Annotated in this window: 96 protein-coding genes and 1 tRNA gene (1 of these 97 running past the window's edge); 46 read left to right on the plus strand and 51 right to left on the minus strand. The window is 64.6% G+C overall.

The window, feature by feature from the left end:
- Window positions 1-182: 182 nt before the first annotated feature.
- The 5 genes from M4J39_RS09510 to M4J39_RS09530 all read right to left on the minus strand — a co-directional run bounded on the left by M4J39_RS09510 (window position 183) and on the right by M4J39_RS09530 (window position 5873).
- Entirely contained in the window at window positions 183-1124 is a 942-nt protein-coding gene (locus M4J39_RS09510; RefSeq protein WP_251727607.1) for an ABC transporter permease, read from the minus strand.
- Window positions 1124-2656: a sugar ABC transporter ATP-binding protein gene (locus M4J39_RS09515; protein WP_251727608.1), complete on the minus strand. Its 1533-nt coding sequence runs from the start codon at window positions 2654-2656 to the stop codon at window positions 1124-1126. The genes M4J39_RS09510 and M4J39_RS09515 overlap by 1 nt, the downstream gene beginning before the upstream one ends.
- 1 nt (window position 2657) lies before the next feature.
- Window positions 2658-3680 (minus strand): ABC transporter permease, encoded by a 1023-nt coding sequence (locus tag M4J39_RS09520; protein WP_251727609.1) that lies wholly within the window; start codon window positions 3678-3680, stop codon window positions 2658-2660.
- Between the two features lie 203 nt (window positions 3681-3883).
- Window positions 3884-4918 (minus strand): sugar ABC transporter substrate-binding protein, encoded by a 1035-nt coding sequence (locus M4J39_RS09525; RefSeq protein ID WP_251727610.1) that lies wholly within the window; start codon window positions 4916-4918, stop codon window positions 3884-3886.
- A 37-nt stretch (window positions 4919-4955) separates the two neighbouring features.
- Window positions 4956-5873, minus strand: coding sequence for an SMP-30/gluconolactonase/LRE family protein (locus M4J39_RS09530; RefSeq protein WP_251727611.1), 918 nt, complete (start codon window positions 5871-5873; stop codon window positions 4956-4958).
- 178 nt (window positions 5874-6051) lie between these two features.
- On the opposite strand from M4J39_RS09530, the gene M4J39_RS09535 reads away from it, so the two are divergent.
- A complete protein-coding gene (locus M4J39_RS09535) occupies window positions 6052-7302 on the plus strand; it encodes a GAF domain-containing protein (protein ID WP_251727612.1) in 1251 nt (416 codons plus the stop codon).
- A complete protein-coding gene (locus M4J39_RS09540) occupies window positions 7299-8054 on the plus strand; it encodes a response regulator transcription factor (RefSeq protein ID WP_251727613.1) in 756 nt (251 codons plus the stop codon). The genes M4J39_RS09535 and M4J39_RS09540 overlap by 4 nt, the downstream gene beginning before the upstream one ends.
- 19 nt (window positions 8055-8073) lie before the next feature.
- Here M4J39_RS09540 and M4J39_RS09545 read toward each other — a convergent pair whose 3' ends face one another.
- From M4J39_RS09545 to M4J39_RS09565, 5 genes are all read right to left on the minus strand, one after another.
- Window positions 8074-9405 carry a sigma-54 dependent transcriptional regulator gene (locus M4J39_RS09545; RefSeq protein ID WP_251727614.1) on the minus strand — a complete coding sequence of 444 codons (1332 nt, stop codon included), beginning with the start codon at window positions 9403-9405 and terminating at the stop codon, window positions 8074-8076.
- Window positions 9398-11212: an ATP-binding protein gene (locus M4J39_RS09550; RefSeq protein WP_251727615.1), complete on the minus strand. Its 1815-nt coding sequence runs from the start codon at window positions 11210-11212 to the stop codon at window positions 9398-9400. Before M4J39_RS09550 ends, M4J39_RS09545 begins: the two co-directional genes overlap by 8 nt.
- Window positions 11213-11391: 179 nt before the next feature.
- Window positions 11392-12708 carry a dicarboxylate/amino acid:cation symporter gene (locus tag M4J39_RS09555; protein ID WP_251727616.1) on the minus strand — a complete coding sequence of 439 codons (1317 nt, stop codon included), beginning with the start codon at window positions 12706-12708 and terminating at the stop codon, window positions 11392-11394.
- 33 nt (window positions 12709-12741) lie between these two features.
- Window positions 12742-14175, minus strand: a complete 1434-nt coding sequence (aspA, locus tag M4J39_RS09560) for an aspartate ammonia-lyase (RefSeq protein ID WP_251727617.1) — start codon at window positions 14173-14175, stop codon at window positions 12742-12744.
- 103 nt (window positions 14176-14278) lie between these two features.
- Complete coding sequence (locus tag M4J39_RS09565; RefSeq protein WP_251727618.1) at window positions 14279-14512, minus strand: hypothetical protein; 234 nt, start codon at window positions 14510-14512, stop codon at window positions 14279-14281.
- A 124-nt stretch (window positions 14513-14636) separates the two neighbouring features.
- On the opposite strand from M4J39_RS09565, the gene M4J39_RS09570 reads away from it, so the two are divergent.
- Complete coding sequence (locus M4J39_RS09570) at window positions 14637-16253, plus strand: fumarate hydratase (protein WP_251727619.1); 1617 nt, start codon at window positions 14637-14639, stop codon at window positions 16251-16253.
- 36 nt (window positions 16254-16289) lie between these two features.
- Here the strand turns inward: M4J39_RS09570 and M4J39_RS09575 are convergent, their stop codons facing one another.
- The 12 genes from M4J39_RS09575 to M4J39_RS09630 form a co-directional block, all read right to left on the minus strand.
- Entirely contained in the window at window positions 16290-18278 is a 1989-nt protein-coding gene (locus M4J39_RS09575) for a methyl-accepting chemotaxis protein (protein WP_251727620.1), read from the minus strand.
- Window positions 18279-18736: 458 nt separating this feature from the next.
- Window positions 18737-18826 (minus strand) — tRNA-Ser (locus M4J39_RS09580).
- 234 nt (window positions 18827-19060) lie between these two features.
- Complete coding sequence (locus M4J39_RS09585; RefSeq protein ID WP_251727621.1) at window positions 19061-19549, minus strand: hypothetical protein; 489 nt, start codon at window positions 19547-19549, stop codon at window positions 19061-19063.
- 431 nt (window positions 19550-19980) lie between these two features.
- Entirely contained in the window at window positions 19981-20133 is a 153-nt protein-coding gene (locus tag M4J39_RS09590) for a hypothetical protein (protein ID WP_251727622.1), read from the minus strand.
- 190 nt (window positions 20134-20323) lie between these two features.
- Entirely contained in the window at window positions 20324-21103 is a 780-nt protein-coding gene (locus tag M4J39_RS09595; RefSeq protein ID WP_251727623.1) for a succinate dehydrogenase iron-sulfur subunit, read from the minus strand.
- A gap of 60 nt (window positions 21104-21163) precedes the next feature.
- On the minus strand, window positions 21164-23005 hold the full coding sequence (gene sdhA, locus M4J39_RS09600; protein WP_251727624.1) for a succinate dehydrogenase flavoprotein subunit: 1842 nt from the start codon (window positions 23003-23005) through the stop codon (window positions 21164-21166).
- A gap of 2 nt (window positions 23006-23007) precedes the next feature.
- Complete coding sequence (gene sdhD, locus M4J39_RS09605; RefSeq protein ID WP_251727625.1) at window positions 23008-23400, minus strand: succinate dehydrogenase, hydrophobic membrane anchor protein; 393 nt, start codon at window positions 23398-23400, stop codon at window positions 23008-23010.
- An 8-nt stretch (window positions 23401-23408) separates the two neighbouring features.
- Entirely contained in the window at window positions 23409-23807 is a 399-nt protein-coding gene (gene sdhC, locus M4J39_RS09610; RefSeq protein WP_251727626.1) for a succinate dehydrogenase, cytochrome b556 subunit, read from the minus strand.
- 333 nt (window positions 23808-24140) lie between these two features.
- A complete protein-coding gene (locus M4J39_RS09615; RefSeq protein ID WP_251727627.1) occupies window positions 24141-24932 on the minus strand; it encodes a S9 family peptidase in 792 nt (263 codons plus the stop codon).
- Window positions 24929-26197: a glucoamylase family protein gene (locus M4J39_RS09620; protein WP_251727628.1), complete on the minus strand. Its 1269-nt coding sequence runs from the start codon at window positions 26195-26197 to the stop codon at window positions 24929-24931. Before M4J39_RS09620 ends, M4J39_RS09615 begins: the two co-directional genes overlap by 4 nt.
- Window positions 26194-28479 (minus strand): beta-glucosidase BglX, encoded by a 2286-nt coding sequence (gene bglX / locus M4J39_RS09625; RefSeq protein ID WP_251727629.1) that lies wholly within the window; start codon window positions 28477-28479, stop codon window positions 26194-26196. Before bglX ends, M4J39_RS09620 begins: the two co-directional genes overlap by 4 nt.
- A gap of 33 nt (window positions 28480-28512) precedes the next feature.
- Window positions 28513-30435, minus strand: coding sequence for an ABC transporter ATP-binding protein/permease (locus M4J39_RS09630; RefSeq protein ID WP_251727630.1), 1923 nt, complete (start codon window positions 30433-30435; stop codon window positions 28513-28515).
- A 190-nt stretch (window positions 30436-30625) separates the two neighbouring features.
- Here M4J39_RS09630 and M4J39_RS09635 point away from each other — a divergent pair, with 190 nt between their 5' ends.
- The 11 genes from M4J39_RS09635 (at window position 30626) to M4J39_RS09685 (ending at window position 41097) form a co-directional block, all read left to right on the plus strand.
- The gene (locus tag M4J39_RS09635; protein WP_251727631.1) at window positions 30626-30832 is read left to right on the plus strand and encodes a DUF1737 domain-containing protein; all 207 of its coding nucleotides are present in this window, start codon (window positions 30626-30628) and stop codon (window positions 30830-30832) included.
- Window position 30833: 1 nt separating this feature from the next.
- Complete coding sequence (locus M4J39_RS09640; RefSeq protein ID WP_251727632.1) at window positions 30834-31292, plus strand: YbaK/EbsC family protein; 459 nt, start codon at window positions 30834-30836, stop codon at window positions 31290-31292.
- A gap of 240 nt (window positions 31293-31532) precedes the next feature.
- Complete coding sequence (locus M4J39_RS09645; protein ID WP_251727633.1) at window positions 31533-32993, plus strand: GumC family protein; 1461 nt, start codon at window positions 31533-31535, stop codon at window positions 32991-32993.
- 29 nt (window positions 32994-33022) lie between these two features.
- Entirely contained in the window at window positions 33023-34012 is a 990-nt protein-coding gene (locus M4J39_RS09650) for a UDP-glucuronic acid decarboxylase family protein (protein WP_251727634.1), read from the plus strand.
- Window positions 34013-35113, plus strand: coding sequence for an endo-1,4-beta-xylanase (locus tag M4J39_RS09655; RefSeq protein WP_251727635.1), 1101 nt, complete (start codon window positions 34013-34015; stop codon window positions 35111-35113). It abuts the gene before it with no gap.
- A complete protein-coding gene (locus M4J39_RS09660; protein ID WP_251727636.1) occupies window positions 35110-35772 on the plus strand; it encodes a sugar transferase in 663 nt (220 codons plus the stop codon). The genes M4J39_RS09655 and M4J39_RS09660 overlap by 4 nt, the downstream gene beginning before the upstream one ends.
- Window positions 35762-36472 (plus strand): polysaccharide deacetylase family protein, encoded by a 711-nt coding sequence (locus tag M4J39_RS09665; protein ID WP_251727637.1) that lies wholly within the window; start codon window positions 35762-35764, stop codon window positions 36470-36472. The genes M4J39_RS09660 and M4J39_RS09665 overlap by 11 nt, the downstream gene beginning before the upstream one ends.
- The gene (locus M4J39_RS09670; RefSeq protein WP_251727638.1) at window positions 36469-37713 is read left to right on the plus strand and encodes a lipopolysaccharide biosynthesis protein; all 1245 of its coding nucleotides are present in this window, start codon (window positions 36469-36471) and stop codon (window positions 37711-37713) included. Before M4J39_RS09665 ends, M4J39_RS09670 begins: the two co-directional genes overlap by 4 nt.
- Window positions 37710-38990: an O-antigen ligase family protein gene (locus tag M4J39_RS23055; RefSeq protein ID WP_251727639.1), complete on the plus strand. Its 1281-nt coding sequence runs from the start codon at window positions 37710-37712 to the stop codon at window positions 38988-38990. The genes M4J39_RS09670 and M4J39_RS23055 overlap by 4 nt, the downstream gene beginning before the upstream one ends.
- Window positions 38987-39874, plus strand: a complete 888-nt coding sequence (locus tag M4J39_RS09680) for a glycosyltransferase family A protein (RefSeq protein WP_251727640.1) — start codon at window positions 38987-38989, stop codon at window positions 39872-39874. Before M4J39_RS23055 ends, M4J39_RS09680 begins: the two co-directional genes overlap by 4 nt.
- Before the next feature lie 26 nt (window positions 39875-39900).
- Complete coding sequence (locus M4J39_RS09685) at window positions 39901-41097, plus strand: glycosyltransferase (protein ID WP_251727641.1); 1197 nt, start codon at window positions 39901-39903, stop codon at window positions 41095-41097.
- Here the strand turns inward: M4J39_RS09685 and M4J39_RS09690 are convergent.
- From M4J39_RS09690 to M4J39_RS09715, 6 genes are all read right to left on the minus strand, one after another.
- Window positions 41060-41809 (minus strand): WecB/TagA/CpsF family glycosyltransferase, encoded by a 750-nt coding sequence (locus tag M4J39_RS09690; RefSeq protein WP_251727642.1) that lies wholly within the window; start codon window positions 41807-41809, stop codon window positions 41060-41062. The genes M4J39_RS09685 and M4J39_RS09690 overlap by 38 nt on opposite strands.
- The gene (locus M4J39_RS09695; RefSeq protein WP_251727643.1) at window positions 41806-43443 is read right to left on the minus strand and encodes a GMC oxidoreductase; all 1638 of its coding nucleotides are present in this window, start codon (window positions 43441-43443) and stop codon (window positions 41806-41808) included. The genes M4J39_RS09690 and M4J39_RS09695 overlap by 4 nt, the downstream gene beginning before the upstream one ends.
- 50 nt (window positions 43444-43493) lie before the next feature.
- Complete coding sequence (locus tag M4J39_RS09700; protein WP_251727644.1) at window positions 43494-44453, minus strand: aldo/keto reductase; 960 nt, start codon at window positions 44451-44453, stop codon at window positions 43494-43496.
- 74 nt (window positions 44454-44527) lie between these two features.
- Window positions 44528-45655, minus strand: a complete 1128-nt coding sequence (locus tag M4J39_RS09705; RefSeq protein ID WP_251727645.1) for a GNAT family N-acetyltransferase — start codon at window positions 45653-45655, stop codon at window positions 44528-44530.
- 485 nt (window positions 45656-46140) lie between these two features.
- A complete protein-coding gene (locus tag M4J39_RS09710; protein ID WP_251727646.1) occupies window positions 46141-48252 on the minus strand; it encodes a TonB-dependent siderophore receptor in 2112 nt (703 codons plus the stop codon).
- 90 nt (window positions 48253-48342) lie between these two features.
- The gene (locus M4J39_RS09715; protein ID WP_251727647.1) at window positions 48343-49326 is read right to left on the minus strand and encodes an AraC family transcriptional regulator; all 984 of its coding nucleotides are present in this window, start codon (window positions 49324-49326) and stop codon (window positions 48343-48345) included.
- A gap of 461 nt (window positions 49327-49787) precedes the next feature.
- On the opposite strand from M4J39_RS09715, the gene M4J39_RS09720 reads away from it, so the two are divergent.
- From M4J39_RS09720 to M4J39_RS09780, 13 genes are all read left to right on the plus strand, one after another.
- Window positions 49788-50081 (plus strand): hypothetical protein, encoded by a 294-nt coding sequence (locus M4J39_RS09720; protein WP_251727648.1) that lies wholly within the window; start codon window positions 49788-49790, stop codon window positions 50079-50081.
- Window positions 50082-50088: 7 nt separating this feature from the next.
- Window positions 50089-50829, plus strand: coding sequence for a tonB-system energizer ExbB (exbB, locus tag M4J39_RS09725; protein ID WP_251727649.1), 741 nt, complete (start codon window positions 50089-50091; stop codon window positions 50827-50829).
- 50 nt (window positions 50830-50879) lie between these two features.
- Window positions 50880-51317: a TonB system transport protein ExbD gene (gene exbD, locus M4J39_RS09730; protein WP_251727650.1), complete on the plus strand. Its 438-nt coding sequence runs from the start codon at window positions 50880-50882 to the stop codon at window positions 51315-51317.
- A 141-nt stretch (window positions 51318-51458) separates the two neighbouring features.
- Window positions 51459-52325: a hypothetical protein gene (locus tag M4J39_RS09735; RefSeq protein WP_251727651.1), complete on the plus strand. Its 867-nt coding sequence runs from the start codon at window positions 51459-51461 to the stop codon at window positions 52323-52325.
- A gap of 155 nt (window positions 52326-52480) precedes the next feature.
- A complete protein-coding gene (locus M4J39_RS09740) occupies window positions 52481-52909 on the plus strand; it encodes a pseudoazurin (protein ID WP_251727652.1) in 429 nt (142 codons plus the stop codon).
- A gap of 1 nt (window position 52910) precedes the next feature.
- The gene (locus M4J39_RS09745; protein ID WP_251727653.1) at window positions 52911-54089 is read left to right on the plus strand and encodes an NnrS family protein; all 1179 of its coding nucleotides are present in this window, start codon (window positions 52911-52913) and stop codon (window positions 54087-54089) included.
- A gap of 100 nt (window positions 54090-54189) precedes the next feature.
- The gene (locus M4J39_RS09750) at window positions 54190-56427 is read left to right on the plus strand and encodes a NosR/NirI family protein (RefSeq protein ID WP_251727654.1); all 2238 of its coding nucleotides are present in this window, start codon (window positions 54190-54192) and stop codon (window positions 56425-56427) included.
- Window positions 56428-56450: 23 nt separating this feature from the next.
- Window positions 56451-58364 (plus strand): TAT-dependent nitrous-oxide reductase, encoded by a 1914-nt coding sequence (nosZ, locus tag M4J39_RS09755; protein WP_251727655.1) that lies wholly within the window; start codon window positions 56451-56453, stop codon window positions 58362-58364.
- Window positions 58365-58373: 9 nt separating this feature from the next.
- The gene (locus M4J39_RS09760; RefSeq protein ID WP_251727656.1) at window positions 58374-59693 is read left to right on the plus strand and encodes a nitrous oxide reductase family maturation protein NosD; all 1320 of its coding nucleotides are present in this window, start codon (window positions 58374-58376) and stop codon (window positions 59691-59693) included.
- Window position 59694: 1 nt separating this feature from the next.
- Window positions 59695-60609, plus strand: a complete 915-nt coding sequence (locus tag M4J39_RS09765; RefSeq protein WP_251727657.1) for an ABC transporter ATP-binding protein — start codon at window positions 59695-59697, stop codon at window positions 60607-60609.
- Window positions 60606-61442, plus strand: a complete 837-nt coding sequence (locus M4J39_RS09770; protein ID WP_251727658.1) for an ABC transporter permease — start codon at window positions 60606-60608, stop codon at window positions 61440-61442. Before M4J39_RS09765 ends, M4J39_RS09770 begins: the two co-directional genes overlap by 4 nt.
- Window positions 61439-61978: a nitrous oxide reductase accessory protein NosL gene (locus M4J39_RS09775; protein ID WP_251727659.1), complete on the plus strand. Its 540-nt coding sequence runs from the start codon at window positions 61439-61441 to the stop codon at window positions 61976-61978. Before M4J39_RS09770 ends, M4J39_RS09775 begins: the two co-directional genes overlap by 4 nt.
- 8 nt (window positions 61979-61986) lie before the next feature.
- Window positions 61987-62952 carry an FAD:protein FMN transferase gene (locus M4J39_RS09780; RefSeq protein WP_251727660.1) on the plus strand — a complete coding sequence of 322 codons (966 nt, stop codon included), beginning with the start codon at window positions 61987-61989 and terminating at the stop codon, window positions 62950-62952.
- 13 nt (window positions 62953-62965) lie between these two features.
- Here M4J39_RS09780 and M4J39_RS09785 read toward each other — a convergent pair whose 3' ends face one another.
- The gene (locus M4J39_RS09785) at window positions 62966-63676 is read right to left on the minus strand and encodes a class II aldolase/adducin family protein (protein WP_251727661.1); all 711 of its coding nucleotides are present in this window, start codon (window positions 63674-63676) and stop codon (window positions 62966-62968) included.
- Window positions 63677-63821: 145 nt separating this feature from the next.
- On the opposite strand from M4J39_RS09785, the gene M4J39_RS09790 reads away from it, so the two are divergent.
- Window positions 63822-64844, plus strand: a complete 1023-nt coding sequence (locus M4J39_RS09790) for a sugar-binding transcriptional regulator (RefSeq protein ID WP_251727662.1) — start codon at window positions 63822-63824, stop codon at window positions 64842-64844.
- 119 nt (window positions 64845-64963) lie between these two features.
- Here the strand turns inward: M4J39_RS09790 and mtnA are convergent, their stop codons facing one another.
- Together mtnA and mtnK are read right to left on the minus strand one after the other, a co-directional pair.
- The gene (gene mtnA / locus M4J39_RS09795) at window positions 64964-66064 is read right to left on the minus strand and encodes an S-methyl-5-thioribose-1-phosphate isomerase (RefSeq protein ID WP_251727663.1); all 1101 of its coding nucleotides are present in this window, start codon (window positions 66062-66064) and stop codon (window positions 64964-64966) included.
- Window positions 66065-66168: 104 nt separating this feature from the next.
- Complete coding sequence (mtnK, locus tag M4J39_RS09800; protein ID WP_251727664.1) at window positions 66169-67458, minus strand: S-methyl-5-thioribose kinase; 1290 nt, start codon at window positions 67456-67458, stop codon at window positions 66169-66171.
- 203 nt (window positions 67459-67661) lie between these two features.
- Here mtnK and M4J39_RS09805 point away from each other — a divergent pair, with 203 nt between their 5' ends.
- From M4J39_RS09805 to M4J39_RS09865, 13 genes are all read left to right on the plus strand, one after another.
- The gene (locus M4J39_RS09805; protein ID WP_251727665.1) at window positions 67662-69179 is read left to right on the plus strand and encodes a sugar ABC transporter ATP-binding protein; all 1518 of its coding nucleotides are present in this window, start codon (window positions 67662-67664) and stop codon (window positions 69177-69179) included.
- Window positions 69180-69207: 28 nt separating this feature from the next.
- Window positions 69208-70260: an ABC transporter permease gene (locus tag M4J39_RS09810; protein ID WP_371875439.1), complete on the plus strand. Its 1053-nt coding sequence runs from the start codon at window positions 69208-69210 to the stop codon at window positions 70258-70260.
- Window positions 70261-70360: 100 nt separating this feature from the next.
- Window positions 70361-71419: a substrate-binding domain-containing protein gene (locus M4J39_RS09815; protein WP_251727666.1), complete on the plus strand. Its 1059-nt coding sequence runs from the start codon at window positions 70361-70363 to the stop codon at window positions 71417-71419.
- A 274-nt stretch (window positions 71420-71693) separates the two neighbouring features.
- Window positions 71694-72821, plus strand: a complete 1128-nt coding sequence (locus M4J39_RS09820) for a substrate-binding domain-containing protein (RefSeq protein ID WP_251727667.1) — start codon at window positions 71694-71696, stop codon at window positions 72819-72821.
- A gap of 89 nt (window positions 72822-72910) precedes the next feature.
- Window positions 72911-74263 carry an ABC transporter substrate-binding protein gene (locus M4J39_RS09825; RefSeq protein WP_251727668.1) on the plus strand — a complete coding sequence of 451 codons (1353 nt, stop codon included), beginning with the start codon at window positions 72911-72913 and terminating at the stop codon, window positions 74261-74263.
- 87 nt (window positions 74264-74350) lie between these two features.
- Complete coding sequence (locus M4J39_RS09830; RefSeq protein WP_251727669.1) at window positions 74351-75592, plus strand: carbohydrate ABC transporter permease; 1242 nt, start codon at window positions 74351-74353, stop codon at window positions 75590-75592.
- Window positions 75589-76806, plus strand: coding sequence for a carbohydrate ABC transporter permease (locus tag M4J39_RS09835; protein WP_251727670.1), 1218 nt, complete (start codon window positions 75589-75591; stop codon window positions 76804-76806). The genes M4J39_RS09830 and M4J39_RS09835 overlap by 4 nt, the downstream gene beginning before the upstream one ends.
- On the plus strand, window positions 76803-78068 hold the full coding sequence (locus tag M4J39_RS09840) for a hypothetical protein (protein ID WP_251727671.1): 1266 nt from the start codon (window positions 76803-76805) through the stop codon (window positions 78066-78068). Before M4J39_RS09835 ends, M4J39_RS09840 begins: the two co-directional genes overlap by 4 nt.
- Window positions 78068-79120: an ABC transporter ATP-binding protein gene (locus tag M4J39_RS09845; RefSeq protein WP_251727973.1), complete on the plus strand. Its 1053-nt coding sequence runs from the start codon at window positions 78068-78070 to the stop codon at window positions 79118-79120. Before M4J39_RS09840 ends, M4J39_RS09845 begins: the two co-directional genes overlap by 1 nt.
- A gap of 184 nt (window positions 79121-79304) precedes the next feature.
- Window positions 79305-79577, plus strand: a complete 273-nt coding sequence (locus M4J39_RS09850) for a metal/formaldehyde-sensitive transcriptional repressor (RefSeq protein ID WP_251727672.1) — start codon at window positions 79305-79307, stop codon at window positions 79575-79577.
- 9 nt (window positions 79578-79586) lie between these two features.
- Window positions 79587-80489, plus strand: a complete 903-nt coding sequence (gene dmeF, locus M4J39_RS09855; protein WP_251727673.1) for a CDF family Co(II)/Ni(II) efflux transporter DmeF — start codon at window positions 79587-79589, stop codon at window positions 80487-80489.
- An 81-nt stretch (window positions 80490-80570) separates the two neighbouring features.
- Complete coding sequence (locus M4J39_RS09860; RefSeq protein WP_251727674.1) at window positions 80571-80960, plus strand: hypothetical protein; 390 nt, start codon at window positions 80571-80573, stop codon at window positions 80958-80960.
- Window positions 80953-81576 carry a DedA family protein gene (locus M4J39_RS09865; RefSeq protein WP_251727675.1) on the plus strand — a complete coding sequence of 208 codons (624 nt, stop codon included), beginning with the start codon at window positions 80953-80955 and terminating at the stop codon, window positions 81574-81576. Before M4J39_RS09860 ends, M4J39_RS09865 begins: the two co-directional genes overlap by 8 nt.
- Here the strand turns inward: M4J39_RS09865 and M4J39_RS09870 are convergent.
- From M4J39_RS09870 to M4J39_RS09940, 15 genes are all read right to left on the minus strand, one after another.
- Complete coding sequence (locus tag M4J39_RS09870; RefSeq protein WP_251727676.1) at window positions 81558-83267, minus strand: ABC transporter ATP-binding protein; 1710 nt, start codon at window positions 83265-83267, stop codon at window positions 81558-81560. The genes M4J39_RS09865 and M4J39_RS09870 overlap by 19 nt on opposite strands.
- Window positions 83268-83384: 117 nt before the next feature.
- Window positions 83385-84236 carry an aldo/keto reductase gene (locus M4J39_RS09875; RefSeq protein ID WP_251727677.1) on the minus strand — a complete coding sequence of 284 codons (852 nt, stop codon included), beginning with the start codon at window positions 84234-84236 and terminating at the stop codon, window positions 83385-83387.
- A 68-nt stretch (window positions 84237-84304) separates the two neighbouring features.
- A complete protein-coding gene (locus tag M4J39_RS09880; RefSeq protein WP_251727678.1) occupies window positions 84305-85234 on the minus strand; it encodes an aldo/keto reductase family oxidoreductase in 930 nt (309 codons plus the stop codon).
- A gap of 195 nt (window positions 85235-85429) precedes the next feature.
- Entirely contained in the window at window positions 85430-89353 is a 3924-nt protein-coding gene (locus M4J39_RS23060; protein WP_251727679.1) for a translocation/assembly module TamB domain-containing protein, read from the minus strand.
- A 10-nt stretch (window positions 89354-89363) separates the two neighbouring features.
- Window positions 89364-91292: an autotransporter assembly complex family protein gene (locus M4J39_RS09890; protein ID WP_251727680.1), complete on the minus strand. Its 1929-nt coding sequence runs from the start codon at window positions 91290-91292 to the stop codon at window positions 89364-89366.
- Window positions 91293-91491: 199 nt separating this feature from the next.
- Window positions 91492-92559, minus strand: coding sequence for an ABC transporter ATP-binding protein (locus M4J39_RS09895; protein ID WP_251727681.1), 1068 nt, complete (start codon window positions 92557-92559; stop codon window positions 91492-91494).
- 5 nt (window positions 92560-92564) lie between these two features.
- A complete protein-coding gene (locus M4J39_RS09900) occupies window positions 92565-94532 on the minus strand; it encodes a glycoside hydrolase family 127 protein (protein ID WP_251727682.1) in 1968 nt (655 codons plus the stop codon).
- A gap of 26 nt (window positions 94533-94558) precedes the next feature.
- Window positions 94559-95422 (minus strand): carbohydrate ABC transporter permease, encoded by an 864-nt coding sequence (locus M4J39_RS09905; protein WP_251727683.1) that lies wholly within the window; start codon window positions 95420-95422, stop codon window positions 94559-94561.
- Window positions 95419-96339: a carbohydrate ABC transporter permease gene (locus M4J39_RS09910; RefSeq protein ID WP_251727684.1), complete on the minus strand. Its 921-nt coding sequence runs from the start codon at window positions 96337-96339 to the stop codon at window positions 95419-95421. The genes M4J39_RS09905 and M4J39_RS09910 overlap by 4 nt, the downstream gene beginning before the upstream one ends.
- A gap of 127 nt (window positions 96340-96466) precedes the next feature.
- Window positions 96467-97708 carry a sugar ABC transporter substrate-binding protein gene (locus M4J39_RS09915; protein WP_251727685.1) on the minus strand — a complete coding sequence of 414 codons (1242 nt, stop codon included), beginning with the start codon at window positions 97706-97708 and terminating at the stop codon, window positions 96467-96469.
- A gap of 47 nt (window positions 97709-97755) precedes the next feature.
- Window positions 97756-98778, minus strand: a complete 1023-nt coding sequence (locus M4J39_RS09920) for a LacI family DNA-binding transcriptional regulator (RefSeq protein WP_251727974.1) — start codon at window positions 98776-98778, stop codon at window positions 97756-97758.
- Between the two features lie 328 nt (window positions 98779-99106).
- The gene (locus M4J39_RS09925) at window positions 99107-100570 is read right to left on the minus strand and encodes an FGGY family carbohydrate kinase (RefSeq protein WP_251727686.1); all 1464 of its coding nucleotides are present in this window, start codon (window positions 100568-100570) and stop codon (window positions 99107-99109) included.
- Window positions 100571-100572: 2 nt separating this feature from the next.
- A complete protein-coding gene (locus M4J39_RS09930) occupies window positions 100573-101529 on the minus strand; it encodes a transketolase family protein (protein ID WP_251727687.1) in 957 nt (318 codons plus the stop codon).
- On the minus strand, window positions 101529-102377 hold the full coding sequence (locus M4J39_RS09935; RefSeq protein ID WP_251727688.1) for a transketolase: 849 nt from the start codon (window positions 102375-102377) through the stop codon (window positions 101529-101531). Before M4J39_RS09935 ends, M4J39_RS09930 begins: the two co-directional genes overlap by 1 nt.
- Window positions 102378-102409: 32 nt before the next feature.
- Window positions 102410-103876, minus strand: coding sequence for an L-fucose/L-arabinose isomerase family protein (locus M4J39_RS09940; protein ID WP_251727689.1), 1467 nt, complete (start codon window positions 103874-103876; stop codon window positions 102410-102412).
- A gap of 343 nt (window positions 103877-104219) precedes the next feature.
- Here M4J39_RS09940 and M4J39_RS09945 point away from each other — a divergent pair, with 343 nt between their 5' ends.
- From M4J39_RS09945 to M4J39_RS09965, 5 genes are all read left to right on the plus strand, one after another.
- On the plus strand, window positions 104220-104963 hold the full coding sequence (locus tag M4J39_RS09945; RefSeq protein ID WP_251727690.1) for a DeoR/GlpR family DNA-binding transcription regulator: 744 nt from the start codon (window positions 104220-104222) through the stop codon (window positions 104961-104963).
- Between the two features lie 406 nt (window positions 104964-105369).
- A complete protein-coding gene (locus M4J39_RS09950) occupies window positions 105370-106095 on the plus strand; it encodes a DUF2291 domain-containing protein (RefSeq protein ID WP_251727691.1) in 726 nt (241 codons plus the stop codon).
- Window positions 106092-107657: a sugar ABC transporter ATP-binding protein gene (locus tag M4J39_RS09955; RefSeq protein WP_251727692.1), complete on the plus strand. Its 1566-nt coding sequence runs from the start codon at window positions 106092-106094 to the stop codon at window positions 107655-107657. The genes M4J39_RS09950 and M4J39_RS09955 overlap by 4 nt, the downstream gene beginning before the upstream one ends.
- A gap of 2 nt (window positions 107658-107659) precedes the next feature.
- A complete protein-coding gene (locus M4J39_RS09960) occupies window positions 107660-108712 on the plus strand; it encodes an ABC transporter permease (RefSeq protein ID WP_251727693.1) in 1053 nt (350 codons plus the stop codon).
- 126 nt (window positions 108713-108838) lie between these two features.
- Window positions 108839-109786: a D-ribose ABC transporter substrate-binding protein gene (locus tag M4J39_RS09965; protein ID WP_251727694.1), complete on the plus strand. Its 948-nt coding sequence runs from the start codon at window positions 108839-108841 to the stop codon at window positions 109784-109786.
- A gap of 135 nt (window positions 109787-109921) precedes the next feature.
- On the opposite strand, the gene M4J39_RS09970 is transcribed toward M4J39_RS09965, so the two are convergent.
- The 5 genes from M4J39_RS09970 to M4J39_RS09990 form a co-directional block, all read right to left on the minus strand.
- A complete protein-coding gene (locus M4J39_RS09970; RefSeq protein WP_251727695.1) occupies window positions 109922-110731 on the minus strand; it encodes an ABC transporter ATP-binding protein in 810 nt (269 codons plus the stop codon).
- On the minus strand, window positions 110728-111756 hold the full coding sequence (locus tag M4J39_RS09975) for an ABC transporter ATP-binding protein (protein ID WP_251727696.1): 1029 nt from the start codon (window positions 111754-111756) through the stop codon (window positions 110728-110730). The genes M4J39_RS09970 and M4J39_RS09975 overlap by 4 nt, the downstream gene beginning before the upstream one ends.
- A 4-nt stretch (window positions 111757-111760) precedes the next feature.
- Window positions 111761-112618, minus strand: a complete 858-nt coding sequence (locus M4J39_RS09980) for an ABC transporter permease (RefSeq protein WP_251727697.1) — start codon at window positions 112616-112618, stop codon at window positions 111761-111763.
- A 5-nt stretch (window positions 112619-112623) separates the two neighbouring features.
- A complete protein-coding gene (locus tag M4J39_RS09985; protein ID WP_254004873.1) occupies window positions 112624-113616 on the minus strand; it encodes an ABC transporter permease in 993 nt (330 codons plus the stop codon).
- 145 nt (window positions 113617-113761) lie between these two features.
- Window positions 113762-115343, minus strand: partial view of an ABC transporter substrate-binding protein gene (locus tag M4J39_RS09990; RefSeq protein ID WP_251727699.1) — the 3' portion only. The gene runs 311 nt beyond the window's last position; 1582 of the gene's 1893 nt are visible here — the last part of the coding sequence; its start codon lies beyond the right edge, outside the window — the gene reads right to left on this strand; the stop codon is at window positions 113762-113764.

The raw sequence follows: 115343 nt of genomic DNA on the forward strand, positions 1-115343 counted from the left end.
TGCTTCACCGCCACCACCACCTCGCCAGCCCCGGCAACCGGCTCGGCGATCTCGTGAAACGAACTCAACCCACTGCCGTCGATCTTCAATGCAAGCATGAAATCAGTCCTCTTGTCTTTTGTCGGGACCGGCCGGGGAAAGCGCGCTCGGCGCGGTCCATAGTACCCGAATGATCAGGCGGCTCAGCCGCGCTCGGCCAGAGCCAGGGCAAGCGCGATGATGGCACCCTTGGCGATGAGCTGGATGTCGATCGACACGTTGAGGATGTTCATGCCGTTGTTCATGATGCCGAGGAACATCACGCCGAGCACCGTCCGGGCGACCGAACCATTGCCGCCCATCAGGCTGGTGCCGCCGAGGACGACCGAGGCGATCACGTCGAGTTCGGTGCCGAACTCGCCATAGGTGGCCGACGCCGTGTGGACCTGCGACGACTGGATGATGCCGGCGAGCGCCGCTCCGAAGGCCGAAATGGCATAGAGCGACATCTTGGTGATGCGGGTGCGGTGGCCGCTCAGGAAGGCGGCGCGTTCGTTCTCGCCGATGGCGGCGACGCAGATGCCGATCGGCGTCATTTTCTGAAGGAAGACCACCAGCAGGGAAACCGCCACGAACAGGTAGATCGAGAAGGGGATGCCGGCGATCGAGCCCGTGCCGATGAAGGTGAAGCCCGGTTGGTCGCGGATGCCGTGCAGATCGGGGCCGCCGAGCAACAGCGCCGAGCCGCGAACGATGGATAGCATGGCGAGCGTGACGATGATCGGCGGCAGTCCCAGGAAGGCGATGACCGCACCGTTGAGAAGGCCGACGAGGACGCCGGCCGCCAGTCCGGCCGCCAGGACGAGCGGCAGGGGGTAGCCGGCCTCCATGGCAAAGAAGGAGACGACTCCCGACAACGCGAGTACCGGGCCGACCGACAGATCGATGCCGCCCGTCATGATGACGAAGGTCATGCAGGTCGCCATGATGCCGACCATGGCCACCTGGCGAAAGATGCCGACGAGGTTGTCGGGCGTCAGGAAGGCGGGCTCGATCACCGAGAAGACCACGACGAAGGCAGCGATGGCGATGGTCAGCGCGTGCGGGGCCAGACGGGTGGCGATATTGGGGGAGAGGGCGCTCATCATTCGGCTCCGATTTCGGCCACCACCTGGGCCATGCTCATGTCGGTGGTGTCGTGGATCGACCGCAATCGTCCCGAGACCATGATGCCGATGCGGTCGGCGACGGTCATCACTTCCTCAAGGTCGGAGGAAACAACCAGGACAGCGGCGCCCCGGTCACGTTCGGCGCGCAGGATGGAGTAGATCTCCGCCTTGGCGCCGACGTCGACGCCGACGGTCGGCTCGTCGAGAATGATCACCTTGGGGCCGAGGCGCAGCCATTTTCCGACCAGCACCTTCTGCTGGTTGCCGCCGGAAAGCTGGCGGACCAGCTTGCGCCCGTCTGCCGGCTTGACGCTGAGATCGTCGATCGAGCGGCGCGAAGCCGCCTCGATGCCACGACGATCGAGCAGGAACAGGCGGCGGAAGCGATCGAGCGTCGTCATGACGAGGTTTTCCGTCACCGTCATGCCGAGCATCAGGCCGTCGCGATGGCGATCCTCGGGCACGAACCCGACGCCGCAGGCCATGGCATCGCCCGGCGCGCGGAAGTCGACCGGCTTGCCGTCGATCTCGACGGTGCCGGCGTCCCGGGGCTCCGAGCCGAAGATGGCGTGCATGAGCTCGGTCCGCTTGGAGCCGATGAGACCGGTGATGCAGAGGATTTCGCCGCCGTAGAGATCGAAGCTCACGTCGCGGAACATGCCGCGGCGGCTCAGCCCCTTGACGGACAGGCGGATCTCGCCGTTGCCGCGCGGATGGCGGGCCTCGCCGGCCGCCGCCGAGCTTTCGCGTGCGAGACGATCGCCGACCATCAGCTCGATCACCTTGGCACGCGTCATGTCGGCGACATCGGCTTCGGCAATGACACGACCGTCGCGCATGATGGTCATGGTGTCGCAGACGGTGAAGATCTCGTCGAGCATGTGACTGATGTAGACGATGCCGACGCCGCGACTCTTGAGGAGGCGGATGGTGTCGTGCAGCCGACGCACGTCGGAAGCGGCGAGCCAGCCGGTCGGCTCGTCCATCAGGAGCACCTTGGCGTCGAGCGCCAGCGCCTTGACGATCTCCACTTCCTTCTGTTTCACCGTCGGTAGTTCGCCGACCGTGGCGTCGAGATCGAGATCGATGCAATAGCGCTTGAGCAGTTCTTCCGCCTCGCGCCGCTGCGCCTTGACGTCGACGAGACCGAAGCGACGGGTCGGCTGGCGGCCGAGGAAGATGTTGTCGAGCACGCTCAGTGCCGGCGCCATGTTCGAATGCTGGTAGATGCATCCGATGCCGTGGCGGATCATCTCCTCCGGCCGGCCGAGCGGCAGTTCGGCGCCGTCAAGCGTCACGCTTCCCGACGTGGGCATGATCGCGCCGGTCAGAACCTTGATCAGCGTCGATTTTCCGGCCCCGTTGGAGCCGATGAGGGCCCTGACTTCACCGGGCATCACGCGAAAATCGGCATGATCGAGGGCGACGAGGTTGCCGTAGACCTTGGTCAGGCCATGCGCATCGAGGAGCTGGGCGGCGCTGGCGTTCACGTTGGCTGCTGCGGGCATCTCAGGCCTCCTCGGCGAGGTTGGCGGCCAGGCGCTTCTGCCGGCGGACGGCGAGGAAGCGGTCGTGGCCGACGGCGATCAGCAGGATGACGCCGGTGAGAATCTGCTGGACGAACTGGGAAATGCCGAGCAGCGTCAGGCCGATCAGCACCATGCCGAGCAGGAAGGTGCCGATCACCGGGCCTGCGAGGCCGCCGATGCCGCCCGACAGGCTGACGCCGCCGATCACCGCCGCGGCGATGGCGCTCATTTCCATGCCCATGCCGAGCGACTCCGTCGTCGTCGACAGGCGGGCGATCATCAGCAGGGCGCCAAGCCCGGCACAGAAGCCGCAAATCGCATAGGCGATGATGATCGTGCGACCGACATTGATGCCGGCGAGGCGCGCCGCTTCGGCATTGCCGCCGACGGTGTAGATGTCGCGGCCGAAGCGGGTCCGGCCGAGCATGACGCCGAACACGACGAGCGTCGCGATCATGATGAAGAAGGAGAGGGGAACCCAGGGCAACTCGATCAGCGACGACAGGCCGGTCGCCGACCCGATGTCGAAATAGGTGTCGAGGCCCATGATCCAGGGATCGCTGAGCGGCGTCGTCGACAGTTCGGGCACCAGTTGGCGTCCGGAAATGGCATAGACGAGACCACGATAGGCGGCGAGCGTCGACAGCGTGGCGATGAAGGGCTGGAGGCGCAGTTTGACGATCAGGGCGCCGTTGACTGCGCCACAGAGTGTCGCTACCGCGAGGGTGATGGGGATTGCGACATAGCCGGGCACGTCGAACATCAGCGTCAGGTCAAAGGCGACCATGCCGGCCAGTGCGAGAGTGGCGCCCACGGACAGATCGATGCCGCGCAGCAGGATGGGGAAGGACTCGCCTATGGCGAGAATGGCGATGAACGAGAATCCCGCCATGAGATCCTCGAAGTTGCTCGCTGTCGCAAAGTTGGGCGCGAACACGCAAAAGAATGCCAGCACTGCCAGGAAGAACAGGACTACGGCGATGAATGCGGATTGGACACGCATTGCGGACCTATCGATCGGGGTTTGCTTCAGCTTTGCTGACGGGTGGCGCGCTCGGTCGTGAAGGCAACCGGCGGCCCGGCGAGGCTATCCGCCGCCATGGGCCTGCGCTCGACCGCGGAAAGGCCGCCGATCGCATAGAGCTCGGCCGGCGGATCCGGGAAGCCTAGGCCGCCCGGATCGCGCCTGAAAGTGCGGCTTGTCGCTTACCAGCGCTGCGACGGCTGGATCTGACCGACCGTATCCTTGGTGGCGATCACGAAGGGCATCAGGAGCTTGCCCTGCTGCTCGAACGCCTTGGCGGTGACGAGGCCGGAGGTCAGCACCGTGGCCGCGGCGGCGGCGAAGCGGCCCTGCTGGAACACGTCAGTATACTGCGTGCCGGTGAGTTCGCCCGCCTCGATAGACGCCAGAGCGTCCTTCTCGCCGTCGTTGCCGAAGATCACCATCTTGCCGAGGAGACCCTTTTCCTTGGCGACGTCGACCGCGCCGAGCGCCATCGAGTCGTTGACGCCGTAGACGCCGGCGAGGTTGGGGTTGGCGGCCAAGATGGTGGACAGCACGTCCTGGGCCTTCTTGCGCGACCAGTCGGCGACCTGATCGGCGACGACGCGGATCTCCGGATGGTACTTCTTGAGGCCGTCGACGAAGCCATTCGTGCGCTGGTCGCGGATGATGATGCCCGGAGGAGCGTTGAGGATGGCGACGTCACCCTTGCCGCCGAGCTTGTCGCCCATCACCTTGGCGATTTCCATGGCGCCGTAATAGTGGTTCATCTCCACATGGGCGGCGTGGGCTTCGGTGGCGTCGATGTTGAGCGTGATGACGATGATGCCCTTGCGCTTGGCCTTCTTGATCGACGGGGCGAGCGCCACGCTGTCGCTCGGCTGCAGGAAGATCACCTTGGTGTCGTTGTTGATCAGCGTGTCCATCAGGCTGACCTGGACCTCCACCTTGTTCTGGCCGTCGAGTTGCGTGTAGTCGACGTTCTGTTGGGTGCTCAGCACTTCTTCGATGCCCTTCGACCAGCCGGCCGAAACCGTGTGCGGCTGAATCTGCAGGAAGGCCATCTTCACCCGCTCGTCGGCGCGCGCGGCGCTGAAGCCGACGACGCCGGTGACCGGGTCGATGCCGGCCATCAGGCCGGTGGCGGCGCCCGTCAGGGCGGCCGAGCCCAGGGCCATGGACTTCAGGATGGTGCGGCGATCGGCCAGGAGCTTGCTTTCGTCTTTCTGGGTCATGTCTCTCTCCCTAGTCTCGTTCTTGCCTTGAAGGTCCTCACCGCGCGGGGCGTCCGGCGCCGCGCACCGCCGTATAAACGGCATAGACGGATGTCGATGCCGTGATGAACAGTCGGTTGTTCTTGGGGCCACCGAAGCACAGGTTGGCCACGGTCTCCGGCACATGGATGATGCCGAGAGGGCAACCGTCCGGGGCGAAGATCTCGACGCCACGCGCCGAGGAAACCCAGAGGTTGCCGTATTCGTCGAGGCGAAGGCCGTCGGGCACTCCTTCCTCGATCGTGATCAGTATCTTGCCCTCGCCGACCTGCCAGTCGTTTGCGAGCGGAAAAGCCATGACGTGGTGAAACCCTGCCGCGTCGTGGGACGCCGAACTGTCGGCGACATAGAGCGTCCGCTCGTCGAGCGACAGGGCAAGCCCGTTCGGCTTCAGCATCGAACGGATCTTCGCTTCGACCTTTCGTGTCTCGGGATCGGCGCGATAGACGAAGCACCCGTCCTGTTCGGACGGAGAACGCTTGCCCTCGTAGTCGGTCATGATGCCGTAGGTCGGGTCGGTGAACCAGACGCCGCCGTCGGACGCGACGATCACGTCGTTGGGCGAGTTGAGCCGCCGCCCCTCGAAGGCATCGGCGATGACCGTGCGCCGGCCGTCCAGCTCGAAGCGGACGACCGAACGCGTCAGGTGCTCACAGGCCACAAGGCGCCCTTCTGGGTCGATCGTGTGGCCGTTGCAGTTGTTGGCCGCGTGATCGAGCACGCGGACACCAAGGTCGGGAATCCACTGGTACATCCTGCCGCGCGGAATGTCCGACCAGATGAGGAAATCGCCCGTTGGAAAATAGGCGGGCCCCTCGGTCCACAGGTGCCCGGTACTCAGTGTCTCGAGAGGGCTGCTCGGCAGCACGAGCTGCCACAGACGCTCGTCGAGCGCGGTTATGCGTTGCTGGCTCATCGGCGCGTTGGCTCTTGTATTTGCGTTTTCCTCACTGTCATTGAAGCAGAGACAAAAGGAGCGAAACAGCGCAGGTCCCACGTCCATTTTGCGGGAACCCGCAAAACTTGACGCGCTTTCGCGCTGGTTTCGTGTGCGATCTGCGCCGACAATCGAGCCGTTCATGCAAGAGGCAGCCATGCTGAGTCGCACCCCGTTCGATCTGCAACGCATCATGGCGGTTCTGAAATCGATCACCGGACAACTCGACCTCAAATGCGTGGTCCAGTCGGTTTCGACGGCGGTGATCGACATCCTGCCGCACGATCATATCGACGTGGCCCTGATGAATGCCGACCGCACCATCGTTTCCACCTACGAGGCGGGGCTGCATACCGAGTGGGACATCGAGTCGCGCGGAACGCGATCCGTCGCCGTCAGTCCCATTCGCACCCTTTTCATGGGGGAGGTCGACAGCATCATCACCCCCGATGCCCAGGCCGATCCCCGCTTCCACTTCGAAGGCGCCTGGTCCAAGCCGATCTTCGACGCCGGCCTGCGCGGCCGTCTGCACGTGCCGGTGCTGGTGGAAGGCCGGATCATCGGCGCGCTGTCGTTTTCCACGCAGGTGCCCGACACGTATAGCGAGGCCGATCTCGACAACGCGCGGATCGTCGCCGACATCCTCGCCGCCTACATGTTCGCCCTCCAGCAGAGCGAGCTGGCCAGCCGGCGCGAAATCAAACGGGTGGAGGCCGAAGCCCGCGCCGAGGGGCTGCGCATCGGCGCGCGCCATCTGACCGAGGAGCTGGAAAACGCCCGGCAGGCCATCGGCATGGATCTGCATGACCAGACACTGGCCGATCTCTCGCGTATCTCCCGCAATCTGAAACGCCTGGAAAGCAAGGCGAACCTCCGGGGCAGCGAGCTTCAGCCGATCCAGGACGACATCTCGCACTGCCTCACCGAGCTCAGGGTCATCATCGACAACGCTCGGCCCTCGGTGCTGCAGTTCTTCGGCTTTTCCGAGGCCATCGAAGCGGTTCTGGACCGGTATGCCCGCGCCTCCGCCAAGCCGCTCGTCTGCCGGCTGCTGGACGAGGGCTGCGAGGCGATCGACGCCCTGCCGGCCAACACGCAGGTCGCGCTCTATCGCATCGTCCAGGAAGCCATCAACAATGCCGGCCGACACTCCGGTGCCTCGACGATCGAGGTTCAGGTCTTTTCCGACGAAGCCGGCATTCGTATCACCGTCGTCGACGACGGCTGCGGCCTGCCGCAGACGCCGGGCAAGCGAACCGGGGGGCTTGCCAACATGCGAACTCGCGCGTCGCTGATCGAGGCCGAACTGAGCGTGACCTCCGGCGCCGAAGGCGCCGGAACACAGTTGAGCATAACCATTCCGCTCGCCCGGCCACAGGACTCGGCGCGTAATCGGGAGGCAGAATGAGCACTTATCTGATCGCCGAGGACGACGTGCTGCATCGCGGTTTTCTGCGCGAGGTCATGGCGCTCGGCGAGATCGACTGCGAGCAGGTCATCGAGGCGGAGAACGGCGAGGATGCCATCCGCCTCGCTCATGAGCACGAACTCAAGGGCGTCATCCTCGATTTGCAGATGCCCAAGAAGACCGGCGTTCAGGCGGCGAAGGCGATCTGGGCCGAAAACCCGGCCATGCCGATCATCTTCTGGTCCAACTACGCCGACGAGGCCTACGTTCGTGGCGTCGCCCGCATCGTGCCGGCAGGCGCGACCTACGGCTACCTGTTGAAAACCGCGTCCAAGGACCGGCTGAGGCGGGCAATCCAGTGCGTGTTCGTCGAAGGGCAGAACATCATCGACCGCGAGGTGCGCGGTCTTCAGAAGCGGGGCCAGAAGGGGTCGGACGAACTGACCGAGGTCGAGTACGAGATCCTGCTCGATATTGCCATCGGCCTTACGGACCAGGCAATCGCCGCGCGCCGCAACATGTCGATGCGCTCCGTGCAGGGGCGGCTTCAGCAGCTCTACGCCAAGCTGGGGCTTGCATCCCTTCCCCTGATGTCGGATGGGCGCGCCGTCTTCAACAGCCGCTCGCGCGCCGTGGCGATGGCGCTCTCCAGCCGGATCATCAATTCCAAGACGATCGAGATCGCCGAGTCCGAATACCAGCAGGACCCGGAGCGCGGCCTTCGCCGCTCAGCCGGTCACCAGTCAGGGTGACGGGAAAGGCCCCTGGGGCTCATCGTCCCGAAAGCTTGTACTTCCGGATTCGGTCGTGCAGCGTGGTCTTGGCCATCTTGAGATCCTCGGCGGCGCGCGACAGCGACATGCCATTGCGGCGCAACGCCTCCGAGATCAATCGACGCTCGAAGACTTCCAGCGTTTCCGTCAGGGAGCGGCGGTTGTCGCCGTCGGGATCGTCGAGGGGAAAGCCCTCGATGTCGCCCAGAACCCACCGGTCGGCGGCGTTCTTGAGTTCGCGCACGTTGCCGGGCCACTCGCAGGCCATCAGGGCTTGCAGCTTCTCGCTGTCGAGCCGGGGCGTAGGCCGTCCGTAGCGCGCGGCGGCCTGGTGGGCAAAATGCTCGAACAACAGGCCGATGTCGTCGCGCCGTTCGCGTAGCGGCGGCAGGCGCAGCGTGGCGACGTTGAGGCGGTAGTAGAGGTCGGCGCGGAAGCGCCCCTGGTCCGAAAGCTCGCGCAGATCGCTCTTCGAGGCGGCGATGACCCGGCAATTGACCTCCAGGACCTGATTTGAGCCGAGCCGTTCGATCTTTCGTTCCTGGAGCACGCGCAGCAGCTTGATCTGCATGGGCATTGGCATGCTCTCGATCTCGTCGAGGAAGAGCGTGCCGCCGTTGGCATGCTCGATCTTGCCGATGCGCCTCTTGGCAGCGCCCGTGAAAGCGCCGACCTCGTGGCCGAAAATCTCGCTGTCGATGAGGTTCTCGGGCATTCCGCCGCAGTTGAGGGCGACGAAGTTGCCGGCGCGACGCGGACTGAGGTCATGCAGGCACTGGGCGACCAGTTCCTTGCCGGTGCCGGTTTCGCCGGTGATCAGCACGTCGGCCGATGCCTGACCGAGATCGATGACGCGCCACCGCACCATCTGGATCTGTGGTGATTTGCCGATGATGCGGGTTTCGAGATTCTGGCCGCTGTTGATCTGCGCGCGCAGGTCGCGAACCTCCTGGACGAGACGCCTCGTCTCCAGCGCGCGCCGCGCGATCTCGACGAGATGGGTCGAGGAGAACGGCTTCTCGATGAAGTCGTGGGCGCCGTCCTTCATGGCCTGAACGGCGAGCGAGATATCGCCATGCCCGGTCATCAGCACGACCGGCAGGTCGGCATCGAAGGCGCGAATGCGCGTCATCAGCGCCATTCCGTCCATGCCGGGCAGGCGAATGTCGGAAATGACCACCGCCGGAGGATTCTCGGCGATATAGCGCCAGGCATTCTCGGCACTGTCGACCGCGTCGGCGACGATGCCCTCCAGCACGAGAGCCTGCTGGCATCCGCGCCTGACGTTCGGGTCGTCCTCGACGATCAGCACCTTGAGTGTGTCAGGCATCGACGTTCTCCGAAGCGGTCGCGAGCGGCAGGTCGAGAACGAACAGCGCGCCGCCCTCGGTGAGGTTGGCGGCTGACAGCGAACCGCCGAAGTCTCTGGCAATCCCGGCCGAAATGGCAAGCCCCAGTCCCAGCCCGCCACCAGAGTCCTTGGTCGTGAAGAATGGCTCGAACAGACGCTCGCGCTCGTTTTCGCCAAATCCCGGCCCGTTGTCTCGCACTTCGATGAAGACGCGGTCGCCGTCCATGCGGGCCGACAGGCCGATACGCGGCGCCTCCACCCCCTCGGTCGCGTCCAGCGCGTTGGCAACGAGGTTGACCAGAATCTGTTCCAGTCGGTTGGAATCGGCGAGTACCGAGAGATCGGCGGGCTCGACATTGATCTCCGGCCGGATGGATCGCTGCGACAGGCGGCGGTTGAGGAAGAACAGCGTGTTTTCCAGAGAGCGGCGCACATTCACCGGGCGCGGTTTGCCGCTCGACTTGCGCGCGAACGACTTCAGCTGGCTGGTCAGCGTGCCCATGTGGGTCACCAGATCCGAGATCAGCGCGAGATTGCTCCCGGCCTCCTCCAGCATTCCTCGCTGCATGAACTTGACGGTGTTGTCGGAAAGAGTGTGCAGGGCGGCGAGCGGCTGGTTGAGCTCGTGCGCCAGCCCAGCCGACATCTGGCCGATGACCGCGAGCTTGCCGGCGTGGACCAGTTCTTCCTGCGCTTCCTTGAGCGTCCGCGTGCGTTCCTCGACCTTGCGCTCCAACTCGTCATGAGCCCGCTGAAGCGCTTCGCGGGCGCGAAGCCGTTCCCACTGGCGGAGCCGTCGCAGGTAAAGGGCGACCGAGGCGATGCACAGTATGACACCGCCGGCAGCGGCGAGGGCGGCATTCAACCAAGCCATGGTCCGCAGGTCGCCAAAGGGCGAGAGCACGGTAAGGCGCCAGTTCGTGCCCTTGAGCGGGGCCGATTGCGCCAGAAAGACACCGTATATCGGAAAAGTATGTGGCTCTTCGGCAGCCGGCCGAACCAGTTGGACGATTTCTGCCTTTTCGGAGCTGACGTTTCCCTGCGACTGCAGGCCGAGCGGAGGCAGAGGACGGGCGTTATAGTGAAGGGATTGCGCCAGCTCGCTTCGTCGCTCTTCGCTGAGCGGCGTGAGCGTCGTGAACTTCCAGGACGGGACCGAGGCGAGGATGACCACGCCATTCTCGTCGGTGACGAGCACCGGCGCTTCGACCGTCGACCAGGATGTCTCGAGCTGTTCCAGGCTCACCTTCACCACCGCCACCCCAAGAAGGCGCTCATCGGCCAGAATGGGCGAGGACAGGTAGTAGCCGGGCTGACTGCGCGTCGTGCCGATGCCGAAGAAGCGGCCCGTCTGCTTGGCCAGCGCATCGCGAAAATAGGGGCGGTAGGACAGGTCCTCGCCAAGGAAACTGTCAGGCTGGTTCCAGTTGCTGGTGGCGACCACATGGCCGCTGGAGCTTAGCAGATAGATGGACAGAGAGCCGGCGCGCTTGTTGAGTTCGGCCAGGTAGTTGTTGATGCGAGAGGCCTGTTCCTCGCCGCCGTTGACGAGGAGATCGACGACGTCGCGTTCGAGGCCGAGGGTCGCCGGGAAGAAGGCGTACTTGTCGATCTCGCGTTCCAGGCTGGTCTCGTAGAGATCCAGCCGCTGACGCCCGCGCTCGGCAAGCCGCGCGATGCTCGTGTCCTCGCTGACCTTGAAACCAACGAAGCTCATCGCCAGCGCCAGTATCAGGATGGCGGGCAACAGCAGGGCAAGCGATCGCTGCGCGTGGCGTTGGGTCATGGGGCGTAAAGCCTCCGGCCAGCTTCGTTTTGCGATCCTGATTGGCACCGGCCGGGCCGCTTGTCCATAGCGGCCGGTCGTGCAGGCGCCGGGCGGCGAAGTTGCGTGGAAGCGCTGGCTGTCGCCCGGCTGTCGTGTGGATGCGCCGCCTCGTCTGGCGAGGGCGGCGCATCGGATCGTCAGGCGGCCTCGGGAGCGACCGCCGGAGCGCCGTCCGCCTCGATTTCAGCGATGCTGTCCTGATCGTCGTAGGCGTTTTCCCATTTGGCGATCACGGCGGTGGCGATCGAGTTGCCGAGAACGTTGGTGGCGGTACGGCCCATGTCGAGGAACACGTCGATGCCCATGATCAGCAGCACGCCGGCCTCGGGCAGGTTGAACATCGGCATGACCGCCGCAACGACGACGAGGGCCGAGCGCGGCACGCCGGCAATGCCCTTCGACGACACCATCAGCACCAGCAACATGGTGATCTGGGTGCCGAGATCCATCGGGATGTTGTAGGCCTGCGCCACGAACAGGGCGGCGAAGGTCGTGTAGATCATCGAGCCGTCGAGGTTGAATGAGTAGCCGAGCGGCAGCACGAAGCCGATGACCCGCTCGGAAATGCCGAGCCGCTTCAGGGCTTCCATGACGCGCGGGTAGGCAGCCTCGCTCGACGCGGTCGAGAAGCCGAGGATCATCGGATCTCGCACTGCGCTGAGAAGCGGGAACACCTTGTTTTTCAGAACTAGGTAGGCGAGGCCGATCAGCACGGCCCAAAGGACCAGCAGCGCGGTATAGAAGCCGCCCATCACCTTGCCATAGACCATCAGCACGCCAAGGCCCTGCGTGGTGACGACGTTGGCGATGGCCGCGAACACGCCGAGCGGGGCGAACAGCATGACATAGCCCGTCACCTTGAGCATGACGGGAACGGCGCCTTCGATCGTGGTAGCCAGCGTGTCGGCGGCCTTGATGTGGCGAACGTTGCCGAGCGCCAGGCCGAAGAACACCGAGAACACGACGATCTGCAGGATCTCGTTGCCCGCCATCGCCTCGAAGATGTTGCGCGGGAAGACGTGCGTCAGGAAATCCCTGAGGTTCAGCGACGACGTCTTGAGGTCGACGGCCGCGTTGACGTCCGGCAGCGGAATGCTGAGGCGGCCGCCTGGCTGAAGAAGGTTGGCGAGAACCAGGCCGATGGTGAGCGACATGAGCGAGGCCATCAGGAACCAGCCGATGGCCCGGCCGCCGATGCGACCGACGGTCTTGGCGTCGCCCATGTTGATGAGGCCGGATACCAGCGTCGCGAAGATCAGCGGCGCGATGATCATCTTGATGAGCCGCAGGAATATGTCGGTCAGCATGGCAAAGTAGCTGGCGATCGACTTGGCTTCCTCGGGCGTGGCGGCCATCTTGTTGCAGACGTAGCCGGCGACGATGCCGAGCAGCATGGCGAGCAGGATGTAGGTCGACTGGCGCGACTTCTTGGGTGTCGTGTCTATGGCGTGCATGGTGTGTTCCTTGAGTTCCCAGTGTTTCGCTTCTTATTTGGCGAAGGCCTCGGCCCTAGCCTTGAACAGGCGGGGGTGGGTGAGGACATCGGGACGAAGGATGTCTGCGAGCTCCTCCTGGCTCATCAGCCCGCGCTCGAGCACCAGTTCGGCCACGCTGCGCCCCGTGCGGTGGGCCTCCACGGCTACATCGGTGGCGTTGGCGTAACCGATGAATGGGTTGAGAGCGGTGGCGATGCCGATCGAATCGCGAACGATCGCTTCAAGACGGCTGCGGTTGGCGGTGATGCCGTCGATGCACTTGTCGGCCAGGATGTAGCAGCCCTGCCGGAGATGGGTGATCGACTTGAAGAGGCTGTGGGCGATGATCGGCTCGAAGGCATTGAGCTGCAGCTGGCCTGCTTCTGCGGCGAGCGAAACCGTCATGTCGTTGCCGATCACCTCGAAGGCGATCTGGTTGACCACCTCCGGAATGACCGGGTTGACCTTGCCGGGCATGATCGACGAACCGGCCTGACGGGCGGGAAGGTTGATTTCTCCAAAGCCGGCGCGCGGGCCGGACGACAGCAGCCGCAAGTCGTTGCACACCTTGGACAGCTTGACAGCGACGCGCTTCAGCACGCCCGAGAGCTGCACGAAGGCACCGCAGTCCTGCGTCGCTTCGATCAGGTTGAGGGCGGTGATCACCGGAATGCCGGAGATCTCGGCAAGGTGGCGGCAGACCAGCGCGGCATAGCCGGGGTGGGCGTTGATGCCGGTGCCGATCGCCGTGGCGCCGAGATTGATTTCGCGGATCAGCTGCGCAGCTTCCTTGAGGCGATCCTCGTCCTCCTCGAGCATCACCGCATAGGTTGCGAACTCCTGGCCGAGCGTCATGGGCACGGCGTCCTGAAGCTGGGTGCGCCCCATCTTGAGCACGTCGCCGAACTCGTCGGCCTTGCGCTGGAACGCCGCCCGGAGATGAGCCATGGCATCGACCAGACGGTAGATGCCGGCGTAGGTCGCAACCTTGAGAGCCGTCGGATAGACGTCGTTGGTCGACTGGCTCATGTTGACGTGTTCGTTGGGGTGCAGGCGCTTGTAGTCGCCCCGCTTGGCGCCCATGAGCTCGAGCGCCCGGTTGGCGATCACCTCATTGGCATTCATGTTGGTGGAGGTGCCAGCGCCCCCCTGAATGACGTCGACGACGAACTGGTCGGCGAGCCGACCCTCCCTGATCTCCCGGCAGGCGTTGATGATCGCGTCGGCGATCGGCGCCGGTAGCAGTCCGAGTTCGGCATTGGTGCGCGCGGCGGCCTGCTTGATCATGGCCAAGGCCTTGATCAGGTCCGGATAATGCGAAATCGGCGTTCCGGTGACGGGGAAGTTCTCGACGGCCCGCAGGGTGTGAACCCCGTAGTAGGCACTGTCGGGAACCTCCAGATTGCCGAGCAGATCGTGCTCGATCCTCATTTTGTCGGTGGGCATGTCTCTCTCCCGTTCTCGCCCCCCTTTGCCCAGGAGGGCGAGTTGGTATCGGCAAGAGGTGTGCCACCCGGCTATCTCAAGCCCTACTTGCAAGTCTTTGTTATTAAAATTGTTTTTCTGATGCTCGCAAAGCTTCGTTCGGAAATCCGAACGATGTGGCGTCATTGTGGCGGAGCTCTTGGTCGTTAAACTCGCTCAGTTGCGAAGAGTTCTCACGGGCAATTAATTGTCCCTTTGTTCCAAAAGGGATTTTTCTTGGCGCCGAGCATTTGTTCGGAAATCCGAACGCAGCTTCGGATGCGTTCGGAAGCGCGAACGGCGGCAAAAACGTGGCCATTCTCAATCATCCTATTGGACGACGCCGCTCGTATTGGCCCTGCTGCGAGGTCGCGCTAGAGAGGCCGCCATGCATGTCCGGCGGCAGTGGTGTGCTCGTCGGCTCCTCAGCGGAGGATAATCCGATGCCCGACGACAAGAACGGTCTGTTTCCCCTTGCGGACGATGAGACCCCCTACCGGAAGCTGACCGGCGATCTGGTGAGCGAAGTGACGTTCCAGGGGGAGGCCGTCCTGAAGGTTGAGCCGGAGGCACTGCGGCTCCTCGCCGAGACCGCCTTTGGGGATATAAATCACCTGCTGCGGCCGGCCCATCTCGCCCAGCTCGCGAGCATCCTCGATGATCCCGAGGCCACCGACAACGATCGCTTCGTCGCCTATGATCTTCTGAAGAACGCCTGCATTTCGGCTGCTGGCGTATTGCCGATGTGTCAGGACACCGGCACCGCCATCGTCTCGGCCAAGAAGGGGCGCCGCGTCTGGACCTCCGGTGGCGACCACGCGGCGATCGGCCAAGGCGTTCGAGACGCCTACGCCGCCAGGAATCTGCGCTACTCCCAGCTCGCCCCGCTGACCCTGTTCGACGAGATCAACACCGGCGACAATCTTCCGGCCCAGATCGACATCTACGCGGAGGGCGATGACGCCTACAAGTTCCTGTTTGTCGCCAAGGGCGGTGGCTCGGCCAACAAGACCTTCCTGTTCCAGGGGACGCCGTCGTTGCTGACCCACGACCGCATGCTGGCCTTCATCAAGGAGAAGATCCTGACGCTGGGCACGGCCGCCTGTCCGCCCTACCACTTGGCCATCGTCATCGGCGGCACGTCGGCGGAGATGAACCTGAAGACGGTCAAGCTGGCCTCGACCAAGGCGCTGGATGGCTTGCCGACGGCCGGCTCGGCGGCCGGTCACGCCTTTCGCGATCTGGCTTTCGAGGCTGAGGTGTTCAAGGCGACGCAGGCCACCGGCGTGGGGGCGCAGTTCGGCGGCAAGTATTTCTGTCACGACGTCCGCGTCATTCGCCTGCCGCGCCATGGCGCCTCGCTGCCGATCGGCATCGGCGTGTCCTGCTCGGCCGACCGACAGGCCTTGGGAAAGATCACGAAGGACGGGGTCTTCCTCGAGGAGCTCGAGCAAAACCCAGCCCGTTTCCTCCCTGATGTCGATGCCGACGCGCTCGGCGACGCCGTTGTGGAGATCGACCTGAATCAGCCGATGTCAGAAATCCTGAGGACTTTGTCGGGCCATCCAATCCGCACCCGTCTCAGCCTCACCGGTCCGATGATCGTTGCCCGCGATCTCGCCCATGCGAAGTTGCGCCAGCGATTGGAGCGTGGCGAACCGCTGCCGGATTATTTCCGGAACCATCCGATCTACTACGCCGGCCCGGCCAAGACGCCTCCAAATTATGCCTCGGGCTCGTTCGGCCCGACGACCGCAGGACGAATGGATTCTTACGTCGATCAGTTCCAGAGTTTGGGCGGTTCGAAGGTCATGCTGGCCAAGGGGAATCGGTCCGCCGCCGTTCGCGACGCCTGCGCCCGTCACGGCGGCTTCTATCTCGGCTCGATTGGCGGGCCGGCCGCGCGGCTTGCGCGCGACTGCATCCGAAAGGTCGAGCTCGTCGAATTCCCCGAACTTGGCATGGAGGCGGTCTGGAGGATCGAGGTCGTCGATTTCCCTGCCTTCATCGTCATCGACGACAAGGGCAACGATTTCTTCTCCGAACTCGGGCTGGGTTGACGAAAGCGCATCGGCGAACGGTCGCCACCTGACACGTCAGGCGGCGGCCAGCTGTTCGGCGAAGGCGCCGACCTCTTGGTTGAGCTCCTCGGCGCGGCGGGCGAGGTCGTGGGCGAGGTTGGTCAGTCGGCCGGCCGACGTTCCCGTCAGGTCGACGGCGGCCGCCACTTCGCCGATGTTGTCGGTGACGGCTCCCGCGCCGGAAGCCGCCCGCTGGCAGTTGACGGCGATCTCACGGGTGGCGGCCCCCTGCTGTTCGACGGCAGCCGAGATGGTTTGGGTGATCTCGCCCAGCGACCGGACAGTGCTGACGATGCGGGAGATGGCATCGACGGAGGTCGATGTCTGCGTCTGGATCTCGACGATCTTCTGCGAGATGTCGGCGGTCGCCTTGGCGGTTTGCGAAGCGAGCTGCTTGACCTCGGACGCGACGACGGCAAACCCCTTGCCGGCTTCGCCGGCTCGCGCCGCCTCGATGGTGGCGTTGAGCGCCAGCAGATTGGTCTGTTCGGCGATCGCCGAGATCAGGCTGACGACATCGCCGATCTTCTCGGCGGCCAGCGACAAGGCGCTGATGCTCTGTTCGGAAAGAGTCGCATCGTCGGCCGCCGCGGCGGCAACGTCGGCCGACCTGCGCACCTGCCCGGCGATCTCGCCGATCGAGGCCGCCAGTTCTTCCGTGGCCGAGGCGACGGTGTTGACGTTGACCGACGCTTCCTCGGCGGCGGTGTTCACCACATCCGTCCGGTCGGCGGAATGGCGGGCATTTTCGGAAAGCCCTTCGGCGGCGGTGTTGACCTCGCCCGACGATGCGGTGAAGGCTCCGGCCAGCCCGGTCATCCGATCCGTGAAGGCCGAGACCAGCTCTATTCGACGGCTGGCGGCGCGGATCGCATCGGCGCTCTGGCTTTCCCGCTCGACCCGCATGCGCTCGGCTTCGGCTAGGCCGTCCCGGAAGACCGCGAAGCTCTTGGCCATGCTGCCGATCTCGTTGCCAAGACCGGCATAGGGGATCTCGACGTCGAAGCGCCCGGCCTCGATATCGCCCAGAACGCCGGTCAGGCGCGCCATCTGCCTTGAGATCGATCGCGTGACGACATAGGCGAGCACCCCGGCGATCGTCAGGATCACACCGATGATGGCGAGGTTGGCGTAGAGCGCCCAGTTGAGGCCGCTGATGCGGCTGCCGAGCAATGTGTCGATCTCATCCGCTGTCTGGTGCCAAAGCGCCAGCGTCTCGGTGCGCAGGGCGCCCTTGGCATCGGCAACTCCAACGTTGAGATCCTTGGGAAACTTTCCGGTGGCCAGAACCTGCACGGCCGGTCTGAGCTTGTCGGCGAACCCTGTTGCCGTCTTGGCGAGATTTTCCGCCTTGGTCATGAGATCCGCAGCCTTGGCATCGGTGATGCCGGCCATGCCGATCTGGAAATCGTAGGTGAGGGCGGCGGCGCTCTTGTCGATGTCGTGCAGCGCGCCGACGATCTCGATGCGCTGCTGCGGTGTGATGAAGCCCTTGGTGCGATCGGCGAGCGCGAAGAGATCGCCGAGATTGCTCGAGGCCATCAGCAGCGTCGGCATCTGCATGGTCGCCGCGTCGATCAGGTAATAGCTGGAGGCCTTCGGATCGAGCGTCAGTTCGGAGGTGTTGCGCACGACGTTGAGCAACTCCAGGCCGGTGACCTTGGCCTCGTTTCCGCGTCCCACCTCGGCGGCGGCGACGAAGTCTTTCGAGAGCTTGTCTGTGCCGTGCAGCCCGTCGTAGGCCGCCGTCCCCTCGGCATAGGCCTTGCGCAAATCGGCGACCGGCTGCGACATGGTGGCGCCGGGTGCCCGTTCCTCGACAAGCAACGCTTCCCACAAGGCGAAGCCCAGCCGGTAATGCTCCATGCCTCGGATCTCGGCGGCTGTCTGTCGGCTCTGCTCTCGCGACTGCTCGAAGAACAACGTGCCGAAGGTGAGAACCGGAATGATCATGACGCCGCAGATCAGGGCAATGCGGGAAATAATGCGCAGACGATCGAACATGAGACCTCCGGCCAAAACTTCCAGAATGCGGGCCTTTGCCCGCCACCGGCGCGAGAACGTTCCGACGATGCGACCGACATCGTCGAATATCCGCCATGGCAAGTAGTCAAGCTGGACTATAAATCCTGTCGTTTAGTTAAGCGATGAGTGAGACCGTTTCTGTTTTTTACGAATTCGTTCGATACATTTATCGTGACTGAAGCGCGCGTGTATTGTCGAAAATAGCATTCGTGACTTCTCGGATTTACTGCGATGATGCCAAGGAGCGCGAATGCGCTGATCGCAGTCGGACCAAATCAACTCCAGCGAAGACGGGTACCGGCTTTGCACACTGAGTTTCGAAAAGGGGAGGATAGAGCAAGGAGCGAACCGGCGCTCGGACACGGTGTGGGGCAGTGCTATCGCGCAACGGCACAACCGCCACGAGAACAACTTATGCCTATGAGTTGATTGTGCGATGGCGGAGAAGGAGGGATTCGAACCCTCGATAGGGTTGCCCCTATACACGCGTTCCAGGCGTGCGCCTTAAACCACTCGGCCACCTCTCCATACGGCCGGCGCCCCGGCTCGTGGCCGCGCACTATAACGATGTTCGTTGCGAGCGCAAGAGGGTATGCGGCTCAATGAAGAAGTCCGTTTCGGACGCCTGAAGAATCCAGTTAACAGCCTGATTTCATGTACATTCACGTGACCGGTCGACTGGCGGGAAGCCACAGTGAACGCGCGGTTCGGCCTGATCGGCCATCATCATGCGTCATCGGCGGCGAATCCATCGGCGCCCGTCACGCCCACTGCCGGGAGGCCGGCGACGGCTCGCCGTCAATGGCCTGCCGCACGCTATCGATGCGCCGCATCAGCTCGCCGGAGATCCGGGTTTGAAGGGCGTTGAGCACCGTCTCGGTCACGGCCCGCCGGTCGGCCTTGCGTTCGACCAGCGCCGGGTCGCGCAGCGGCCAGCGAAGTGTCGCGTATTCGGCGAGACGGGCGCAATCGGGTTCGGTCCAGGTGACGGTGGCCAGATCGACGACGATGTGCGGGCGAAGCCCGCCGGGCAGGGCGAAGATGGTCCACGTCTTTGGCTCCAGCCCGTCGGTCGGAATGGCCCGCTGACTGAGCGCCTGCTCGGCTTCTGGCAGGAGGGCGGTCGCCGGCCGGCTGCCGGCGCTGAAGGCGCGAATGCGCGTGTCGCCGCGCTGATTGAGCAGCGCTTCGGCCATCAGGCTGGTCGCACTGTTGGTTTCGCACAGAAACAGCACATCGACGGTCTGCATCCTGAACAAGCCCCTGCCGCTTGGAGGTGTCATCAACGCCATCGTTCCGTCTTTCTTCATCATGCTCCGGGGAAGCGCACGCCCTCAGGGCGCGATCAGTCCCACATTCCTCTGCGCCGCGCCGATGGATTCTCCATGACGTTTGCGAGACAGGCCGATGACGCGCCTCTCGCAAAACTCGAATGCATAAAGCGCGCCACCCACTCACCTTCCCCGGACAAACGACCTAGACCAAAGTCTAAGGCCTTCATCTTCAAGGCAGAATCGGCATGCCGCCAGTCGGACGTTGGCGAGGTATAGTCTCGAGGACGTGCCTTCAAGCCCCCCGAAGGGCGTAGCGCAAGCGGCGCTTGTCTTGGTCGGGCGTCATCGTCGGCGACCAGTCGGCGCCGGTCTGCTGGCTTTATGGGCAGTCAGCGGCAGCTATTCGGTCAGGATGTCGGGGCTTCCAGAGAAGCGGTCGTTTCCACAACCGTGCTCATCGACGCGGCGCTTTTCACGGTGGCGTACTCGGCAAGGGCGGCGAGGGCCTGGGCAAAGATGGTGGCGAAGACGAGGCTGACGAGGAGTTTCCGGGCGAACATTTCTTTGGCTTCCAGCAGCGCCGGCGAGCCCGGTGCAGGCTGGGATATAAGCCGTGGGAAGCAGCCCTTATTGAGGTGGAAAAAGGACGGAAGCAGGTCACAGGCGCGGTGTTGTCGCGGCGAGGCGCGCAAAAAAGGCGGCACCGAATCACGTTGGGCCGCCTTTTTTGTCCGAAGGGGGAAATGACCGTCAGATCTGCCGCTCGACCATCATCTTCTTGATCTCGGCAATCGCCTTGGCCGGGTTGAGACCTTTCGGACAGGTCTGGGCGCAGTTCATGATCGTGTGGCAGCGATAGAGGCGGAACGGATCCTCGAGATTGTCGAGCCGCTCGCCGGTCGCCTCGTCGCGGCTGTCGATCAGCCAGCGATAGGCCTGCAGCAGGATCGCCGGGCCGAGGTAGCGATCACCATTCCACCAGTAGCTCGGGCAGGACGTCGAACAGCAGGCGCAGAGAATGCACTCGTAGAGGCCGTCGAGCTTCTGGCGGTCGTCATGGCTCTGCAGCCACTCGGTCTCCGGCGTGGGCGAAGAGGTGTGCAGCCACGGCTCGATCGACTTGTGCTGAGCATAGAAGTGCGTGAGGTCCGGCACGAGGTCCTTCACCACGTTCATGTGCGGCAGCGGGTAGACCTTGATGGGGCCGGAGATCTCGTCCATGCCCTTGGTGCAGGCCAGCGTGTTCATGCCGTCGATGTTCATGGCGCAGGAGCCACAGATGCCCTCGCGGCAGGAGCGGCGCAGCGCCAGCGTCGGATCGACCTTGTTCTTGATCCACAGGAGCGCGTCGAGCACCATCGGCCCACAATCGTCGACATCGACGAAGAAGGTATCGAGCCGCGGATTGCGCCCGTCCTCGGGGTCCCAGCGGTAGATGCGGAACTCGCGGACGCGCGTCGCGCCCTCAGGCTTCGGCCAGACCTTGCCGGCCTTGATCTTCGAGTTCTTCGGCAGCGTGAGCTGAACCATGGACTTGTTTCCTCGAAACTTTCGTTGGCCGATCGACGTTGAAGTCGAGGCGGTTGGCGCTCAGTACACGCGCGCCTTCGGCTGGATGTACTCGATCTCGGAGGTCATCGTGTAGGCGTGCACCGGCCGGTAATCGAGGCCGACGCTACGGGCGCCCGGGTCGATCGAGGCCAACGTGTGCTTCATCCACTCGCTGTCGTCGCGGTTGGGGTAGTCCTCGCGGGCATGCGCGCCCCGGCTTTCCTTGCGGTTGGCGGCGCCTTCCATGGTGACCACGGCTTGCAGAATCAGGTTCTCGTATTCGAGCGCCTCGGTGAGATCGGTGTTCCAGATCAGCGAGCGGTCGGTGGTCTTGAGGTCGTCGCCTGCCGCCCAGCAATCGTGGATCAGCTTGACGCCTTCTTCCAAAACCTCCCCGGTGCGGAACACGGCGCAGTTGGACTGCATGGTCTTCTGCATCGACAGCCGGAGTTCGGCGGTCGGCGTCGAGCCGGAAGCATGGCGCACGCGGTCGAGCCGCTCCAGGGCATAGAGACCGGCGTCCTTGGGCAGGTCGGCGATGCGGCCGCCCTTGTCGATGGTCTCGGCGCAGCGGTGGCCGACGGCGCGGCCGAACACCACGAGGTCGATCAGCGAGTTGGAGCCGAGGCGGTTGGCGCCGTGCACCGACACGCAGGCGGCCTCGCCGACGGCCATCAGGCCCGGCACGATCCGGTCGGGATCGCCGTCGATCTTGGCCAGCACCTCGCCATGATAGTTCGTGGGGATGCCGCCCATGTTGTAGTGGACGGTCGGCAGCACGGGGATCGGCTCGCGCGTCACGTCGACGCCCGCGAAGATCTTGGCGCTTTCCGAGATGCCCGGCAGGCGCTCGGCCAGGATCGCCGGATCGAGATGATCGAGGTGGAGGTAGATGTGGTCCTTGAGCTTGCCGACGCCACGCCCCTCGCGGATCTCCATGGTCATGGAGCGGGAGACGACGTCGCGGCTGGCGAGATCCTTGGCCGACGGCGCGTAGCGCTCCATGAAGCGCTCACCCTCGGAGTTGGTTAGATAGCCGCCTTCGCCGCGCGAGCCCTCGGTGATCAGGCAGCCGGCCCCGTAGATGCCGGTGGGGTGGAACTGCACGAACTCCATGTCCTGCAACGCGAGGCCGGCGCGCAGCACCATGGCATTGCCATCGCCGGTGCAGGTATGGGCCGAGGTGCAGGAGAAATAGGCGCGGCCGTAGCCGCCGGTCGCCAGCACTGTCTTGTGGGCGCGGAAGCGGTGGATCGAGCCGGTCTCCATGTCGAGCGCGACCACGCCCCGGCAGGCCCCGTTCTCCATGATCAGGTCGATGGCGAAGTACTCGATGAAGAACTCGGCCGAATGCCGGAGCGCCTGACCGTACATGGTGTGCAGCATGGCGTGGCCGGTGCGGTCGGCGGCGGCGCAGGTGCGCTGGGCGATGCCTTCGCCGAAGTTGGTGGTCATGCCGCCGAACGGCCGCTGGTAGATCTTGCCTTCCTCGGTGCGGGAGAAGGGCACGCCCCAGTGCTCGAGCTCGTAGACGGCGGCCGGCGCGTTGCGCACCAGATACTCGATGGCGTCCTGATCGCCCAGCCAGTCCGACCCCTTGACGGTGTCGTACATGTGCCAGCGCCAGTCGTCCGGCCCCATGTTGCCGAGCGAGGCGGCGACGCCGCCCTGGGCGGCGACGGTATGCGAGCGGGTGGGAAACACCTTGGTGATGCAGGCGGTGGAAAGGCCCGCCTCCGAGGCGCCGACCACGGCCCTGAGGCCGGCGCCGCCGGCGCCCACCACCACCACGTCGAAGGTATGGTCGATGAACTGATAGGCGCGGCCGCCAACATTGAAGGCGGTCTGCTTGCCGCCGGCATTCTCTGAGGCAACGGCCATGATCAGGCTCCGAAGGTGATCTTGATGAGCGCCACGGCCGAGGCAATGCCGACCAGCGCCGAGAAGAAGGAATTGGCCATCAGCGTCAGGACTCGCAGCAGCGGCTGGTTGACGTAGTCTTCGATGATCACCTGCATGCCGATCTTCATGTGCCAGACGCTGACGCCGAGGAAGGCGAGCATCAGAACGGCGACGAAGGGATTGCCGAGCGTGGCCATCACCGCGGCATAGTCGTCGCCCTGAAGCTTGACGAGCAGCACGACGTAGACGAGCGACAACAGGAGCGCGGCGACGCCGGTCACCCGTTGCTGCCAGAAATGCGTCGTGCCCGACTTGCCCGAGCCGAAGCCGCGAGCGTGCTTCAGCGACGTCTGAAAGCGGAAGGACTTGCTCATGGCGAACCTCAGGCGAAGATGAAGGCAGCGATGGCGACGACACCCGTCAGCACTACGCCGGCCACGAGATTGAAGAGGGCCAGCCGATCGGCGGTCTTGGGATCGAAGCCATAGCCGAGATCCCAGATGAAATGACGGATGCCGCCTATGGCGTGGTGGATCAGCGACCAGACGAGACCCAGGAGGATCAGTCGGCCGATCCAACTCTGATAGACGCCGTCGACTTGGGCGAACCACTCCGGCCCGCTCGCGGCCGCCACCAGCCAGACGGCGACGAACACCGTGCCGACATAAAGGAAGCCGCCGGTAATGCGGTGGACGATCGACATCGCCATGGTCAGGATGAAGCGGAAGACCTGCAGGTGCGGCGAGAGCGGGCGGGAAGCCGCCAGGCGGGCGTCGGCCATCGGATGATGTTCCCTCATGAGGCGGGAGACGAACGCTCCCTTTGGCATGCTTGCTTGACGTTGACGTCAACGTCAAGCAACAGAAAAAGCCTGAGTCGTAAGTACCTTCTCGGAGGTGGGCCGTCAAAGCCAAATCGCCGGGGACCCGATGCAAAACGATACAGATCCAGGCCAATCGAACGTCATCACGTCTGGATTTTCCCGAAATTGCGGCAAAGTCCGAGAGTATGTGGCCTCGCCCCGTCCGTGAAACGGCGAAACGAACTACGTGTAAATACGACTAAATGCCTACATCCTCATGGATATGGCGGCGCTGTTCTGAGTTGGCGTGACTCAGGTGGCCGGAGCGGAGGCTGTTCCGCCGAGGTCGAGCCAGTCGATGGCGGCCAGAAGTTCGGACTGGTAGTCCCCGCCTTCGAGGCAGTGCGACGCCTCCGGCAACAGCCGGTAGAAGGGCGGCTTGGGTAGCCTCGTTACGAGCTCTTCGACGTTTTCGGGCGGCGCCACGATGTCCTTGCCGCCGGCAAACACTGCCACCGGCAGTTTCAGAAGGTCGATCGAGGTGAAAATGTCATGGCGGGGCCACTCGTCGAGTGCGCGTGGAACCTCGCGCTTGAGGTTGGCGATGCCGTTCGGGTGGTACTTCTCGCGCGCTTCGATCTGGCGGACCCCGGAGGTGAAGGGCGACACGAGCAGCAAATGGGAGGTATGCCGAGCGTGTTCATGCGCGGCGAGACGCGCGACTGCATAGGCGCCCATGGAATGACCGCAGAGGGCGAGGTGGTCGCCGCCGCTCCAGCCTATGGCGGCCGCGTTGCTCATCGTCCAGTCGATGGTACGCAGCACGTCGCGAACGTGGTTCTCAAGCAGAAAGTCGGCCTCGCTGCCGGCGCTGTCGTTCCAGGCCGAGGCGCAGCAGTTGGGGGAGACGACGACGTAGCCGCGCGCGCGGTAGGCATCGACCAGCTTCAGCATGTGCGGCGCCTGCGCGGCGCCGTTGCGACCGTGCGCCGTGACGGCGAGGCGACCAGAGGGGGCCTCGGTCCGCCAGAGCTCGATGCTCATGCGGGCATCGGCGGCATCCGGATCGTCGGAAGCTCCGATGGTGATGACGTCGGGCGTCATGCCACTGCCGCCTTGTCGAGATGCGGGCTGGAGAAGCCGAGACGGCTCAGGCCGGCCAACACCTCCGGCGCCGACATGAACAGCGTCCAGAGAAGCGCCGACCGGTGGTTCTCGATCATCGCGACAATGGGGCCCTGGTCGATGGCAAGGTGGCTCGAAGCCACCCAGTTCCGCCCCGGCGAGAAGGCATCGGCAAAGCCGCGCGGTCCGAACAGCCGTCCGTCCATGGTGGTGAGGAATCCGCGCATTGCAGCCATGGACTCCCTGGGAACGTAGGGAAACGAGGCGAGCGCCGCCGTCGGGGTGATGACGCCGGTGTCGTTGGTGGGCGAATGAGCGTTGTAGCCGTCGAACGTGTCGGACGCCGTCAATCCCCAGCACTCCGGACCGTAGCCCTCGAAGCCGCCGGGGTTGGTCAGGCAATGGGCGCGGTTGATCAGGGCATGCGCGGTGTTCTGGGCGAAATAGTCGGCGTAGGCGTCGGAGAGGCCGCGCGGGTCGAGACCCATGAAGGAGTAATGGGCGAAAAACAGCGGCCCGCCGTAATCGGGGCCGAGCGGCAAGGTCACGCCGCCGTAATCGCGGCCATTCTGAAAGTCGCGGCCCTTGGCCCAGGACTGGTGGTAGGTCGAGGCGGGAACGTGATGGATCGGCGCGGCGGCGGCTAGAACATGGGTGATCAGGCACTCGTTCCAACCGGTAATGGCGTGGTTCATGGCAAAGCCGTGGACGGGGCTCCAGTGCCAGAGCAGGGCACCGTCGGCCCTCAGGTGGTGGCTCCATTCCACCTCGCGCCACAGCCGGTCGACGCGCGCTGCGATATCCGGCCGTGCCGGGATCAGCCATTGCCGCGCCGTCAAGAGGCCGGCCATCAGGAACGAGGTTTCGACGAGGTCGCCGCCATCGTCCCTCTCGCCGAACGGAATGGCTTTGCCGGTTTCGCCATTCATGAAATGCGGGAAAACGCCGTGGAAGCGATCCGCCGCTTCGAGAAAGCCGACGATCCTTGCAATGCGCGCGACGACCTCGTCGCGGACGAGAAAACCGCGTTCGGCCCCGGCGATCAAAGCCATGATGCCGAAACCGGTGCCGCCTGTGGTGACCGTGTTGTCGGGCGAATAGCCGAAAGCGTCGTTGTCGCGCTCGCGCGCCATGCCGCTCACCGGATGGCCATAGTCCCAGAAGTAGCTCAGCGTCGCCTGCTGTACGAGGTCCAGCAGGGCGTTGTCGCTCATGGCCGCGACGGTGGCCGGCGGGAGGGTCATGAGCGCTTTCCTTCGATCTTTGGCTCGTTCCAGACGACGCGCACGGCCTGCGTATCGCGAGAGTTGGGGCCGACATGGATGTCGAACGCTCCACCTTCCAGGCGTCGGCGGGTATCAGTGACCGTTTCCGCCACGGAGAAGTCGAGATCGGCTGCGGTTACGGTGAAGCTGACGGCTTCGGCGACGCGGGGCGCGAGCGCCAGCTTGCGGAAGGCCTTGAGTTCCTTCACGGGCCGGCTGACGCTTGCCACAGGGTCGCCGATGTAGAGCTGCACCGTTTCGAGGGTCGGGCGGTCGCCGAGATTGGTGACGGTCACGGTCACATCGAGACGATCCTCGCCTGCGAGTTCAGTCCGGACGGCGCGCGGCGGGCCGTAGGCCACCGTTCCGTAGCCGAGGCCGAAGCCGAACGGGTAAAGGCCGTCATTCTGGGGCACGTCGTCCGGCAGGTCGACGTAGCCGGAAGTGAACTTCTGGAAGCGGCCCGGTGCCGGCCGACCGGTCGGCCGGTGAGAATAGGTGATGGGCACCTGCCCGAGGCTGTAGGGGAAGGTCGCCGGCAGGCGGCCGGACGGCTCGCTCTTGCCGAACAGCACGTCCGCGAGGCCGTGGCCGATCTCCGTCCCGCCAAACCAGGCGACGAGCAGCGCGTCGGCGAGCAACGCTTCTTCGGCCAGCACCAGCGGCCGCCCGGTCATGACGACGACGACGAGCGGCTTGCCGGTCGCCTTCAGAGCACGGAGCAGCTTCTTCTGCGGTTCGGGAATCGAAAGGTCGCTACGGGAGGAGGATTCGCCGGAGTATTCGCGGGCTTCGCCGACGACGGCGACGGTGACATCGGCGCTCGACGCGGTGGCGACGGCCTCGGCGATCATCGCCTCTGGTGACCGGACGTCGATGACGACGGACAGGTCCTTCCAATCATGGACGTTGAGTCGGCTGGCGAGCCAGAGTTCGTCGACGATGTTGGCCCCCTTGGCGGTGAGCACGCTCACGGCGTTGCCCACGGCCTCGCGCAGTCCGTCGGCAATGGGAACGACCGTGGAGGGCGAAGCGGCCACGGCCCAGGTGCCGTTCATGTTGACGCGGTCGAGCGCGAAGGGACCGACAAGGGCGATGGTGCCGATCTTGCCGCTCTCCGGCGCCGGCAAGGGCAGCAGGTTGCCATCGTTCTTGAGAACGACTGTGGCGGCGGCCACCGCCTCTCGGGCAAGTTGCCGGTTGGCGGCGGTCAGGATGGGTTGCGCCGAGCGTCCCCAGTCCAGCCGGTGATAGGGATCGTCGAACAGGCCGAGCTTAAGCTTGGCCTCAAGCACGCGGCGGCAGGCGGCCGTGATTTCGGCCTCTTTGATGAGGCCGGCGCCGACGCTGTCCTCAAGCGTTTCGAGATAGGTCTCCGACACCATGTCCATGTCGACGCCGGCGGTGAGACCGAGGCGGGCGGCATCGGCTCGGTCGGCGGCGACGCCATGGGCGATCAGTTCGAGGATTCCCGTGTAGTCGGCGACGACGAGACCACCGAAACCGAGCTTCTCGCGGAACAGCTCGGTAATCACGGCGCGGTTGGCGTGCATCGGCACGCCGTTCAGCGTGTTGAAGGACGCCATGATCGAACCGGCGCCCGCCCGCATGCCGGCAACGAAAGGTGGCAGCACCACGTCGTGCAGCGTGGCCGGGGAGAGATCGACGGCATCGTAGTCACGGCCGCCCATGCCGCCGCCATAGCCGCAGAAGTGCTTGAGGCAGGCCATCACCGCGTCGGGGTGGGAAAGATCGTTGTTCTGGTAGCCTTCGACCATCGCCTCGGCGAAACGGGATGCCAGGAAGGGGTCCTCGCCGGGGCTCTCGGCGATCCGCCCCCAACGGGGATCGCGACAGACGTCGATCATCGGCGAGTAGACCTGGTCGATGCCGATCGACGCCGCTTCCCGCGCGGCGACGCGGGCGGTGGCGCGAACGAGATCCATGTCCCAACTGGCGGCGAGCGCCAGGGGCAGGGGGAATATGGTCTTCTGGCCGTGAATGACATCCTCTGCGAACATCAGCGGGATCTTCAGGCGCGTTTCCTGCGCGAGATCCTGGAAGACGCGCACCGCCTCGGCCGATTTCACGCCGAAGATGCCGCCGATGCGGCCGGTCCTGATCTTCTCGGCGACGTCGGTATTCACGACCGTACCGGTCAGCGTCTCGCCGCCGGGGGTGACGAGATTGAGCTGGCCGATCTTCTCCTCAAGGGTCATCTGACCGAGCAGACCGTCGATGAAGTTCATGTCCTTTGTCATATCCGGACGTCCGAGTTGGTCCCCGTTTCGGGGTCATGAGCGATGGCGCATCACCGACAGCATCGAGCGAAGCCCGCCGCGCAGGTCGCGAACCGGTTCCGGAGCCGGTACGACCACCGGCTCAAGCCCGGCGCGTCCGTTCTCGATGTTGAGGATGGCGTGGTAGAAGGAGCGGCCCAGGCTGTCGGCGGGCGGCGTCTGCTCGTGCATCACCGACAGCACCGTCGCTTTCGGGCAGTATTGCCGGACAAGACGGTGGAACTCCGTTCGTGCCTCGGGGTCGAGGGCGGCTGTCGCCTCGTCAAGGAAAAGCACGTCCGGCGTGTGCAGCAGGATGCGGGCGAGGACCACCTTCTGCTTTTGTCCGCCGGACAGCACGTCATCCCAGCGCCGGCCGCGATAGTAGGGATTGCCCATCGACGGGATGAACTCGCCGAGACCCACCGCGCTCATGATCGCGGCCACCTCGAGATCGCGGTGCTCATGCTCGTCCTCGGGCATGGCGATCAGCTGCTTGAGGCTGGCCTGCGGCAGGCGGGTATCCTGGCAGGCATAGAGCGCCTTCATGCCTTCCGGCATGATCACCCGGCCGCGCCCATAGGGCCACAGACCATTGAGGGCCTTGATAAGGCAGGATTTTCCCGAGCCTGAAGGACCGCGTACGAAGATCCACTGGCCGGGCTTGATCGTGAGGCGCGCGACGCGCAGGAAGGGCTGGGCTTCCTTGCCCGAGAACATCAACTCGAGGCCCTGGATCGAAAGCCCCTTGTCCGGCGATTGCTGCTCATAACGGAACTCGGAAATGCCGGTCTCGCGATAAAAGGCCTGCGCATCCTGCACGCGCTCGATGGCATCGGCCAGCTCGACGACGCGATTGACATTGGCGCGCAGGTTGGCGATGTCCGGCATCACCTGGATCACCCAGGAGCAGTCGCTGATCAGTTCGCTGGCCAGCTCCGAGCCCGTGATGTAGGTTCGGAAGGATATGCCGCCCTGCATGTAGGCAGGCAGGTTCGGCATGTAGGCCACGACGCGCTGCGTGATGTAGTTGTAGCTGCCGTTGAAGGCGAGAAAGATGGCCGAGACCTTGTTCTGAAGGCCCCAGGTGCGATCGATCGCCTGGTATTGCCGTCTGTGGATCGAGGCCTGAACCCCTTCCCCTCGCGCGGCGGCGATCGGCAGGATCCGGCGGACCAGCATCGACAGCTCGGCGCGGTAGCTGCCCTCGGCCCGCAGCATGGCCATGTTGAGCGCTTCGATGGCGCGGCCGATCCGAAGGGCGATCGCCGTCGACAGCGGCACGTAGGTGACGGCCAGGGCGAACACCAGCACGGCGCTGGCATAGGTCCCCAGGAACTCCAGGCCCTCGATGGCAACCGAACTGGCCAGCAGCGTCTCGCCGACGAAGTAGACCGATGTCACCACCGAGATGAGACCCATGGCCATGCCGAGCGCGTTGCCGGTCATGGCCTTGATCGACTCCTGGATGCGCTGGTCGATGTTGTCCGGCACATTCGCGCCTTCGTCCGACGCTCCCATCACCAGGAGATGGTAGTAGGGGCGGTGGTCGGAGAGCAGGGCCGCGTTGAATTGGCTGTCGAGCCACCGGCGCCAATTGCGGTGCAGCGTGGTCGAGAAATAGTGCCGGAATCCAATGAACACGACGTATTTGAGCAGGGCCAGACCGACCAGCGCTCCAGCGGTCGTCAGCACCTCCTCGATGGTTGGAGCATCGGTGTCGTGAAAGGAGGCGATGGTGGCGATGAACGAGCCGGAGGCCTGGGCCAGCCAGACGCCGCTCTTGCTGGCCGCTGCCGACAGAAGCACCACGGCCAGTGTCAGCGCCCAAGCCTCTCGCCACCTGTCCGAGATCCAGTAGGCCCTGAGCAGCCCCCAGAAGCTGCGCATCGAGGAAACAGGGGTAGCCAGCGCATTCACTCCTACGTCGCCCGCCAAGGCAGACCGGACCTCCGATGGCCGAAGCCTGCCTCTCAAACTTTAACGCCTCTTTAAGCCTATCGATGGGCGACGTCGCCAAAAGGGATTAAGGCTGTAAGCGAGGTGGTGGGCCTTCGCCGCGTCCTTGACAAGCCCGTAACGATCTAAATTATTCGATCGATCCGTCTGTTTTGCGAGATGATATCCCATGAAGCTCTACCGTTTTCTGACCGGTCCCGACGATGCGTCCTTCTGTCACCGTGTTACCGACGCACTCAACAAGGGCTGGCAGCTCGCCGGTTCGCCGGCGCTCACCTTCGACCCTGTGCAAGGACGAGTGATTTGTGGCCAGCCTGTGGTCAAGGATGTCGACGGCGTCGACTATACGCCAGACATCAAGCTCGGCGAGTGGTGAGATGAGCCTCGACAGCGTCAGGGCTTTCTTCGCTGAAAATGCGCCCGACATCACCGTGATCGAGACCGAGGCGTCGTCGGCCACCGTTGCCGAAGCCGCCGCCGCCCATGGCGTCGACCCGGCCCAGATCGCCAAGACAATCTGCCTCAGGGTTGGCGAGCAAGCCATGTTGCTGGTAGCGGGCGGCACGTCTCGGCTCGACAACCGCAAGGCTCGGGAGGCTTTCGGCGGCAAGGCCCGGATGCTCGGTCTCGATGAAGTCGTTGAGCTGACCGGTCATCCCATCGGCGGCGTGTGCCCCTTCGGCCTGAAAGCGCCCCTGCCGATCTATTGTGATCAGTCGCTTCGTCGCTTTCCCGAAGTGCTGCCGGCCGCCGGCGCCACCAATGCGGCGGTGCGCATTGAAACCGCGCGTCTGGCCGAACTTGTTGGTGCCAGTTGGGTCGACGTCTGCCAGTAAGGGCAGTAGGCTCCGGGCGTTTGCTCCGCCCCATTTTCCGCGCAATTGAGGCTTCTCCGAGATTGCCGAGGTGGCGGCAATGCACATTGTGCATGGCTGCCCCTCCGGCTAGTTTTTAGTCATTCTATTCTAAAAAGTTATTATTTCTGTTAACCAGATTTTCACTCTATCCCCCCGGCGCCGGGCGGTTCGTGTTACGAGACCCATTCGAAACGCACGCGTCACTTATGGGTCGGTGCTATGAAAATCGTTGAGCCGGGCTATCCGGGCGGCCACGCTATCGAGGCCAGCCTTGCCGAAGACTTGCGCACTCTCGCGCGAGCCTTCTCATCGCGCTGGCGGCTCATCGCGGCTATCGTCTTCCTGTGCGTTTTCGCAGGATTTGCCTTCGTCTGGCTCTCCCCAAAGACCTACACGTCCACCGTCTCCATTTTCATCGATCCCCGGGAACGCGGTCTTGTCGACCTTCGCGTGGCGCCGACAGGCATGGGGTCGTCGTCGCAAGGCGCCGATGGAGCGCTGGTCGATAGCCAGATGACCATTCTCACCTCCCGTTCGGTTCTTGGCCAGTTGGTCGAGCGAGAACGGCTCGACGTCGACCCGGCCTTCGTTTCAAACTCGACCGGGCCGATCGGCGAGTTGAAGAGAGCGGTTGCGACAGTGCTCTATGGAGGGGATCGGAGCCGCGGTGCCGAGGTCTCTCCCTTCGACAGGGCTCTTGCCGGCCTGCAGAAAGCCGTGGACGTCAAGCGCGTCGACAACACCTATGTTCTTAACGTTTCGGTAACAACCGGTTCGCCGACGCGCTCGGCTACGCTCGCGAACGCGCTCAGCGACATCTATCTCAGCGACGGCCAAAGCGTCGTTGACGACAGTGCGCGCGAGTCCGCAGCGGGTCTGGAAGCTCGCCTTGTCGAGCTCGGCAGGGTCACGGAAGAGTCCGAGCAAGCCGTCGAGACCTACCGGCGTCAGAATGGGCTGCTCGATACCAATGGCGTTCCGCTGGCCGAGCGGCAGGTGGGCGAGCTGAGCAGCCAACTCCTCGGGGCCACGGTAGCCGCGGAGGCCGCCAAGGCCGCGCTGGAAGCACTGCGCGAAAACGGAGCCGGCGCCTCGGCATCGGATCTGGCGAGCCAGATCCGCATGGAGATCGGCCAGGCACGGGCGGAGGAAAGCATGCTTTCCGACACCTATGGTCCTCGGCACCCAAGGCTGGTCCGCGCCCAGGAGCATCGTAGGGGCCTCGAAAGGGCGCTTGATGCCGAAGTCGCTCGCGTGCTCGCCAAGGCGGAAGCGGACTTTCGCGCCGCTTCCGCGCAGCAGACCGCTCTGAAGGATATGCTTGCCAAGGCCCAGGAAAGTCTGGCCCGGTCAAACGCGGCGTCGGTGAAGCTCAGGGAACTTGAGCAGGTCGCCAAGCAGAATCGCGAGCTTTTCGACAGTTTCTCCACCAAGGCCAAGCAGGCCCGCGAGCAGATCTCGCTACCAGCGACGACAGCGCGCGTCATCTCGCCAGCTCAACCTGCAACCAAGCCAACCGCCCCCAGGGCGTCTCTGATACTCGCTGCCAGCGCATTTGTGGGCTGTGTCGCCGGATTTGGAGCGGCCTGGTTTCTCTATCTCATCATAGGCCCTCCGAAGCGACGTCGCACGGCTCGCCTCCAGCCGTTGCGAAAGCGGCATCTCGCCGCCGCCGAGTAGCCCGCCGCCAACGAGGTCAAGTCAGACAAATGCAAGCATCCTGTCAGAAGACGGTTCTCGTCACCGGAGGTGCTGGATTCCTGGGTAGCCATCTTTGCGATCGCCTGCTCCGGGACGGGCACAAGGTGATCAGTCTCGATAACTTCCACACCGGCAGCCGTCTGAATCACCGGCATCAGGCGTCGAACCCCGATTTCGAGCTGATCGAGGCCGACGTGGCCGATCCTCTGCCCGACTTGCGGATCGACGAGATCTATCATCTCGCTTGCCCCGCATCGCCCCCGCACTATCAGGAAAGCCCGGTCACCACGCTCAGGACCAGCCTTCTGGGTGCCTTCAACGTACTGAATCTTGCCATCAGGACCGGGGCCAGGATCTTCCTCGCTTCGACCAGTGAGGTCTATGGCGATCCGCTGATCCACCCTCAGCGGGAGGACTATTGGGGAAACGTCAACTCCTTCGGTGAACGCGCCTGCTACGACGAGGGCAAGCGGGCCGCCGAGGCGTTGTTCCACGCCCACGCGTCGGAAAAGGGCGTCGACATCCGCATCGCCCGCATCTTCAACACCTATGGTCCCCGCATGCAGCCGGACGATGGCAGGGTGGTGTCCAATTTCGTCGTCGAGGCGCTTCAAGGCCAGCCGATCACCATCTACGGCGATGGATCGCAGACGCGGTCCTTCTGCTACGTCGACGATCTCGTCGAGGGATTTGTGCGGCTCATGGCGAGCGATGTCCGGACCCCCGTCAATCTCGGCAACCCCGGCGAGTTCAGCGTGACGGCGCTTGCCGCGATGGTGGTCGCGATGACCGGCTCGCAGTCGTCGATCAGCCATCTGCCGCTGCCGTCCGACGATCCGCGTCGTCGGCGCCCGGATATTTCCAAGGCCGAACTCCTGCTCGACTGGAGGCCGACGGTCTCCCTGGAGGCGGGCCTTGGGCCGACCATCAGCTATTTCCGCAAGATCGTGTCGAACCAATCCTCGGGCGGTCGCTCCGCCCTTCAACCGGTTGTCTGAATGTCGCTCACCCGCCGCTCTCTTCTTGCCGCCTGCGCTGGATCGCCGTTCATTTCGGCGGCAGCGTTCGCTTCGGCGCGACAGGCCGGGCTCGGCGAGCTGGCTGCCCGGTCGGGGCGCTATTTCGGCTCGGCGGTGACACGCGACGATGTTTCCGATGCCGGCCCCCACATTCGCCTCTTCGACGGGGAGTGCTCAGTCTGGGTGCCGACCTGGCAGATGAAATGGGGCGCGCTGGTCCCAACCCTGGGCGAGGCGCCGGACTACCGGAACTGCGATGCCATCGTCGCCAGCGCGGCCAAGCGCGGCAAGCGCCTGCGAGGCCATGCTCTCATCTGGCACGAGCACTTGCCCGCCGGCGCCGAGCGCTTGTCGACAGCGGCCGACTGGCGACGCTTTGTGGCGCCGCACATCACGGCGGTGGCAGGTCGCTATCGTGACTCGATCTTCGAGTGGGACGTGGTCAACGAAGCGATCGAGCCGTATGACGACGGCGCAGATTTCATGCGACGCACTCCCTTCTACGCCATGCTCGGCTCGGATTATGTCGCCGAGGCGTTCCGTCTCGCGGCGGAGGCGGCGCCGCTGGCGCGGCTCTACCTCAACGACGATCATCTCTACTATGCCGAAGATTGGCAGGAGCGGCGGCGAACGGGCATGCTTGGCTTGCTTGAACGGTTGCTCAAGGCCGGCGTGCCCATCCATGGGCTCGGCATGCAGTGCCATCTCGACACACGGCTTCATTTCGATGAACGCGTTTTTCGTCGTTTCCTCAAGCGCATCGAAGACCTCGGCCTGACGATCAGCATCACCGAGCTGGACGTTACCGAGGCGCCGAACGCGCGCGGCCGGTCGATCGCCAAGCGCCGTCTTCGAGCGGCTGCGGAGGCCGAGAAGGTGCTTTCGGTGGCCTTCGACAGCCCGGCGCTCGCAGGCGTGGTGACCTGGGGGCTGTCCGATGACGACAGCTGGCTCCGCAACCGTGGGCCCGACATGGTCGACAACCAGGGACTGCCCTACGACGACGCCTACAGATCGGCGCCTCTGCGAGACACGCTCGCCTCCCTCTTCGCTTCGACCCAGACCCGGCACCCGACATGACAGATCTCATCGACGACAAGAGCGACCGTACCGCGATTGCCCGTCCGGCGGCCGTCCAGTCCTGGATGAAGCGCACGTTCGACATTCTGGGCGCGGCGGGTGGCCTGATCCTGCTGGCGCCATTGCTGGTGTTCGTCGCCCTGCTGATCCGGCTCGACAGCCGCGGCCCGATCCTGTTTCCCCAGGATCGCCATGGCCTTGGTGGGAGGATCTTCCGCATCTACAAGTTTCGGACGATGACGGCGACGGCCAGCCGCGAGACCTTCCGCCAGGCGACGGTAGGCGATGCGCGCATCACCCGCCTTGGCAGCATTCTCCGCCGGACCAGCATCGACGAACTGCCCCAGCTCTTCAATGTCCTCAAGGGCGACATGTCGCTGATCGGCCCGCGCCCGCACCCGCTGGCGCTCGACGAACAGTATCGCAAGACCATTCCAGGCTACATGATCCGCTACGCCGTCCGCCCAGGGATGAGCGGCCTGGCCCAGGTGACCGGCCACCGCGGGCCGACTCCGACGCACGAATCCATGGCCGCCCGAGTCTCTCGGGATCTCCGCTACATCGAGGACTGGACCTTCGGCCTCGATCTTCGCATCCTCCTCGCGACAATCCTGCCCTGGTGGCCGTCATTGAAGCCGGAGGTGAGAGATGGCGGTTGAGCGCGGCGAAGCGCTTTTCGAGCTGATCATCGGCGTGCATGATCTCTCCGAAGAGCCGGATGCGCGGGACGACGAACTGCAGTCGTGGATGCCGTTCTCGATCGCGGAGCCCCTGCTCGACACGCTTGTCGAGATGAACCGCAGGTCCGGGGTGCGGCTGAGGGTCACGAGCGACGACGCGTTTCGCTCGGATGTCGATGTGCTGGCCCCCTGGCTCGTCAGGCGTGGCATCGTCGGGTCCTTTTTCGTGCCGACGCGTTTTCTCGGTCGTCCTGGCCGTCTTTCTGCCGGCGATCTCCAGGCACTCGCCGCGCTCGGTATGGAAATCGGTGTCCACGGCGCCGGCCATCTGGACTGGACCGCGATATCCGAGCGGGAGTTCATCGACGATGTCAGTGAAGGGCGCGCCGCTCTGGAAGGAATCCTCGGGCGGCCGGTCGATATCGTGGCCCCGCCCTTCGGTCGCTTCGACGCCCGCATTCTCGATCGTCTGTTCGCCATGGGGTTTCGGGAGGTGCATACCTGCCGACCGGGCCTTTCCCTGACTTCAGTGGCGATCAAGCCGCGCAACATGCTGAAGACGGGGAACGAGGCGGCGTTGCGCGCCGTGGCCGGCCGTCGGGGCAACTGGTCCGACGCTGCCCGTTGCCGGCTGCGGCCCCTGTCGGTGCGTTTGAGAACCCTTGCCGGTGTGCCATGAAGCGCGCCGTTTTCATCTCTCTTGTCGATCAGGCCCTGAACAGCGCCTTCAACCTGCTGCTGAACCTCGCCTTCATCGCGTTTGCAACACCCGACGAGTTCGGCCGCTTCGCCTTTCTTCTGGCGGGCAGCTTCTTCGCCGCCTCGGCGCAGAATGCGCTCATCGTCATGCCGCTCAACTACCTTCTCCCCGGACGGGAGCAGGGAGAGGCGGACGCGGCCTTGTCGATGCTGACCTCGGCCAATCTGGCGCTCATTCTGCTGGTCCTGCCGGCAGGCCTCGGTCTTGCCGCCGTCATCGGTGCCGACTTGCCGCTGTCGCTGGCCGCGATCGCCTATTTCGGCACGCTGATGATCCGCGAGTATGTTCGCAATCTCATGGTGGTGAAGGGAAGCGTCCACCTCACGCTCATCTACGACGTGGTCGCCCTCACGGCGACGGTGGTCTTCGCCATTGCGTTCTGGCAAGTCCTGCCGCCGGCCACGGCCACTCTCGCTGCTCTGTCTGCCGGGAACGGCCTGTCCTTTGTCTGTTGTCGTTTCAGCCTCAAGGCCGATTTCAGAAGCTTCTCGTCTCATCTTTCCGCCTACCGAAGCGTTTGGAAAGATACGCGCTGGGCGTTGCAGGGCGCGCTTCAGAACGAGGTCATGTCGCGCAGCCACGTCTTCCTCGTGGAGCGAATGCGCGACGCCGCGGCGCTTGGCATGCTCAATGCCGGCCGCGTTGGCGTGTCGCCATTGCTGCTTGTCGGAACGGCCTGGTGCCGGGTTGCCCGACCGCGCATGGTGGAGGAACTGGCGAAGGGCAACGTTACCTCGGTGATTAGGCTGCTTCGTTCCGGCATGGCGATCACGGCGGGGGCCGCGATCCTCTATGGCCTGTTTCTCTGGATGGCCTGGCCCTATATCGACGCCTACGCTTTCCGCGACCGCTATGGCGACATGGCCGGCAATCTCGTCTGTTGGTGGCTTTACGCTCTGGTCGTCGGCCAAACCTCGGTCATGGCTGCATTGATGGAGGCCCGCCGCAAGTTCCGCGCCCTTGCCATCGTCGGGTTCGTCGGTGCGGTGGTGGCGCCGCTCCTTGTCTTTGGGCTGTTGTCCGCCGGGCTCGACGCGTCCGTGGCCGCGCTTGGTCTTGCCGGTGTGGCGCTTCTGGAATTCGTGGTTTTCGGCGGTCTGACGCTGCGTGACCTGCGATCGTCCGCCGCCGGCCCGGCCCAGGAAGGCGGTGTCTCGTGAGCGACGCCGTCATCCATGGGGGTATCGGGCAAGGCTATCGCCGTCGGCTCGCCGCGCTGCTGCCGGCGATGGATCTCGCCTATCTCATGCTGGTGTGGCCGCTGATCTATGCGCGCGGCTACGTGCCGGCCGACCTGTCTTCCGGCCCGGTCGCCGAGGCGCAGCCGGCGCTGCTCAACCGCCTTTTCTTTCCGGGCCTTGCGGCTCTCGCAGTGATCCTGCTGATCGCCGAGCGTCACCGGATCGGTCGTCTCCGGCTGCTGGGCTCCTGCCTGCTGGTCGCCTTCTTCGGATATCTGGCGCTCACGTCCGCATGGGCGCTCGTCCCGGCGACGGTTCTGACCCGACTCTCGCTCTACGTTCTCCTGCTGATCAGCCTGATACCGGCGGTCTTGCTTGCCGACCGCCTGGACGACATCCTGAGGCCGATGTTCTGGGTGACGGTGGCCGCTGTCGCGGTGAACGTCGCCTCGATCGCCGTCGTGCATACGACATCGATCGGCTTTCCCGGTATCTACACCCACAAGAACACCCTCGGCGCCAACGCCACCATTGCCGGGCTGTTCGCAATCTTCGCCCTGACGCGCGCCGACCACCGTATCCGGATGGCAGGATTCCTTTGCCTGCCGGCGATCCTCGGGTTGCTGCTGATCAGCCAGTCCAAGACGTCGCTAGGCCTTCTGCTGCTGGTTCCACCGGTGGCCCTGTTTGCCGTTGCGACGCGACGTCGCCTCCGGATCGCACTGCCGATCCTCATGGTCGTCCTGACCATCCCGGCAGCCTTCCTCGTGAGCGGCGGCGTGCCGGGTTTCGACTATCGAGACATATCGCGCGCGGTGAGTGGAGACCCGAGCTTCACCGGACGCACCGATCTCTGGAAATTTTCGGCCTCCCAGATCGCGGAGCGGCCAATTACCGGCTGGGGGTTCCAGTCGTTCTGGGGTATAGGGGCGGCATCTCCGGCAACGAAGATGACCGACACCTTCATCGCTCGCGCCCCGCATTCCCACAATGGCTACATCGACATGGCGCTCGAAGGCGGACTGATCGCCGTCTCCTTGTTTCTCTCCATCATCCTGATGGTCGCATGGTGGATCGACCGCCTCGTCGATCGCGATGCCGGTGCGGGTTTTCTGATGACGTCATGTCTTCTCTACATGCTATGGCAGAACCTGTTCGAGACCGATTGGCTGCATGGCACGACCACGTCGAACGTGCTCCTGATGCTGATGATGGCCTCGGCGGTGGCGCTTCGTAACGGGAGGTCGCTGACTTGATCTCCGTTCTCATCGCCAGCATGGGGCGCCCTTTCCTGTTGTCCACGCTGGAGAGCATCGCCAAGGCGCGCGTTCCCAAGGGCGAAACCGTCGAAGTGATCGTCGCCGACGACACGCGCGACGGCGCGGTGGTCCGGCTTATTGCCGGTTGGAATACCGGTTTGCCGATTTGCGTCCTTCCCGTCGGGGCCGGCAACGTCTCGCATGCCCGCAATGCCTGCCTGGACGCGGCGGCCGGCGACTGGCTCATATTCGTCGACGACGATGAGACGGTCGAACCTGACTGGCTGGAGGGGCACCTTTCCGCAGCCCGCGACTTCGCCGCCGACGCCGTGTTCGGCCCGGTCTTTCCGCGCTATCCCAAGGGAACGCCGGCCTGGTTCGTCGCCGCCGATCCACTCTTCCAGGATTGGAAGTGGGACGAAGATGGCCGTCAGCATCCGAACGGTCGCACGGGCAATACGCTGATCCGGCGGTCGGCGCTCGGCGACCTGCGCTTCGATCCAGCCTTCGGCCGAACTGGCGGCGAGGATCATGATTTCTTCCTGCGCTTCGCCGCCGAGGGTCGTCGCATGGTGGTGACCAATCGGGCACGGGCCTACGAGGAGATCCCTCCTGAACGGGCAACAACGGCCTATGCCCTTCGCCGCGCCGTGCGGGGCGGCCAGATTTATGCCGAGACGCGCCTCAGGGGCAGCGGCAGTGGCGCCGTGATCGCTTTCACCCTCGACGCTCTCGTCAAGGTCGCGGTAGGCGCCGGTCTCTGGCTGGCGATTCGGTTGGTCGACCGGCCACGGGCGTTCCGCTATGCAAAGCGCTCCGCCACCAATATCGGCAAGCTCAAGGGCGTCATCGGCTCGCGACCGATGGCGGCATGGGGATGAGTGTTGAAGCAACTGAAGGAGTGGCAATGGAAGGCGGTCGTCGGCCAACGATCCTGCACATCTCCTCCGACTATCTCGATCCCATCCGTCCCCCGCCGATCACCGATGCGGTTGTCCGACTGGTCGACCGCATGACCGATCATCCCCAGGTGGTCGTATCCTTGCAGCGAGTCGTCGATCCACGCCGTGTCGAGTGGCGCGACTTCGGCGACTTCCAGGGACGGCGGCTGATCGTCCATCGCTATTTCGCGCCACCTTTCGGTATCGGGATGGCGGCTTGCCAGTTTGCAGTGGCTCGTCGCATCGGTCGCTTTCTTGCGGCGGAACGGATCCGGCCCGACGTCGTGCACACCCATCGATTCACCTTCGAGGGCATCGCCGGTTGGCTCCTCGCCCGCCGCTTCAAGGCCGCGCTTTTCTGTTCGATGCGCGGCGAGGTGGAGCGAAAGGTGTTCCGTTCCAAGCCGACCTATCGCCCGTGGTTCCGACGCATCGCGCGCGACGCCGCCAGGATCTACCACGTGTCGGCCTGGTACCGGGACGGCTTCGAACGCTACACCGGCGTCGATCCTCGGAAGACCGACCTCCTCCCCAACATTGTCTTCAATGCGCGGCCCGTCATAGAGCCGGCGATGCCGAGGCCGATCATCGTGTCGCCGATGTCGCTGCGGGCGGTCGACAAGAAGGGGCTGCCGGAGTTGCTCGTCGCGTTCGCCCGCGTTCGCGACCGACTTCCCGATGTAAACCTTGAGGTGATCGGCGAAGGCCCGGAAGACGCATTGGCCCGAGTGCGGGCCTTGATTGTCTCGCATGGGCTCGAAGGGCGGGTGTTGCTGCGCGACTTCATGCCGCATAAAGCTCTGCTTGAGCATCTCCGCGAGGCGCTTGCCATGGCACTGCCCTCGCATCAGGAGACCTTCGGCATGGTCTATCCGGAGGCGTTGTTCGCCGGAACGCCTATTCTTCATACGCTCGGCTCGGGTATCGACGGCTATCTCGACGGCCTCGACGTGGGCGTCGGGGTTCGACCGGGCAACATGTCGGACATAGCCGCCGCCCTCGTGAAGCTCGTCGAGAACAACGCCGCATATCGCACCAGGATCGCTGCCGCCTCGGGCGTTCTCTACGAGCGCCTCGCTCCGGAACGGACGATCGCCCGCTACCGGGCGGCGGTGGCCGACGCGATCAGGACGAGCCCGCGCGCCGCTGCCTCAGGTAGATGAGGAAGACCTTGGGTCCATCCACGAGATAGCGGCGCCAGAGGCGGCGCGGTTCGGAGAGGAGCCGGTGCAACCATTCGAGCCCAAGCCGTTGCCAGCCGTCCGGTGCGCGGGGCAGCGTGCCGCTCAGGAAATCGACGGCGGCGCCGACGCAGAGAATGACGCCCCCTTTTTCTTGCCGTACCGCCCTCACGTCGGCGGCGAACAGCTCCTGCTTGGGAAACGACAGACAGGAAAGCAGGATCTGCCAATCGGCGCGGGCCGCGTTCGTGACGGCGTCGGTCCATTCGGCGGTGCCCGGTAGCAGCCGGGCCGGCGTTTCGATCAGATGGAAGCGCCAATCGGGGAAGCGGGCTGCCATGGCCTCGGCCTGGTCCGGCGTCGGTCCGGCCATGGCGATCGTGAGGTCGCGATTGCCGGGCGCCGCCAGAACGTCGGCCACCCTGTCGGTGCCGGTTCTCGGTGTCAGCGCGAGACCGCTCCAGCGGCCGAGACGCCCGAGCACCTTGCTGTCGCACAGGAACAGGTCGGCCGAGTGATAGGTTGCAACCGTTTCCGGCGGTAGTTGCCGGTCGAGCGCCACCACATGGTGGACGTTCGGCGTCACCAGCACCGTGGTCCGCTCTCCGCGGGCCGCATTGACGATCAGCCGGACGATGTCGTCGATCGATCCGCAACTGAAGGAAATGCCGAGAAAGGCATGGACGTCGGTCAACTGCGTTCCCCGTCGCAAAGGTGATCGGCAAGTCGCGCTGCAAAGGCGGCGATGCTGAGCGTCGGATTGCATTGACCGGAGGTTGCGAACACTGCCGAACTCACGACGTAGAGATTGTCGACGCCAAAGCAGCGAAGGTTTTTGTCCACGACGCCATCTTCGGGGCGGGCGGCCATGCGCGCGGTTCCGATCTGGTGCGTACCGTGCGCCGCGAGCGTCAGGATGGCGTCGACCGTCTCGTCCGGTGCTTGGCGATACTCGAGACGACCTGTCCCCGTACGTTCCAGCCATTGGGCCAGATGCTCATGGGCACGCCAGATCGCCTCGGCGTCGCCTCGGGCAAAGCGGTAGTCGATCCTGAGCTTGGGCACACCCAGCCGATCGAAATCGTCGCCAAGCAGCACGCGGCTGTCGGGCTGCGGGCTTTGTTCCGAATGATAGGACAGGCCGTAGCGCCGCGCCGCGTTACGGACGAAGAAGCCGGGCATCGGCGGTTTGGCGACATAGCGCCGATAGAGAAAGGCCGAAAGGCTGAGGACAGCGCGCGGCAGGTCGCGGACGATGTTGACGACATGCGGCCAGATGGCGAGATCGTCGGGAATGTGCCTCTTGCGGATGGCTTCGGCGATCACCAGCCGACCGAGTGGCTTCAGCGCAAAGGCAAAGCAAACCGCCGACAGGAGCCCGCTCTTGTGGCGGGGATCGGCTACCGGCGGCACGACCGGCCAGAAGGATACGTTGGGAAGGTGATGACTTCTCTGTTCGGAGTCCGCCGGAATCAACCGTCGACGGGCATAGGAGCCGTGCTTGTCGAGGTAGAAGTCATAGGCCGCGTCGAGGGCATCGGAAGCGAAGGTGATGTCGGCGACCTCGCCGATTACATGGCCCATGTAATAGCGGCCGAGCGGCCCTTCCTTGCCGCCGAAGAGGTGGGGATGTTTACTTTGGAGAACCAGCAACTGACGCGTGCTTTCAAGACCGCCGGCGGCGAGCGCAACCGTCTTCACTGGCAATGGGCGGCGTGTGCCGTCGCGGTCGGCGACCGTCAAACTGACGATGCGGCCCTCCTCGTAACTCATGTCGACGACGGTGGCGTTGAGGCGCACGTCGATCAGCGTTGAGCGATCGAGTTCCGTCGCGTGGGCGGTCTGGACGGCCGCGATGCGTGAAAAGCGTTCGAGACGCGTGTAGTCGACCGCGTCGTCCGCAATATTGATGCCTCCGATAGGTGCCCGGAACACATTGGCGCCGGCCGTCAGATAATCAACCGCCCTATCGTAGTAGGGAAGGATGTCCTCATACTGGATCGGCCACGTCGCGTCGACGAGCCCGGGGCGGGGCTCGAAGTCGATGGGGTCGAACGGCTGGCACCTGACCGCCCACAGGTTCGACGTCCCGCCCAGTTGTCGGGAAACGGCGATCGACATGTCGTCATGACGCAGGGGGTCGACGATTTCGGCGTCGGACAGCGCCTGCTGCAGGCGGTCGGGGTGCCTGGATCCTGACTCCAGCATCAGAACCCGCTTGCCCTGGCTAGCCATTTCGAGCGCCAGCACGAGGCCTGCCGGGCCTGATCCGATGATGCAGATGTCGTGATTGGCGATCGGCGGCGTCTTCAGGGAGTCTGAGATCAACGGCTGTTTCCCCTCTTTGCCCAAAGCTATCGGCGGCGGAGCGCGTTGCGTCAAGGGACTGCTAGAATTCTCTCGGCCAGTTGCGCGGCTACCTGATCGGGGACCTCGGCGGCGAGCCGCATGTTGGCGGCGAGATGCCCAGCCGAGAACATCGAGGACAGCACGACGCCCTCCGGATTGACCGCAAAGGCCCTCCGCATGAGCAGGGTAGTGGCGATCTCCTCCGGTCGTCCGCGGTAGCCCAAAGCGGCCGCCTCGGCGGCCAGTGCCGGATGAGATCTGAGCCGGCTTACCATGCGGTCCTTGGCGCCGCCGACGCCAAATACCGAATGGATGACGAAACCGGCCGGCCGGGCCAGAGCCGCACGCAGGGCCGGCAGTTGCCGGCCATCGGGGTCATCGGCGATCTGGAAGAAGGTGAAGATCGGCAGCGCCGCCGCCGAGAGCGCCGCGTCCAGAGATCCGGCCATCGATAGGTGGCGTGCGTCGCCGCGCGCCAGGATCCGTTCCAAGGTCCGGAGGACATCGTCACGTTCGAGATCGGCCGGATCGGGATCGTGCAGGGCAAAGACATCGAGGTGGTCGGTGCGAAGCCGCTTGAGCGAGGAGGCGATCGACGCGTCGAGGAAATCGCCGCTGAGTGTCACGCGCCGGTTTCGCGTCGCCTTGATCGCCCGGAAGCGGCGAGAGAGGCCACGCGCTACGGAGACCAGCGGGCGGCCGAGATCGTAGGCAAGCCGCATCAGCCCGTTGTTCTTCGGCGGCACGAGGCCGGCCTTGGAGCAGATAAATAGGCCGTCGCGATGGGCGGTGACGAAAGGTGCCAGAATGTCTTCCGCTCGTCCTGCGCCATAGGAGGGCGCGACGTCATACCAGGTGACGCCCTGCTCGAAGGCTGCCTCCAGCATGCGCCGACCTTGCGTTGCCGAGATGCGCGAGCCGAGCGAGGCGCAGCCCATGCCGATCGGCGACGTCCTGATGTCCGTCCCTGGAATGACGATCGTTCGCATGGCACGCAATCTCCAATGAAGCCGCCACGGACCGTGCGACGGTCGGTCTGACACGTCAACCGATCCTTGAGGGCTCAGGTGGGGTTGGTGACCTTGCCCGCGGTGGCGCCGGCTTCGGCGAGGGGTTTCAGGCGAGCGCGGACGGCCACCTTGAGCCGCCACAGAAGATAGTAGACGCGACCCGCGACGGTCTTGGGAAAGAGTGCGTCGTAAAGCGCGACTTCCTCGCAGCCGAAACGGCGCTTGTAGTCCATGTCGCCGATGGAAAGGTCGAAGCAGTCGTAACCGGCGGCTCGAAAATGCTCGATCGTGTCGGAAAACAGCTGAAGCCCGGGCGAGTAGGGCTTCCAATCTCCCATCTTCGAGGCGGGCAGCGTTGCAACGACGCAGCGTCCCTGAAGGATTCCGAAGAGATAGGCAATGGGCTCGCCGTCAGCCGTGATTTTGGAAAGCCAGCCTCGGCACGTCCCGCCTTCGCCTTTCAAAAGATCGAGGTAGATGCCCGACCACTCCTCTTGTGTGAGTATGTCGATGCGCCCCTTCTCCTCGGTACTGGTCGCCCTCAGGTCCTTGAAGGCCGCAATGTCGACTTCATCGATTTCGCTTCCGATCGCCAGCGAGAACACGCGCCGGTGCGCTTGGGCGAGCTTTTGTGTCCGTCGGCGAAGGTTGGCCCGAAAATTGGCAGGACGGGCTGTAATGACCTCCTCCGTGCTACGGCCCGCCAGTTCGATCTTCCAGGCTGAAAGCCGAAGACGACCCGCATTGGGCAGGCGAACGAATGGGTTGGGCCCGCCTTCGAACCGCTCGGGCATCCGATTGCAGTAGAGAAGATCGACCTCGGGAACCGCCGCGAGCACGGCCTGAACGATCTCGCGGAGATCGGCTTCTTCGAGCGAACTATCGAAAATGGGCGAGCAGTAATCGATCGGTCGGGCTTCGGTCAGAAGCCAGCGCAGTCCGTGACGGCGCGATCGCATCATGACGAAAAGCGCAACGGGACGGCCGTCCGGCGACCGCGCCAATGCCACCACTGGCTTGGCCAGTCTTTTTGGGGCGAACTGTTGAAGGACAAGGCGTGTGAAGCCGTGGCTTTGAAAGGGGGTTGCATTGTGCTGGCCAACGAGCGCCGACCATTCGGCTTCCAGATGGTCGACGTTGTCGTGGATCTCGACGAGCCACTTGCCTCCCGAACGCGCCATTCCGACCTCTGTCTGTCTACGACAGGCATCACTATAGCGCATCCCCAGCCATCCGGAACGACGGCCGCATCATTTACCCGCATGTATGCCGCGGGAAAGGCGAAACACCAGGTAGCCGCCGCCAAGCAGCGCCTCGAAAAGGCCAAGCGGCAACTGGTAGGGGAAGGCGACCATGCGGGAAGCCAGTCGGCCACGATGGTGAGGGCCGCGCCCGCCAGCATGGCGCCGCAAAGGTGAGCGATCGGCCGGGCAAGACCGAGCGATCGGGTGACTGTTTCTCCGAGCGGCAGGATAGCGAGCGCCCGGGTGTTGAAAAGCGCGAGAGGGACCAAAGCGGCAAGGATCGCCCTTCCTCCGGCAGAAAAGCTGGCGCCCTAGAGAGTGGACTCCGATCCACGCTTGGTCCGTTCTTTCGTTCGCCTCCCGCGAATCCCGGCCGTTCCGGGGCTCGCGAGAGGTGGTTCATTGCCTTTCGAGGCGTCCGGTCACCAACTGAAATGACCGGTCAGCTTGATGACCCGTCCCTCGCCGTAACCGCAGGAGAAGGCGGTCTGGCAGGAGGCGATATAGTCGGTATCGAAGATGTTGTTGACGTTGAGGTCGATGCCCCAGTTGTCGCGGCTGTAGCCGATTCTGGCGTCGGCCAGCAGCACGTCCGGCACCTTCAGCGTGTTCTCGTTGTCGGCCCAGGACGAGCCGACGTAACGCATGCCGCCGCCCACCGTGAAGCCTTCGAAGGCGCCGGTCGAGAAGGTGTAGTCGAGCCACGCGGAGGCCATCGTCTCGGGAATCACATAGGGCGTCTTGCCGATGATGGCGGCGTCGGCGTCCTTGGTGATGTCCACGTCCATGACGGCGGCCGAAGCGGTGAGCTTCCAGTTTTCGGTCAGGTTGACCTTGGCTTCGAACTCGACGCCTCTGGAGTTGACCTCGCCGATCTGAGTCTGGGCGTTCCACGGGCCGGTCAGCACGTTCTGCTTGGTGAGATCGAACAGGGAGAGGGTGAAAAGGCCGTCGATCCCGTCCGGCCGATACTTCAGTCCGACCTCGTATTGCTGACCGCTTTCCGGCACGAACACGCCGCTTCCATTGGCGCCGAGCACCGGGGCGAAAAAGGTCGAGACACTCGCATAGGGCGTCAGGCCATTGTCGAATTCGTAGGCGAGGCCGGCGCGACCGCTCCACTGGCCGTCGTCACCCGAATAGGCCGGCGTCCCCACCGCCTTGGTCCAGACGTGATCGTAGCGGCCGTTCAGCGTGGCGAGCCAGCCGTCGCCGAAGGCGATCTGGTCCTGCGCATAGAAGCCGAGCTGCTGCTGCCGCAGCCTCTGGTCGATGTAGGGCACCGGTGCCGGCTGCGGCGCGCCGTAGACCGGGTTGGGTGCCGAGATATCGGTTCCCAGTGACGAGGCCTGGACCTGATCGAGGTCGAAGAGGCGGTAATCGTTACCGAACAGAAGCTTGTGGCTGAGCGGCCCTGTGTCCACCGAGCCCTCGATCCGGTTGTCGCTGTTGATGGCGAGTGTCTTGCTGTGGTGGGCGAAGTTGATGCGGGAGAGATCCTGAGGTCCGTTGTAGGCATAGGCGTAAAGCGAGGCTTCCTCGACGTCGCTGTAGGCGATACGGGTCGACTGGGTTCCCTTCCAGCCGTTGCCGAAGTCGTGCCGAAGCTCATAGCCGAGCGAACCTTGCTCGCGGTCGTAGTCGTCGATATCCGGCTCGGTGAAGTTGGCCTTGCGGTCGATATAGCCGTAGGGGGCCGCCACCACGGTGCCGACGTAGGGCAGGAAAGACCCGCCATTATGGACGCCGTCGAGGTGCGTGTAGTTGGCAAGGATCGTCAGCTCCGTCATGTCGCTGAGGTCTATCTTAATCGAAGGCGACACCGTGCCGCGGAAGTTTTCCTCGAAGTCGGTGTAGCCGTTGCCGCCGGCAATGCGGCCGCTGACGCGCGCCGCGACCGTGTCGGAGAGATGGTCGCCCATGTCGAAGCCGAGCGAGGCGGTGCCGTTGTTGTCTATGCCGGTTTCGATCTTGCGGATGCGCTCGCCGGTTGGCCGCTTGGACACCAAGTTGACGAGACCGCCCGGATTGCTGCCGCCGTAGAGCACCGACGAAGCCCCGCGCAGCGTCTCGATCCGTTCGAGATCGTTGCTGTCGACCAGGAATCCACCGAAGGCGTAGCTGTAGTTTTGCAGTCCATCGAGATAGATGCCGTTCTGAGTGGCCTGGAATCCGCGGATGAACAGCCAGTTGGTGTCGGGGTCGGACCCGAATGGCTGGGTGAAAACGCCGGGCGTGTAGCGCAGGGCCTCGTCGACTTGGTCGGCGCCCCGCGCGTCGATCTCCTCGCGCCCCATGACCGATACCGACTGGGGAACCCTCTCTATCGGCAGATCGGTCTTGGCACCGGCTGTCGTTGTCTTTGCAACGTAACCCTTTACCGACGCCGCGCCTGAGCCACCTTCGCCTTGAACGACGATCTCATCGAGTTCCACATCCGGTGTCGTCGATTGGGCGTGAGCTGCGCCGACGAGCGGCAGGGTGGCGAAGGTCAGCGCCAAGATGCTGGCAAGGGCAGTGCGGTCGGTCGGCATCGATCGGTTCTCCGGGTGACGTCGACCACGGCGCATCCTTAGCCGGCCCGGCAAAGGGCGCCGCGGTCGTTCCTGAACCGACTGGATAGGTCAAGTCGAGATCTGCCGATTGAACGAAGCCGGGGCGTTTGGAATGAAAGCGGGGTGGCGTTTGGAGCTTTCCACCGCCACGGTTCGGACGGGGCCATTCTGGGCGCGCTGTTCGCGTCGCCAGAGCGCCGGCGTTCGACCCGTCAGTCGGCGGAACACCCGCGTGAAATGGGCCTGATCGGAAAACCCGGTGTCTACGGCGATTGCCGACAGGCTGCTCTCTTCGTGCAACAGCAGCTCCTTGGCCGCTTCGACGCGGCAATGCAGCAGGAACTGGTGCGGTGTCTTGCCGACCGCCGTGCGAAAAGCCACACCGAAATGGTCCGGAGACAGTCCGATCAACGCGGCGAGCTCGGCCAACGATAGATTGCGGACGATGTTGGCCCGCACATAGTCGATGACTCTGTTCATCTGCCGGCGCGACAGGCCGGAGTCCGGCTGTTGTCCGGTGGCCTGACGTAGATCCAGCAACTCGGTAAGAAGCGCCAGCACCAGGCTTTCGCCGTAGAGATCGTCGCGCCTGCCTTCGGTGCAGTCGTCGGCGATCAACGAGGCGAGTACGGAAAGGGTGTGAGAGGAGAAGCCGATCCGAGGAGACAGGAACTGGCAGGGATGGATGCGTCCGCCGGACTGAGCGTCCAACGCGGCGATGTCGAAATGCAGGTCGAGGTGCCTGAGGTCGTCGAGCCGGTCTACGAAACTCTCGATCGGGTAACCGGCTGGCACGAAACAAAGCCGCCTTTCTCCGTCGAGCCGGTGCTGACGACCGGCAGCGTCCCGGATGTCGATGCCGCCCTCCTCGATATCGCCCAGCAGCACGAACAGCCGCGGTGCGCGCGATACGTATCTGCCGCTCGCGCCAGCTTCGCACCTGACGCCCCAGAGGTCGGCGATGCATCCGTTCCAGGCACGCCAGCGGAGCTCGTCTCGCACGGTGATGCCGGAGATGTCGCTGATCATTTGTGGCCGAAAGTCGGTCGCCATCGCCTCGCTTCCCGCTGGATTGCCAGTTCGCGGAACCGACGCTAAAAAAGATGAGTGCATAAATCAAGTTTATAGGTTTGAATACCGATGTCCTCGAATTAACGCTGACACTGCGAGGCGTTTGCAATAACTGCGACAGTCTGTCTTTGAGGCAGATCAGTTGGTGGCCGCTCTCGGCCGGCGCCTGCATCGGCGATTCTGAGGACAGTCTGACCGGAATCTTTCGGTTAAAATATGTATGTAAGACTCATGATAAAGTTGGTAAAGCCAGTTCGTACCGCAGAGTTCAGGGGGTCAGTTCAATGATCGATTTCCGTCCCGTGCCTGTCCGGCGCTCGCTTGCTTTCGTGCTGGCCGCGGCCCTTTCGGTTTCTGCCTCCCTTGCGCAGACCTCCCCCGCCCCCTCCGGCACTTTTTCGCTCGAGCTCAACCGACTTGACGGGGCCGGCGGAGATTGCCGCGTGACGCTGGTCGAAAAGAATGGAACGAGCGCAGCTTTCGCAACATTGAAGTTCGATCTCGTGGTGTTCGATGCCGAGGGTATCGTGGCCAAGCGGGTCGGCGTCGATGCGGGGCCGCTCAAGGCGGGGAGGACGGTGGTGAAGACCTTCGATCTCAAGGGCATCGCCTGCGACGGCGTCGGTCGTCTGCTGATCAACGATGTATTGGCCTGCGAGGCGGAAGGGATTGCCGCCGATGCCTGCCTCGATCTGGTGGAGCCGCGCTCGCGAGTCGCCGCTCCTTTCGACAAGTGAGACCACGATGAATCCGGAAACGCTCGCCGCCGGCGCAGCCGCCGTCGCCCTACCGCACGATCTGACGCCTTTCGGCATGTTCATGGCCGCCGACCTCGTGGTGAAGGCGGTCATGGCCGGCCTCATCGCCGCTTCGCTGGTGACCTGGGTGATCCTGGTTGGAAAGGTGCTGGAGCTTGGCGCCCTTGGTCGCGCCGCAAGGCGAGGGGCGGCCGTGGTCGCCCAGGAGGCCGGTATGGCCGGTCTTGCGCTGCATTCCCGTCTGCCGCGACCGCTGGCCCTGATGCTGACGGAAATCAGCGAGGAAATCGCCCAGACCGGGATAGGCAACGCCAGCTCCGGTCCGGTTGCCGGCGGTCTGGTCGAGCGGGTTCGTTCGCGTCTCGCCCGTCTCGAGGCGGCGGCAGGCCGACGGGCGATGGCAGGGACCGGGCTTCTCGCCACCATTGGTTCGACGGCTCCGTTCGTCGGCCTGTTCGGCACCGTCTGGGGCATCATGAACGCCTTCGTCGGCATTTCCGAGAGCCAGACCACCAACCTTGCCGTGGTGGCCCCGGGTATCGCCGAAGCATTGCTTGCCACGGCCACTGGTCTCGTGGCCGCCATCCCGGCGGTGGTCGTCTACAATCATCTCGCTCGCCGGACGACCGCCTTTCGCGCCGAAATGACCGACCTCTCCGAGGGGCTCATCCGCACATTGTCGCGCGACCTCGAAACCGGTCGGCTCGACGCCGCCGCCCTTAACTGACCCAACGAAGCCGGCCGGTTCTTCCGGCTTGGCGCTTGAAGGAGCTTGCCATGGCTGCCCGGCTCGACGACGGAACCGAACTCTCCGAAAACCATGAAATCAACGTGACTCCGTTCATCGACGTCATGCTGGTCCTCCTCATCATCTTCATGGTGGCGGCGCCCCTGGCGACCGTCGATGTGCCGGTGGATCTGCCCGGTTCCACCGCCGCGGCAGCTCCGCGACCGGACAAGCCGCTCTATGTTACCGTTGGCGACGATCTCTCGATCAGCGTCGGCGAAGACAAGGTGGCGCGTGACGCGCTGGCCAGCCGTCTCGACGAGGCGACCGGTGGCGACAAGGCGGAGCGCATTTTTCTGCGTGCCGACCGGACCGTGGCCTACGGCGATCTTGCCGAGGCAATGAACCTGCTTCGCGCTGCCGGTTATCTCAAGGTGGCGCTGGTTGGCATAGAGCAAGCTGCCAACCCGGTTCCGACCGGCGGTTGAGTGGGCGCTTCTGGCGCAGTTCCAACGAGAGCGGGCGCCGGGCTTGCGTCCGGAGGCGCGTGTTAACTAGAGGATGGAGTTTTTTCGGTGGACGTGGCGCCACTGGGAAGCCTCTGGAAGCCGAGAGTTCCAACCGACCCGATGGGTATTCGTTCCAGATCGAAGACCGGTCTCCTGTCACGACGCTCCGGGCTGTTGCGCTGGTCGCTGGCCGGCGCTGCCGGCCTGGCGCTGCACGGCGTGGCTCTGTGGTGGCTTGTTCCCGCCGATGGGCCGGCGGCGGCGGTGACCGCGCCTGAAGCTATCGTCATGATCGATCTTCCGCCGGAGCCGGAACTGCCACCGCTTGAGAGCGTCGAGCAGGCGGCTGTCGAAGAGGTCACGGAAACCCAGCCCGAGGAGATCGCCGAGCTTTTGCCTGAGCCGGACCTTGTCGAGGACCTGCCGCCCCCCGACGAGATCGAAACCGTCGAGCCTGTCGAGGAACTGGCCGAGGCGCCGCCGGAGCCGGTGGAGACGTTACCTGACGAGCCGGAAATGCTGCCTCCCTCCGAGGTTGCCATGCCGCTGCCTCCGCCACCCCCGCCCGAAATGGTCGAAACGGCCGAGGTGAAGCCCAAACCCGAACCGAAGAAGCCCGAGCGCAGGAAACCGACGCCGAAGAAGCAACCGGAGGCGAAACCGAAACCGCCAGCCGACGCCCAGGCAGCCGGAGCTGGCGCGGGGCGCGAGGCCGCCGATGCGCTCGCGGCCTATCGCAGCTCGGTCCGGCGGGCGATCGTCGGCAAGCGCCGGGCGAGCGACGCCGACAATGCCACCGGCCGGGCAACCGTGTCGTTGTCCATCGGCCGCGATGGCTCCATCGTTGGCCTTTCCGTCGGCGGCGCCCCCGCCGTTGCCGCCGCCGCCGAACGTCTCATCCGCCGAGTTGGAGCCTTCCCGCCCGTTCCCCAATCTCTCGATGCGCCCTTCAAGGTGTCGGTTCCGATCGAGTTCAAGCGGGAGTGATCCCCAAGCGCGAGGACATGGCCCAGGGTGGATTCCGATATCTGGCAGTCGGTAAGAAACGTCAAACCGTAGCCTCGGAGTTTGCGTTTCCGCAACGTTCGGAGGGGTAGAACCCCTTATTATGAGCGTCAGAATCCACAAAACGAGGCTGTAACATGAAGACTCTCCTCCTCGCCGCCGCGGCTCTCGCTGTTGCTGTGCTTCCCGCTACCGCCGCCGACGTTCAGGTGAAGATGCTGAACAAGGGTGCCAAGGGCATGATGGTGTTCGAGCCGGATCTCGTGAGGGTCCAGCCGGGCGACACCGTGACCTTCGTTGCCACCGATCCCGGACATGACGCCCAGAGCGTTCCGGGAATGTTGCCCGAGGGCGCCCAGCCCTTCGAGGGCAAGATCGGCAAGGATGTCACCGTGACCTTCACCCAGTCGGGCGTCTACGGCGTCAAGTGCAAGCCGCACTACGTCATGGGCATGGTTGGCGTCGTCGTCGTGGGCGACCCGGCCCCCAACCTCGAGGCGGCCAAGGCGGCGAAGAACCCCGGAAAGGCCGGCAAGCTGTTCAAAGAACTGCTCGGCAGCCTCTGACATGACCGTCACAGCGGGGCGCTGGCATCTGCTTTCAGGTGCCTTCCGGCCATTCTTCATGCTGGCGGCCCTATGGATGGCCGGCTCGATCCTCATGTGGGTGCCCCTCTACATGGGGCACGTCGAGCTGCCCACCGCCTTCGCTCCGCGTGACTGGCATATCCACGCCATGCTGTTCGGCGGCGTGCCGCCGATCATCGCCGGCTTCACGCTCACAGCCGTCTCAAGCTGGACGGGCCGGCCCACCATAGCTGGCCAACCGCTTGCCATCCTGGCTTTGGTCTGGTTCGCCGGCCGGATCGCCGTGTCCGTGTCGGCTCTGCTCGGGCCGGTCGGGGCGGCGGTGATCGATCTCGCCTTTCCCTTGGCGCTTGCTGCCGTGCTTGGCCGCGAGGTCGTGTTGGCCGGCAACTGGCGGAATCTCAGGGTTGTCGGTCTCATTCTCATGTTGGCATTGGCCAATGCCGGCTTCCATGCCGAAGCCACAATCAACGGACTTGCCGACGTCTCCGTTCGGGCTGCGCTGTCGGCGGTGCTGATGCTCATCCTGCTGATGGGCGGGCGCATCACGCCCGCCTTTACCCGCAACTGGCTGAAGGCGCGCGGCGAAACCAAGCTGCCCGCACCCTTCGACCGCTTTGACGCCGCCGCTATGGTTGTCTCTGGGCTCGCCTTCGTGGCATGGACGATCGTTCCGGACTGGTCCGGCACGGCCGTCGCCCTGGGGCTCGCCGGCTTGATGACTGGAGCGAGGCTCACCCGCTGGAGAGGACTTGCCACGCGAGGCGAACCGCTGCTGCTGGTTCTGCATGTCGCGATCGCCTCGGTTGCCGTCGGCTTCGTCGTCGAGGCTCTGGCCATTCTGTGGCCGGCCGCGATCGATCCCGCCGCCGCTCTGCATCTTTGGACGGCTGGCAGCGTCGGACTGACCGTGCTCGGCGTGATGACGCGCGTCAGCCGAGGCCATACCGGCCGTCCTCTCGCCGCCGGCAAGCTTGAGGTGTTCATCTACGCCTTGGTATCGGCCGGAGCGCTGCTGCGCATGGCGGCGCCCTACATGAACGCGGCCTATTACCACCTCATCGGCTGTGCCGGAACGTTGTGGGCGGCGGCGTTTCTGACCTTCGCCATCGGCTATGCCCGCGTACTCGCCGGGCCGCGGGTCGACAAGACCTTGTGATCTACATCAATCGAATTTGTGCCAGCGCAACGAAGGTCCATGCCGTCTCGTGAAAACATGATGGCATAGTTCATGTTGTGTGATTCCCGGGGGAGGCGAGATGAGACAGACGGCGACGCCCTGGTTCGTCAGGATGGTGACGGCCTTTTGCCTCGCGCTCGGTTTGGCGCTTGTCGCCGCGTCTTCCCAAGCCGCCGGTCTCGCCGATTTCCTTGGCAAGGTAGCCCCATCGGACATGGTGCCGGGGGCGGATGCCTACGGTTCCATCCGTGAGGACTTGCCGGCCGCGCCCGTCCTCAAGGCGGGAGAGCGGATCGGCTGGGTATTTCTCAACACGGATTTCGTGCCGGCGACCGGTTACTCCGGCAAGCCGATCCACATTCTCGTCGGCCTGGACGACAGGGCGGTGATAACCGGTGTCCGGCTCGTCAAGCATTCGGAGCCCATCGTTCTGGTGGGCATTCCCGAGGCCAAGATCACCGCGGTAATCGACAAATACACCGGGCTCGATTTGAAGCGCGAGGCCGAAGGCCCGGCCCACGACCTCGATATCGTCTCCGGTGCCACCGTGACCATCATGGTGATCGACGATTCGATCCGGCGATCGGGGCTGAAGGCTGCGCGCGCGCTGGGGCTCGAAGGTTTTGCGACGGTCGGTCCCGGCCCGGCCACCGATCTGAAGACGGTCGATCGCAGCAAGGATGCTGTGACCGACTGGACGACGCTCACCGGCGACGGATCGATACGCCGGTTCAGCATGTCGGTGGCCGAGATCAACGCCGCCTTCGAAAAGCAGGGCGACCCCCGCGCCGCTTCCCATCGCGAGGCGGGCGCCGACACCGATCCTTACATCGATATCTACGTCGGATTGGCCAGCCAACCGTCGATCGGTCGCACTCTCCTTGGGGATGCCGCCTATGCCAACCTGACGCGCCGGCTCGGTGATGGCGGCGAGGCGATCTTCGTGGCTAGCACGGGGAACTGGTCCTTCAAGGGGTCCGGCTACGTGCGCGGCGGCATCTTCGACCGCATCACGCTGCTGCAGGGTGAGACGACCATCCGCTTCCGCGACAAGGATCACTTGCGCGTCGTCCGCATGGCGCCTTCCGATGCGCCGACATTCAACGAGATGGACCTCTTCGTCATTCCCAAGGGGACCGGATTCGACCCTGCGGCACCCTGGCGGTTGCAGTTGTTGGTCTCGCGGGCCGTTGGCGCCATCGAAAAGCTGTTTCTGACCTACGACGTCGATTACGCGCTGCCATCAGGCTATCTCGTGACTCAGCCCAGGCCGGCGGCCGTCACGCCTGCGGCGACGCCCGCAGCGGAGGTGTCCGCCGCCGACGAAATGCCGGCTCGCGACCGTCTCTGGCTCCGCATCTGGGAAGCCAAGCGTACCGAGGTAGCCATCATCGTCGCGGCGCTTGCCGCGCTGACCGGCATCTTCTTCTTCCAGACCTTCGCCACGAAGAACGAGCGGGTGTTCCGGATCATCCGTCTCAGCTATCTCGCCTTCACGCTGGTCTTCATCGGCTGGTACGCCAACGCCCAGCTTTCGGTGGTCAACCTGCTCGCCGTCCTGTCGGCGCTGGTTAGCGATTTCCGTTGGGAAACCTTCCTGATGGACCCGCTGATCTTCATCCTGTGGTTCGCGGTGGCGGCGGCGCTGCTGTTTTGGGCGCGCGGCGCCTATTGCGGCTGGCTCTGCCCGTTCGGCGCCTTGCAGGAGTGGTCGAACCAGATCGCGCGCTGGCTGCGGATTCCGCAGATTCGCCTGCCCTGGGGGCTGCACGAGCGCCTCTGGCCGATCAAGTATATGATCTTCCTTGGTCTTCTCGGCATCTCCTTCTACTCACTCGACATGGCCGAGCATTATGCCGAGGTCGAGCCGTTCAAGACGGCGATCATCCTGAAGTTCGATCGTCCCTGGCCCTACGTGCTGTTTGCGCTCGCCACGCTCGCACCGGGCCTGTTCATCGAACGCTTCTATTGCCGCTACGTCTGCCCGCTCGGCGGCGGCCTTGCCATCCCGGCCCGGCTGCACATGTTCCGCTGGCTGAAGCGCTATCGCGAATGCGGCAATCCCTGCCAGACCTGCGCGCACGAGTGTCCGGTGCAGGCGATCCACCCGACGGGTGAGATCAACCCCAACGAATGCGTCTCCTGTCTGCACTGCCAGGTGCTCTACCGCAGCACGACCCGCTGCCCGGTGGTGATCGGCAAGCTGCGCAAGCGGGAGCGCTTCGAACGCCAGAACGGTCTCGCCCAGACGGGGGCAGCGGCATCCGGCGGCAACTCTGCCGTTCGGAACGAAGTGGGCGGTTCGGCGCAGGCCTGAAAAAGAAAATCGAGGAGAGCGATATGACTGAAGAGACGCATAATCTGTCCCGCCGATCGCTGTTGGGCGGCACGGCCAAGACGGCGGTGTTCGCCGGCGTGGCGGCATCGGCCGTCGGTGGCCTGATGGCCACCGGCAGCACCAAGGCGGCGGAGTCGACGAACAAGGTCGAGGTGAAGCCCGGCGAACTCGACGAGTATTATGGCTTCTGGTCGTCCGGCCAGACCGGAGAGCTGCGCATCCTCGGCGTGCCGTCGATGCGCGAGCTGATCCGCGTGCCGGTGTTCAACCGCTGCTCGGCCACCGGCTGGGGCGCCACGAACGAAAGTCTCAAGGTGCTGACCGAAGGTCTTCTGCCGGAGACCAAGGAGTTCCTGGCCAAGCGTGGACTGAAGACCTACCAGAACGGCGACCTGCATCATCCGCACATGTCCTACACGGAAGGCACGTATGACGGTCGCTACCTGTTCATGAACGACAAGGCCAACACGCGGATCGCCCGCGTGCGCTGCGACGTGATGCGTTGCGACAAGATCCTCGAGATCCCCAACGCCTCGGATATCCATGGCATGCGGCCGCAGAAGTATCCGCGTACCGGCTACATCTTCGCCAACGGCGAGCATGAGGCCCCGCTGGTCAACGACGGCACGATCCTCGACGATCCCAAGGAATACGTGAACATCTTCACCGCCGTCGACGGCGACAAGATGGAAGTCGCCTGGCAGGTGATCGTGTCGGGCAACCTCGACAACACCAACACCGACTACAAGGGCAACTACGCCTTCTCCACTTCCTACAACTCGGAAATGGGCGTCAATCTCGCCGAGATGACCGCCAACGAGACCGACCACGTCGTCATCTTCGACATCAAGGCGATCGAGGCGGGCGTTGCCGCTGGCGATTATCAGGAGCTCAACGGCGCCAAGGTGCTCGACGGGCGCAAGGGCAAGAACTCCAAGTACACCCGCTACGTCCCGATTCCCAACAGCCCGCACGGCGTCAACGCCTCGCCGGACGGCAAGTACATCATGATCAACGGCAAGCTGTCGCCGACGGTGTCGATCATCGACGTCGACAAGGTCGAGCCGCTGTTCAAGGACAACGCCGATCCGCGCTCTTGCGTCGTCGGCGAGCCTGAACTCGGCCTCGGCCCGCTTCATACCGCCTTCGACAACCGTGGACACGCCTATACGACGCTGTTCCTCGACAGCCAGATGGTGAAGTGGGACATCGAGAAGGCGATCCGTGCCTACAAGGGCGAGAAGGTCGACCCGATCGTCCAGAAGATCGACGTCGCCTACCAGCCCGGCCACAACTCGACCTCCATGGGCGAAACCAAGGATGCCGACGGCAAGTGGCTGGTGTCGATGAACAAGTTCTCCAAGGACCGCTATCTCAATGTCGGTCCGCTTAAGCCCGAGAACGAGCAGCTCATCGACATCTCCGGCGACGAGATGAAGCTGGTGCACGACAGCCCGACCTTTGCCGAGCCGCACGATAGCATCCTGGTGCGCGCCGACATCGTCAACCCGCTGGCAGTGTGGAAGCGCGACGATCCGTTCTTCGCCGACGCCGTCGCGCAGGCCAAGGCCGATGGCGTCGACCTCGAGGCCGACAGCACGGTGATCCGTGACGGCAACAAGGTGCGCGTCTACATGACGTCGGTGGCGCCGGCCTTCGGTCTCGAAAGCTTCGAGGTGACCGAGGGCGACGAGGTCACCGTCTACGTCACCAACCTTGATGACGTGGAGGACCTCACCCACGGCTTCACCATTTCCAACTACGGCATCGCCATGGAAGTGGCGCCCCAGGCGACCGCGTCGGTGACGTTCACCGCCGATCGGCCGGGTGTGCATTGGTTCTACTGCCAGTGGTTCTGCCACGCTCTCCACATGGAGATGCGCGGCCGCATGCTGGTGAAGCCGAAGTCGGCCTGAGGTTAGCTCATGAAGGCGCTCCACCTCATCGCCACGGTTCTTCTCTGCTGCGCCGGTCCCGCTGGCGCAGCAGAGATCGCCGTCGGCCATGAGGCGGACGCACTCGGCGAAGCCATCCGAAACGCCGCGCCGGGGGATGTTCTCCGGCTCGGCAACGTTCAATACGCCGGCCCGGTCTCCATAGACCGACCGCTGACGCTGATCGGCGATCGGGACAGCCGCATCGTCGGCAACGGCGAGGGCACGGTCGTCACGGTCGAGGCCGACGACGTGGCGCTGAAAGGGCTCTACATCACCGGTTCAGGCCGCAAGCTCGACAGGCTGGACAGTGGTATCGCGCTCGCCAAGGGAACGCGCCGCGCCCTGGTCGAGGGCAACCGCATCGTCATGAACCTGATCGGCGTCGACGTTCAGGGCGCAATTGACGCCACGGTGCGCGGCAACACGATCGTCGGCCGAACCGACATGCGCCGGGCCGAGATGGGCTCCGGCATCTATGTCTGGAACGCGCCGGGCCTTCTCGTTGAACACAATGACATCCGTCGCGGCCGGGACGGTATTTTTGTCTCGACATCGATGAAGGCACGCTACCGCTTCAACCGCATGCAGGAGCTGCGCTTCGCTTTCCACTCGATGTACGCCAACGACATCGTGCTGGAGAACAACCTGTCGCGCGGCAACACGCTTGGTTTCGCCTTCATGTTCTCGCGCAACGTTACGGCGACCGACAATCTTTCGGTGGGCGACGCCACCCATGGCCTGTTCCTGAACTCGGTGAATGGTTCTGTTCTCCTTCACAACGAGGTTCGTGACGGCGGCGAGAAGTGTCTTTTCGTCTATGGCGCCGTGCGCAACCGCTTTGAAGGCAACCGCCTCGAAGGCTGCGATATCGGCATTCACCTGACCGGAGGCGCCTCCGAGAACGTGCTGACCGGCAACGCCGTCATCGGCAATCGGACGCAGGTGAAATACGTCGGAACCCGCTGGCTGGAGTGGAGCGGCGTTCCCGAGGCCGCCGGTCGGACGGATAAGGCGCGCGGCAACTACTGGTCCGATCACGTCGCCTTCGACATTGATGGCGACGGCATTGCCGACAGCCCTTATCGCCCCAACGACACCGTGGACGTCTTGATATGGGGCCAGCCGATGGCCCGCCTGCTTCTCGGTGCGCCGGCGGTGCAGCTCATTCGCTGGGCGCAGTCGCGCTTTCCGGGTTTGTTGCCGGGCGGCGCCATCGACAGCCATCCGTTGATGACGCCCGAAGGGACAGGGCCGCGTCCTGTCGCCACCTCTTTTTCGGTCGGCTTTGCGCCCGCTGGGGAGAACTGACATGACGGACGCCACCGTTCTCTCCGTGGAAGAGTTGACCGTCCGCTTCGGCGCCGTGACGGCGGTGGACGGCGTCAGCCTTACCGTCGCACCGGGCGAGCGGGTGGCGCTGCTCGGCCACAACGGCGCCGGCAAGTCGACCCTGTTCAAGACCGTACTCGGCTTCCTGAAACCGGCCGCCGGTCGTCTGTCCATTGGCGGCGTCATCCCCGGCTCGGATGCGGCACGCCGCGCGGTCAGCTATCTGCCCGAACAGGTGGCCTTTCCGAAGGCTCTGACCGGCACCGAGATTCTCACCCATTTCGCTCGTCTGAAAGGCGTCGCACCGAAGGCGGCATTGCCGCTTCTCGAAGTCGTCGGCATCGCCGATGCCGCCAAACGGGCCGTCGGCACCTATTCCAAGGGCATGCGTCAGCGCCTCGGCCTCGCTCAGGCCCTGATCGGGACACCGCGCCTTTTGCTGCTGGACGAGCCGACCTCCGGTCTCGATCCCGTTTCGCGGCGCGAGTTTTATGACGTGCTGGAGGCCTCGGCCCGCGCCGGCACGGCGGTGCTGCTCTCCTCGCACTCGCTGTCGGAGATCGAGAACCGCATCGACCGCATCGCCATCCTGGCCAAAGGGAAGCTGCGCGCCGAAGGGGCACTTTCCGACCTGTCTCGCCGGGCCGGCTTGCCGATCCGCATCCGCATCGAGGCGGCCGAAGGCCGTGTCGAGGCCGTGCATGCCCACCTCGGCGGCGAGCGCGTCAACGGTCGGTCGGTCGTCGTCACCTGCCGCGCCGAGGACAAGGTGGGGGCGCTGGCGCGCCTCGCCGAACTCGGCTCCGATATCGCCGACATCGACATCGCCCTGCCGGATCTCGACGACGTCTACCGTCACTATTCCGGCCTCACCGTCGAAGGAGCGACCCAATGACCGGTTTCGACCGCATGGCGACGGTGGCGGCAACAGAGTTCCGCCTTGCCTTTCGCAACCGCTGGGTTCTGCTGGCAACGCTGGTCTTCACGCTGTTCGCGCTGGCCCTGGCCTTCCTGGGCTCCGGGCCAAGCGGTGCTCTCAAGGCCGATGCACTGACCCTGACGGCGGCGAGCCTGTCGACACTGACCGTCTACCTGGTGCCGCTGATGGCGCTGCTCGTCTCGTACGACAGCATTGCCGGCGAGATCGAACGCGGAACGCTGGCTTTGGTGCTGGCGACGCCTCTGAAGCGCGGCGAACTGGTCCTGGCGAAGTTCTGCGGCCATCTCGCCGTTCTGACCCTGGCCATCGCCATCGGTTACGGCATCGCTGGTGTAATGATCGCCGGCGTTCACGGCGCCGACGACGCCGGTCTTCTCGCCTGGGGGCGGCTCGTCGCCACCGCCGTGCTATTGGGGGCCGTCTTCATTGCCCTGGGCATGGCCCTGTCCGGCGTGCCGCGCCAGACCGGCACGGCCGCCGCGCTCGCCATCGGCGCCTGGCTGATCCTGGTGGTGCTTTACGACCTTGCGCTGCTCGGAGCCGTCATCGTCGATCAGGGGGGCATGTTCACCAAGGCGGTGTTTCCGGCACTCGTTCTGGCCAACCCCGGTGACGCCTTCCGCCTCTACAATCTGGCGCTGATCGAGTCGAACGCGCCGATCGCCGGCCTCGACGGGCTCGCCCACACGCTTCCCTTCCCGGTTTCCAGCGCGCTTCTCGTGCTCGTCCTTTGGCTCGCCGCAAGCCTTGCCGTCGCCTGGGCCCTCACCCGGAGAATCCGCCCATGATCAACCGCATCCTCTCCGCCATGCTGCTCTCCGCCACCCTGTTTTTGCCGCTCGCCGCCTGCAAGGAGGAAGCGGCGGTCAAGCCGGCCGCCATTGCCATGACCGATGAAGCACTCGGCTATTATTGCCAGATGTACCTCGCCGATCACGGCGGCCCCAAGGCTCAGATCCATGAGAAGGGGCAGGAGCAGCCACTCTGGTTCTCGCAGGTGAGTGACGCCGTCACCTATCTACGGGGTGGCGAGAAGCGTGGCGACGTCACCGCCGTCTACGTTTCCGACATGGAGAAGGCGCCGAACTGGGCCGAACCCGGCCGCGACAACTGGATCGACGCCGACGCGGCTGTGTTCGTCATCGGCAGCCGGCAGGCCGGCGCCATGGGCATGCCCGAGGCGATCCCCTTCGGCAGCCAAAAGGCGGCCGACGCGTTCGTGGCACGCGAAGGCGGTGCCGTCGTCAAGCTGGCGGATATCCCGAACAAGTATCTCGGGCCGGCGAACGCCGGATCGGCCGATCATTCCGACATGCAGATGTGAGGTCCATCATGGCAGACTTCCTCGCCCGCCCGATCGGCCGGCGCCGCTTCATCCGCATCGGGGCGACGCTCGCGGCGACGGCCGCCTTCGGTATCCCGGCTTCAGCAGCGTCACCCATGCGTCGGTGGTCCGGCAACGCCCTGGGTGCCCATGCCTCGATCGAGCTTGTCGGAACTGACGCCGCTCTGGCAGAGGCGACATTCGCCGTTGTGGAAAAGGAGATTGCACGCCTTGAGGGGCTGTTCAGCCTTTATCATGCCGATAGCGCGCTCTCCCGTTTGAATGCCGCCGGCCGTCTCGATGCGCCGGAGGCCGACTTCCTGCGTCTTCTGGCGCTGGCACGCAGCGTCCACCGAGAGACCGGCGGCTTGTTCGATCCGACGGTTCAACCGGTGTTCGCCGCCTATGCCTCCCATTATGCAGGCGGACGGAGCGACGCGCTTCCCCCGGCGGAACTTGCTGACCGGCTGGCGCTGGTCGGCTTCGATCAGGTGGTCTTCGACGAAGCCGCCGTGCGCTTCTCGCTCCCCGGCATGGCAATGACGCTGAACGGCATCGCGCAGGGTTACGTCACCGATCGCGTGGCGGACCTCCTGAAGGCGCGCGGCTTTGATAACGTGCTGCTCGACATCGGCGAAATCCGGGTGCTCGGTGGTGGCCGCGATGGCGTCGGATGGAAGGTCGGCCTTGCCGCCGATCCGGACGGCAACACTCTGGCCGATACGCTTCGCCTCAAGGATCGCGCCATTGCCACGTCGATGGTCGCGGGTACGCTTCTCGACGCCGGTGGCCGCGTCGGCCACATCCTGCATCCCCGGAAGGGCGCCGTGCCCTCGGCCTTCTCATCGGTCAGCGTCGTGGCGGACGGGGCCGCTCTCGCCGATGCCCTTTCGACGGCGGCGGTGCTGATGAGCCCCGACGAACTGGCCCGGCTCGATGGGGCCGGCGTCGAAATTCACGCGACACCGGCCTGACTGTCGACAGGTCTCAGGCGGCAGGCGCTGCCACGCCACCGCAGCGGAGGTCGGTGTCTGCCACGTCCTGCCGACCGTAGACCTTGAACATCGCAAAGACGTTCTGCATTTCGGCGCTGTCGAGGATCACCGGCGTCCCGACGGCGAGCGCGCGCCAATACTGGGCGGCGATGGTCTCCACCTCGACCAGGAGCGAATAGGCCTTCTTGAGGTTGGCGCCGAGCACGATCAGGCCATGATTGGCGAGCAGGCAGGCCAAGCGACCCTCCAGCGCGGTCAGGGCGTGGTCGGAAAGCGCCTGCGAGCCAAAGGTGGCATACTCGGCGCAGCGGATGTTCTCGCCGCCGGCCGCGGCCACCATGTAGTGGACGGCCGGAATGTCGCGGCGCAGACAGGAGATCACCGTCGAAAACATCGAATGAGTGTGGATCACCGTGTCTATGTCCGTCCGACGCTGCAGGATGTCCCGGTGGAAGCGCCATTCGCTGGTTGGTCGGCAGGGGCCGTAGTAGGTCCCGTCGAAGGTCATCTCGACGATCTGGTCTTCCGTCATTCCGGCGTAGGGAATACCGGTTGGCGTCACCAGAAAGCGATCCTTGCCAACGCGGACGCTGACGTTGCCCGAGGTGCCCTGGTTTACGCCCGAGGCGTTCATTTCACGGCACGTGTTGATGATCTCGGTCCTGAGGGCGAGATGGGAGAGGGCGGAAAGGCTCGCAGGCATTCTAGGGTCCTCGGTGAGGGGCGGCGGGTGCGTTCGACACGCAAGGCGGGCAATGGCACTTGGCGCGGTTGGGTGCTTATGTTAACTCAGATTGTCAATTGTCGATCCGGGGTTAAGCGCTTCGGGCGATTGGATTGGGAAGATCATGGCACTACGCTCTAGGACGAAGGACAAGGCAGACCGGTCGGGGGCGGCCGAGGCGGACAGTCGGACACCGCTGCCGCGGCCGGGGGAATACCTCACCGATCCGCTTCTCTGGGCGTCCTGGCTTTATCATCACGACGAGATGACCCAGAGCCAGATCGCCGACCTGATGGGGGTGTCGCGCGCGACGGTGGTGAACTACCTGCAGCAGGCGCGCGACTTGCATTACGTCAAGGTGGTGGTGCGGCCGGAGCTGCTGAATTCCATCGACCTCGCCCAACAGCTCAAGCAGGCCTTTGGCCTGACCGAATGCATGGTCATTCCCTTCGACGGCGGCGTGCGGCCGCCGAGCGAGCGTATCGGCCGCGCCGGTGCCCAGTATCTCGACCAGATCCTGGTGAACGGCGACGTTCTGGGCGTCGCCTGGGGGCGTACCGTGCTGTCTCTGGCCGAGAACCTGCCGGAAAGGGCCATGCCCGACAGTTGTGTCGTGCAGGTGATCGGCAGCCAGCGCTCGGCTTACGACGGCTTCACGGCCGAGGAGTGCGTGGCCTTCATTGCCCGGCGGCTGCATGCCAGATCCATCAACCTGCATGCCCCGGCGGCCCTGTCCAACGCGGCCTTGCGCGATGCGCTGATGCGCGAACCGACGATCCAGGAGCAGTTCGCCCGCATCCGCTCCTGCAACAAACTGCTGTTCGGCGTCTGCACCGTGAAGGCCAACAGCCTTGTGTTCGCTTCCGGCCTGATCTCCGTCGACGAGAGCAAATACTACATCGCCAACGGCGCCGTCGGCGTCATCGCCGGACGCTTCTACGACATCGAGGGCAACTGGCTGCGCGGCACCATGGACGACCGGATGATCGGCATCACCCTCGACGACGTCCGCAGCGTGCCGACCCGCATCGCCGCAGCCGGCGGTCCGGACAAGACCGACGCCATTCTCGGCGCGCTGCGCGGTGGCTATGTCACTGCGCTGATCACCGACGAACCGACGGCTCGCAATATTCTCGGACGGCTCTAGGCCGGTCCGAGGGGCGGGCTGCTTTTGCCTCGATATGATTGAAAGAGGCGCCGGCCGGGGGGAGCCGGCGCGCGCCCTTGCGCCGACTCGGATATCCGATGCGGGGCAAGGGCGGTTTGTCATTTGGCCTTCTGCTCCGGATAGAGCTTGAGAAGACCCTCGCGGCTGGCGGCGGCGACGCCGCGCTCGGTGATGAGGCCGGTGACGAGACGGGCCGGCGTCACGTCGAAGCCGAAGTTGAGCGCCGGGCTTCCCTTGGGCAGGATGTCCACCGTCTCCAGCCGGCCATCGGCCGTGCGGCCGGTCATATGGCTGAGCTCGCGGGCGTCGCGCTCCTCGATCGGGATCTCGCGCACGCCGTCTTCCAACGTCCAGTCGATGGTCGTGAACGGCAGGCCGACGTAGAAGGGTACGCCGTTGTCATGGGCGGCGAGAGCCTTCAGGTAGGTGCCGATCTTGTTGCAGACGTCGCCGATCGCCGTGGTGCGGTCGGTGCCGACGATCGTCATGTCGACGAGGCCGTGCTGCATCAGGTGGCCGCCCTGATTGTCGGCGATCACGGTGTGATCGACGCCGTGTTGGCCGAGCTCGAAGGCCGTGAGGCTGGCGCCCTGGTTGCGCGGCCGCGTCTCGTCGACCCAGACATGAACGGGAATGCCCGCCTCGAAGGCCATGTAGATGGGCGCGAGCGCCGTACCCCAGTCGATGCAGGCCAGCCAGCCGGCGTTGCAGTGGGTGAGGACGTTGAAGCGCGACGGCTTTCCCTTCTTCTCCCAGAGCTCGCGGATGATGGAAAGGCCATGCCGGCCGATCGCTTTGCAGGTCTCGACGTCCTCGTCGCAGATCTCGGCGGCGCGGCGATAGGCAAGGCCCATGCGCTCGGACGGCGCGACCTTGAGGAGCCGGCCCTTCAGGTCGTCAAGGCCCCAGCGGAGGTTCACGGCGGTCGGCCGGGTGGCGAGCAGGGAGGTGTAAGCCCGCTCGAGATTGTCGTCGGAGGAGTCTTCGCGCATGGCGAGCGCCAGCCCGTATGCGCCGGTGGCGCCGATCAGCGGCGCGCCGCGCACCACCATGTCGCGAATGGCCGTCGCCGCTTCCTGCCAGGAGCGAAGCGTCCGGGTCTTCACCTCGAACGGCAGCTTGGTCTGGTCGATGATCTCGACGCCCCAGCTGTCGTCCGCGACCCAGATCGTCCGCATGGATTTGCCGTAGATTTTCATGAAAGCCTCCGGTTGCCGCCGCGTGCCTCGGTACGCCGGGCGGTCCGCTTGTGGCAGGCGGCGCTGGGCCGCCCTATGGTCAGTCGGGTACGGCCGGATGGCCGTCAGCGTGTGGCGTCGGCGGCGACCACGGCGGCGGCCACTGCGTCGATACTGGCGAAGCGTGCCCGGTTGACGACGAGTTCCCGGCCGAGCCGCAATGCTCGCCGTTCGCCGCTCGCCCTCAAGTCCTTGTCGGCGATGCTCTCGAAATCGGCGACATGCGCAAGGCCAAGGATGCGGCGGATCATCTTGCAACCGGCAAAGCCCAGCGTGTCTTCGAACAGCGCGCGCATGTAGCGGGCCTGTTCCTCGGCCAGAGCCGCGCGGCTCGCCGCGTCGGTGAACAGCTCGGCAGTGAAGGCGTCGCCCTTGCCTTCCGTCGACCAAAGTTCGACGAAACGGGCTGAGAACAGCGTCCAAACGTCGGTGATCTGTTTCAGGATCCAGACGCGGTAAGCGTCGCGCCCGCCCTTCGTCTCTTCATGGCCGATCTGGCTGAGATAGGCGAGGATGAGATTGCCGATGAGGGCACCGACGTCGAAGCCCATCGGCCCGAAGAAGGCGAACTCTGGGTCGATGATGCGGACGTCGGTACTGGTCGCCATGATCGAGCCGGAATGCAGATCGCCATGCACCAATGCCTCGGCGTGGCTCAGGAACTTGAGCTTCATCGCCTGCGCCGCCGCCTTGAGCGGACCGTCGGCGCGGAACTCGAGGGCGATGTCGTCGAGCTGCGGCGATGTCCAGTGGTTGAGCTTGGCCGCCCTGTAGGGGTCGGTGAACACCAGATCCTCGGTGATCCGGCAGAGCTCGGTGTTGGCGCAGAACACCGCCATCTGCTTCTTTTTCTCGGCGGCCGGCAGGTAGAGGTCGGATGTCTTGAACAGTGATTGCGCCATGAACTCTGACAAGGTCGCCGCGAAGCGCGGAAATTCCACGCCGTCGATCAGCCCCTTGCGCATGATGATATGCGGGGTGAGGAACTCCATCACGACGAGCGCCTGCATGGCATCGAACAGGATGACCTTGGGGACCAGACCGGGGGCGGCGGCATTCTCGGTGATCAGGGCCTGGGTTTCGAAGAAGGAACGGTCGAGCGGCAGCGGCCAGGAGTCGCCGACGAGGCGAACATAGGGAAGGGCCTGCTTGACGATCAGCGATCCCTGCTGGCCGCGCACGATGAACACCAGGTTGAGGTTGCCGTCGCCGACCTCGGTGACCTTCCAGTCCGACGACGTGCCGCCGAGGGTGGTCGTCACCTCCGAAAAGCCTGCGAGATAGGGCGCCAGCGTGCTCTCGGTCATCGGCCGGTAATCGGCGCCGCCGGTGCGGGCGCTCCGAACGTCTGTCATGGGGTCTTCTCCATCCCTCGCTACTCGAACCCCGCCACGACAGCTGTCGCTCCTCATGCTGGCAAGGGTTTCTGGAGGTGGAAGTTGTTCCGCTTTTCGTCATTTGTCAAGATCGATTGACAATTGACGTTCTTGTGGCTAGGTTGCCGCCATCGGGGTCTGGAGGGGCCCTCTGCCAAACATCCGTGGAGGCGGTTTTCGGCATGACAGAACCAGGGAGGGAGGTGATCCGCATCCGTGGGCTGAACAAGCGTTTCGGCAGCACGCATGCGGTCATCGACGTCGATCTCGACATTCGGCGCGGCGAAGTGCTGGCGCTGATGGGCGCCAACGGCGCCGGCAAGTCGACGCTGATCAAGATTCTCTGCGGCGTACATCCCGCCGATTCCGGAACCATGGAGATTGATGGCGAGGCGGTCGACTTCCGGTCGCCGATCGAGGCCTGCGAGGCCGGCATTCACACCGTCCACCAGATCATCAACGATGGCGTCGTCCAGCAGCTTACGGTGGCCGAGAACCTGGCGCTCGACGAGATATGCCGACCCGAGGGGCCAATGCTCCTCAGCCGGACCGCCATCGCGGCGCGAGCCCGCGAGATCCAGGCGATCCTCGGGCTCGATCTGCCGCTCGGCAGGGCCATGAGCGAACTCGGGCAGGCGGAGCGTCAGCTCGTGGCCATCGCCCGCGCTTTGTCGCACGATCCCAAGGTGCTGATCCTCGACGAGCCGACCTCGTCGCTGTCGGAGGCCGAAGCTGCGCGGCTGTTCGTGCTGATCGAGGATCTCCGGGCGCGCGGTGTCGCTATCGTCTACATCAGTCACCGCATGTCCGACATCCGTCGCCTTGCCGACCGGGCCGTCGTCATGCGGGACGGCCGTACGCGCGCCGAGTTCGCAAAGCCGCTCGATTTCGACGGCATCGTCCACGCGATGGTCGGCCATCGCGTCAGCGAGGGCACACGCGCCGCCGTTTCCGGTGGTCGCACCGTGGTCGAAATCCGTGACTTCGCTCTCACGTCGACCTCCGCTCCCTTCGACCTTGACCTCCGCGAGGGCGAAGTCGTGGTGCTGACCGGCCTGATCGGCGCCGGCAAGACGGAGTTTGCCGAGTGCCTGTTCGGCACCGCAACCCCACACGCTGGCTCGGTGATGATCGACGGAAAGCCGCTCAGCGCCGCGTCGCCGCAACACGCCATCGCTCAGGGTGTGTTCATGGCCCACGAGGACCGGGGCAACTCGTCATTGGTCGCCGAGTTCTCGGTGCTGCACAACATGACGCTGCCGTTTCTCAGGCATTTCTCCAAACTGTCATTGGTGGTTCCGGACCAGGAACGGCGAGCGGCCACCGGCCAGGTCGGCGATCTCGCCATCAAATGCCCGTCCATCGACGTGCCGATCGGTTCGCTGTCGGGCGGCAACCAGCAGAAGGTTGTTCTCGGACGTTGGCTGATCCAGCCCTGCCGGCTGCTGATTCTCGACGAACCCTTCCAGGGCGTCGACATCGGCGCCCGCCAGGACATTGGCCGTCGGCTGCGCGAAACAGCTGCCGGACGGGCAACGCTGGTCATCTGTGCCGATCTCGAGGAGGCGACCGAGATCGCCGACCGCATCGTCGTGATGCGCGACTTTTCGGTGGTCGGCGGGCACTCCATCGACGGGCTGTCGCTCGATGCCCTGGTCGCGGAAATCAGCGGCGCCGGCACCCACGCAACCTTCGCCTGACGCTTCGTAGGACAAAAGGCTTTTCATCATGAGCACCCAGTCTCCCAATCCGGCCGCGCCGGTGGGCGCCGCGCAAGCCGGCGCCGCGAAGTCCGCCTTCACCGTCAAGGACTTCGTCATCAAGTTCGGTCTCCTGATCATTCTCGCGGTGATGATCGTCGTCTTCTGGCGGCTCGAACCGGCCTTCGCCAACGCCCGCAACATGTTCTCCATCCTGCAGGCCGTGTCGGTCACCGCGCTCCTGGCGCTCGGTGTGACCGTCACGCTGGCCATCGCCGGCTTCGATCTTTCCATCGGCTCCACGGCGGCCATGTCGCTGATGGCGTCGAGCTATGTGATGGTGATCCTGAACCAGGGCACGGTGCTGGCCGTCATCGTCTGCCTGCTTCTCGGCGCCTTCATCGGCTTTCTGAATGGTGTACTGATCGTCAAGGGTCGCATTCCCGACCTTCTGGCGACGCTGGGCATGATGTTCCTGCTGCTCGGCCTGCAACTGATCCCGACCGGCGGCCGCTCGATCGCCAAGGGCATGACCCTGTCGGACGGCTCGGCGGCGACCGGCAGCTTCACCGACGCCTTCCTGGCGCTCGGCCGCTACCGCCTGTTCGATCTGGTGCCGCTTCCGGTGATCATCATGCTGGTGGCCGCCGTCATCCTCTGGGTGTTCATGGAGCGCTCGCGCTATGGCCGCGTGCTCTATGCCATCGGCGGCAACGAGAAGGCCACCCGCCTCGCCGGCGCGCCGGTCGAACGCTACAAGATCGCCGCCTACATGATCTCGGGTCTGTTCGCCTCGATCGGCGGCATCCTGCTGGCCGCGCGCGTCGGGCGCGGCGACGTGACGTCCGGCTCATCGTTGCTGCTCGACTCGGTGGCCGCCGCGCTGATCGGTTACGCGGTGCTCGGCGCCAAGAAGCCCAACGTATTCGGGACGGCGATCGGCGCCCTGTTCGTCGGCACGCTGCTCAACGGCCTGACCATGCTCAACGCCCCCTACTATGCGCAGGACTTCGTCAAGGGCCTCGTCCTTGTCTTCGCCCTGTTGTTCACCTTCGGCTTCGCGTCCTCGCAGCGTCGCTGAGCCGGCTTCGGCCCAATTGGAAAACGCGAGGTAAGCCGCGGCGCGCGGAGGAGGCGCGCACCGGCGACGACAATGGAAACGTCATTTGAGGAGTGAGAAAATGACTATCGACAGAAGGACATTTCTTGCCGGCCTTGCCACCGCCACGGTGGCCGGCGGCCTGCCGCTCCGTGCCGCCTTCGCAGAGGGCATCGCAGGCGCCCCGGGCATCGTCGGCGAGCGCAAGATCAAGATCGCGCTGGTGCGCTATCTCTCCACCGGCGACTTCTTCCAGTTCTACCTTGCCGGCGTGACGCGCCAGGCCGAAGCGCTCGGCTTCGACCTGCACGTGCTCGACTCCCGTCAGGACGCCGCGCTTCAGGCCGAAATGCTGCAGCAGGCGATGAACCTCGGCGTCGACGGCATCATCCTTCAGCACGGCCTTACCGAGACTCTGAAGGATCCGGCCGCCCAGGCCGTGGAAGAAGGCTTCAAGGTCGTCGCCTTCGACGTCAACTGTGAGAACCCCGCCATCCCGCAGATCGAGCAGAACGATCGCGAGCTGGCCCGTCTCGCCCTCGAGCAGGCGATCGCCGACAACGGTGAGAGCTTCAAGGCCGGTTACGTCTACGTGCCCGGCATCGCGCCGCTCGATCGCCGCGACGAAACCTGGCAGGCGTTCAAGAAGAAGTACCCCGGCATTCAGGAAGTGGCCCACTGGGGTACCATGAACAACCCGATCGCCAACTCGGTTGCCGACCAGACGGCGGCCGTGCTGCGCGCCAATCCGGACATCACCGTCATCTTCGCGCCTTACGACGAGTTCGCCAAGGGCGCCAAGACGGCCGTCGATGAGGCAGGTCTCAGCGAGCAGATCAAGATCTACTCGGCCGATATCTCGACGCCGGACATTTCGGCCATGGTCGAGGACAAGAGCGCCTGGGCGGCCACGGCCGCGACGTCGTCGGCTGTCGTCGGCGAAGTCTGCGTGCGCACGCTGGCCCTTCAGCTTGCCGGTGTCGATACCGGAGCGCAGGTGGTGGTGCCGCCGACGCTGATCACCCGGCAGATGCTGATCGAGAAGGGCATCAAGAACATGGACGATCTCGCGGCCAAGCTGCCGCAGTTCTCCAAGGCCGACGTGTCCATGGCGCCCTGGATCGCCGAACCGAAGCGCTGATCGATCTTCGGACAAAAGGAAACGGACTGCTCCTCCGCCGGGGTGCCATCCCAGGCACTCCCGTTCCAGAAAGCCGGCATCCCTCGGGGTGCCGGCTTTTTCGCGTCTTTCGCATGCCCCGAGTGGTTGCCGTCGCCAAAGTCTGTGGCGGAGTTCCCACCGATAGAAGCGCTTTCTGCCTGTAGCGCTGGTGCGCTAGGTCACTTTTCTCCGAACGACCTCTTGCCGAAACCGGTTTCGGTGCGGAAGCTCCCATTCCAGGGAGGATACGAACGTGCTTGTCAGGGATAGCGAGCCCGAAGAGCGCCGGGCGCCGAGAGCCAGGATATCCGACGTCGCGCAGGCGCTTGGCCTGACCAAGGCGACCGTCTCGCGCGCGCTCAATGGCTACACCGACATATCCGAGAGCACGCGGGCCCGCGTCCGCCACAAGGCGGCCGAGCTTGGTTACACTCCGCTCAGCCATGCGCAGGCGATCCGGACCGGCCGCGCTCGTTCGCTCGGCATCGTCCTCCAGGTCGGCGATCAGGACGGTCAGCGTCCTTTCGTCGCCGATTTCCTTGCCGGCCTGTCTTCGGCGGCCAGTGCCGAGAACTGGACCCTGACCGTCGCCACGGCCACCACCGAAGAAGACATGCTCGCGACCATGGGGCGCCTCATCGACGAGCGGAAGGCGGACGGCTTCGTGCTGCCGCGCACGAAGGTCGCCGACGAGCGCATTCGCATGTTGCGCCGCCTTTCCATACCCTTCGTCCTGTTCGGCCGAACTGCCGATCCGGAGAGTTGCGCCTATTTCGACATCCTCGGCGAGGATGCCATGGTTCTCGCCGTTCGCCATCTGCACGGCCTCGGCCATCGGCGCATCGGCTACATCGGCGGTGGTGACGGCTTCTACTATTCCGCCGTCCGAAGCGCTGGCTATCGAACCGGCATCGAAGCTGTTGGTCTTCCTTTCGATCCGGCCATCGTCGGTGGCGGCGCCTACACGGTCGATGCCGGAATGCGCGAAGCGGACAGGTTGCTGGCCGCCGACGAGCCGCCGACGGCGATCCTCTGCGCCACCGACATGTGCGCCCTCGGCGTATGCCGGCGGGCGATGGCCTTGGGGCTCAGGGTCGGCGGGGACCTCTCTGTCATCGGTTACGACGGCGTTCCCGAAGGCGCGTGGTCGACGCCGCCGCTCGCCACCTTCGAGGTCGACAGCCGCGTCGCCGGTCTGCACCTCGCCAATCTCCTGATTCGCCGTATCCGCGGCGAAAACCCGGCCGATCTGAGGGAAACCGCCCACGCGCGCTTCCTCGATCGCGGCTCCGCCGCACGGCCGATGATGAGTTCGGCCGAACTTCGCGAGCACGTGGCGCGCGCGACCGGCCGGCGTTCGGAGCGTCGGCCCGACCGATAGAAGCCAATCTGGCCGATCCGTCTGGGAGGGCGGCGGCAACAGGGATTGGTTGCCCGACAGTCGCAAGATGATCGAAAAGGGAGGATGACATGTCCCGAGCTTCAAGAGTTACCGCAAGACTGATGGTCTGCACGGCGATAGGACTGCTGACTTTGCCCGCCTTCGCCGCCGATCTCAGGCTTTGGACGACGGAGGAACAGCCCGAGCGTCTAGCCAAGCAGCAGGAGATCGCCGCTGCTTTTGAGAAGGAGACCGGCACCAGTGTTGACGTGATTCCGGTGACCGAGAGCGATCTCGGAACGCGCGCCACGGCCGCTTACGCGGCTGGCGACCTGCCGGATGTGATCTATCACACGCTTCAATATGCGCTGCCCTGGGCCGAAGCCGGCATTCTCGACACGGAGGCGGCGACGGACGTCATCGAACAGCTCGGCAAGGACACGTTTGCGCCCGGCGCCCTGGCGATGGCTGCGCAGGCAGACGGATGGGCGTCGGTGCCTGTCGATGGATGGACGCAGATGATCGTCTATCGCAAGGACCTCTTCGACGCCGCGGGGCTCGAGGCGCCATCCACCTACGCCAATGTTGTGGCTGCCATCGACAAGCTGTCCAAGCCGCCGGAAATCTACGGCTTCGTCGCCGCCACCAAGATCGACGACAACTACATGAGCCAGATGCTGGAGCATATCTTCCTCGCCAACGGCGTGTCGCCGGTGGGCAAGGATGGCTTTGCACCGCTCGACGAAGCCAAGACGGTGGAGGTGCTGGAGTTCTACAAGAAACTCGCGGAAGCCTCGCCCCCGGGCGAGCTCTACTGGCAGCAGTCGCGCGAGCTTTATTTCGCCGGCAAGGCGGCGATGATCATCTGGTCGCCGTTCATCCTCGACGAGATGGCCGGTCTGCGCGATGCGGCTCCGGTGACGATCAACAAGGACCCGACGACCACCGAGCTTGCCAAGAAGACGGGTATCGTGACGAAGCTTGCTGGTCCCTCCAACCCCGAGGGAGCCGCCTGGGCCGATATTCGCTACTTCGGAATCACGACCGACGCCGACACGGACGCGGCCGAGGCTTTCGTGAAATACTCGATGGATCAGGGCTACACCGCCACGTTGTCGATGGCGCCCGAGGGCAAGTTCCCGGTTCGCCGGGGGACGGCCGACGATCCGGAGAAGTTCGAGAAGGCCTGGGCGGAACTGCCGGTCGGTGTCGATCGCAAGATGCCGCTTGGCGACCTCTACTCGGCGGACGTGATCAAGGAAGTGACCGGCGGGCTCGACGTGGCGGAGCGCTGGGGCGTCAAGGAGGGGCAGCTGTCGCTGGCCTCCAAGATGAACAACAGCCGCGAGATCAACCGGATCGTCCGCGAGTATCTCGACGGCGCCCGTGATGCCAAGGCGACGGTGGCGCTTCTCAACACCGAGCTCGCGAAGATCAAGTGACGAACGGCGAGGACCGGGCGACTGTGCCCGGCCCGCGAACCAGCATCCGGGCGCAAGAAGCGCCCGGACGTGCCGGAGTATTGACCCATGACTGCCATCTCCCCGCCCAGGGGGAGCGGCCCGCTGGCCCGCCGCGAAGCCCGCCTCGCCTGGTCCATGCTGCTGCCGACCATCTCGATCGTCTCGCTGGTGGTCCTGCTGCCGCTCCTCGCCGTGTTCTGGATTTCGGTGAAGCCGGTCACTCTGTCCGATCTCCGTCCCCCGGCGCCGATCGTGCGGGAGGATCTTCGCGGCCGCCCCGCCGCGGCTGGCGATGACGCCGACATCCGCTATCGTTTGCGCAACTCGAGCCAATCCAAGGAAATCAGCGACGTCGTTCTGAGCGACGTTCTGCCGGATGGCCTCGACGTTCGCACCCTCGATCCACGCTGCGAGCTTGATGGCCGTCAGCTGACCTGCCGCCTGGGTACCTGGCAGGGCGGTTTCCGCGACGAACTGCGCATCCCGGTCACCGTGGGCGCGTCCTACCTCGAAGGCGGCGACATCGAGGCCAGCCCGCCCGTCATCGACGGCGATGCCGAGAACGTCCTGACCAACCTCACGTTCACCACCGCCAACTTTGCCAGCATCTTCGACGGCGAGGAGTTCCGGACCGCGTTTGTCATCACGCTCGTCTACACCGTGGCCGGCACCGTTGGCGCCATGGTGCTGGGCCTTTTCGCCGCCCTTCTGCTGAACAAGAGCTTCCGGGGGCAGGGCGTGCTGCGTGGACTTTACCTGTTTCCCTATGTTGCTCCGGTCATTGCCGTCGCCTTCACCTGGGTCATCCTGCTCGACCCGTTCTCGGGCTCGATCAACACGCTGCTGGTGCGCATGGGCGTGACGACCGAGACGATCAACTTCTTCGGCCAGAAGCCGCTGGCGCTGATCATGGTGATCGTCTTCGAGGCCTGGCGCTACTTTCCGCTGTCCTTCCTGTTCATTCTCGCCCGTCTTCAGTCGATCGACAGCGACATGTACGAGGCGGCCGACATGGACGGCGCATCGCCATTCCAGAAGTTCTGGTATCTGAGCCTGCCGCAGCTGATGGGCATCCTCTCGGTGCTGTTCCTGCTGCGTTTCATCTGGACGTTCAACAAGTTCGACGACATTTTCCTGCTCACCGGCGGCAACGCGGGAACGCGAACGCTGACGGTCGACGTCTACGAGCAGGCCTTTGCCGTGTCCAACATCGGCGCCGGCGCCGCCGTGGCCGTCGTGGTGTTTCTCTGCCTGGTCGTCTTCTCGGCGTTGTTCTTTCGCTTCGTCAGCCGGGAGGAAGGACTATGAAGGCGCTGAGGTCGGGATATTTCACCGGCGCGGTTCTTGGCGCCATATGGTCCATCATCGCGGCGTGGACGATGGCGGTCGCGGTGAGCCTCTCCGCCGGCAGCCCCGCCGTGCCGGTCGCCACCGGCTGTGTGGCGATCGGTATCGTTGCTGGACTGGGAGCCGCGTTTCAGCTTCGCCCCATCATCGTGATTGTGCTGGCTGTGGTGACGGCTTTTGTCGCCGTCGTCATCGGGCACGGTCCGCTCGCGGCGGTCGAAGGCGGCGGATCGTCGATCGTTGTTTCGGCAAGCAGCTTCGTTCTCGCCGTCGCCATCGCCGGCCCGGTCGTCGCCTTCATGGCGGGCCTGCCGGGAGGCGTTCTGACACGGCACGAACTCGAAGCGGCGATCATCCGCTTCCTCACCGGCTTCGGCTACTTGTTCTTCACGGCGATCGTGGTCATCCCCTTCTACGTGATGGTGATGACGAGCCTGAAGAGCCAGCAGGAACTGCTGCTGAATCCGCTCGACTTCACCGTCGACCTCTCCAAGGGGTGGGACCTCTTCCGGGGGTATGGCGAGCTGTTCACCCGCTACCGCTTTGGCACCTACATGTGGACGTCCTTCTACGTCTCGGTGGTGACGGTGCTGGTCACGCTGCTGTTCTCTGTGCCTGGCGCCTACGCGGTGGCACGCTTGCGGTTCCGGGGGCGCACGGCTTTCTCGCGCGGCATCCTGCTCATCTACATGGTGCCGATGATCGTGCTGGCGCTGCCGATCTACATCGCCTTCTCCGTCACCGGTCTGCGCAACTCCATCCCAGGGCTGCTGCTGATCTACCCGGTGACTACCATCCCGGTCGCCCTCTACATGCTGCAAGGCTACTTCCGTGGCCTGCCGACGGAGGTCGAGGAGGCCGGACTGATGGACGGCCTCAACCGTCTCCAGGTGATCGCCAAGATCACCCTGCCGCTTTCGCTGCCGGCGCTGGCCTCCGTGTCGCTCTACGTCTTCATGATCGCCTGGAACGAGTTCCTGCTTGCCTTCATGCTCCTCGACGACCCCGCGATCTTCACCCTGACGCGCGCGGTCACCAGCCTCAACTCCTCCGAAGTGCCAAGGCAGTACCTGATGGCCGGCGCGGTGGTCGCCACCGTGCCGATCATGGTGCTGTTCCTCGGCCTCGAGAAATTCATGACCAAGGGCCTGACGGCCGGAAGCGTCAAGGGATGACCATGGACTACGAAGACCTCGACCGACGTGCGCGCGACATCCTGCGCGGCAACGACCGTGGCGGATATACCCTGCCGACCGACGGCCTCTATCCTTACCAGTGGAACTGGGACAGTGCCTTCGCCGCCTGGGGATTCGCCGAGTTCGACCTGGCGAGGGCCTGGACCGAACTCGAAACGCTGTTTTCCGGCCAATGGCCGAACGGCATGGTGCCGCACATCCTGTTCCACCGCCCCAACGCCGGCTACTTCCCTGGGCCCGACGTCTGGGGTGCGGAGGGCATTGGTCCCATCCTGTCATCCGGCATCAGCCAGCCGCCGGTCGCGGCCACCTTCGTACGGGCGATCTTCGAGAAGGACCGGACCCTCGGCGAGCCCCATGCTCGAGCTCTCTTCCCCAAGCTCGTGGCCTGGCATCGCTGGTTCCGCGACTGGCGGACCGAGGCAGGCGCGGTTGTGGTGACGCACCCGTGGGAGGCAGGCCGGGACAATGCGCCCGATTGGGATGGGGCAATGGCCGCCATCGATCCCGTCGGGGTCGGCGAGTACAAGCGCCGCGACACAAGCCATGTCGATCCGGCGATGCGGCCGACAAAATACGACTACGACCGCTATATCTGGCTCGTGCAGCTCGGCCGTCGCCTGCGTTGGGACGAGGCGGCGATGAGGACCGAGAATCCCTTCCGCGTCGCCGATCCGGCCATGACCTTCATCCTGATGCGCGCCAACCGCGACCTCGCCATCCTCGGCCGTGCGCTTGGCGAGGATGTCGGCGAGATCGAGACCTGGATTGGCGAGCTTGAAGCCGGCGCCGCCGGACTTTGGAACGAAGAGATCGGCGCCTACGACAGTTTCGATACCCGTGCGCGGAAGTTTTCCGGCTGCGTGACCTGCGCCTCTTTCCTGAACTGGTATGGCGGGGTCGACGACGAGCGCATGCTGTCGCAGATCGAACGCGTCTGGTCCGCCAAACGCTACGCGGTGCCGAGCCTTGACCCCGGCCATCCCCAGTTCAACTCGAAGCGTTATTGGCGCGGTCCTGTGTGGGCCGTCTTCAACACGCTGATCGGACTCGGTCTGGAAAGCTGCGGGCGGAGGGATCATGCGGCGCGCCTGCGCGAAACCACCCGCGCCTTGATCGGCGAGCACGGCTTTGCGGAGTATTTCGACCCGATCGACGGCAGCCCGGCAGGTGGTGGCACGTTTACCTGGACCGCCGCCGTCTGGCTGGCCTGGGCGTCACCGTCGGCAAGGGGGGCATGATGGGCAGGATCGAACTTCAGCACGTCGAGAAATGGTTTGGCGACCTGCAGGTCATCAAGGGTATCGATCTCGCCATCGAGGACGGCGAGTTCGTGGTGTTCGTCGGCCCGTCGGGCTGCGGAAAGTCGACCTTGCTGCGGATGATCGGCGGCCTTGAGGAAACCTCGCGCGGGCGTCTTCTGATCGATGGGCGTGACGTGACCGCCGATCCGCCCGCCAAGCGCGGGCTGACCATGGTGTTCCAGTCCTATGCCCTCTATCCGCACATGACCGTGCGCGAGAACATGGGCTTCTCGCTCAAGACGGCCGGGCGCCCGAAGGCGGAAATCGAGGCCAAGGTGGCGGAGGCCGCCCGTATCCTCAAGCTGGAGTCCTATCTGGACCGTCGGCCGAAGGCGCTTTCCGGCGGCCAGAGGCAGCGCGTCGCCATCGGCCGGTCGATCGTTCGCGATCCCACCGCCTTTCTGTTCGACGAGCCGCTTTCCAATCTGGACGCGGCGCTTCGGGTGGAGATGCGCTACGAGATCACCAAGCTGCACCGCAGCCTGCAACGCACCATGATCTACGTCACCCACGACCAGACGGAAGCGATGACGCTCGCCGACCGCATCGTGGTGCTGGAGTACGGCCGGATTGCCCAAGTGGGCACGCCGCGCGAGCTTTATGAGGCGCCGAACAATCTCTTCGTCGCCCAGTTCATCGGCAGCCCGAAGATGAACGTGATCCCCTGCCGTGCCGAGAGCGGCCGCTACGAACTTGTCGGCGGCCGAGGCGGAGACTTTGCGGGCACATGCCCTGCCACCCGGCTCGGCATTCGCCCCGAACACATCGCTCTGGGTGAGGCAGGCAGCGGCGTCTGCGATGGCATCGTCGACGTCATCGAATACCTCGGCGCGGATACCTTCGTGATCATCGACGCAGGCCCGCTCGGGCAGATGACTTGCCGCGTCGCAGGGGATACGACGGCAAGGCTTGGCGAGCGTGTCGGTCTGGCCTTCGAGGGGGCGGTGCACTTCTTCGACGAGGCCGGTCTGGCCGTTTCGCACGAGTAGGCCTCGTCCCTCTGCGATCCATGGTGAGCGGCGCGGTTCAGGGACCGCCCGCGATGGTCTTGCATTTCCCGTTCGTTCGATTGCTTTTGGGCTGGATGCCTCTCCGCCAACGCAAAGTCGTGCGCGGATGCGGTTAGTACTTGCGAACGGTTCCTATTCATATAGGATAGGGGGGTATCCTATCATGCACACCAAAACGAACAAAAAACCCTTGCTCGCCCGTGTCAGGCGTATCGCCGGACAGATAGCCGCCATCGAGAAAGCGTTGGAGGACGAGGCGGAGTGCGCCGTCGTTCTGCATCAGGTGGCGGGCGTTCGCGGCGCTGTGCTGGGGCTGATGGACGAGTTGATCGAGGGGCACCTTCACGAACATGTCGCCCGCCCGGGGATCGACGATTCCACGCGTTCGGCAGCGGCCGACGAACTGATGGACGTCATTCGCCGCTATGGAAAATGAGGCAGTGGAATGCAGCGGTCTGAAGTTGGCGGAATTGTCCACGATCACGTCTTTCTCGGCCGCGATCATGATCGCAACACCCGCCGGGTCCTCTGGGTCGTTCTGCTGACGCTGGGAATGATGGTCGGCGAAATCGTCGCCGGTCTCATGTTCAACTCCATGGCGCTGCTTGCCGATGGCTTTCACATGGCCACGCACGCCGGTGCGCTGACAGTGGCGGCCGTCGCCTATTTCCTGGCGCGCCGATACGCGGGAGAGCGGCGGTTTACGTTCGGGACCGGCAAGATCGGCGACCTCGCGGGCTTCGCGTCGGCTCTGGTTCTCGGCCTGGTGGCGCTCGGCATCGCCGTCGAGTCCGTTCTCCGCTTCCTCAGCCCGCAACCGGTAGCCTTTTCGGAAGCGACGGCCATTGCCGTGCTGGGCTTGCTGGTCAATCTTCTGAGCGCCGTTCTGCTTGGTCCCGACCACCACCGTCATCACCACGACACCCATGACCATGTCGAACATGGCCACGACAACAACCTGCGCTCCGCCTACGTGCACGTGTTGGCGGACGCCTTGACGTCGGTGCTTGCCATCGCCGCGCTTCTTGGCGGACGTTACCTGGGGTGGGTGTGGCTGGATCCGGTCATGGGGCTCGTCGGTGCCGTCGTCATCGCGGTCTGGTCGTGGTCGCTGATGCGGGCGGCCTCGTCGGTTTTGCTCGACATGGCCGACTCGCATGTCGAAGACGAAATACGCGGGTTGGTCGAGGAGAAGGCGGGGGTTCAGGTGGTCGACCTTCACCTCTGGCGCGTCGGTCCCGCCGGCCATGCCGCCATCGTGTCGGTGGTCGGTGACGACGCGGACGACGTTCGCCGCCGCCTCCGGCCCGTGCACGAGGTGGTCCACCTGACTGTGGAGACAAGGTAGGGCCCGTCCCATCTGCCCTGAGGCGCCGCCCGTCTGATATCATTGTCTCTCCGGCGGCCCCGCCGCGAGGAGAGAAGGGCCATGAACTTCCTTAGGTTTCTGTTCCGGCGGCATCCCTGGCCGACGGTTGTCCTGGCTGTTGGGCTGGTCGCCCTGCTCTGGTTCGGCGGCCGCTTCGTGTCGGAAGTGCTGTATTTCGCCGATCCCGCCCACCGAGAGCAGCAACTTGCCGGCTGGATGTCGCCACGTTACGTCGCGAAGTCGTGGGAGTTGCCGCCAGACGTCGTGGCGAACATCATGCAGCTCGCACCCGGTCATCGGCACACCACGCTGGACCAGGTGGCCGCGAGCCAGAACGTCACAATCGAGGAGTTGCAGAAGCGTGTGGAGGCCGCCAAGGCGGCGCTGGAGGCGGAGCGGCGCAACGGACGCCAAGGCGAGTTCCCGGCCGGCGGGCAGACGAATGACTGACACGCTGCTGGCACTGGTGCCGACCTACGGAAGCTGGCTGGTTCTGGTTGCCTTACTTCTATCCTGCCTTGCGCTGCCCGTGCCTTCGTCCATTCTGGTTATGACGGCAGGCGGTTTCGCCGCGTCCGGCGACCTTGTGCTCTGGCAGGTCCAGGCCATGGCCCTCGCCGGCTTCGTTGTCGGCGACCAGATCGCCTATGCGCTGGCTCGAACCGGCGGCAGATCCCTGATCACCCGTCTCCGATGTCGCCCTGGCGCCGATCGCCTGTTTTCTCGCGCGCAGATGCTGCTCGACCGACACGGGTTGCTGGCTGTTTTTCTCAGCCGCACCGTTTTCAGTCCGCTCGGTCCCTATCTGGGCTACCTGTCCGGCTCTCTCGGCTTGCCGTGGCTTTCGTTCACGCTGACCGCGGTCGCCGGCGCTCTCTGCTGGTGCGCGGGCTACAGCCTGCTCGGCTATGCCTTCGCGACGCAGATCGCCGATATCGCCTTGATGATCGGCAACGCCATGGGCTTCCTTCTCGGTGGCCTCCTCGTCGCCGCCACCGCCTGGTATCTGTGGCGCAGCTGGCGTGCCGAGACGGCGAACGACGCCGATCAGCCGCCCGCTGCGTAAAGGTGGGCGTAGCCACCGCCGCGCTTCAGGAGGTCGTCGTGACTGCCCTGTTCGGCGATGCCGTCGGTGTCGACCACGACGATGCGGTTGGCATTGCGGATGGTGCTGAGCCGATGGGCGATGACCAGAGAGGTGCGGCCCTTGGCAAGCTCGGCCAGCGATGCCTGGATCTCACGCTCGGTCGCGGTATCGAGCGCGGACGTCGCCTCATCAAGGATCAGGATCGGCGGGTCCTTCAGGAACATGCGGGCGATGGCGATGCGCTGCTTCTGGCCGCCGGACAGCTTGACGCCGCGTTCGCCGACGATGGTGTCGAGCCCCTCCGGGAGCTCGGCCAGCAGGCTGCCGAGCTGTGCGCGTTCGGCCGCCGCCGCGATTTCGCTCTCCGTTGCGTCCAGCCGACCATAGGCGATGTTCTCGCGGATGGTGCCGCCGAACAGGAACACGTCCTGTTGCACGATGCCGATCTGCCGCCTCAGCGAGGCAACGGTCATGTCCCTGATGTCGATGCCATCGATGAAGATGGCGCCCTCCGTTACCTCGTAGAACCGCGGCAGCAGCGAACAGAGCGTGGTCTTGCCGACACCCGACGGGCCGACGAAGGCGATCGTCTCGCCAGCGGCGATATCGAGGTTGATGCCGGAGAACAGTGGCCGGTCGCCACCATAGCTGAAGCTCACGTTCGAGAAGCGGACGTCGCCTTTGAAGGCTGGGGCGGTGGTGGCGCTCGGTCGATCCGCAATGTCCGGCTCCGTGCCCAGGAACTCAAGATAGCGGCGGAATCCGGCGATGCCCTTGGGGTAGGTCTCGATCACCGCGTTGATCTTCTCTACCGGCCGGAAGAACACGCTGACCAAGAGCAGGAAGCCGACGAAGCCGCCGGCCGTGAGGTCACCCGTCAAGACCAGATGGCTGCCGGCGATCAGTACGACGAGCTGAACGAGGCGCATCGACAGGAAGGACAGCGCGTTGGTGGCGGCCATCAGCTTGTAGGCGGCGAGCTTGGTGGTCCGATAGGCAGAGTTGTCGACGGCGAACAGCCGGCGCTCGTGGTCTTCGTTGGCGAAGGCTTGCACCACGCGCATGCCGCCGACGTTCTCTTCGATACGCACGTTGAAGCCTGCGACCCGCCCGTAGAGCTGATGCCAGTTCTCGGTCATTCGGCCGCCGTAGCGGGCGGTGATGAAGGCGACCGCCGGCACGATGGCGGCGGTGATCAGCGCCAGCTTGACGTTGACCGACAGCATCAGGAGGAAGGCGCCGATGAAGGTCATGACGGCGATGAACAGATCTTCCGGGCCGTGATGGGCGATCTCGCCGATCTCCTCGAGGTCCTTGGTCAACCTGGCGACCAGATGGCCGGATTTCTGGTTGTCGAAATAGCGGAAGGAAAGCTTCTGCAAATGGTCGAAGCTGCGGCGCCTCAGCTCGGTTTCGATATTGATGCCAAGCATGTGGCCGAAATAGACGACAATGGCATTGAGGCCGGCGCTGAGAAGATAGATCACCAGCAAAGCCAGCGCGGCGACGACGATCAATGTCCAGTTGGACGACGGCAGCAACTGGTCGATGTAGATCTTGACCGCGAAGGGAAAGCCGAGCTCCATCAAGCCGGCAACGACGGCGCAGCAGAAGTCGAGCAGAAACAGCGCTCGGTAGGGACGGTAATAGGAAAAGAAGGTTTTGAGCATGGGGCGGACAATGCCCCATCCTTCCCCCGCGCGAAAGGCCCGACAGCACGCCACGCCAACAGCGGCAGCGAACCGTGTCGCTGCCGCATCGGTTTGGGAGTCGTTCGCAGGTAAGGCCTAAGCGGCGTCGAGCTCGTCCATTTCCGAAGGGGTGAGTCTCAGACCGGCGGCGGCCACGTTTTCGTCGAGATGGGCGACGCTCGATGTGCCCGGGATCGGCAGCATCACGGGGCTGCGTGCGAGCAGCCAAGCGAGCGCCACCTGTCCGGCCGTGGCGCCGTGCGCCTTGGCGATGCGATCGACGAGGCCGCCGGGTTGGGCGAGCTTGCCGGACGCCAGCGGGAACCAGGGAATGAACCCGATGCCGTTCGCCTCGCAGTGGGCGAGGACGTCCTGACTGGCGCGATCAGTCAGGTTGTAGCGGTTCTGCACGGTGGCGACGGGGAACACCTTCCGCGCCGCCTCGATCTCGGCCACCGAGACCTCCGAAAGGCCGGCGTGAGCGATGACGCCCTCGTCGATGAGCCGACGCACCGCGCCGAACTGCTCGTCGCGCGGCACCTTCGGATCGATGCGGTGCAACTGCCAGAGGTCGATCCGCTCGACGCCCAGCTTGGCAAGGCTCTTCTTGGCCTGCTCGATCAGATAGTCCGGCCGGCCGTTGGGTGTCCATTGGTCGGGACCGCCACGCGTGAGTCCACCCTTGGTGGCGATCAGCAGGCCCTTGAAGGGGTGAAGCGCCTCGTGGATCAGCTGCTCGGAAACGTCCGGGCCGTAGCTGTCGGCCGTATCGATGAAGTTGACGCCGATCTCCGGCAGACGTTTCAGCGTGGCGAGCGCCGCATCGCGGTTGGCGGGCGGCCCCCAGATGCCCTTTCCGGTGACGCGCATGGCGCCGAAGCCGAGGCGATTGACCGTGAGGTCGCCGATTTTGAACTGCCCGGACAGGCCGGCATCGATGGTGCTCATCCTCTTGTCCTTTCGCAATCTGGATTGCGCGGCGGCGAGCCACATGTCCCGCCGCCGGCCAAAGGCGGTCAGGGAACGATGTAACCGGCGGCGGTGAACAGCCGGTACCACTCCTCGCGCGACAGCGTCACGCCGGCACCGGCGACGCATTCCTTGACGCGGTCGGTGCGCGTCGTGCCCAGCACGACCTGCATCTTCGCGGGATGGCGGGTGATCCAGGCCACCGCGATGCCGGTCGGCGTCACGCCGTGGGCGGCGGCGATCTCGTCGAGTGCGTCGTTGAGGGCGGCGCAGTTCTCGCGGTCGCCGATGAACGGTCCGTCGAAGAAGCCTCGCTGGAACGGCGACCACGCCTGCAGCGTCATGCCTTCCTTGCGCGAATAGTCGAGGAGACCGAGGTTGCGGTCGACCGACTGCTCGAGGCCGGCCATATTGATGGCGATGCCCTGGGCGATCAGCGGCGCGTGGGTGATCGAGAGCTGCACCTGATTGACGAGAAGCGGCTGCTTCACCGCCGTCTTCAGCAGCTCGATCTGACCGGGCGTCTGGTTGGAGACGCCGAAGTTGCGCACCTTGCCGGACGCCTGCAGCTTGTCAAAGGCCGACGCAACCTCTTCCGGCTCGACCAGCGCATCGGGGCGATGCAGGAGCAGAACGTCGAGATAGTCGGTCTTGAGCGCCTTCAGCGATCCGTCGACGGCTTCGAGCAGGTGGGCCTCGGAGAAGTCGAAGAAGCCCTTGCGGATGCCGGCCTTGCTCTGAATGACGATCTTCTCGCGCTGGGCCGGCGTCAGGTTCATCGCCTCGCCGAAGCGCTTTTCGCAAAGATGCAACTCGCCGCCATAGATGTCGGCGTGGTCGATCATGTTGATGCCCGCCTCGATGGCGGTGTTGACCAGGGTCCGGATCTCGGCATCGCTCATTTTGGCGATGCGCATCAGGCCGAGGATGACGGAGGAGACCGAGAGGTCGCTTTTGGGAATCTGGTAGGTCTGCATGGTTTGCCCTCGCCTTGGTGCCCACGTCGTCGTGCCTCTGGCGGCGACCGAACGAGCGGAAGAATGGAACGCCGCGGACGATGCGCCACCATCGGCCATCCGTCCAACAGATTACGGAGATGCCATTGATCTCTGTCGGGGATGGCGAGGGGCCGAGATCAAGTCAAGCGGCCTCTGGTCCCGATCGCGGCGCGGTCAGTATTCCTTCTCGAAATAGACGCCGACCTTGGATTGTTCCTGCGTCGCTTCGGCCCTGGCCTTGACGTCGTCGGTAATGTCGAGATTGACCGACACGCCGCTCCGCCCACCCTCACCGGCCGTGACTCCGAGATAGACGCGTTCGGTGATGTAGCGGCCCGCCGTCACCGCCGCATTGCCCTCGGCATCGGTGTTCACGTCGAGGTCGTCGAGGCCGACGCTGGCGCGCAGTCGTTCGACAATGCCATTGCCGTCGCCGCCACCGGCGAGCTGGGTCACCGCCTCGGCCAACTGGGCGATCTGCAAGGCCGAAAGATCCGAGACCGAGCGCTTGAACAGGAAGCGAGCAAGGATCTCGTCCTGCGGCAGCTCAGGCGACGAAGAGAGGACGATGCTGGGATTGTCGGCATAGCCCTCGACGGTAGCCGTCATGGAAATCGATTCCGACGTCGTTGTCGCCGACAGGGACAGATAGGGATTGAGGTCGCCCTGAAGCGTCACGGTGCCTTCGGTGAGATCGATCCGTTGGCCGATCACTTGAACCCGGCCGCGGATCAGCGTGAATTTGCCCACTGGCTGCACGTTGTCGAGCGTTCCGCGTACCGTCAGCTGGCCGCCAAGCTCGGCATCGATGCCGCGACCGCGCACGAACAACTGGCGCGGCGCATTGACGGCAACGTCGAGACCGACGGAAAGGCCTCCCTCCGAACGCGCCCGGTTTCCGCCGGCAGCCTGACTGATGCGCTTCAGTGTGGCATTCACATCGGCTGGCGTGTTCTTGTGCCGAACATCGATCAACGCCGGCGCCCCGCCACCACCTTCGGGAACCGTGATCTCGGCGCGGGCGATGTCCACCTTGCCGGTGACCATGAGGCCGTTGGCCACGGAACCGCCAACCGCGAGAGACGCGTTGAGATCGGAGGTCACGATTCGACCGTCGGTGACCCGGGCCCTGGCCGCCGTGACGCGAACGTCGACGGGCAGGCCGGCCGACAGGCCGATGCTGCCTTCGGCCGAAACACGGCCGCCGCCCTTGACGGTGCCGGTTGCCCTCTCGATGCGGACGCTGTCGCCGGAGAGCTTGAGCGCCACGTCGATGGCGTTGAGGCGCATGGTGGTCAGCGGATCGGCGACCGTGGCGCCGCTTACCGTCACGCGCCCGGAAAAGTCCGGCGATACAAGGCTGCCGGACACTCTCACGGTCGCATTGGCCGTCCCGGTCAGCCGTGTTCCGCGCGTGGCGACGAAGGACTGCGCCAAGGCGAGTGGCAGGTTCGCCTTGACGTCGACGCCGAGACCGCCGCCGGAAAGCGGAACGACGCCGGCGGCTTCGGCACCGAGACCGGCAGGGCCGGTCAGCTTCGCGCTGGCGAGCGTTACCTTGTTGCCTTCAAGCCGGCCAGACACCGTCGCCGCAAAGCCGGAGAGGCCGGCCGCGGTGAGCTGCGGCGCGGCTAAGCCGTCGGCCCGGACGTTGAAGGCCGTTGCGTTGCCCTCGCTTTTCGCCGTGCCGTCGATGCTGGCCACGCTCGCCGCCTGGGCCGCCAGACCCTTCGCTGTGAAGCGACCGTCGATCTTCGGCGCGCCGAGGAGATCGGCAACGGTCGCCTGGATATCGGCGGAGGCGATCCTGGTGCCGGCAACCGAAAGATTGGCCGCCTTGATGTCTGCCTGGGCCGATTGCCGGCCGTCCTTGGGTGCAAGGCTTACGTCGGCCGAAAGGCGACCGGCGACATCGACGAGGACAAGCGGAGCCACTGCCGAAAGATCGGGTGAGTCGATGGCAAGCCGGCCGGTTATCAGTCCGTCGGCACTTACCGTCCCATCGCCGGTCACTTGACTGTCGGCGACCGAGAAGACGAGATCCTCGATGCGTCGGCTCCCGTCGGCGGTGCTCTTCAGGCCGGCGGAAACCGCGAGAGGCTTGCCCTTCAGCCTGCCCGTTCCGTCGACCTTGCCGTCGAAGTCGGCACCATCGAGCCGACCGATCAGATCGATACCCAGATTCTCAAGCGCGTTTCCGGCCAGCGTCAGGCGATCGGAGGAAAGCCGTGCCGCCAGATCAAGCGGTCCTCCGCTGCCGCGAACCGACAGCATGATACCGGCCGCCCCCTTGGCTTTCGGCTCGACGAGGCCGACGTCCGGCAACGTCAGCGTTGCCGTTACGTCGGTACGTTCAAGGGCGTAGTTGCCATCGGCGGTCAGCGTCAGCGCCGGGTTGGCGATTCTTAGGTTCTGAAGCTTGAGCCCCGACGTGTCGCGGGCAACGCGACCGGTCAGCTTGGTTGCGCCGGACAGGAGGCTGTCCAGCCGGGAGATATCGGCCGCAAGTGCATCAGCTTCGCCGTCCAGCGTCAGGTCGAAGGCTCCGGTCGTGGGAACGAGAGTTCCGTTGGCAGCCAGTTCGATGCTGCCTTCGAGCGGTCGGCCGGCAAGCCCGGAGAATGGCGCGAGCGATGGGGTGGACAGTGTCTGCTGCCCTTCGACGCGACCGTCTTCCACCTTGCCTGCAAACGACGCCTCGGCGGTGGGGGTCGCCAGCTTCAGGGCGTCGATGGTCAGGGGTACGCCGGCCGCCCAGCTCCCGGAGCCGGAGAAGGAGAGTTCGCCACCCACTGCCGCGCCGACGACGGCATCGGTGAAGCTAAGGCCGTTCGAACCGCCGCTGAGCGTGAAGTCGATGCGGCGCTTCTGGGCGTCGGCAAGATCGGCGGCGGCGCCGCGGCCATTGATCGCCAGCGAACCGGCACCAAAGCTCGGGGTCGACAGCCCTTCCGCAGCGAGCTCGAGGCTCCAGGCACCGCCATGTCCGAAGGAAAAGCGCAGCCGCCCCTCGCCGAGCCGTGTCGTGGCGCCCGCGCCGCCGAGCGGCAGGGCACCGTCCTTGCCCGCAAGGCGGCCGTCGATGTCGATGGCCGTCGGGAAGTGGTCGGCGGCGAGCGCCGCCGAGCCCTGCAGCGTCAGCACCGGCGCGGCGAGCGCCAGCTTGTCGATGGTGATCGGTCCGGCATCGTCGACGCGACCCGAGAGATCGAGCGTCGAGCGGCCGGCCAGATAGAGCGCGTAATCGGGCTGCGCCAGGGCAGCGAGATCGCCGCTGAGCGCCGAGCCGAAGCGATAGCCATCGCCGTCGCGGGCGATGGTGGTGCGGCCGGCCAGTCGATTGACCCCATCGGTGGCCAGGGTCAGGTCGGCGGCGAAGTCGTCAAGCGGGCCGGCGCCTTTCAGCGTCAAGCCAACCGACGGCTTGCCCGGCAGGTTCAGGAGGGTCGCCATGACGCCGTCCGCCGGCTCGTCGGCCTTGAGGTCGAGGTCGAGCGCCTTGGTCTCGGCGGCATAGGCCGCCTTGAGCGACAGTTCGCCAGGTTTGCTGTCGGTCCGGCTGACAGACAGGTTGGCGTCGAGCGAGCCATCGGCGAGATTGGCGGACGCGGTGACCGAGAGGTGGGCTTCTTCTCCGAGGACCGGAGCACCGAGGACGACGTTGGGGGCCGCGAGACGCCCGACCTTCACCGCCACCGGCAGATCCGGCAGGGTGAAACCTTCGCTCGCCGCCGGGTCGACGGTCTCCGCGGGCAGTGGCTTGCGGACGACCTCGATCTTCTCGGCTTCCAGGCTGTCGACGTCGAGGGTTCCGCGCAGCAGCGCCAGCCGACTCCAGACGAGGTGAACGCCTTCGATCCGGAGCCATGCGCCTTCGCGGTCGGACACGGTGATCGAGGCGAGGCGGACGTCAGACGACAGCGCCCCGTCGATGGCCCCGAGTTCGATCTTGCGGTCGGGTGTCGAGATCTTCTCTTCGACGAATCGGACAAAGGCGCCCTTCTCGGCGCTGTCGTCTTCTTGCGCTCCGGCGAGCGTCAGGGCCAGCGGACCGAGGGCCAGAACGGTAAGGGCGAGGAGGGCGGCTTTGATCTTCACGTGCGCCTCCTCAGAAGCTCTGGCCGAGGCCGATGTAGAGGCCGAAGGTGGAGTCGCCGGGCTTTGGATCGAGCGGTAGCGCCACGTCGAGTCGCACAGGCCCGAGACCGGTATAGTAGCGGACGCCGGCGCCGGCAGCGAACCGCAGCCCTTCCGAGAAATCCGGGTAGCTCGACGCGAAGGCGTTGCCGGCATCGACGAAGCCGACCACGCCGAAACTGTCGGTCACTTTCGCGCGCAGTTCGACGGAGCCTTCGAGATGCGACAGGCCACCCGTCACAGAGCCGTTTTCCTCCGGCCCAAGGCTGCGATAGGCATAGCCGCGGACCGAAGAACCGCCGCCTGCATAGTACAGGCGGCCATTGGGCATCTCGTCGATCGGTGCGCCGAGGATCGAGCCGGCCGCGAGCCGCCCGGCGATGACGAAGCGGCCTTCGCTATCGACCGGCCAGTAGGAGGCGACGGAAGCGTCGACGATGGCACCGACGTTGCCGAAGTTGGCCTCGTAGAAGGGTTCGAGGCTCGCCTTGGCGTCGAATCCTTCGTGCGGATCGGTCTTGTCGTCGCGGCTGTCATAGATGAGGCCGAGCGGAAGGCCGGTGAACAGGAACTTGTCGGTGCCTTGGGAGTCTTCGTCGCGGGAGGCAGTAACGCCGAGACCCAACGAAGCGGAAAGCTGCTCGGTAATGGCGTGGGTCAGGCCCACCTTCGCCGTGATCGCCGTCTCGGTATAGGTGTCGGGCGTTTCCCGCGTCGCACCCAGCTCGGCGGTGAGATCGGTGAACGGAGTGATGATGCCCGGGCGGGTGAAGGTGGCCGAGAGGTCGTAGTTGAAATCTTTTGGGTCGACGCCGGCAATGCCGTTTACCGCGCCGGACAGCCTGAGGGACTCGGCATGTCCCCAGAGGTTGCGGTGTTGCCAGTAGGCTTCGAGGCCGGCGCCATCCTCCGTGGCATAGCTGACGCCGCCGCCGAACACGCGGAGCGGTCGCTCGGCGACGTTGAGGGTCAGCGGTAGCTCGCCATTCGGGCCGAGCGCCTTGGCTTCCTCGATGCGCTGGCTGGAGAACACCTGCAGCCGTCGGAGGTTTTTCTGTCCGCGCTCGATGGCGGCGGGATCATAAGGCGTGCTTGGCTCGATGCCGGTCATCCATGCCGTGTATTCGGGGTTCATGCGGCTGGTGCCGGTGACCGCCAGTGGCCCGAAGGTGGCTGCAGGACCGGGATCGACCGTGATGGTCACGTCGAGCGTCGACGTATCGTGTTGGGCGACGGTATCGCGCTTGACGATGCTGGCAAGTGGGTGTCCGCGCCGGCGCCAGGCGTCGATCAGCAGCTTCTCCGATCCGGTCACTGCGCCGGCTCGCGCCGGCTCGCCGACGGCAAGGCCGATCTCGGCCGGCGTCGACTTCTTGAAGTCGGCGTCTTCCGCCCCAAGCGGAGGCGCGCCGGTGATCTCCACCTTGCCGAAGCGGAAAAGCGGGCCCGGCGTCACGCGCATCGCCACCTTCACCGGTTGCGGCAAGGTCGAATCCGGAGCGATGGAATCGGGATCGCGACCATCGATCGTGATCTCGATGGTGCCGCCGTAACGGCCCGCCCTGTAGAGGGCGGCGGTGATGCGGCCATACTCGGCATTGACGCGACTGAGGAAGGCGGCCGTCGAGGGCGGCGGCGTCTCGTCGCGGCCGGACCACAGAGCCGAGGCGGCGAGAACCGCCGCGTGCAGGTCGTCGTCGGCGCCGACCGTATCGATCGCCACGGTGTAGCGCTGGGCGTCGGGGGAAATGTCGGGGTCGGGCTCCGCTTCGAAGAATCGATGGCCGAAAAGCTCGAAGGCGATGGCTTTGCCCGGCAACAAGGGAATGGAAAGCAATGCCGCCGCTACGGCCACGAGGCGAGCGGTCGTCGGGGGTAATCTCTTCCCTTTGGCCCGCATGAAACGCCCCTTCCAACTCACGCGACGGACGACGACCGGTTTGGTTCCAGCACCTCGTTCGAGACGATTAGAATAAATTGGGGTTACCGAACAGGAAAGATGACAATCATCGCAATTCGTCCTGCCCGTCGTGGCGACGAAAAAACGGCCCGCGAGGGGGAGCGCGGGCCGAGTTGCCTCTTGGAGTCTGGAGGAGAGGTCAGCGGATGCGTAAGCCGCCTTCGTTGAATATGTAACGTCGATCTGACGGGCAGCCGAGTGTGATGGTGTCGCCGGAGCGGACGTCCGGCCCGTCCCGATACTCGACGATCAGCGGTTGTCCGTCGGTGAGCTGGCAATAGAGGTAGCGCGTGCCACCGAGGTATTCGAGCACGTCGACGCGCGCCTCGATGCCGCCGGCGGCGCCGACGATCAGGTGTTCCGGCCTGAGGCCGAAGGTCACCTTGTCGCCCGGCGTCAATCCGGCGCCGGCGATGGGCGCATCTTCGGCCCGTCCTCCGAGTTCCACCTTGCCCTCGCCCCGCCAGACGGCATCGAGCAGGTTCATGCGCGGGGACCCGATGAAGCCGGCAACGAAGGCGTTGTCGGGGTCTTCGTAGACCGTGCGGGGCGATCCCGCCTGTTCCACCCGGCCATCGCGCAGCACGACGATCACGTCGGCGAGCGTCATCGCCTCGGTCTGGTCGTGCGTCACGTAGATCATGGTGTTGCCGAGCTCGCGGTGCAGCCGGGCGATCTCGACGCGCATGGAGACGCGCAGCTCGGCATCGAGGTTGGAGAGCGGCTCGTCGAACAGGAACACCTCCGGCTGGCGTACGATGGCCCGGCCGATGGCGACGCGCTGCCGCTGGCCGCCGGAAAGCTGGCCGGGGCGGCGATCGAGAAGCTGCTCGATCTTCAGGATGGCGGCCGCTGCCGCCACCCGCTCGTCGATCACCGCCTTGTCGGTGCGCTGCATCTTCAGGCCGAAGGCCAGATTGTCGCGAACCGTCATGTGCGGATAGAGCGCGTAGCTCTGGAACACCATGGCGATGCCGCGCTGCGACGGATCGACATCGGTGACCTCACGACCCTTGATGGCGATCTCGCCGTCGGTCACCTCCTCAAGGCCGGCGATCATGCGCAACAGGGTCGACTTGCCGCAGCCCGACGGCCCGACGAACACGACGAACGCGCCGTCGGGAATCGAGAGGTTGACGCCGTGGATGACCTCCATCGAGCCGTAGCTCTTGCGCACCTCGGTCAGTTGAACGCCAGTGTCGGCCATGGTCCTCACGCTCCGGTCTTCTTCGAACCACCGCGCATCCAGACGAGCATCTCGCCGGGCTCGCGGTTGTCCCAGAGGTGGTAGGGCACGAAGCGCGCCTTGGCGGGCTCCGTCGCGGGGGGCGTCTCGCGGTAGAGCGAACCGTCGAACCCGGTGCTGACGTCGCGCGTCGCTTCGATGTCGAGCGCAACGGCGCCACCGAGTGCTTCCACCACGGTTTCGCTGGCGCGTGCCGGATCGCCGGTGACGGTGAGCGCGTTGAGGCCATCGCCGTTGTCGACGCCTTCGGCGCAGTAGACCAGCGGCCCGCGCATCAGCGCGAAGCGGCCGGTATCCTGACGAACGCGCGGATCGGCCCAGAGGGCGCGCGGGATCAGCGGCAGTTCGAGGTCGATGACTTCGCGGCCGGTCCACTCGTGTTCGATGCGCGCGTAGCCATCCACCATGACCGAATCGAGGTCGACAGCGCCTCCGTCGATCGACAGCTTGGCGCCCTTGGCCCAACCGGGTATGCGCAGGGAGATGGCGAAGCGCGTCGGCTTTTCCACCTTCAGGGACAGCCGCACCGCGCCGTGCCATGGATAGCGCGTGGCCTGGCTGAGTTCGATCTTGGTGCCGGCCACCTCGGCCTTGACCGAGCTCTCGCCATAGAGATGCACGGCGATCTCGTCCTTGGCGACCGCATACATGTAGGAGCCGACCGAGGCGACCAGACGGGCGATGTTGGGCGGGCAGCACGGGCAGCGGTGCCACACCCAGCGGTGATGCTTGCCGGCGCTTTCGAGCGGGTTCTCGTAGAAGAAGGTCTTGCCGTCGAGCGACAGGCCGGAGAGCGAACCGTTGTAGAGCGCGACTTCCATGATGTCGGCAAAGCGGCGGTTGGGGCCGCGGCCGAGCATGCGGTTGGCCCAGAACACCAGGCCGACCGACGCGCAGGTCTCGGCATAGGCGCTTTCGTTCGGCAGGTCGTAGTAATCGGTGAAGCCCTCGTTGGCCGCCGCCGGCCCGATGCCGCCGGTGACGTACATCTGCTTGGTGACGAGATCGTCCCACAGCGTTTCGAGCGCCGAGGTCAGCGTGTCGTCACTGTACTCGGTGGCGATGTCGGCCATGCCCGAATAGAGATACATGGCGCGCACGGCGTGCCCGACGACCTTCGTCTGCTCGCGCACCGGCTGGTGCGACTGGTTGTAATGGTAGGATCCGAAGACGAAATTCTTGGGATCGCGACCGTCGCGCTGGGCCTCGATGTCGAAATAGTGCGGCTCGGTTCCCCGCTCGTCGATGAAATACTTGGAAAGGTCCATGTACTTCTGCTCGCCGGTGACGCGGGCGAGCTTGACCAGCGCCAGCTCGATCTCCTCATGCCCGCAATAGCCGGCGATCTGGTTCGGACCGTGCCCGAACTTGTCGATGATATGGTCGACGTAGCGGCACATGATGTCCATCAGCTTGCGCTTGCCGGTGGCCTGATAATAGGCGACGGCGCCCTCGATCAGGTGGCCGGCGCAATAGAGCTCATGCGTATCGCGAAGGTTGGTCCATTCGCGACCGGGCACGACGCGCAGGTACCAGGAGTTGAGATAACCGTCTTCCCGCTGCAGCTTGCCGTAGAGGTCGACGATGGCGTCGACGCGCGCTTCGAGCTTCGGATTGGGCTTGCGATAGAGCGAGTAGGCGACCGTTTCGATCGACTTGCCGAGATCGCTGTCCCAGAACATCTGGGTTGAGACCATGGCCTTGTGCTCGGTGGCCGGCACGGTCGGGCTCATCGAATTATAGGGGATGACGACGCCGGGGCTTGGCTGGTCGACGTCGATCGCCTTCAGCATGCCCGCCTGGATGCAGCGGTCCAGCAGGGTTTCGGCCGTCGCTTCGCAGACGGCATCCTGGCGGGCGCCGAACAGACCGCCGAGCACGACGGACGGCACGGGGACGGGACGGAACTGACGGTCTCTCTTGGTCTTGGTCATGATCTGATTTCCAATGAGGGGAAATGTCACTTCACGGCGCCGGCCATCAGGCCGCGCATGTAGTAGCGTTGCAGGAGCAGGAAGACGAACAGGCAGGGCACGCTCATCACGGTGACGCCGGCCTGAACCGCGCCCCAGTCGATGGCGCCGAGCCGACCGGCGCGCACCGCCGAAATCAGGATCGGCAAGGTGAACTTGCTGTTGTCCGACAGCAGCACGAGGGCGGCAAGGAACTCGTTCCAAGAGTTGAGGAAGGCGAAGATCGCCACCGTGACGATGCCCGGCAGCACCAGCGGCAGCAGCACGCGGACGAGCAGCCTGAGGTCGCGGGCGCCGTCGATGCGGGCGGCTTCTTCGATCTCCTTCGGCACGGCGTCGAAGGCGTTGCGCATCATGAACACCGAGAAGGGAAGCTGCAGGGTTACATAGACCAGCGTCAGCCCGATCAGCGAGTTGTTGAGGCCCAGCTTGGCGAGGATGATGAAGAGAGGCGTCAGGATCGACTGGAACGGGATCATCAGCGTGGCGATGATCAGCACGAACAGCGCATTCTTGAACATGAAGCGGTAGCGCGAGAAGCCGTAGCCGGCGAGCAGGCTCACGATTACCGTGAGCAAGGCCGTGCCGATCGCCACCGCCGCCGAGTTCAACGTGTGCTGCCAGACCCCGGCGCCGAAGCTGTCGAGGCTGCGGTAGGCGTCGAGGCTGAAGCCGTTGGTCGGCCACGGCGGAATGGGAGGAAGCCGGGCTTCCGTGCCATGCCGGAACGACGAGAGGATGGTGATGACGAACGGCGCCAGGAAGAACACGGCGAGCAGGATGCCGGTTCCGTGGTAGCTGCCGGCGCCGAACAGGGCGCGCCGCGCGCGAGCTTCTTTCTTGGTGGTCATGCCCGCTCCTCCCCGACGCGCAGCAGCCAGAGCTGGAAGATGCTGATCAGCACCAGGATGACCAGGAGCGCCAGCGACATGGCGGCGCCGTAGCCGAGGTTGAAGGAGACGAAGGACTGGTTGAAGATGTAGTAGACCACCGAGATCATCTTGTTCTGAGGTCCGCCGGCCGTCATGATGTAGAACTGGTCGAAGGCGAGGATCGAGCCGGTCACCGACAGGATCAGCGACAGCGCCATGGTCTTTCGCATCAGGGGCAGCGTCACGTAGAAGAAGCGCTTCCAGCGGTTGGCGCCGTCGATGCGCGCCGCCTCTCCGAGCTCGGTCGGAATGGCCTGCAGGCCGGTGAGCAAAATGATCATCGTGAAGCCGGCCACCTTCCAGACCACCATCAGGCAGACGATGAAGAAGGCGCTGTCGAAACTGGCGAAGAAGTTGGTCTTGAGATCGACGATCCCGAGCCAGGCGAGAAGCGGGTTGAGAAAGCCGCTGTCGACATTGGCGAACCACACCCAGAGCAGCGACGCCGAGGCGAGGCCCACCACCACGGGCATGAAAATCGCCGTCCGATAGACGCCGACCATCTTCCGTTGCCGCTCGACGAAGATGGCGAGCGGAAAGGCGAGGGCGAAGATCGCTATGGTGATGATCACCGTGTAGTAGGCGGTGAAGCCCAGCGCCGAATAGAAGCGGGTGTCGGAAAACATCCGAATGTAGTTGTTGAGCCCGATGAAGCGGGGCACGCCGAGCAGCGGCCACTTGTGGAGACTCATCCAGAAGGTGAACAGCACCGGCAGGATGAAGAACATGATCACCAGCACCATGGCCGGTGCGATGTAGAGAAGGCCCTTCCATTGCGACCGGCGCTTGGGTCGGCGCCGGCGGGTAGGGCGGGATAGGCTGTCGGCGAGGGTCATCGCTGCCGCTCTTCTTGTCATTCGCCTGCAAGGTGGCGGATGGTCGAAATCAGGGGATCGGGCGCCGCGGCGTTCCGAGGGAAAGGCCGGCCGGATGGTTTCCGGCCGGTTGGTCGCGAAACGGCCCTTACTGGGCGTTGTCGATGATGCTCTGCATCTCTTCCTGGGCGGTGGCGAAAGCAGCGTCCACGTCGTCACCGAAGATGGCGGCGTTGGTGAACGAGGCCCACGGACCGTTGGCGCTGTTGATCAGATCGTTGAACTGCAGCGTGTAGGGCGTCTTGGCGACGGCGATGGCATCGACGCCGACCTGCATGCGCGGATCGAGATCCTTCAACACCTCGGCGGCGATGTCCGAACGGGTCGGCAGGCTGCCGTATTTCGCCATCACCTTCTGTCCTTCGAGCGAGTAGGCATACTCGAGGAAGTTCTTGGCGATGTCGGCGCGCGGCGAACCCTTGGTGATGACGAAGTTGTCACCGCCGGCGAAGGACGACGTCTTGCCGTCGACGCTCGGGATCAGCGACACGCCGAAATGAATGTCCGGATGCTCGGTGACCAGCGTGCCGATGGCGAAGGCGCCGAGATTCTGCTGGCCGATCTTGCCATTGGTGATCGACAGGAAGTTGGTGCCGGTGTCGGAAGCGGCGCCCGGCGGCACCACGTCCGCCTTGACCATCTCGCGATAATAGTCGACCGCCTTGCGCATCTCGGGCGTGTCGAGCGTCGCCGTCTTGCCGTCCTCCGACAGGATGTCCGCGCCGGCGCCCCATGTGAGCGGCATGAAGGTGAAGATCATGCAGCCGCCGCAGCCGCCGCCGGAGAAGTAGAAGCCGTAGGTGTCGTCGCCGAGGGCCCTGATCTTCTTGGCATTCTCGGAAATCTCTTCCCAGGTGGTCGGCGCCTTGTCCGGATCGAGGCCGGCCTTCTTGTAGAGATCCTTGTTCCAGGCGAACACCGATGTCTCGACCGACAGCGGCATGCCATAGATCTTGTCTTCATAGGTGCCGAGCTTGACGTGGCTCGGGGACAGCGACGAGAAATAGGGGAGGGCCTTGGCCCAGTCGGTCAGATCCTCGAGCTGATCGGCGGCCGCGAAGGCCGGATTGTAGATCAGGTCGAGGGACAGGGCGTCGGGCGCCTGGCCGCCGGCGATGGCGGTGGCGTACTTCTGCACCAGCTCGGAGAAGGGAACCTCCGTCATCTGGATCTTGTCTTCGTGGCTGGCGTTATAGGCCTCGACCAGCTTGGTGAACGAGGCGCCGATGCCGCTGCGCACCCACATCTGCAGCGTTTCGGCCTGCGCCGCACCGGCGGCGAAACAGAACGTGACGAGACTGGCCGCAGCCAGCAGCTTGTTGAACTTCATTGCTCTCTCCTCCAAAGCGGGTTCCTCTTCCCGCGAAATCCATGGCTTCAGGCCGAAGTTTCCAAACCTCGACAGGACTGGCGGACTACCAGTGAGCACGGCAGCTTGCGGATGCCCGACTGCACCTCTCTACCCTCCGACATGGCCAGAATGAGCCGGCCGGCTTCCCGGCCGAGTGTCCTGAGGTTCATGTCCACCGTCGTCAGCGGCGGCCGCGTCTGGGCCGCCACGATCTCCCAGTTGTCGAAGCCGACCACGGCCACATCTTCCGGCACCCTGACGCCGCGTTCGCGCAGGCCGTCGACCACGCCGCGTGCGATCTGGTCGTTGCCGCAGAAGATGCCGTCCGGCTTCTCTCCGCCGCGGTCCCAGAGCTGCGCCACCGCCTCGTGTCCCCAGGCTTCGGCCCAGATGCCATGGAGGACCTCCGGTGGTCCGTCGATTGCGGTACGATAGGCATCGGCGCGTTCGCGCACCGACTGGAACGTCTTGGGGCCGGTCACGTGAACGATCCTCTGACAACCGGCGTCGATCAGGCATCGGGCGGCCAGTCGGGCGCCCTGTTCGTCGTCGGACCGGAGCGTCACGCCATCGGCCGCTCCCTTGGTAAAGGCATAGACCACCGGCACCGAAAGGCCGGAAAGGTCGACGGGCAACTGCCGGTCGAGGCGCTTGCCCGACGCGATGATCCCGTCGACGCTCTTGTCGAGCATGGCGTCGACATGAACGCGCGCCCGCTCCGGATCGTCCTCGATGGCGCACAGGAAGACCGATACGCCATGTCCCACCAGCTCCTCGGATATGCCGGCCATCACCGGCAGGGTGAAGCGGCCGTAGGTGTCGTTGGTCAGAAGGCCGATGGTGAAGCTGCGCTTGGTGATCAGACCCCGCGCCAACGCATTGGGTCGGAAGCCGACCTCCAGCGCTACCTTCTTCACCCGCTCCCGCGTCTCGACGCTCATCCGGCCGCTGCCGTTGAGCGCCTTGGAAGCGGTCGAGATCGATACGTCCGCCAGCGCCGCCACGGTGTGGATCGTGACCCGCCCGCGCTTGCCACCGGTGACGCTCAGTTTCTCCTCCCTCGTTCGTTGTCGATGAGAAAACCTTTTCTCTTAGACCAAGTCAATATGAGAAAACATTTTCTCACGGCGCGAAGGTTTTCTGATGCTCGGTGAGCCGTCGCGGCGCCATGTTATTGGCGATACAGGTTTTTACTCATTCGTTTTGAACCTGTGCCGACGGTGTGATGGCGAGCAGGGAGCCGGCAGCTAGACTAAAAGCTGACGCTCTGCACCTGCTCTGACCCTCTTGGTCGGGCAGGAGGGGACGAAAAAAGGCGGCGGGGCGATCCAGTGGAGTCGCCCCGCCGCTCGATTGAAATCCTACCTGTGCCGTTCGTCAGGCGAGAAGATGGCCGACCGCCTTGCGCCAGCCGGCAAGGTGCGCCTCGCGGACGTCCTCCGGCATGGCCGGCGTGAACAGCATCTGTCCTTCGTCATTGCCCATCATCGCAAGTCCAAGGCCATGGAAAGCCACCGAGGCGGCGCCGAGGGCGCTCACCTCCGGGAACTTGCCACGACGAAGCGGTCGGTCGAGAATGTCGGCCTGGAACTGCATCAGGAAGTCGTTGCGCGATGCGCCGCCGTCGACCGACAGACCGGAGAGCGGAGCGCCGATGTCGGCCTCCATCGCCGTGAACACATCCGCCACCTGGAAAGCCACCGCTTCGATCGCGGCCCTGGCAAGGTGAGCCGGCTTTGTACCGAGCGCGAGCCCGTAGATCTCGCCGCGAACGTCGTTGCGCCAATACGGGGCGCCGAGCCCGACCAGAGCCGGTATGAAGGTGACGCCGTTGCTGGACGGCACCGTCATGGCAAGGTCGGCAAGCGCGCCAGCGTCCTTCAGGCCGAGGAGTGACGACATGAAGGCGGCCGTCTGGCCGGAGACCGAGATGTTGCCCTCAAGGGCATGCCAAACCCGGCCGCCGAGGCTCCAGGCAATGGTGCCCGACAGACCGTGACGCGAGCGAACGCGCTTCGGCACCAGCGACATTAGCGACGTGCCAGTGCCATAGGTCGCCTTGACGGTGCCCGGTTCGCGCACGCCATGGCCAAACAGCGCTGCGTGCGAGTCACCCATCATACCGTGGACGGGAATGCCGGCCGGAAGGTTCGTCGCGTGGGCCGACGTTTCGCTAAAGCGGCTGTCCGAGGATTTCACGTCGGCCAGCATGGCCTTCGGCACGCCGAACAACTCGCAGAGCTCGTCGCTCCATGCGAGCGTCTCGGTGTCGAAGAGCTGGGTGCGGCTGGCATTGGAGTGATCGGTCGCATGAACCGCGCCGCCGGTGAAGTTCCACAACAGCCAACTGTCGATGGTACCGGCGCGGATGGCGCCCGTCGCCGCGCGAGCACGGCCGTCGGGAATGCGGTCGAGTATCCAGCCTATCTTGCTGGCGGGGAACAGCGGGTTGACGCCGAGGCCGGTGCGGGCCTCGACGAAATCACCATGGCCGGCGGCAATCAGAGCCTCGCAGGCCGAAGCGGTGCGGCGGCACTGCCAGATGATGCAAGGCGCAAGCGGTTTGCCTGTGGCAGCATCCCAGACCACGATCGATTCGCGCTGATTGGAGACGGCGACGGCAACCACGTCTCCGGACCGAGAATGCGTAGCCAGCTCATCGACAACGGCCCTGACCGCTGCCCAGATGGCCTCGGCCGATTGCTCGGCCCAGCCCGGCTGCGGATAGTCGACCGTCATCGGCCGGGACGCGGAGGCGATGACCGCTCCCGACCGGTCGACGAGCAAGGCCTTTGTGTTGGTGGTTCCCTGGTCGATGGCCAGGACGAGAGCGTTGTCCATCGTCATTCCTTGCGGCTGATCGCCTTTCGCGCCGCCGCGGCAATACCGGCCGCGGTGAGGCCAAAGTGATCGAACAGGAAGTCCACGGTACCCGTGGGCACGAAGCCGGGGAAGCCGACCAATTCCATCGGCACCGGTCGACGGAGGGCGAGCGTCTCAGCTACGGCACCGCCAAGGCCACCGCGAACGCTGGCTTCCTCGACCGTGACGACGGCACCTGTTCCGGCGGCATCGACGATCGCCTCGATGTCGAGCGGGTTCATCCACGCCATGTTGACGACGCGCGCCGACACGCCGCCCTCGGCCAGCACCTCGGCCGCCCGAAGCGCCTTGTGCAGCATGACGCCGTTGGCGAGGATCGCGACGTCGGTGCCCTCACGCATCACTTCCGCCTTGCCCGGCTCGATGCGATCGATCTTGTGCTCGAGCGCGGGCACCGGATAGCGGCTGACGCGGATGAACACCGGGCCTTCGTAGGCCGCCGCGAAGCGAATGGCCTGTTCGGTTTCCCAAGGATCGGACGGCACGATGGTGACGAGGTTGGCAAGCGGCCTCAGCCAGGCGAGGTCCTCGATCGAGTGGTGGGTCGGCCCAAGTTCGCCATAGCCGATGCCGGGCGACTGGCCGCACAGCTTGACGTTGGTGTTGGAGTAGGCGACGTCGGCCTTCACCTGTTCGAGCGCCCGCCCGGTCAGGAAGCAGGAGGCGCAGGAGACGAAGGGAATGCGCCCGCCGTTGGCAAGGCCGGCGCCGACGCCGACCATGTTCTGCTCGGCGATGCCGACGTTGACGAGCCGCTCGGGCCAGCGCTTCTTGAAGCCGCCGAGCTTGGAGGAGCCGACGCTGTCGTTGACAACGGCGACCACCCTGTCGTCGGCCTCGGCCAGCGCTTCCAGCGTCTTCGAAAAGGCATCGCGGCAGTCGTAGAGGCCTTCGTTGGTCTTGGTAGCGGCCGACATCAGATGAGCTCCTTCATCGCCTGGGCGAACTGTTCGTCCGTGGGGACGCCGTGGTGCCAGGAGACGTTGTCTTCCATGAAGGACACGCCCTTGCCCTTGATGGTGTTGGCGATGACGCAAAGCGGCTTGTCGCGGCTCTCCGGATCGGCGCCGAGCACGTCGAGCAGGGCGGCATGATCGTGGCCGTCGATCATCTCGACATGGAAGCCGAAGGCCCGCCACTTGTCGTCGAGCGGGTCGAGAGAGTTGGTCGCTTCGGTGCGGTCGCCCTGCTGCAGGCGATTGCGGTCGACGATGACGGTGAGCCGGTTGAGCTTGCGGTGGCCGGCGGCCATGGCCGCTTCCCAGTTGGAGCCTTCCTGCAGCTCTCCATCGCCGGTGAGCACGAAGGTGCGGTAGTCCTTGGCCGTGAGTTTGCCGGCGATGGCGATGCCGACGGCGACCGGCAGGCCGTGCCCGAGCGGACCGGTATTGGTTTCGATGCCCGGCAGGTAATTGCGGTTGGGGTGGCCGTTCAACTTCGAAAGCGGCTGCATGTAGGTCTTGAGTTGGGCTTCGGGAAAGAAGCCCGCCTGGGCCAGCACCGAGTAGAAGGCGCCGGTGCAATGTCCCTTGCTCATGATGAAGCGGTCGCGGTCCGGATGGCGCGGCTCGTTGGGGTCGTAGCGCATGACGCCGAAGTAGAGCGTCGCCAGGATGTCGGCCGCCGAGAAGTCGCCGCCGGGATGGCCGAGCTGAGCCTCGTGGACCATCGTGAAGGCACTGCGACGGATATTGAGTGCCTTGGCGCGGACCATGTCGATCCTGTCGGCGCCGGAGACCGGCGCCGAGGCGGTTGAAAGGGACATGTCGTGTTCTCCGGGTTGCGGCCGGCTGGCCGTCAACAGAAAGCCTTGAGGCCGAGCGTCGGCGCGGCCTCGCCGTTGTGATGGTAGATGGGCAGCTTCATGTAGCGGCTGACCGCTTCCTCGACGATGCCGGCCACCTGGCCGCGCACCATGGCGACGTGATGCTCGAAACCGTTCTGCGTCACCACTTTCAGAAGCTGGCGCAGCTTCTCGACCTGGATCACGGCGATGCCGCCATCCATGCCGTAGGGGTCGTCGGTGAACTGGCCGTCGCCGACATAGGCCTTGATGGTGGCGTTGAGATCGTCGGAGGAGAAGCGCAGGAAGCTCATCGGCCCTGCCTTGACCTTGCCCTTGACGGCGCCGAAGCACTTGTCACGGCCAATGGTCTCGCCGAGCACGTCGAGCTCGCCGATGTTGGGCGTGTCGCCGAAGAAGCTCTTCGGATAGTTGCCGCAGTGGGTGCCGACGCACTTGTCGGGGTCGTAGCCGTAGTTGTTGTTCCAGTCGAGGATGGCGGCCGGCTGGCCGGCGGCGAGCGTCAGCGCGTACATGGAGAGCGTGCCGAGCACGTCCACCTCGCAGGCGCTGGGCATCAGCTTCTCGCCCATCATGCTCATGGAAAGGCAGGTGGCGCAGCCGTAGTTGTCCTGCAACGACCGCCAGCACTGGATGGCCGAAGCGTCGCAGTCGTTCTCGCCCATCCATTCGTCGATGGCGATGCCCCACTTGGCCTGCTTCAGAACCTGCTCGGGACGGATATGGGCGTCGATCTTGCCGTAGCCGCCGATGGCCGCGAGCTTGTCCTTCACGCTGGCGGCGCTGTCGTCGATCGCCTTGGCGCGTCCGATGATCTCGGAGAGGTCGACCGGCACCACGGTGACGCCCATCGCCTGAAGCAGCTTCTCGGAGTAGCGCATGGTCTGGAACGGCGCCGTGCGGGCGCCGATGGCGCCGATGCGGGCGTGGCTGAGGCCGCGCACTGTGCGGCAGACGCGGGCGAAGGTATCGAGATCCTTGCCGAACTCCTCGCCGTCGAGATCCGAGGTGTGGCTGGTCGTCTCGGTAAAGGGGACGCCATAATTGTAGAAGTTGTTGGCGACCGAGATCTTGCCGCAGAAGGCGTCGCGGCGGCTCTTGACGTCGACCTTGTCGAACTCGTCGTTGCAGGCCTGCAGGAGGATCGGCACGCCGAGGCTGGCGGCCATGACCATCTCGATGATGGCGATCTCGTCGCCGAAGTTGGCAAGCGATATGACGAGCCCGTCGATCTCGCCTTTGTGGGCGGCGAAGAAGCGACCATAGAGCTTGGCGTCATCGCGCGACTGCACGGCGCCGTTCACCGTGGCGTCCACCGGCGGCATCAGCGTGCGGATGCCGAGGCGCGCCGCCTGCGCTTCCAGATCGTTGCGCGCCTTGATGCAGGGGGCTCCGTTGAAGAACTGGCGGCTGCCAACCACCAGGCCGAGGGTCACTTCGCGCTTGAACTTGTCCGTCATTCCATCCTCCCGTCGACGATGTTTGCGCCGACATGAATTCAGTTTTCGATTTTTATCGCTTTCTTTCGTTTGATGATGTTTTTTAGGGGGCGTTTTGTCAATAGGATTTTTGCCCGCTCCCTATGCCCGGAGCGCCGTCGGCGTTGCCCTTGCTCGGCCGGACGGCAAAAAGTCTTGGCCGCCGGCCGGAAATCGGAGCTATAAGGAACGCAAGAAAGCGAAGGTCTCCATGGTGACAGAAGCATCGAATGGTAGCGGAACGGACGCAGGTGCGTCTGGCAAACGCGGCGGAGCCGCGGCGGAAACGCCCGCTTTCACCGGACTTCTGGCCGAACCCCGGCGCATGAAGATTCTCGAATGGCTGCAGGAGGAAGGCAGCGCCCGCGTGCGCGAGCTGTCGCAGGCTTTCAAGGTGTCCGAAGCCACCATCAGGCAGGATCTGGAGCGGCTGGAGCAGGACGGCCACATTCTGCGCGAGCATGGCGGCGCCTATCTCAAGACCGTGCAACAGCAGGTCGGCACCATGTCGCTGCAGCACATCGAGAACATGGATCGCAAGCGGAAGATCGGCGCCAAGGCGGCCTCGCTGGTGAAGAACAACGAGACGATCATTCTCGATGCCGGCTCCACCACCACCGAGATCGCCCAACGCCTGACGACCCGCGAAAATCTGACGGTCATCACCAACGCGCTCAACATCGCCATCATTCTCGGCGCCGTTCCAGGTTATGCCGTGCATATGCCTGGCGGCCAGTTCAAGGCGCCGACGCTGTCGCTCTCGGGTGACAAGTCGGTCGAGTACTTCCGCAACATCTTCGCTTCGAAGCTGTTTCTCGCCACCGCCGGCGTCTCGATCGACGCAGGCCTCACCTACCCAAGCTTTGCCGATTTGCAGCTCAAGGAGGCGATGATCAAGGCCGCCGCCCACGTCTATCTCGTGGCCGATTCGTCCAAGATCAATCGCACCTCCTTCACGCGTCTCGGCAATCTCGACGTGATCCATTCCTTCGTGACCGACGACGGCATCGCCGATAGCGACGCCAAGGAGTTCGAGCGCCGAGGCATCGAGCTGATCGTCGCTACCTGATTTCGCGCTCCAGCGAACTGGATTTTCGCCGGGCGGCGTCACTCTCGCCTGGGCATTGCGCTGCGTCATCACGATGTTGTTGGCGGCCTCCTTGTCATGTCGAGGCTTGACTGCTCGCCGTTGGCGAGTTTCGGGCGGTTTGCTACCTTTCGAATATTATCGACTTTTGTCTAGTAGCGCCCGATTCCGTGATCGTTGGTGTTGCGAAAGGCGCCTCCTGATCCGGGAAGCGGTTCAGCCTTGATGCGAAGTCGCGGAAATCGGCGGAAAATATCGTCAAGCTTATGCCGTGGCACCAAATGGCGCCTTGCTGGCACGAATGATCCGTTGACAAACGATAGAAAACGAAAATAATCGAAACATCAGGTTCGGGACGGAGATCCCCGCGACCCCAGGGAGGATGAGCATGCCAGATCATGCTGCGTCGCGTCGGCCTTCTGCCGGCACGGCCGACAACCAGTCGTTTGCCGCTCGTCGCGGCCAGAGCGGCATCGTGCTTTCAAGGCGTCTCATAGTTGCCGGTGTGCTGGCGGTGGCGTTGGCCGGCTGCAAGATCCTGCCGATCCAGAGCGAGTCCGAGGCGGCCCAGCAGAAGTTCAACGGCGTCGACTACGTGACCAAGCTTTGGGATGGCGAGGTCGTGCCGGTCGTCCGCGACAAGGCGTTTCCGATCGAGACGGTGATCGCCGCCATCGAGGGCGGTCTCGACAAGGCGGGTCAGGAGTTCGGCCACCGCCCCGCGGAAGAGGGCAGTCCTTGGAGCTTCGTCGTCAAGGGAACGGCGGTGATCAAGGAAAAGAACACCGCCTCGCGGGCCGGCACCGTGTTGATCGACGTTGCGACCGCGAAGGGGCCGGTGCCGGTCACCATCCAGATCGGTCCGGTGATCAAGGGCAACTCGCTGCGCGACGCCATGCCCTTCATCAACTTCCAGAATTTCACCAATCAGCTTGAGTTCGCCGAGGTTGGCCGCGCTTTCAATGGCCGCGTCGCCGCCGATCTCAAGCCGGTCGTCGATGCGCTGGCCCCTGGCCAGACGATCGCCTACTCCGGCACCTTCTCGCTCAACTCGGCCACCGACAAGGTCCTGCTGACTCCGGTTCTGATCGGTCCGGCGGGAGGCGGAGAATGAGCGCGCTGGAACGGTCCGACGCGCCGGAGATCATTCTTCGCGCCGAGAAGATGACCCGCGTCTTCCCCGGTACCGTTGCCTTGGAAGATGTCGATTTCGACGTCTACGAGCGGTCGGTCAATGTGCTGATCGGCGAGAACGGCGCCGGCAAGTCGACGCTGATGCGTATCCTCGCCGGCGTCGATCAGGCGACCTCCGGCCGCATCGTGATGGGCGGCGAGGAAGTGCGGTTCTCCTCCGTGCTCGACGCGGCAAAGAAGGGCATCGGCATCGTCTTCCAGGAGCTCAATCTCTGCCCCAACCTCACGGTCACCGAGAACATTTTCCTCGGGCGCGACATGACCATGGGCGGTGTTCACATCGACATGCCCCGCCAGCGCGAGCGCGCCAGGGAGTTGCTCGCCCGGCTCGAACACGACATCGACCCGGATACGCTGGTCGACGATCTCAGGATTGGCGAGCAGCAGATCGTGGAGATCGCCAAGGCGCTGGCCGACGATGCCCGCGTGCTGATCATGGACGAGCCGACGTCGGCGCTGTCGGCCTCCGAGGTTGAGGTGCTATTCCGTGTTATCGCCGAACTGAAGAAGTCGGGCGTCGCCATCATCTACATCTCGCATCGTCTCGAGGAGCTCGTCCGCATCGGCGACTATTTCACGGTTCTGCGCGACGGCCATTTCCAGGCGAGCGCCCCCAAGGGCGAGGCGACCATTCCCTGGATCATCCGCCAGATGCTCGGCACGTCGGAGTTCGCCAAGCGCCAGCAGCGCGAGGTGAAGGTGGGCGAGCCCGTGCTTTCGGTCCGGAACCTGAAGCTGCCGCGCGTCGGTGGCGGTTACCTCGTTGATGACGTCGGCGTCGACTTCCGGGCCGGCGAGATCGTCGGCATCTACGGTCTGCTGGGTGCCGGCCGCTCCGAGCTGTTCGAAAGCCTGTTCGGCCTCAGGGCCGACGCGCGTGGCACGGTCACCATCAACGGCAAGTCGATCGACCAGTTGCCGGTATCCAAGCGCATTGCCGCCGGCCTCTTCCTGGTGCCGGAGGATCGGCAGCGTGACGGACTGGTACAGAATCTCACCGTCGGTAAGAATCTGTCGCTCGCCAGTCTCGCCAAGGTCACCAAGCTCTTCACCGTGCAAAACGGAGCCGAACGCAAGGCGATCGACGCTCTTTTCCGCTCGCTGCGCATCAAGGCGCCGTCGCCGGAAACGCCCATCACCTCCCTGTCCGGTGGCAACCAGCAGAAGGTGGTCATCGGCAAGAGCCTGATGACCGAACCGAGGGTGCTCCTCCTCGACGAACCCACCCGCGGTATCGATATCGGCGCCAAGGAAGAGGTGTTCCGCACCATGCGCGAACTGGCCGATCAAGGCCTCGCGGTGGTGTTCGCCACGTCCGACCTCAAGGAGGTCCACGCCGTTTCCGATCGCGTGCTGGTGATGTCGCAGGGGCGGATCACCGCCGACCTGCCCGATCACGAGGCGACCGACGAAGTCATCGTTCGCGCGTCCACCAAGGGACACGCCGCCCCCGCTCACGACCACCCGGTTCAGGACCAGTGACCATGACCAACACAGTTGCAACACCGGCGGCCGAAGCGCCCAAGGGACAGTCCACGCTGCTCCTGCTGCTCCTGAAGCTCAGGACATTCATCGCGTTGATCGCCGTCGTCGTCTTCTTCAGTCTGATGGCGCCGAACTTCGTCACCGTCGCCAACGCCGTAATCGTGTCCAAGCATGTGGCGATCAATGCCTTCCTGGCCATCGGCATGACCTTCGTCATCCTGACCGGCGGTATCGACCTCTCCGTCGGCGCCATCGTCGGTCTGGTCGGCATGGTCGCCGGTGCGTTGGTCCTCTACGGCATCCCTCTCGAGATGTTCGGCGTGGTGATCTATCCCAACGTCTGGGAGGTGATCGGCATCGCGCTCCTGGTCGGCACCTTCGTCGGCTTGATCAACGGTCTCCTGATCACCCGAATGCAGGTGGCGCCGTTCATCGCCACGCTCGGCATGCTCTATGTGGCCCGTGGTACGGCGCTTCTTATGTCGGGCGGCTCCACCTTCCCGAATCTGATCGGCAAGCCCGAGTTCGGCAACCAGGGCTTCCCGGCATTGGGTTCCGGCACCATCCTCGGCATTCCCCTGTCGATCTGGCTGCTGCTGGTCGTCGCCTGCATTGCCGCCTACGTCGCCACCAAGACGCCCTTCGGTCGGCAGATCTATGCCGTGGGTGGCAATGAGCGCGCCGCCACGCTCAGCGGCGTCAGCGTCAACCGCGTCAAGCTCGCCGTCTACATGATCTCGGGCTTCTGCGCCGCCATCGCCGGCCTCGTGGTCGCTTCCCAGCTGGTCGCCTCGCATCCGGCCTCCGGCGAGACCTTCGAAATGAATGCCATCGCGGCGGCGGTGCTCGGCGGTACCTCGTTGTCGGGCGGTCGCGGCACCATCGGTGGCACCATCGTCGGCGCCTTTGTCATCGGCGTGCTCTCGGACGGCCTAGTCATGATGGGCGTCTCGGAGTTTTGGCAGATGGTCATCAAGGGCGTCGTCATCGTCGGCGCGGTCATCCTCGACCAGATGCAGCGCCGCATCGCCCGCAACGCCCGGCTCGGCTGAGATCCGGGTTGAGATTTCGGCGCCGGCCGAAGCCCCGGCCGGCGCCAATGACTGCGGCCGTCGACACCCGACGTGAACCGCGCCCCGCTGAGAGGTGTGCAGCGGACTTTAGTGGAGGAGAAAGACATGTCGCTTCGCAATACTCTGAGGACGGTTTCCCTCGGCCTGTTGGCCGGTATCGCCCTGACCGCCTCGGCGCTGGCCGCCGACGGCAAGCTGATCGTCATCATCACCCCGAGCCACGACAACCCCTTCTTCAAGCAGGAAGCGGTGGGCGCCCAGGCCAAGGCCAAGGAGCTCGGCTACGAGGCGGCGATCTACAGCCATGACGACGACGCCAACAAGCAGAACGACCTGATCGACTCGGCCATTGCCCAGAAGGCCGCCGCGATCATCCTCGACAACGCCGGTGCCGACGCCACCGTCGCCGCCGTGCAGAAGGCCAAGGACGCCGGCGTGCCGTCGTTCCTGATCGATCGCGAGATCAACGCCACCGGCATCGCCGTCGCCCAGATCGTTTCCAACAATTATCAGGGCGCCACCCTGGTCGCCGAAAGCTTCGTCGAAGCCATGGGCGAGAAGGGTAACTTCGTCGAGCTGGTCGGCAAGGAGTCCGACACCAACGCCGGCGTGCGGTCCAAGGGCTTCCATGACGTGATCGACCAGTATCCCGACATGAAGATGGTTGCCCAGCAGAGCGCCAACTGGAGCCAGACCGAAGCCTTCTCAAAGATGGAATCGATCCTCCAGGCCAATCCGGACATCCAGGGCGTGATCTCCGGCAACGACACCATGGCCATGGGCGCCATGGCCGCTCTCGAGGCCGCTGGCCGCAAGGACGTTCTGGTTGCCGGTTTCGACGGCTCCAACGACGTGCGCGACGCCATCCTCGCCGGCAAGATCCACGCGACCGGCCTGCAGCCGGCCTTCCGCCAGGCTCAGTATGCCGTCGAACTGGCCGACAAGTACCTCAAGGAAGGCTCCACCGGCCAGCCGGAGAAGATCTCCATGGACTGCGTGCTGATCACCAAGGAGAATGCCGCCAAGCTCGACAACTTCGCGCTCAAGGACTGATCTCAGGGCGAGGGAACGTGCCTCGGCGGGACTGCCGCCGAGGCTTTTTGAAGGCACGAACGAAACAGGCAGGCGTCGAGTGGCGCCTGCCTGTTTTGTGTCGGTCGTCCGGCAAGGATGGATGGCGAGAACGGCTCACGCGAAATCGGGCGTCAGCACGGCATTCTTTAGGTCGATCGAATAGGGGTGCTGGGGGTTGTCCAGCACCGCTCTTGCATTGCCTCGCTCCACCACCTCGCCCTTCTTCATGATGATGATGCGGTCGGAAATGTAGTAGGCGGTGGCGAGATCGTGGGTGATGTAGATGATCGACAGGCCCAGCCGGTCGCGCAGAGCGCCGAACAGGTTGACGATCGACATCCTGAGCGAGGCGTCGACCATCGACACCGGCTCGTCGGCAACCAGCAGGCGCGGATCGGGAATCAGCGCCCTGGCGATGGCGGTGCGCTGCAATTGTCCGCCGGAGAGTTCATGCGGAAAGCGCCCCCGAACTTCGGCCAGCGTCAGCCCCACCTCGACCAGGGCTCGGTCGACGCGCTCTTCGATCTCCTGGCGGCTCGGCTTGCCCTTCGCCATCATGAAGTTGGCGGCGGTGGCGAAGAGGTAGCGATCGACTCGCTTCAACGGATTGAAGGCCTCGAACGGGTTTTGCAGCACCGGCTGCACCTTGGCCATGAATGCACGGCGAGCGGCGCTGCTGCGGATGCTGGCGACGTCGATGCCGTCAAACATAACCCGGCCGCGCGTCGGCAGTTGCTGGCCGAGCACCATGGCCGCCAGGGTCGACTTGCCGGACCCGGACTCGCCGACCACCGAGAGGATTTCCGGCCGCTCTGCCTCGATCTGCAACGAGATGTCCTTCACCGCCTCGACGGAGCGGCGGGACAGGAGCCCGCCTTGCAGGAACGTCTTGCTGACGTGATCGATGTCGAGGATGAGACTCATGGCGTCGCTCCCGTGACAGCGAAGCAGGCGACGCGATGACGCGGCGTAAGGTTGGTCATCGTTGGCACTTCCCTGGAGCAGATATCCATGGCCAGCGGGCACCGGGGGTGGAAGCGGCAGCCGGACGGGGGATCTGCAAGGCTTGGTGGGCGGCCGGGCAGCGACGCCCGCCGTGTGGTGTCGCCGATCTTCGGCAGCGAGGCGACCAGATGCTGGGTGTAGGGGTGGCGAGCGCCACGGAACAGCGTCGGCGTGTCGGCTTCCTCGACGAGGCGACCGGCGTAGACGATACCGACCCGGTCCGACACCGTCGCATGCACGCTCATGTCGTGCGTCACGAACAGGAAGGACGATCCGAGATCGCGCTGGATGTCGCGCAGCATGGCGAGGACATCACGCTGGACGATGACGTCGAGCGCCGTCGTCGGCTCGTCGGCGACGATGAACTCCGGCGTGCAGACGGTGGCGAGCGCGATGGTGGTTCGCTGGCGCATGCCACCTGACAGCTGATGCGGATAGCTGTCGAGCACGCCGGGGTCGAGGTCTAGTCTCCTGAGATGATCCCGGACCTTGTCCCAGAAGGTGGCGCGATCGAGGCCCATGTGGGCGAAGGCAAAGTCGTAGAACGAATGCTTGATCCGGCGCACCGGGTTCAGCACGTTCATCGACCCTTGCATGATGTAGGACAGATGCCGCCAGCGGATGGCCTGAAGCTTGTCCGGCTTCATGTCGTAAATGTCGTAGCTCTGTCCGCTGAAGTTGAAGCGAACGGTTCCGTCCACCACATGCAGCGGTGGCCGGATGGCACCGACGATCGTCTTGATCAGCGACGTCTTGCCGGAAGAGGACTCGCCGGCGACGCCATAGATCTCTCCCTTGGCGACGGTGAGACTGATGTCGTCCACCGCGCGGATGTCGCGATCGATGCCGAAGGCCTTGGTGGTGTAGTAGGCCTTCAGCCTGTCGACCACCAGCGTCGGCTGGGTCGCCGCTTCGGGGGCGTGGAGAAGCGCTTCGGTTTGCATCGGCTCAGCTCCCCATCCGGTTCAGACGACTGCGTGGATCGATGTACTCGTTCATCGACATGGAGAGCAGGAACAGTCCGATGAACAGGACGATGATGGCGACCACCGGCGCCGCCACCCACCACCAGATGCCGGAAATCAGGGCCGAATGGGAGTTGGCCCAATAGATGATCTGGCCCATGGTCGGCGTATCGACGTCGGTGAAGCCGAGCACGGACAGCGTGATCTCCATGCCGATCGACCAGATCATGTTGTTCATGGTGGTCGCGAAGACGATTGGCATCACGTAAGGCAGGTGCTCCTCGACCAGGATCTTGCGCATGCTCATGCCCGAATAGACGCTTTGCGTGGTGAAGGGGCGCGTCCGGAGACTCATGGCGATCGATCGGATCAGGCGGGCGTCGTAGGACCATCCGAGCGCCGACAGGATCAGCACCAGCATCAGCCAGTTCATCTCGTCCTTCAGCACGAAGTAGAACAGCACCAGGATGGGGAAATGCGGGATGACCATGATCGAGTCGTTGATCGCCATCAGCACGCGATCGACTCGACCGCCGGCATAACCGGCGGTAAGCCCGACCACCAGCGACAGGATGCGCGACAGGAAGGCGACGGCCAGACCGAAGGCGAAGGTGTTCCTGAGGGCGATCACCAACTGCCAGAAGTTGTCCTGGCCGCGCGAGGTGGTGCCGAACCAGAACTCGGCATCCGGCGGCATGTCCGGCGGCACCACGTAGATGTCGGCGGCCGGGTAGGGCGAGAAGAAGGAGAGAATGACGGCGCCGATCAGCAGCAGCAGGATTGCGAGGCCGATGGCAAACTCGATGTTGTAGCGGATGAGGTCGCGGATGATTGTGAACATGGCCATCACTCCGCCTTGATGCGCGGGTCGAGCAGCGGGCTGAGGATGTCGATCAGAAACACCGCGATTGCGACGCCGATGATCGAGAGCGAGGCGAGGCCGAGCACCAGGCTGTAGTCGCCCGCGTGCACCGCGTTGATCAGCAGTGTGCCGATGCCGGGGTACCCGAACACGATCTCGGTGATCACCGTGCCGTTGAAGATGGCGCCGAGCGACATGGCGAGACCGGTGAGTTGCGGGACGATGGCGTTGCGCACCACGTAGGAGCGCAGGATGCGCGTCGAACCGACGCCACCAAGTTCAGCAAAGGTCACGTAGTCTTCGGTGACGATGTTGGAGGTCAATGCCCGCATGCCCGTCAGCCAGGATCCGGCGCCCACCAGCACCAGCGCCATCGCCGGAAGGATCGAGTGGCGGACGATGTCGAGCACAAGGGTGAAGGACAGCGTCAGATCGGCGTTCATCTCGTAGCCGCCGGTGATCGGTAGCACGGGCCAGACGAACCCGAACAGGATCAGGAGGATGAAGGCCAGCACGTAGTAGGGGATCGGCTGCAGGCCGATCAGACCCAGGCTGAGGATCTTCAGGATCCGGCTCTTGCGATAGTAGCCGGCAAGCGCGCCAAGCGTGTTGCCGAGCAGGAACGAGATCAGCGTTGCCGAAATCATCAGCCCAACGGTCCACGGTAGGGCACGGAAGATGATCTGCGACACCGGCGTTGGGAAGGCCGACAGCGACGGACCGAAGTCGCCACGGATGAGGCGGGACCAGAAGGTGACATACTGCTCGAAGAGGTTGCCTTGGAGCCCATAGAGCTCGGTCAGCGTCTTCCGCATGAGGTCGATCGCTTCCGGATCCGACTTGCCGAAATTGGTGATCGCCGTAATCGATTCGGCGACCGGATCGACCGGCGTCATGTGACTGATGAAGAATGTCGCGGAAATCCCCAGGAAGACGACCAGCAACAGTTGGCCGAACCGGCGCGCGACGAAGATCATGTAGGCTGCCACGGGATCCCTAGCTCCGCTTTTACCGCCGGCATCGCCGGCGATCCGTCCGAGGTAGCCCGCGCGGGCCGAAGTCCGCGCGGGCCGTCAAGAAGGAGGACACGCCCAGGAGGAGAGAGGGGCGTGCCCGCCGCCGTCAGGGCTGCGCCGGCCGGAGCTTGACCATCATGAGGCGCGAGTTGCCCCAGTTCGGAACCGGATCGGTGTAGGGATCATCCGGGAACGTCGGGTAACCGGTCCAGTAGGTGGTGTCCATCGAGGCGAACACGTTGTAGGACATCATCGGAATGGTGGGCATTTCCTTCACCACCAGCTTCAGATAGTCCATGCCATAGTCCACGCCCTTGGGATCGTCGAAGCTGATCCCGCGGATGCCCTCGATGATCTTGTCGAGTTCCGGGCTCGACCAGCGCTGCCAGTTGCGAGCCGGCTGGACCTCTCCAGGCTTGGCCACGAAGCTGGAGTGCCAGCTGTCCAGGAAGAACGACATGTCGGCGTCGCCACCCCAGGTCTCGACGCTCCAGGCGATGGCGGCATCGAAGTCGCCGGCCTGCATCGGCTGCCACGGGTTGGTCGTCGGCTGCGCCTTGGCGTCGATGCCGAACTGCTTCCATTGCTGGGTGATCAGCGTGCCCGCACGGGTGAACACCGAGCGCGAGTCGCCTTCGACGGTCAGGCGAATCCGGAAGGGCTGGCCGTCCGGCTGAAGCCATTGATTGCCGGACTTCTTGAAGCCAGCTCTCTCGAGCAGCTCGCCGGCCGCCTTCGGATTTGGCTTCCACCAGCCGTAGCCGAACTGGTTGTCGATCGCCGTCTGATCGGTCGGGATCTGGTCCTTGAACTTCGGCTGCTTGCGCAGCATGTCGGCGATCTGCGAGGGGATCGTCGGATCATAGGGCTTGATCTTGCTCTTGCCCGTGTCGAGTTCGAAGTTCTTCAGCCATTCCTGCATTGGCGCCTGGTAGGTCGGCATCGCAACGCCGGTCGGCGGCACGCCGATGGCCGACAGGGTCGCCGCGCCGCGGTAGCTCGCGAGGTCGATGGCCTTGATGTCCATCAGCAGGGCGAGGGCCCAGCGAACGTCGGCATTGTCGAATGGCGCCTTCTGCGTATTGAAGATCACGGCCGGCAGGGTCGGATCGGGATGCGCATAGGGGAAACCCTTGAACCAGGTGGCCAGCGACTTCGACTGTTCGACCAACGTGAACATGCCTTCCGGCGTGTTGTCGTGGATGATGTCGAGTTCGTGCTTCAGCTGGGCAATGGTCTTCTTGTCCGGAGGGCCACCGTCCACATAGGCGGCGTATTTCGGACCGGGTTCGCCGATGAGGCCGAGCGGCGTCCGCTGCCAGTCCTCACGCTTCTCCCAGATGTACCACTTGCCCTGCGGGTCGTAGTTCTTGAGCTTGTAGGCGCTGATCGAGATCGGGTTGGCGAAGTCGAACTTCAGCGGGTCCTCGACCTTCTCGAACACGTGCTTGGGCATGATCCAGATGGCGTTCCAGCGCACCGTGAACAGGGCGTGGAAGCGCGAGTTCGGCTTCTTCAGCTTGAAGACGACGGTGTAGGGATCGGTCGCCTTGATGCTGTCGACGCTGACGGCGAGCAGCGGGCTCCACACCATGCCCGGATGGTCGATCTGCGTCTGTACGGTGTAGACGACGTCATCGGCGGTGAACTCGACGCCGTCGCTCCAGTACATACCCTTGCGCAGCTTC

It is taken from the genome of Pleomorphomonas sp. NRK KF1 (genome assembly GCF_023721755.1).
Classification (GTDB): Bacteria; Pseudomonadota; Alphaproteobacteria; order Rhizobiales; family Pleomorphomonadaceae; genus Pleomorphomonas.

Excerpts from the sequence above, each read along its gene's own strand:
- M4J39_RS09510 (WP_251727607.1), bottom strand. The coding sequence starts at position 1,124 with ATGAGCGCCCTCTCCCCCAATATCGCCACCCGTCTGGCCCCGCACGCG.
- M4J39_RS09515 (WP_251727608.1), bottom strand. The coding sequence starts at position 2,656 with ATGCCCGCAGCAGCCAACGTGAACGCCAGCGCCGCCCAGCTCCTCGAT.
- M4J39_RS09520 (WP_251727609.1), bottom strand. The coding sequence starts at position 3,680 with ATGCGTGTCCAATCCGCATTCATCGCCGTAGTCCTGTTCTTCCTGGCA.
- M4J39_RS09525 (WP_251727610.1), bottom strand. The coding sequence starts at position 4,918 with ATGACCCAGAAAGACGAAAGCAAGCTCCTGGCCGATCGCCGCACCATC.
- M4J39_RS09530 (WP_251727611.1), bottom strand. The coding sequence starts at position 5,873 with ATGAGCCAGCAACGCATAACCGCGCTCGACGAGCGTCTGTGGCAGCTC.
- M4J39_RS09535 (WP_251727612.1), top strand. The coding sequence starts at position 6,052 with ATGCTGAGTCGCACCCCGTTCGATCTGCAACGCATCATGGCGGTTCTG.
- M4J39_RS09540 (WP_251727613.1), top strand. The coding sequence starts at position 7,299 with ATGAGCACTTATCTGATCGCCGAGGACGACGTGCTGCATCGCGGTTTT.
- M4J39_RS09545 (WP_251727614.1), bottom strand. The coding sequence starts at position 9,405 with ATGCCTGACACACTCAAGGTGCTGATCGTCGAGGACGACCCGAACGTC.
- M4J39_RS09550 (WP_251727615.1), bottom strand. The coding sequence starts at position 11,212 with ATGACCCAACGCCACGCGCAGCGATCGCTTGCCCTGCTGTTGCCCGCC.
- M4J39_RS09555 (WP_251727616.1), bottom strand. The coding sequence starts at position 12,708 with ATGCACGCCATAGACACGACACCCAAGAAGTCGCGCCAGTCGACCTAC.
- aspA (WP_251727617.1), bottom strand. The coding sequence starts at position 14,175 with ATGCCCACCGACAAAATGAGGATCGAGCACGATCTGCTCGGCAATCTG.
- M4J39_RS09565 (WP_251727618.1), bottom strand. The coding sequence starts at position 14,512 with ATGGCCACGTTTTTGCCGCCGTTCGCGCTTCCGAACGCATCCGAAGCT.
- M4J39_RS09570 (WP_251727619.1), top strand. The coding sequence starts at position 14,637 with ATGCCCGACGACAAGAACGGTCTGTTTCCCCTTGCGGACGATGAGACC.
- M4J39_RS09575 (WP_251727620.1), bottom strand. The coding sequence starts at position 18,278 with ATGTTCGATCGTCTGCGCATTATTTCCCGCATTGCCCTGATCTGCGGC.
- M4J39_RS09585 (WP_251727621.1), bottom strand. The coding sequence starts at position 19,549 with ATGCAGACCGTCGATGTGCTGTTTCTGTGCGAAACCAACAGTGCGACC.
- M4J39_RS09590 (WP_251727622.1), bottom strand. The coding sequence starts at position 20,133 with ATGTTCGCCCGGAAACTCCTCGTCAGCCTCGTCTTCGCCACCATCTTT.
- M4J39_RS09595 (WP_251727623.1), bottom strand. The coding sequence starts at position 21,103 with ATGGTTCAGCTCACGCTGCCGAAGAACTCGAAGATCAAGGCCGGCAAG.
- sdhA (WP_251727624.1), bottom strand. The coding sequence starts at position 23,005 with ATGGCCGTTGCCTCAGAGAATGCCGGCGGCAAGCAGACCGCCTTCAAT.
- sdhD (WP_251727625.1), bottom strand. The coding sequence starts at position 23,400 with ATGAGCAAGTCCTTCCGCTTTCAGACGTCGCTGAAGCACGCTCGCGGC.
- sdhC (WP_251727626.1), bottom strand. The coding sequence starts at position 23,807 with ATGGCCGACGCCCGCCTGGCGGCTTCCCGCCCGCTCTCGCCGCACCTG.
- M4J39_RS09615 (WP_251727627.1), bottom strand. The coding sequence starts at position 24,932 with ATGACGCCCGACGTCATCACCATCGGAGCTTCCGACGATCCGGATGCC.
- M4J39_RS09620 (WP_251727628.1), bottom strand. The coding sequence starts at position 26,197 with ATGACCCTCCCGCCGGCCACCGTCGCGGCCATGAGCGACAACGCCCTG.
- bglX (WP_251727629.1), bottom strand. The coding sequence starts at position 28,479 with ATGACAAAGGACATGAACTTCATCGACGGTCTGCTCGGTCAGATGACC.
- M4J39_RS09635 (WP_251727631.1), top strand. The coding sequence starts at position 30,626 with ATGAAGCTCTACCGTTTTCTGACCGGTCCCGACGATGCGTCCTTCTGT.
- M4J39_RS09640 (WP_251727632.1), top strand. The coding sequence starts at position 30,834 with ATGAGCCTCGACAGCGTCAGGGCTTTCTTCGCTGAAAATGCGCCCGAC.
- M4J39_RS09645 (WP_251727633.1), top strand. The coding sequence starts at position 31,533 with ATGAAAATCGTTGAGCCGGGCTATCCGGGCGGCCACGCTATCGAGGCC.
- M4J39_RS09650 (WP_251727634.1), top strand. The coding sequence starts at position 33,023 with ATGCAAGCATCCTGTCAGAAGACGGTTCTCGTCACCGGAGGTGCTGGA.
- M4J39_RS09655 (WP_251727635.1), top strand. The coding sequence starts at position 34,013 with ATGTCGCTCACCCGCCGCTCTCTTCTTGCCGCCTGCGCTGGATCGCCG.
- M4J39_RS09660 (WP_251727636.1), top strand. The coding sequence starts at position 35,110 with ATGACAGATCTCATCGACGACAAGAGCGACCGTACCGCGATTGCCCGT.
- M4J39_RS09665 (WP_251727637.1), top strand. The coding sequence starts at position 35,762 with ATGGCGGTTGAGCGCGGCGAAGCGCTTTTCGAGCTGATCATCGGCGTG.
- M4J39_RS09670 (WP_251727638.1), top strand. The coding sequence starts at position 36,469 with ATGAAGCGCGCCGTTTTCATCTCTCTTGTCGATCAGGCCCTGAACAGC.
- M4J39_RS09685 (WP_251727641.1), top strand. The coding sequence starts at position 39,901 with ATGGAAGGCGGTCGTCGGCCAACGATCCTGCACATCTCCTCCGACTAT.
- M4J39_RS09700 (WP_251727644.1), bottom strand. The coding sequence starts at position 44,453 with ATGCGAACGATCGTCATTCCAGGGACGGACATCAGGACGTCGCCGATC.
- M4J39_RS09705 (WP_251727645.1), bottom strand. The coding sequence starts at position 45,655 with ATGGCGCGTTCGGGAGGCAAGTGGCTCGTCGAGATCCACGACAACGTC.
- M4J39_RS09710 (WP_251727646.1), bottom strand. The coding sequence starts at position 48,252 with ATGCCGACCGACCGCACTGCCCTTGCCAGCATCTTGGCGCTGACCTTC.
- M4J39_RS09715 (WP_251727647.1), bottom strand. The coding sequence starts at position 49,326 with ATGGCGACCGACTTTCGGCCACAAATGATCAGCGACATCTCCGGCATC.
- exbB (WP_251727649.1), top strand. The coding sequence starts at position 50,089 with ATGAATCCGGAAACGCTCGCCGCCGGCGCAGCCGCCGTCGCCCTACCG.
- exbD (WP_251727650.1), top strand. The coding sequence starts at position 50,880 with ATGGCTGCCCGGCTCGACGACGGAACCGAACTCTCCGAAAACCATGAA.
- M4J39_RS09735 (WP_251727651.1), top strand. The coding sequence starts at position 51,459 with ATGGGTATTCGTTCCAGATCGAAGACCGGTCTCCTGTCACGACGCTCC.
- M4J39_RS09740 (WP_251727652.1), top strand. The coding sequence starts at position 52,481 with ATGAAGACTCTCCTCCTCGCCGCCGCGGCTCTCGCTGTTGCTGTGCTT.
- M4J39_RS09745 (WP_251727653.1), top strand. The coding sequence starts at position 52,911 with ATGACCGTCACAGCGGGGCGCTGGCATCTGCTTTCAGGTGCCTTCCGG.
- M4J39_RS09750 (WP_251727654.1), top strand. The coding sequence starts at position 54,190 with ATGAGACAGACGGCGACGCCCTGGTTCGTCAGGATGGTGACGGCCTTT.
- nosZ (WP_251727655.1), top strand. The coding sequence starts at position 56,451 with ATGACTGAAGAGACGCATAATCTGTCCCGCCGATCGCTGTTGGGCGGC.
- M4J39_RS09760 (WP_251727656.1), top strand. The coding sequence starts at position 58,374 with ATGAAGGCGCTCCACCTCATCGCCACGGTTCTTCTCTGCTGCGCCGGT.
- M4J39_RS09765 (WP_251727657.1), top strand. The coding sequence starts at position 59,695 with ATGACGGACGCCACCGTTCTCTCCGTGGAAGAGTTGACCGTCCGCTTC.
- M4J39_RS09770 (WP_251727658.1), top strand. The coding sequence starts at position 60,606 with ATGACCGGTTTCGACCGCATGGCGACGGTGGCGGCAACAGAGTTCCGC.
- M4J39_RS09775 (WP_251727659.1), top strand. The coding sequence starts at position 61,439 with ATGATCAACCGCATCCTCTCCGCCATGCTGCTCTCCGCCACCCTGTTT.
- M4J39_RS09780 (WP_251727660.1), top strand. The coding sequence starts at position 61,987 with ATGGCAGACTTCCTCGCCCGCCCGATCGGCCGGCGCCGCTTCATCCGC.
- M4J39_RS09785 (WP_251727661.1), bottom strand. The coding sequence starts at position 63,676 with ATGCCTGCGAGCCTTTCCGCCCTCTCCCATCTCGCCCTCAGGACCGAG.
- M4J39_RS09790 (WP_251727662.1), top strand. The coding sequence starts at position 63,822 with ATGGCACTACGCTCTAGGACGAAGGACAAGGCAGACCGGTCGGGGGCG.
- mtnA (WP_251727663.1), bottom strand. The coding sequence starts at position 66,064 with ATGAAAATCTACGGCAAATCCATGCGGACGATCTGGGTCGCGGACGAC.
- mtnK (WP_251727664.1), bottom strand. The coding sequence starts at position 67,458 with ATGACAGACGTTCGGAGCGCCCGCACCGGCGGCGCCGATTACCGGCCG.
- M4J39_RS09805 (WP_251727665.1), top strand. The coding sequence starts at position 67,662 with ATGACAGAACCAGGGAGGGAGGTGATCCGCATCCGTGGGCTGAACAAG.
- M4J39_RS09810 (WP_371875439.1), top strand. The coding sequence starts at position 69,208 with ATGAGCACCCAGTCTCCCAATCCGGCCGCGCCGGTGGGCGCCGCGCAA.
- M4J39_RS09815 (WP_251727666.1), top strand. The coding sequence starts at position 70,361 with ATGACTATCGACAGAAGGACATTTCTTGCCGGCCTTGCCACCGCCACG.
- M4J39_RS09825 (WP_251727668.1), top strand. The coding sequence starts at position 72,911 with ATGTCCCGAGCTTCAAGAGTTACCGCAAGACTGATGGTCTGCACGGCG.
- M4J39_RS09830 (WP_251727669.1), top strand. The coding sequence starts at position 74,351 with ATGACTGCCATCTCCCCGCCCAGGGGGAGCGGCCCGCTGGCCCGCCGC.
- M4J39_RS09835 (WP_251727670.1), top strand. The coding sequence starts at position 75,589 with ATGAAGGCGCTGAGGTCGGGATATTTCACCGGCGCGGTTCTTGGCGCC.
- M4J39_RS09840 (WP_251727671.1), top strand. The coding sequence starts at position 76,803 with ATGACCATGGACTACGAAGACCTCGACCGACGTGCGCGCGACATCCTG.
- M4J39_RS09845 (WP_251727973.1), top strand. The coding sequence starts at position 78,068 with ATGGGCAGGATCGAACTTCAGCACGTCGAGAAATGGTTTGGCGACCTG.
- M4J39_RS09850 (WP_251727672.1), top strand. The coding sequence starts at position 79,305 with ATGCACACCAAAACGAACAAAAAACCCTTGCTCGCCCGTGTCAGGCGT.
- dmeF (WP_251727673.1), top strand. The coding sequence starts at position 79,587 with ATGCAGCGGTCTGAAGTTGGCGGAATTGTCCACGATCACGTCTTTCTC.
- M4J39_RS09860 (WP_251727674.1), top strand. The coding sequence starts at position 80,571 with ATGAACTTCCTTAGGTTTCTGTTCCGGCGGCATCCCTGGCCGACGGTT.
- M4J39_RS09865 (WP_251727675.1), top strand. The coding sequence starts at position 80,953 with ATGACTGACACGCTGCTGGCACTGGTGCCGACCTACGGAAGCTGGCTG.
- M4J39_RS09870 (WP_251727676.1), bottom strand. The coding sequence starts at position 83,267 with ATGCTCAAAACCTTCTTTTCCTATTACCGTCCCTACCGAGCGCTGTTT.
- M4J39_RS09875 (WP_251727677.1), bottom strand. The coding sequence starts at position 84,236 with ATGAGCACCATCGATGCCGGCCTGTCCGGGCAGTTCAAAATCGGCGAC.
- M4J39_RS09880 (WP_251727678.1), bottom strand. The coding sequence starts at position 85,234 with ATGCAGACCTACCAGATTCCCAAAAGCGACCTCTCGGTCTCCTCCGTC.
- M4J39_RS09890 (WP_251727680.1), bottom strand. The coding sequence starts at position 91,292 with ATGCGGGCCAAAGGGAAGAGATTACCCCCGACGACCGCTCGCCTCGTG.
- M4J39_RS09895 (WP_251727681.1), bottom strand. The coding sequence starts at position 92,559 with ATGGCCGACACTGGCGTTCAACTGACCGAGGTGCGCAAGAGCTACGGC.
- M4J39_RS09900 (WP_251727682.1), bottom strand. The coding sequence starts at position 94,532 with ATGACCAAGACCAAGAGAGACCGTCAGTTCCGTCCCGTCCCCGTGCCG.
- M4J39_RS09905 (WP_251727683.1), bottom strand. The coding sequence starts at position 95,422 with ATGACCACCAAGAAAGAAGCTCGCGCGCGGCGCGCCCTGTTCGGCGCC.
- M4J39_RS09910 (WP_251727684.1), bottom strand. The coding sequence starts at position 96,339 with ATGACCCTCGCCGACAGCCTATCCCGCCCTACCCGCCGGCGCCGACCC.
- M4J39_RS09915 (WP_251727685.1), bottom strand. The coding sequence starts at position 97,708 with ATGAAGTTCAACAAGCTGCTGGCTGCGGCCAGTCTCGTCACGTTCTGT.
- M4J39_RS09925 (WP_251727686.1), bottom strand. The coding sequence starts at position 100,570 with ATGGACAACGCTCTCGTCCTGGCCATCGACCAGGGAACCACCAACACA.
- M4J39_RS09930 (WP_251727687.1), bottom strand. The coding sequence starts at position 101,529 with ATGTCGGCCGCTACCAAGACCAACGAAGGCCTCTACGACTGCCGCGAT.
- M4J39_RS09935 (WP_251727688.1), bottom strand. The coding sequence starts at position 102,377 with ATGTCCCTTTCAACCGCCTCGGCGCCGGTCTCCGGCGCCGACAGGATC.
- M4J39_RS09940 (WP_251727689.1), bottom strand. The coding sequence starts at position 103,876 with ATGACGGACAAGTTCAAGCGCGAAGTGACCCTCGGCCTGGTGGTTGGC.
- M4J39_RS09945 (WP_251727690.1), top strand. The coding sequence starts at position 104,220 with ATGAAGATTCTCGAATGGCTGCAGGAGGAAGGCAGCGCCCGCGTGCGC.
- M4J39_RS09950 (WP_251727691.1), top strand. The coding sequence starts at position 105,370 with ATGCCAGATCATGCTGCGTCGCGTCGGCCTTCTGCCGGCACGGCCGAC.
- M4J39_RS09955 (WP_251727692.1), top strand. The coding sequence starts at position 106,092 with ATGAGCGCGCTGGAACGGTCCGACGCGCCGGAGATCATTCTTCGCGCC.
- M4J39_RS09960 (WP_251727693.1), top strand. The coding sequence starts at position 107,660 with ATGACCAACACAGTTGCAACACCGGCGGCCGAAGCGCCCAAGGGACAG.
- M4J39_RS09965 (WP_251727694.1), top strand. The coding sequence starts at position 108,839 with ATGTCGCTTCGCAATACTCTGAGGACGGTTTCCCTCGGCCTGTTGGCC.
- M4J39_RS09970 (WP_251727695.1), bottom strand. The coding sequence starts at position 110,731 with ATGAGTCTCATCCTCGACATCGATCACGTCAGCAAGACGTTCCTGCAA.
- M4J39_RS09975 (WP_251727696.1), bottom strand. The coding sequence starts at position 111,756 with ATGCAAACCGAAGCGCTTCTCCACGCCCCCGAAGCGGCGACCCAGCCG.
- M4J39_RS09980 (WP_251727697.1), bottom strand. The coding sequence starts at position 112,618 with ATGTTCACAATCATCCGCGACCTCATCCGCTACAACATCGAGTTTGCC.
- M4J39_RS09985 (WP_254004873.1), bottom strand. The coding sequence starts at position 113,616 with ATGATCTTCGTCGCGCGCCGGTTCGGCCAACTGTTGCTGGTCGTCTTC.